Genomic DNA, 91,487 nt, shown 5'->3' with positions numbered 1-91,487 from the left:
CGGCCGGGCGCGCGCGGGCCCCGCCCGGCGCACCCCCCCCCCCCGGCGGCCGGCCCCCGCCGCTACCGTCCACTACGTGTGCGGGTGCGCACCGTGCTCAGACGTAGATCCGCGTCGGCGCCTCGTCAACGATCGCGTGCGGTAGGAAGCGCGCGCTGTCGCGGGTGATCGCGCTGTCGTCCTCGCGGATGCCGATGCCACAGGCGTGGTCACCGACCACCCAGCTGCCGATCAGCGGATAACCGCCTTCGAAGCGGGTCAACGGATGCGCGCGCTGGATGATCGCCGGTCCATCGTAGGGGCCGTCGCTGCGCTGGGTGCTGCCATCGGCCAGGTGCATTTCGATGTTGGCGCCTTCGCGCGAGAACAGCGGCTTGCGCACCCATCCGGTGGCCAGCGCGCTGCCGTCGTCGAAGTGCGCCTCCAGCAGGTTCGGGTGGCCGACATTGCGCTGCCACAGCAATGGCAGGATGCCCTTGTTGCTCAGCACCGCCTTCCATGCCGGTTCCAGCAGCTGCACGCCCGAGCCGGGCAGCGCGCGGCCAAACTCCTCGGCCATCAGGTCTTCCAGCGGATACAGCTTGAACAGCGTGCCGATCACCGAATCGTCCAGCGCGGTGAAGCGGCCATCCGCGGACAAGCCGATGTCTTCGATGGCGATGCCCTGCCCGTGCAGGCCTGCCTGCGAAGCACAGTCGCGCAGGTATTCCACCGTGCCGCGGTCCTCTTCCGAACTGCCCACGGCGCTGAAGTACAGCGGTGGCGGCAGGCGACCGGCGAGCTCGCCGAAACGTTCGACCAGTGCCTCATGGATGGCGTTGAACTGGTCGGCCTGCTGCGGCAGGCGGCCGGCGTTGCGCTGGTCCTCCAGCCACTGCCACTGGAAGAAACTGGCCTCGAACAGCGAGGTCGGCGTGTCGTAGTTCAGCTCGTACAGCTTGGCCGGACCGGTACCGTCATAGGCCAGATCGAGCCGGCCGTACAGATGCGGCTGGCGCTGGCGCCAGCTGTCGGCGATCCAGTCGCGGTAATGCGCGGGAATCGCCAGCTGATCCATCAGCCGCTCGCTGGCCACCACGTCGCCCACAAGGTCGAGCGCCATCTGGTGCAGCTCGGCGCTGGGATCTTCGATGTCCTGTTCGATCTGGCGCAGGGTGAAGGCGTAGTACGCGCTTTCATCCCAGTACGGCTGGCCGTCGATGGTGTGGAAGCGGAAACCGGCTTCCTCCGCGCGCGCCCGCCAGTGGGCGCGCTCGGCGATACGGATACGCTGCATGGGTCGATCAGCCGCCGTAGCTGCCGCTGGTGCTGCGACGCGCGCTGGTGTTGCCGAAGCCACCCCGGCTGGCGGTAACGGCACGGTTCGGCTCGGTGGTGACCGGTGCCAGGCCAGCCTTGCCGGCGCCGATGCCGCTGGCGGTGTTCAGGCCACCCGTACCGCCCGGGGCCGAACGCGCCCAACCCGCATTCTTGTCCTGGTAGGCCGGTGCCGACGCCGGCGCCTGCGGGGCCAGGCCACCGCGGTTGCTCAGCATCTGGGACATGAAGAAGCCCATCATCATCGGGCCGATGAACGAGGTACCTGCCGACGTGTGCTGCTGCACGCACTGCTCGGGCTTGTAGTCCTGCTCGCAGGCTTCCTTGGTGGCGTACTTCGGCGCAGCGTCGGCGGCCTGCTTCTGCGCCTCGGCGAACGCGTTGCGGCACGACGACGGATCACCGGTGGCCTCGGTGCAGGCCTCGACCGAAGTGAACAGGCCTTCCTGCACCTTCACCTCCGGCTCCTTCTGGCAGGCGGTGAACAGCAGCGGTGCGGCGCTCATCAGCAGCAGCGCGGTGGTGCGGGAACGTTTCATGGCCTCATGCCTCAAGCAGCGGATCAATACGCCAATGATGCCCGATCCGGGCCAACAACCGGAATCGGCAAAGTCCGAAAGATGAACGGCGTTTCATTTTCGTCAGGCCCGATCCGCCATCGCCGCATCGCCCGGCGGCGCCGCGCAGACGAGCGGTGGTTGCAGCAGCAACCGAAAAAATTGGCGATGATCGTCCGACACCCCATGTCGTACGGCCCGCCCGTTCCGCCAGCCATGCCCGAATACCGCTCCCGCACCTCCACCGCCGGCCGCAACATGGCCGGCGCCCGCGCCCTGTGGCGTGCCACCGGCATGAAGGACGGCGATTTCCACAAGCCGATCATCGCCATCGCCAACTCGTTCACCCAGTTCGTACCGGGCCACGTGCACCTGAAGGACCTCGGCCAGCTGGTCGCGCGCGAGATCGAGAAGGTCGGCGGCGTCGCCAAGGAGTTCAACACGATCGCCGTGGACGACGGTATCGCGATGGGCCACGACGGCATGCTGTATTCACTGCCCAGCCGCGAGATCATCGCCGACTCGGTCGAGTACATGGTCAACGCGCACTGCGCCGATGCGCTGGTGTGCATTTCCAACTGCGACAAGATCACCCCTGGCATGCTGATGGCCGCACTGCGCCTGAACATCCCGGTGGTGTTCGTGTCCGGCGGGCCGATGGAAGCGGGCAAGACCCGGCTGTCCGAGCACAAGCTGGATCTGGTCGATGCGATGGTCATCGCCGCCGACGGGAGCGCCAGCGATGAAAAGGTGGCCGAGTTCGAGCGCAGCGCCTGCCCCACCTGCGGCTCCTGTTCGGGCATGTTCACCGCCAACTCGATGAACTGCCTGACCGAAGCGCTGGGCCTGTCGCTGCCCGGCAACGGCTCGACCCTGGCCACCCATGCCGACCGCGAACAGCTGTTCCTGCGCGCGGGCCGCCTGATCGTCGAACTGTGCCACCGCTGGTACGGCGGCGAGGAAGAAAGCGCGCTGCCGCGGGGCATCGCCACGCAGGCCGCGTTCGCCAATGCGATGACCCTGGACATCGCCATGGGCGGATCGACCAATACCATCCTGCACCTGCTGGCCGCCGCGCAGGAAGCCGAAGTGGACTTCGACCTGACCCACATCGATGCGCTGTCACGGCGCGTGCCGCAGCTGTGCAAGGTGGCGCCGAACACGCCCAGGTACCACATGGAAGACGTGCACCGCGCGGGTGGCGTGTACGGCATCCTGGGCGAGCTGGCGCGCGGCGGCCTGTTGGATACCACCGTGCCGACCGTGCACAGCCGCACCCTGGCCGATGCTCTCCAGCGCTGGGATGTGGCGGTCAGCAGCGAATCAAGCGTGCACGACTTCTTCCGTGCCGGCCCGGCCGGCATCCCCACCCAGGTGGCTTTCAGCCAGGCCACGCGCTGGCCCACGCTGGACGTGGACCGCGCCGAAGGCTGCATCCGCAGCGTCGCGCATGCCTACTCGGCAGAAGGCGGACTGGCCGTGCTGCGCGGCAATCTGGCCGAAGACGGTTGCGTGGTGAAGACCGCAGGCGTGGATGAATCCATCCACGTGTTCGAGGGCAGTGCGCGCGTGTTCGAGAGCCAGGACGCGGCCGTGGCCGGCATCCTCGCCGACGAAGTGAAGGCGGGCGACGTGGTGGTCATCCGCTACGAAGGCCCGAAAGGCGGCCCCGGCATGCAGGAGATGCTGTACCCCACCAGCTACCTGAAATCGAAGGGCCTGGGCAAGCAGTGTGCACTGCTGACCGACGGGCGCTTCTCGGGCGGTACGTCCGGGTTGTCGATCGGGCATGCCTCGCCGGAGGCGGCAGCGGGCGGTGCGATCGGGCTGGTACGCGACGGCGACCGCATCCGCATTGATATTCCGGCGCGGCGGATTGATCTGCTGGTGGATGCGGCGACGTTGGATGGGCGCCGTGCCGAGCAGGATGCGTTGGGATGGAAGCCGCGTGAGGCGCGCCCACGCAAGGTCACCAGCGCGTTGAAGGCCTACGCCCTGCTGGCCACCAGCGCCGACAAGGGCGCCGTACGCAACACCGCGCTGCTGGGCGATTGAATTGCCGTGGGGTCGGATCCCTTTCGCAGAAAGGGCTCCGATCCCGGCACAGCATTCCAGTCACTGTGGATCGCAATGATGGTCCAGCCGTGCATGTGACTCGCCGCGCGTGCAATCGCGCAGTATCAGTCCAATCTTCGAGGCTGCCGGCCAGCGGCCGGTACTACCCGTACGATCTGCTACGGTGTCCGGGTACTCACCGACACGGAGGTTGTGATGACGTTGCTTTCGCTTGCCCTGGCCGCTGCGTTGGGCGCCCCACCCGAACCGTCGAAGGCGCCGGACTGCAGCTACGACCGCGACGCGATGCTGGCGATGGAACCGGATGCGTTCGACCAGGATCTGGAAGGCGGGTGGCGCCCGTTGGCTGACCGCGGCTGCCACCGCGAGGCCGCTGAGCTGCTCGCCGCCTACGCTGCACTGCCCAAGGCTGCAGGCAACACCACGATTCTCTGGCATGAGGGCCAGATGCGCGCCGAGGCGGGCCAGTACAAGCAGGCAGTTGCGCTGATGCAGCGAACCTACAAGCCCAAGGACACCGACCCCGGTTACTGGAACGCCTACGTGGACGGCACGATCGCCTTCCTGCAGCGCGATCGCGCTGCGCTGGAGAAGGCCCGTGCGACGCTGGTTGAAATTCCCACGCCGGAGGTGCTCGCGGAGGCCGTCAAGAACGGGCGATACCACTTCACCACGCCGGCAGGCCAGGAGGTGGATGTGCCGTGGCCGCCGAACCTGGAGGTCCTCGACGGGTTGTTGCGCTGTTTTGAACGCGACTACCCCACTGCGATGGGCGACCAGGCCTGCAGGAAACCGGAAGGGGGCTGAGGGGGACGTGCTTGCGGGGGTCAGAGCCCTTCCTGCGGAAGGGGTCCGACCCCGTCTCAGCCGATCACGCGCTTGAACGGCGGCAGTGCGTCGATGATGCGCTTGCCGTAACGGCGGGTCAGCAGCCGCGAATCGAGGATGACCACGCGCCCGGTATCGGTGGAGGTGCGGATCAGGCGGCCGGCGAACTGGGTCAGCGTGCGCAGCGCGTGTGGAATGGCGATCAGGTTGAACGCGTTGAGTCCACGCGCCTCGAACCACTCGCTCAGGGTAGCGGTCTGCGGATCGGTCGGCACCGCGAACGGTACCTGGGTGATCACCACCGTGGTGCAGGCTTCACCGGGCAGGTCGAGGCCCTCGCCGAACGAGTTCAGCCCGAACAGCACCGAGCCCTCGCCCGCCGCCACGCGCCGCAGGTGTTCGTCGATCAGCCGGGTCTTGGACATCTCGCCCTGTACCAGCACCTGCTTGCGGCGCGCGGCAGGCATCAGTCCGGCCACCTTCTCCATCTTCCAGCGCGAGGTGAACAACACCATCGAGCCCTTGGCCCAGTCCAGCTCCGTGTCGAGGTAGCGCGCCACCTCGCGGGGATGGCCTTCGCGGTCGTCGGGCGTGACCGGGAACTTCGGCACGATCAGCTCGGCCTGGTTCGGCAGGTCGAACGGCGAGGACAGCGAAACCATCTCGGCTTCCTCGGGAATGCCATTGTCGATCGCCAGCGACTGGAAATCGCCACCGCCGGTCAGCGTCGCCGAGGTCATCACCACCGAATCCACCTCGTCCCACAGCAGCTTGCGCAGCACATGCGCTGCCGAGACCGGTGAGCCATGCAGGACCAGATCGCCGTCGCGGGTGGCGGTGACCCAGCGCGCCATCGGCGGCGCACCGTCCTTGTCCTCGCGGCGCCAGGCCTGCCAGAGGTTGTACTGCTGCTCGATCATCTCCAGCGCCATGCCGAGGTTGCGCTGCAGGCGCTCACGCGCCGGGTCGTCCGGCTTGCCCTTGGCCACCTGCGCGGTGGCGGCATGCGCCCAGTTGTAGAGGCTGCGGGTATCGTCGGCCAGCGCTTCGATCGGCTCGCGCCACGCTTCCGGCAGGCGACCGTTGGCCGCGCGCCACATCGGTTCCTCGTCGGCCGGCGCTGGCATCCACACCGCTTCGACATGGTCGCGGAATGCACGCAGCTGCTTGGACACGTTGCTGGCGACGTCGATGGCTTCGTTCGGCAGCAGGTTGCCGAGGCGGTCCTTGTCGACCGCGCGATACGCGCCGGCAATCAGGATCTGCAGGCGGCCGGTGCGTTTGGCCATCTCGTCCAGCGCCAGGCTGGCCGCGCCCTGGTCGATGGCGACGTTACCGATGTGATGGCCCTCGTCCAGCACCAGCAGCATGTCCGAGGGGGCGGCGATCAACGGTTGGCCATTGTCACTGTCGCCGATCGACAGCGCCGACAGCAGCAGCGCGTGATTGGTCACCACGATCTGCGCATCACGCACGGTGTTGCGCGAGCGCAGCACCGCGCACTGCGCCGAATACGCACAGCGCCGCCCGGCGCAGCCCGAGGCTGGCGTGGTGATGCGGCTGCGCAGGCCGGGGCTGATGGTCTCCGGTGCGTTGTCAATGTCGCCATCCCAACTGCCACTGGTGAAGGCGTCGGTCAGGCGCTTGGCGATATCCATTTCGATCGGCGCCAGCGGCCGGTCGAACAGGGGCGCGTCATCCTCGAACATGCCGCCCTGCGAGCCCTCGCCCTGCGCCTCGGCGGCATTGCGCGTGCACAGGTAGCGGGTGCGGCCCTTGGCCAGCGCCACGGTCGCTTCCAGTCCGGTGGCCTTGAGGAAGTTCGGGATGTCGCGCTCGACCAGCTGCGACTGCAATGCCACGGTACCGGTACTGATCACCAGCTTCTTCTTGCTGGCCAGCGCGATCGGCACGCCAGCGGTCAGGTAGCCCAGGCTCTTGCCGACGCCGGTGGGTGCCTCGACCACGCCCACGCCACCGCTTTTCGACAACGCGCGCGACACCACGCCGATCATCTGGCTCTGCGAGCGGCGCGTGGAAAAGCCGGGAGTGTTGGCCTGCAGCGTCGTATAGGCCTTGCGGATCGCGTCCTTCAAGGGCTCATCGAGCGTGCGCGGAGCGGCGACGGTTTCGGTCACGCCGGGAACTACCGTGGCTGGATCAGGCCGGTCATTGTCGCATGGCCGGCGGCCGGGACCGAGGCGCGTGCGCTGAACAGGGTCAGCGGCGTCGGGCCTTGGCGGTCATGGGCTGGATGGCCGTACAGCGCCGGGGCAGATGCGGCGCTACCCGACCATCGACGGTCGCGCCGGGCCATGCCCGGCACGACCTTACCGGCCTACCACAGGCGGCCGCTGGCGCAGCAAGCGCACCAGCGCCCAGACCAGCAGCACCATGCCGATCGCTTCCACCATCGCCAGAGCGAAATGCAGCACGCCCAGGATGGCGCTCATGCTCGAAACCGCGCTGAAGTCACCGCTGCTGACCATCCACATCGGCAGGATGCCCGCTGCCATGCTGCCGAGGCTGGCCAGCAGCAACAGCAGCAGCCCGGCCAGCGCGCCGCTGCGGGTGGCATCGCGCGGCGCGCCCACCACCCACACCAGACCCACGCACAGCGCGATCAGCACCGGCAGGCGCACGCCCACCATGCTCAGCACAGTCACCAGCAGGGTCATGTTGTCCATCGGTCAGTCCTCGCCGGCCAGCGCCAGGGCGCCCTGCCGCAGCTGCTGGTAGACCTCGTCGGTCTGCGGACGCACACCATGCCACTGCAGGAAGCTCTCGGCGGCCTGCTCGACCAGCATGCCCAGGCCATCGACGGTATTGCGGCACTGCGCCGCACGCGCCCAGGCCAGGAACGCGATGGCCGCCTCGCCGTAGTTCAGGTCGACCGCGGTGGTCATCGAATTGACCAGCGACAGCGGCAGCTTGAACTCCACGTCGCGGTCACGGCCGGCAGAGGTGGCGTTGACGATCAGCTCGAAGTCACCCAGCTCGCGCAGGTCTTCCCAGTAGCGGCTGATGGCGCGGCCCGGCTCGCCCATCGCGTCGATCAGTTCATCGGCGCGTTCCGGCGTACGGTTGACCACCACCAGCTCGGTGATGCCGGCATCGAGCAGCGCCGGGGCGACGCTGCGGGCCGAGCCGCCGGCGCCGATCATCAGCACCCGGCGGCCGCGCAGGTCCAGGCCATGGCGGTCGGTCAGGTCGCGCACCAGGCCGATGCCGTCGGTGGTGTCACCATGCCAGCGCTCACCCTTGCGCAGCAGCGTGTTGACCGAACCGGCGCGGCGCGCACGGGCCGTCAGCGTAGTGCAGACCGCAAACGCGGCTTCCTTGTGCGGCAGGGTGACGTTGGCACCGACACCACCTTCGGCGGCGAATGCTTCCAGGCCGGCGAGGAAGGCGTCGGGGGCAAGGTCGATCGTGCGGTAGTCGATGGCGATGCCTTCCTGGCGACCGAACGTCGCGTGGATCTGCGGCGACTTCGAGTGGGCGACGGGGTGTCCGAAGACGGCGTAACGGTCGGTCATGGATTCCTCAAGCTGGCTAGACTGATGCTCTTTCGTGTACGGACCCGGATGATGCGCATCACCCCGACCCTGCTGGTGCTTGCCGCCAGTCTACTCTCTGCCCCCGTGGCGATGGCGTTGAACGAGTACGGCATCGAAGGCATGGGCGTGGTCTCGACCCGTGCCGACGAGGCTCGCGGCACGATCAGTGCCGACGGCCAGCGCATCGTTTTCGCCCGCCGCGGCGAGGGCGGCTGGGGCCTGTGGCAGGCCCGCCTGATCGATGGCCGCTGGCAGCAGGCACAGGCGCTGGCGGTCGATGTCAGCGGTGAGGCCCGGGATCCCTACTTCAGCCGCGATGGCCGCTGGCTGCTGTTCGCGGCGGGCACCGAAGGCCAGCTGGCGCTGTACCGTGCCGCCGTGACCCGCGATGGCCAGCTTGGCAACGCACAGGCCCTGCGCGGCGAGCGTGGGCGGTACGAAGAGCGCGGTCCAGCGCTGAGCATGGATGGCCGGCGGCTGCTGTTCGCGCGCCATCAGGGCCGTGGCGCCGGTTGGGATCTGTTCGTGGCCACCCTCGATGCCGAGGGCGTGCGGGGCCCGGCCACCGCGCTGGCGGCATTGAACAGCGCCGATGACGAGACTGACGCTGACTGGCTGGGCAACGATGGCGCCGTGGTTTTCAGTCGTGGCAGCGGCACGAGCGCGCAGGTATGGAGCAGCGGGTGCGCCTGGAGCGGCGTGGCGCTGCAGCCGCTGGGGCTGTCCTTCAACCAGGCAGGCGGCTGGACCGGTGCGCCGGTGATCGACAACGCCAAGCCGGGGGAAATGCTGGTCGCCAGCAGTGCGGCGAAGGCGCCGCGTGCCGGGGGCGTGGATCTCTACCGGTTGGCGGTACCGAAAGTGCCTGCCGTGGCCGGGTGCATGCGGTAGATCCCGGCCCGGGCACCGCAATCAGCGCGACAGCACTTTGGCGCGCTGCTGTTCGTAGTCCGCCTCGCTCAGCTGGCCCCTGTCCTTGCGCTGGTTGAGCGCGGCCAGTTCGGCCTGCACGCTGTCCGGCAGGGACTGTTCACGGGCGATCCGACGGGCGGCGGAGAGCTGCTCGGGAGGGCGTTTGCTCGCCCGCCAGGCTGCGATGAACACGCCGACGATGACGGCACCGAACACCAGCGTGCCGACGCCCCAGATCAGCCATTGCATCCATCCCAGTTCGGGTCCCATCAGCCGTTCCTCCCTCCATCGATGGCGCTATTGTCAGCGCTCGCGCAGCCAGCGCGCCACCTGTGGCGCGAAATAGGTCAGCACGCCATCGGCGCCGGCGCGCTTGAAACCAAGCAGCGACTCCATCACGCAGGCGCGCTCGTCCAGCCAGCCATTGGCGAACGCCGCTTTCATCATCGCGTACTCGCCACTGACCTGGTAGGCGAAGGTGGGCACGCCGAACTGTTCCTTCACGCGACGCACCAGATCCAGATACGGCATGCCCGGCTTGACCATCACCATGTCAGCGCCCTCTTCCAGATCCAGCGCGATCTCGCGCATCGCCTCGTCGCCGTTGGCCGGGTCCATCTGGTAGGTCTTCTTGTCCGCCTTGCCGAGGCTGGCCGCGCTGCCCACCGCGTCGCGGAACGGGCCGTAGAAGGCCGAGGCGTACTTGGCCGAGTAGGCCATGATGCGCACATTGAGGTGATGGTCGGCATCGAGCGCACGGCGGATCGCGCCGATGCGGCCATCCATCATGTCCGACGGCGAGACGATGTCCGCGCCGGCTTCGGCATGCGACAACGACTGCTTGACCAGCGCTTCGACCGTGATGTCGTTGAGCACGTAGCCCTTGTCATCGATGATGCCGTCCTGGCCGTGGGTGGTATAGGGGTCCAGCGCCACATCGGTCATCACGCCCAGCTCCGGGAAGCGCGACTTCAGGGCGCGGATCGCACGCTGCGCCAGTCCGTCCTCCGCCCATGCCGCCGAGGCATCCAGCGACTTCTGCGAGGCGTCGATCACCGGGAACAGATCGATCACCGGGATGCCCAGCTCCAGCGCCTCTTCGGCCACTTTCAGCAGTTCCTCGATGGACAACCGCTCCACACCGGGCATCGACGGCACAGCGGTGCGGCCGGCCGGTTCGTGCACGAACACCGGATAGATCAGATCGTCGGTGGTCAGCGTGTTCTCGCGCATGAGGCGGCGTGAGAACTCGTCATGGCGCATGCGCCGCGGGCGGTAGTGGGGATGAGGCATGGCAGGCTCCGAGGAGTGGCTAGTGCAACAGGTAGCCCTGCGGCAGCAGGGGTTCGGGCAGGGGGCGTTCACCGAGCGCGTCGAGCTGGTCGATCTCGATCGTGCGTACCAGCGCGTCCAGCGGCAGATCGTTCGGCTCCAGGCCGAACGGATCTTCCATTTCTTCGCCAAGCTGGTCCAGGCCGAAGAAGGCGTAGGCCAGCACCGCCGACAGCACCGGCGTGCCCCAGCCCAGCGAACTGGCCAGGCCGAACGGCAGCAGCACACAGAACATCCACGCGCAGCGGTGCAGCAGCAGGGTGTAGGCGAACGGCAGCGGCGTGTTCAGGATGCGCTCGCAGCCTGCCTGGATCGAGGACATCGCATGCAGGCGGTCTTCCAGCTGGGCGTACAGGATCGGATCGAGATCGCCGCTGCGCAGCGCCTGCGCCAGTTCGGCGGCGATCATCGCCAGCAATGCATCGGGTACGTTCTCGCGCTCGGCCAGCTGCGCACGCTGGCGCTTGTCCAGCCACGGCAGGGCCGCCAGCGCCACGATGCGGCCGCGCAGGCGGGCGGCCAGCGCATGGGCGAAGGCGGTGGCCAGATAGGCGATGCGACGGCGGCGGCCTGCGTCATCCACCAGCAGCAGGTTCACCTGCCGGGCCAGTGAGCGCGATTCGAACACCAGCTGCCCCCACAGCTTGCGGCCTTCCCACCAGCGCTCGTAGCAGGCGCTGTTGCGGAAGCTCAGGAAGATCGACAGGACCAGGCCCAGCAGGGTGAACGGCGTGACCGAGACGCGCTCGATGCCGATCGGCGGCGCCAGTTCCACCACCGCGGCGACGGCGATGGACAGGATCAGGATGGCCAGCACCTTCGGTGCGATCGCCGGAACGATCGATCCGCGCAGGATGTACAGCAGTTGCCAGCCGTGGGGACGAGGTCGGATGATCATGGGGCAGCCGCGCCGGGCGCGGATTCACAGGCACGCGCAGGCTCGCGCAGCCGTTCATTGTACGCCCCTGCCCGGCTGCGGGCCGCAGCCCTGCGACGCCCGGTCGCACCCGGCCGCAGGTTCAGATCACGCCACCGCCCAGGCCCAGGCGCAGGATGCCCACCACCACCACGATGCCGTTCAGGACCAGGCCGGCCCAGGCCCGGCCGCGCTTGCTCGGGTGGGTGAACAGGATGCCCAGCGCGGCGATCACCGCGCCGACCGCAGCGAACGGAATGAGGAACCAGTTGCCCCAGCCCAGCAGCGGTATCAGCGCCAGGATCATCCACAGCAGCGCCAATACACCCCACAACAGACTGATCACACCCATCGCCGCTCTCCCGCAGTTGGTTCCCGGCCCCAACCATAGACGTTCCGGCCGCCGTCGCCTACTCCCGTTGGCGGGCCGCTCACCTCAGCCGTGCTAGCGTCTAGATGCCCAGCGCACAGGGCGTTGGCGCCGATTCAGAGTGGCCCACCGATGATCCCATCCAGTCCTGCAGGGGTATTGCCATGAACATCCGTTGGGCCGCACTGGCGGCCATGCTGCTGGCCGCCGCCGGTTGTGCCAGCACCTCCAAGGTCATGCTGGGCCGCGCGCGGGCGCCAATCGACCCGGCACAGGTGCAGATCTATTCAACGCCGCCGGCCGGCTCGCAGGAGATCGCCCAGCTGGAATCCGCCTCGGCGGTGGGCTTCGGCACCCAGGGCCAGACCGACGCCGCTGTGGCGCGGCTGAAGCGCGAAGCCGCAGCGCTGGGCGCCAACGGCGTAGTGCTGATGGGCGTGGGCAGCAGCGGCTCGCCGGTGGGCATGTCCGTGGGCGCCGGCAGCTATGGCTCGCATGTGGGCGGCGGCCTCGGCATTGGCATTCCGACCACGCAGAAGCGCGCCGCAGGCGTGGCGATCTGGGTGCCGAACCCGGCGCCGCCGGCACGGTTGCCGACCCAGGTGATCACGCCACAGCGGTGACGCAGCAGCGTCACCGCGGATAGCGCCGGGCCGTGCCCGGCGGCATTTCGCTTCCCCGCTGCGCTCGCCGGGCATGGCCCGGCGCTACCGTTACTTCTTCCGGTACTTCGGCACGAACACCTGGTTCACTGCGTCGGCCAGCTGATCCGGCGGCAGCAGGCCCTGGTCGAGCAGGAAGTTGTTGAACGCCAGGCGGTCGAACTTCGCACCCAGTGCCAGTTCGGTCTGCATGCGCAGCTCCAGGATGCGGGTGTAGCCATAGAAGTAGCTGCCCGCCTGGCCGGGCATGCGCACGGTGTAGCGGTCCAGCTCCTGGGTGGCCATGGCCTTGGACAGGCCGACCTGTTCGATCAGCACCCGTTCGCCGTTTGCACGGTCGGTCAGGCCGAGGTTGAGCATCGGATCAAGCATCGCGCGCGCGGCGCGCAGCAGGCGGAACTGCAGGGCGATCATCTGCCCGTCCAGAGGCTCGTACGGCACCATCTCCGCTTCGGCGTACAGCGCCCAGCCTTCCACGTTCACCGAATTGAACGCGAACATGGTGCGCGCGAGCGAGACGCCGCGCTCGACCATCGCGGTGAACTGCAACTCGTGGCCGGGACGGCCCTCATGTGCGCTCAGGGTCCACGCGGCCGCACCAAAGTTGAAGTCGTCGTACTGGGCGCCGGCACCGGCCGCCGGGTTGCCCAATGGCAGTACGAAGGTGCCCTGCTGCCCGGTGTTGTTCACCAGCGGTGCCGGCAGGAAATGCGGTGCCGGGCTGGCGGCGCTCTCGGCAGCCGAACCCAGGCGCATCTGCATGGCGCGCTTGGGCACGTCGACAATGCCGTGCTCGCGGATCAGTGGATCGATGGCGTCGATCACCTTGCGATAGTGGCCTTCGAGCTGGTCGTCGGCGATCTTGTCGGCCTTCAGTGCGCGGATCACGGCGACCGGATCGGTCGGGTCGGCGACCTTCAGGCCCTTCTCCTTCACCACCAGCGGCGCCAGCTGCTGCATCGCCGAGCGGGTTTCCATGAACTCCAGCTGGGCACGCTGCATCAGCAGCTTCGGGTCGATGTCGATGCCGACCTGCTTGAGCTGGTATGCGTAGAGCGGCGCCGGCAGGCGCGTGTCGGTACGCGCCTTCGGCAGCACCTCCTTGCGCGTCCAGGCCGCGTACTCCTTCATCTGCCCCGCCAGGGCCCTCATCGCTTCATCGGCGCCGCTGATCTGGTACTTCTTCAGCAGCGACTCGATGCCGCTGATGTAGGTCTCGACATTGTCCAGCGACTGCTGCACTTCGATCTTCGTCGGCTGCAGCAGCGCGCTGTCCTTCAGGCGTTCTTCGTAGCGCTGGCGCGCCAGCGTGGTGAAGGCGGTGCCGCCCGGCGTCAGCCCGGCGTACGCCTTGAGGCGATCAAGCGCCTTGGCCCGGCGCTCGGCCGGCACCTGGTCGGACAGCAGAAGATTGAGGCCGCTGAACACCGTCTGCGGCGCATCGGTCCACGGCAGCAGGTACTTGTCGTTGAGCTCGCTGCCCTCGATGTTCTGGTTGGCGGCGTGGATCATGATCTGCAGGTCCTGGCGGACGTTGGGATCCTTCTCCGTAGCCAGCCGGGTCTGCAGCTCGTCGCGCGCCTTGGCGGTCGCGGCACGGTAGCGCGCGCCATTGTCCGGGCCGAGGTCGGCCACCTTGTCGTCATAGCCCGGCACGCCGAAGAAGCCGGTCTGCTCGGGCTGGAACGGTCCCTGCGCGTCGAGCAGGATCTGCGCCAGCGCATTGCTGCGCGCGACCCAGGCGGGGCTGGCAGGCGTGGTGGCCTTGGCGGCCGGTGCGGCCAGGGCCGGGGGGGCGGACAGCAGCGGTGCAGCGGTCAGGGCCAGGGCGACGGCCAGCGCGATCGGCTTCATGAAGCACTCCAGGACAGGGTTGCCCGCACCCTACGCGCTCATGGCGATGGCGACAATCGGTGGGAAGTCATGGCGCCGGTCAGAACGCGGCCGTCATCGGGCAGCCACCGCGCTCGCGGCAGGCCTGCAGTTCGCACTCCTGCGCAGCCTCCTCATCGTCCAGCGCGGTCAGATCGAAGGTCTGTTTGTCCGCACCCAGCACATACATCACCGGGTAGTCCCAGACATCGTCGCGGCGGATGCCCTGCACGAACAGGCGACCGTGCGCATGGGCCCCTTCCAGCGACACGGTCAGGCCCACATCGCGCTCACCGGTGATCGCGGTCTGCATGCTGCCCAATGGCAGCGAGCCGGCGCGCAGCGGTTCGCCGAAGGCCTCCACCAGCTCGATGCTGCATCCGGCGCGCCGCATCGCCTCACGCATCGGCGCACTCTCGCGTGCGGCTTCGCCCCAGCGCATCACACTCCATGCCGCGGAACCGCCCAGTACGCCCAGGAACACCACCACGGTCAGTGGCATCGCCCATCGCCAGTGACGGCGCCACCAGCCGGGGGGATGGGCGGGATGGCCAGGAACAGGGGGTGGCAGGTGGTTCATCGGCGGGCTCCTTCCCGGTTGTGACTCAGGGTTTCAGGCAACGTCCCAGGAACGCTTCCGCCACACGGTAGCGGTGCAGCGCATCGGCACCGGACAGGCCATGCTTGGCGCCCGGGTAGGTCATCAGTTCGAAGGGCTGGCCGCGCTTCTGCAGCGCACTCATCAGGCTGGTCGAATTGGTGAACAGCACGTTGTCATCGGCCATGCCGTGGATCAGCAGCAGGGGTGAGCGCAGTCCGTCGATGTGGGTCAGCACGCGCGCTTCGCGATAACCGGCCTCGTTGCGTGCCGGCAGATCCATGTAGCGTTCGGTGTAATGGCTGTCGTACAGCCCCCAGTCGGTGACCGGTGCACCGGCCACGCCGCAGGCATAGCTGTCGGACGCCTTGGCCAGCAGCATCAGGGTCATGTAACCGCCGTTGGACCAGCCCTGCACGCCGATGCGCGCGGGGTCGACCCAGGGCTGCTGCTTCAGCCATGCCACGCCGCGCAGCTGGTCGGTCACCTCCACCGTGCCCTGCCTGCCATAGAGCGCGCCGCCGAACTCACGGCCACGCCGTGGGGTGCCACGGTTGTCGAGCGAGAACACCACGTAGCCCTGCTGCGCCAGGTACTGGTTGAACAGATGATCGCCACGTCCGGGCCAGCTGTCGGTGACGGTCTGGCTGGCCGGGCCGCCATAGACGTACACCGCCACAGGATAGCGCTTGGAGGGATCGAAGCCGGCAGGCTTGATCAGGCTGTAGTTGAGCGGCGTCCGGCCATCGGCAGCGGTCAGGGTGCCGAATTCGACCGGTCGCTGCGCATCGCGATAGCGCGCGTAGGGATGCTTGGGATCGGCCAGATCATTGTCCACCAGCGTCGCGATCTTCTCACCGTTGGCGCGGTACAGCTCGATCTGCGGCGGTGTGGTGCTGTTGGACCAGCTGTCGACATAGACACTGGCGTTGCGCGCGAAGCTGGCGCTGTGCATGCCCGGCGCCTTGGACAGCCGCTGTGGCGCCTGTCCGCCCTGCAGCGGGACGGAGTAGATCTGGCTCTCGCGCGACGTCTCGATGCCGGCGCGGAAATAGGCCTTGCCGGCCGCTTCATCCACAGCCAGGAGTTCATCCACGGGCCAGTCACCGTGGGTCAGCGCGGTGGCCTTGCCCGTGCTGTCGATGCGGTACAGATGCTGGAAGCCGGTACGCTCGGACGACCACAGCATGCTGCCGTCCTGCAGGAAGCGCAGGCTGTTGTGCAGTGGCACCCAGGTGGGGCTGGTTTCATGGGCAAGCACGCGCTGACGGTTTGAGTCCAATGCCACTTCCACCAGATCCAGCTGCCTCTGGTCACGCGACTGGCGCTGGAACGTCAGGTGCTGGGCATCACGCCAATCCACGCGCGCCAGGTAGATGTCCTGTTCCTTGCCCAGGTCGATCCAGCGCGGCTGTGCCGCGGCGGCCGGCGCGATCACGCCCAGCTGCACGCGCACATTGGCATCGCCGGCGGCCGGGTAACGCTGTTCGATGACATCGGTGCGGTCTGCATAGACCTCGTAGCGCTTCTGTACCGGTACCGGTGCTTCGTCGATGCGGGCGAAGGCGATGGCCGAATCATCCGGCGCCCACCAGTAGCCGGTGTGGCGGTCCATTTCCTCGTCGGCCACGAACTCGGCCACACCGTTGCCGATGGTGGCGCTGCCATCGCCGGTCAGCTGCAGCTGGCTGCCATTGGCCAGATCGATCACCCACAGGTTGCGGCCGCGGATGAAGCTGACGAAGCCGCCTTTCGGCGACAGCTTGGCGTCGGTGGCAAAGCCTTCGCCGTGGGTCAGCTGGCGTACTGCTGCCGGACCCTGCTGCTTCAGGTCGTACAGGTAGAGCTCGCCGCCGAGCGGGAACAACAGGCGCTGTGCGTCCGGCGACCACTGGTAATCGACGATGCCGGTCATCGCCGCGATGCGCTGGCGCTCGCGGCGGGCCTTCTCCTCGTCGCTGAGGGTCTCGGTGCCCGGCAGCACCACCTTGGAGTCGACCAGCAGGCGGGTCTGGCCGCTGGCGATGTCGTAGGTCCACAGATCCAGCTGGTTGCGGTCGCTGTCCTTGCCGCGCAGGAAGCTGACCTGCGAACCGTCCGGAGCGACCTTGGGCTTCATCAGGGTCGGCCCGGACAGCGGCAATGGACCGGTGATGGCTTCCAGCGTCAGTTTTTCAGCGTGGGCGGCAGTACTGGTGGCGAGCATGAGGGCAAGCGAAGCGAACAGGTGGCGCATGGAGGATCCCGGCAAACGGCAGGTCCGCCACCGCAGCATGTGCGGTGGCGATCAGCCCCCATCCTAACCAAGCCCGTGCGGGAAGGCAGCATGACCTTCTGCCCATGGCAGGGACCGGGCACGGCACATCGGCCGTTGACGGGCGGGTAGCGCCGGGCCATGCCCGGCGAGCGCAGCGGCCTGCGCAGGACCCTCAGCGCTGGCCGAACAGATGCTTGCGCTCGTCATCGCTGAGCGGCTTGCCGGCGTTCGGATTGACCTGCTGGCGCAGCGCATACGCCCGCTGGGTGGCCGGGCGCGCGGCGATGGCCTGATGCCAGCGCTTGAGGTTCGGGAAGGCATCGAAATCTGCCGGCAGCGCGTCGTAGGCACCGACCCACGGATAGCTGGCCATGTCGGCGATGGTGTACTCCTCGCCGGCCAGGAAGGCATGCCCGGCCAGCCGCTTGTCCATCACCCCATGCAGGCGCCGCACCTCGCTGTCGTAGCGCTCGATGGCGTAAGGAATCTTCTGCGGCGCGTAGACATTGAAGTGCCCCATCTGGCCGCTCATCGGGCCCAGCCCGGCCATCTGCCAGAACAGCCATTCCAGCGTGGCGATGCGGCCACGCGCATCGGTGGGCAGGAAGCGACCGGTCTTCTCGGCCAGGTACAGCAGGATCGCACCGGATTCGAACACGCTCTGCGGCGCGCCGCCGTCAGCCGGCGCATGGTCGACGATGGCCGGCATCTTGTTGTTGGGCGAGATCGCCAGGAAGTCCGGCTTGAACTGGTCGCCCGATCCGATGTTGACCGGGTGGATGCGGTACTCCAGCCCGCTTTCCTCCAGCATCAGGGTGACTTTATGGCCGTTCGGGGTAGGCCAGTAATACAGATCGATCATGGCAGCGGCTCGGGTGCGGTAAGGAACCTGAAGTCTAGTGCGGGAGTTGGCTTGGCACCGTCATGGCGGGCCGGTAACCTCGCTCCTCCCCCGCAACGCACTGTCCTGCATGTCCCCCCAACGCCCCCTCTCCCCGCTGTCCTCGCTGATCTTCGCCTCGCGCTGGCTGCAGCTGCCGTTGTACCTGGGCCTGATCGTCGCCCAGGGTGTCTACGTGTTCCTGTTCGGCAAGGAACTGTGGCACCTGATCTCCCACTCGGCCTCGATGGGCGAACAGCAGATCATGCTGATCGTGCTGGGCCTGATCGACGTGGTGATGATTTCCAACCTGCTGGTGATGGTGATCGTCGGCGGTTATGAAACCTTCGTCTCGCGCCTGCGGCTGGAAGGCCATCCCGACCAGCCGGAATGGTTGAGCCACGTCAATGCCAGCGTCCTGAAGGTGAAGCTGGCGATGGCGATCATCGGCATTTCCTCGATCCACCTGCTCAAGACCTTCATCGCCAGCGGTTCGCTGGGCGGCCTGCCGCTGTGCGCGCCGGAACTGATGAACGTCGCCGCTGCCAACATCGGTGCCGCCAGGTGCTCGACCTTCACCGAGCAGGGCGTGCTCTGGCAGACCATCATCCACTGCGTGTTCATCCTCTCGGCGATCGGCATCGCCTGGACCGACAAGCTGATGTCCAACAGCCACGACAAGGCACAGGCGCATTGAGGCGCTGGCCGGTGGTGGCGCGGACGCCACCGCCGGTCGTCGCTGCCGCCCTTGTACGCAGCGCTGGCGGGGATGCTAGATTGCTTCCTCGCCGTTGCCGGCGGTGGCGTCGGGAAACGCCACCCTGCCGTGCTCGGACCCACGGTCCCGGCCATGCATATCAATGATTTACGTAACGTCGTCTTCTTAGAGGGGAGCAGGATGTCGCACGTCACAACGATCACCGCCGCGCGCCGGTGGCTGCCGGTTGCCTTGGTACTGGCCCTGGCCGCCTGCTCGGGCAAGGAAGAAACGCCTGCCCCTGCCCCGGCAGGATCGCCTGCCGCTGCGGCGCCGGCGACACCGGTAGTGGCCGCCAAGGTGCAGTCGATGGGCACCGAGCAGCTGCGCGAGTCGGCCAGCCAGGCGCTGCGCGAGAACCGCATGTACGCCCCGGCCGGCGACAACGCCATCGAGTACTACCTGGCCCTGCGCGACAAGACGCCGGACGATGCCGCGGTGAAAAGTGCGCTGACCGACCTGCTGCCCTACACCCTGATCGCGGCCGAGCAGCATCTGGGCCGCGAGGACTTCACCGAGGCGCAGCGCCTGGTCGCCCTGATCGAGAAGGTGGATGCCTCCGCACCGGCCCTGCCACGCCTGAAGGAAGGCCTGGCCAAGGGCGTGGAGAACGCGGCCAAGCGCACCGAGTCGGAAGCGGAGCGGGCCAAGAAGGACGCCGAGGACCGTACCCGGCAACAGGCCGAGCAGCAGCGCCTGGCCGAGCAGCGCGCCAAGGAAGCCGATGCGGCCAGGCAGATCGCCGCACAGCAGGATGCCGCCCGCCGTGACAGCGAGCGCGAGGAAGCCGAGCGCCAGGCCGCCGCACGGCGTGAAGCGGAGCAGAAGCAGCAACAGGCCGCTGCGCAGCAGGCCAATGCCGCACGCCAGGCACCTGCCGCCGCGCCCAGCCTGCGTCCGGTCAGTACGCCGGCCCCCCGCTATCCGGCCGACGCCCTGCGCGCTGGCACGTCCGGCGAGGTACTGGTGGAGATCACCGTGGGTACCGACGGCTCGGTGGTGAACGCCCGCGTGCTGCGTGCGACGCCCGCGCGCATCTTCGACCGCGAAGCCATGAACGCCGTGAAGCGCTGGCGTTTCGAGCCGGTCAGCGCTCCGGTCACCACCCGCCGCACCCTGGTGTTCGCGCCGGGCGGCTGAGCCGGGACATCCCCGCCAACGATCACGACAAGGCCCGGTCTGTCCGGGCCTTGTTCGTATCAGCGCGCGCCGTCGATCAGGTGCTGCAGGGCCGGATCGCGTGCCCTCAGGATGCGGAACAGGCCCAACGCATGCAGACCCGGCAACAGCGCGCGCAGGTCGGCTTCCGCTGCTGCCCGGGACGCGGGGCTGCCGGCGGGATCCTGCCAGTCGCGGACGCTGGCAAGGAAAGCGCCCACGCTGCCCTTACGCACGGTGAGGCCGTTGGCGACCACGTCGTTCTGATGGTCAGGGAGGATGTCTTGAGGCTGCATGAGGAACTCCTTTCGGCGGGTGGCGTGCAGTGTGGACGCTGCTGTCTGCCGGATCTGCCGTATAACTGCCAGTTGATATGGCATATCAGACATCCCCCGCCCTGATTGACTCGCCCCTGGTGGACACCGCCCGAGGGCCGGTGCTGCTGACCGCGCAACTGGCCCTGGACCGTCCACGCCGGACCGCCCGGCACCAGCACGCCCGCGGGCAGCTGCTGGGGGCGCGACAGGGCCTGCTGCGGATCGAGGCAGGCGACCTGCACTGGCTGCTGCCAGCCGGCCATATGGCGTGGGTTCCGCCCGGACTGCCGCATGCGCTGGCCAGCATCGGCCCGTTCAATGGCTGGAGCCTGTACCTCGACGCGGCGACCTGCACGCGACTCCCGGCACGCCCACGCATCGTGCAACCGGGCGCCCTGCTGCAGGCAGCCGTGGATCGCGCGCTGCGCTGGGCGCCCGCACCGCTCGACGCGGTGCAGGAGCGTCTTGCCGGCGTCATTGCCGATGAGATCGACGCCAGCACACCGCTGCCGCTGGCCTTGCCGCAGCCACGCGATCGGCGCCTGCGGCGCGTTGCTGCGGCGTTGGCGCGTGCACCACAGGACACCCGCAGCGTCGAGGCCTGGTCCCTTGCCATGGGACTGTCCAGCCGCACCCTTGCGCGCCACTGGCGCGCCGAAACCGGCATGACACTCAGCCAATGGCGCCAGCGCCTGCGCGTCCTGCTGGCGCTGCCACGCCTGCTGGCCGGGGAACCGGTGATCAGCGTGGCGCTGTCGCTCGGCTACGACACCCCCAGCGCCTTCATCGCCGTGTTCAAGCGCGAGATGGGGGTGACGCCTGCGCGGTATGCAGAGGGCTGACGTATTCAGCACTTCCTCTGCCTGCCTTCGCGCCCCAGACTGCCTGCTGGGGCCGATGTCCCGGATCTGTACCACGTCGCCGATACCTGGGAGAACGTCGACCGGCTGGCCCCGGTGATCGCCCGGCGCTTCGCCGCTTGGCAGGCAAGGCGAACCTGAAAACAGCGAGGCCCGGAATGACCGGGCCTCGTTCCCTATCCGCCGGGCAGGGCCCGGCGCTTCCAGTGGCGGTCAGCCGGAAATCGCCAGGCGTTCGTTGTGGTAGCGGCGCACGGCGGCAAACCACAGCAGTGCGGCCAGACCGAGACTGGCGCCCAGATAGATCGCCCAGACGCTGGGACTGATCACTTCATGGCGGATGACCTTCAGCAGCATCTGGTTCTGCGACAGGAACGGCACCGCGTACTGCCACAGCTCGCTCTTCAGCGGGTAGGCGACCAGTGCGTAGCCGGGCAGCATCGGCAACAGCATTAGCCAGGTCATGTGGCTCTGCGCTTCCTTCATGCTCTTGGCCGCCGCCGACAGGAAGGTCAGCAGCGAGGTACCGATCAGCAGCATCGGCAGCATCACCAGCAGCATCTGCAGCATCGAGCCGACATTCATGTTGAACTGGCGACCGATGTTGCCCGGGGCGATCTGCGCGCTGACCTTGAAAGCCACCAGGGTCAACAGCAGCGACGCGAAGCCGACCACACAGGCGGCGGCGATCTTGCCACTTACGATCGCGCTGCGTGAGCCGGGCGTCGCCAGCAGGGGCTCGAGTGACTGCCGCTCACGTTCGCCGGCGGTGGCGTCCATCACCAGATAGGCGCCGCCGATGAACGAGGTCAGGGTCAACAGCACCGGCAGCAGCATCGACAGGATCATGCCCCGTTTCGCTTCGGCACTGGCCAGATCCTGGCTGCCCACGTCCAGCGGACGCGCGACCTGGGCATCCACGCCGCGTGCCATCAGCCGCAGTGCGCCCACCTGGCCGTTGTAGGTGGCCAGCGCCGCTTCCAGGCGTGCGCTGGGCACTTCGGCGGCACGCCGGGTGCTGTCCTTGATCACCTCCACCAGCGCCGGCCTGCCCGCGGCCCAGTCCTCGCCGAAGTCATCGCTGATGCGCAGCGCGACGTCGATGTCCTGGTTGCGGATGGCCGCAGCCAGGTCCTTGGGTGCTGCGCTGGCGTTGAGCCCCTGCGCGGCCAGGAAGCGGACCAGGTTCGGTGCGTTGTCCGCGCCGATGGTCGGAATCTGCAGCGGTTGCTCGATCTGCGTGCGCACGCGGCTCTCGGCCAGCTTGCCCATGCCCAGCAGCAGCACCGGGTACAGCAGCGGACCGAACAGCAGGGTCAGCATCAGCGTGCGGCGGTCGCGGGAGAGATCACGCAGCTCCTTGCGCATCACCGTCATCAGGGTCGACATCATGCTCATGCGTGCAGGCCCTCTTCGCTGCCGATCAGTTTCACGAACGCATCTTCCAGATTGGCTTCGCCGGACTGCGCGCGCAGCTCATCGGCACTGCCGGCGGCCATGACCGTGCCCTTGGCGATGATCACGATGTGGTCGCACAGTGCAGCCACCTCCTGCATGATGTGGCTGGACAGAATCACGCACCGCCCTTCCTCACGAAGTCCCAGCAGGAACCGGCGCAGTGCACGGGTGGTCATCACATCCAGGCCGTTGGTCGGCTCGTCGAGAATCACATTGCGCGGATCGTGCACGAGTGCGCGCGCGATCGCGGTCTTGGTGCGCTGGCCCTGCGAGAAGCCATCGGTCTGGCGGTCGAGGATGTCGCCCATGTCCAGCGCCTGCGACAGCACGTCGATGCGCTCGCGGATGCGAGCTTCGGACAGGCCGTGCAGCCGGCCGAAATAGGCGATGTTCTCGCGCGCGGTCAACCGCTTGTAGACGCCCCGCGCATCGGGCAGCACGCCCAGGTGGCGACGGACCTCCACGGGATTGCGCGCGGCATCGATGCCATCGACGCTGATGCTGCCCTGGTCAGGCGTCATCAGGGTGTACAGCATGCGCATGGTGGTGGTCTTGCCGGCACCGTTCGGGCCAAGCAGACCGGTGATGCGACCGTCCTCGGCGCGGAAGCCGACATCGGCCACCGCCTGGATGCGGCCGGTGCGGGTATCGAAGGCCTTGTGCAGGTTGTCGGCGACGATCATGGTTCCCATCCGTTGAACGAGGTGAACGCCGGCACGTAGCTCAGCGTATCCAGGCAGCTGGCATCCAGCGCCTTGGCATCGGTGCTGTCGATGAACTGGCCCAGCAGGCGGGGCATGCAGCCGGCGGAGAGCGTGCCGTGGCCCTGGCCGCGCGCGACCAGTGCGCGCCCCTGCGGCAGCCCCTTGAGCACCTGTGCGGCGTAGCGCGGTGGCGTGACCGGGTCCAGTTCACCGGACAGCAGCAGCGCCGGCACCTCGCTGCGCAGCGGTGCGGCATCCGCGGCGGGGGCCGCGGTGTGCGGCCAGACAGCACACGGCGCGAAGAAGGCGCTGGCCACCTCGTTGCCGAACAGGCGCTCGGCATTGGCGGCTGGCGCGTGGTAGCGCGGAGCGTCCTCGCTGCAGATCACCGACCACTGCATGCCGCGGTTGATCTGGAAGCCCATGCTGCGGTTGGCACCGCGTGCCAACGAGGCGAGCGGTGCGTAGCGGCCCTGCGCAGCCTCGTCCAGCACCAGCGGCAACAGCGAGGCGTACTGCGGAACATAGGAGAAGGCGAACGCCAGCCCCATCACGCTGTCCGGCGTCAGCACGTCGCGCCGCGGCGCGTTCGTGCCGGGGTCGCGGTAGTCAACGGTCACCGGCGCGGCGCGCAGCGTATCGAGCACGCCGCGCAGCTGCTTGCTGGTGTCGCTCGGAAAGCGCTTGCTGCACGCCGGGTCCTTGCGGCACTGGGCCGACTGCAGATTGATCGCGTCTTCGAAGGTATTGGCGAAGTCACCCCCGACCACCAGCTCGTTCGGAACGACGCCGTCGATGACGATGCTGCGGGTGTGCTGCGGATAGGCCGCGGCATAGCGCTGGGCCACGCGGGTTCCGTAGGAACCACCCACCAGGTTCAGCGCATCCACGCCCAGCGCCTGGCGCACGGCATCCAGATCGGCAACGGCGTCGCGGGTGGTGTAGAACCGCGCATCGGCACGTCCCTGCAAAGAGCTTGCGCAGCGCTGGGCGTAGTCGCGCAGCAGCGCCTCGCTGGGGGGGGCCTCTTCGTCGAACGCCAGTTCCTTGCCATCTGCGCCCAGGCAGTTGAGCGGGTTGGAGCCACCGGTGCCGCGCTGGTCGATCAGGAAGATGTCGCGTTGCTTGCGAACCTGGCGCAGGGCGGTATCGACGATGACCGCCACCTCGCTGGCCGCCTGCCCGGGCCCGCCGGCGAGGAAGAACACCGGATCCGGTTGGCCGGAGCCACTGTTGCCCGATTCCAGCCAGGCGATACGGAGGTTGATCTTCCGCCCTTGCGGCTGCGCCCTGTCCTCGGCCACCTGCAGGGTGGCGCACTGTGCCTCGACGTTGGCGCTGGCGCCCATCGTGGTCAATGTGCAGGGCTGGAAGTCGATCTGTCCGTAGCGGCGGCCGGGCGTTTCCGCCGCCGCATCGGCGCTGCCGGAAGGCGCTGCGCCGCAACCGGCAAGCAGCAGGCTGGCCAGCGCGCCGGCCAGTGCGAGGTGGTGTCTTTGCATCGTGCTCGTTTCCCCTGGAAGACGTTCCTGTCGACCACGACGGACTGCCGCGGAAGATGTGACCCAACTTACACGGGCAGGAGGCTGGCGGCGATGGGCAATCGTCACTGGAAAGCCAGGCCCATGTCGGCCGGATCGAATGCGGCGTCGCATCATGGCGAGCAGCGCAGCAGTCGGCCACGCAGACTCATGGAGAACCCAGGAGATTCCCATGAACGCGTGGTACCTCAGCGGCCTCGATCACCGCCCCTTCCAGCACCTGTTCGAACAGAGCGACCGCGCGCTGGCTGCGCAGGGCATCCTGCGACGCTGGGCCGGGGATCGCGGCGGCCATCCGTGCCGGGTCAGCCTGTCCGACCCCCCAAGTGGCGCCGAACTGCTTCTGCTGCCCCATACCCACCTGGCCACGCACTCGCCCTATCGCGCGTCCGGTCCGATCTTCGTGCAGCGCGGCGCTACGCGCTGCGTCCTGCCCGCCGGGGTCGTTCCGCCCTACGTCGAGCGACGGCTGATCTCACTGCGCGCCTACGACGAGGATGCACTGATGATCAGCGGGCAGGTCTGCCCCGGCAACGAGGTCGGGGTGCAGCTCGATGTGCTGTTCGCCGATCCCGCGGTGGCCTTCGTGCAGTTGCACAACGCAGGCTACGGGTGTTTTTCGTGCCAGGCGGACCGGGTGGATCAGGACGCGCTGACACACGGCGTCGCGTGATCGGCACCACGCACGACGCGTGACCTTCTGCGCATCCGTTCAGGCCTGCGTGAAGCCTGTGGGAAAGGCTTCACGCAGGCAGTCACGGAACGGCACTTCCAAGGTACCGCGCGATGCAACGCACCTCGATACTCGCCGAGGTGCCGCCGACCGTCCGCTGCGCAGCGCAACGCCTGCGGTCACCGTTCCCATCGACGACCACAAGGATGCGCCATGTCATTCCGATCCACACGTGTAGTGCTGGCCAGCTCATTCGCAGCCGCCGGCCTGATCTGCCTGGCCAGCAGCGCATTCGCGCACGGCACCATGACCACGCCGGCCAGTCGCGTCTACGCCTGTTTCCAGGGCAATCCGGAGAATCCAACCAACCCGGCCTGCGCCGCCGCGAAAGCACTCGCCGGCTCGCAGGCGTTCTACGACTGGAACGGCATCAACCAGGCCAACGCCAATGGCAACCATCAGGCCGTCGTACCCGACGGCACGCTGTGCAGCGGCAACAACCCGACCTTCCGCGGCCTGGATCTGAACCGCAGTGATTGGCAGACCACGCCGATCCAACCCGATGCGAACGGCAGGTTCACCTTCGTGTTCAAGGCCACCGCACCGCATGCCACGCGTGACTGGCGATTCTTCGTTACCCGCGAAGGCTGGACACCGGGCAGTCCTCTGCGCTGGGCGGACCTGCAGGAGTTCTGCACACTGGGCAACACCCCGCTGTCCGCCGATGGCACGTACAGGCTGCAGTGCCCGCTGCCACAGCGCACGGGCCAGCACGTGATCTACAACACGTGGCAGCGCGCGGATTCGACCGAAGCGTTCTACACCTGCATGGATGTGCGTTTCGAGGGCGGCAGCACTCCCCCGGCATCGCAGTGGCAGGATGCCGGCCCGCTCACCGCGCGTGGCGATCTGCCGGTCGGCACCGTCCTGGCGCTGCGCGTGTTCAACGCCAGCGGCAACGATGTGGAGCGGGTGGAGGCCACACTGGCCAGCGGCCAGACGGCGGCCGCGCAGTGGCCGCTGGTGCTGGCCCGCAAGGTCAATGGCGCCAGCCAGCACGCTCGGGTGGGCGTACTGTCCAACGGCACGATCACGCCGACGGCGTCGGCGACCGGCAACCGGGTCTATCTGAAAGAAGGCAACCGCTTCCAGCTGGACACCCGGGTACCCGATCCGGGCACGCCTTCGCCGGGCGGCGACTTCGACTACGTGTACCCGGCAGGCATCGGCAGCTATGTGCCCGGGCAGACCGTGGTGAAGGGCAGCGATGGCCGGCTGTACGCCTGCCGTCCGTTCCCTGAAGGCGCGTGGTGCAACGTCAACGCCGACGCGTACCGGCCGGGCGTGGGCGCAGCCTGGCGTGATGCCTGGGTGCCGTACTGAGACCGGCGCGGTCTGCGGGAGGCGGCTGGCGCCGCCTCTCCGCAGCGCACTCACTTGCTGCTGACGTACTTCTCGCGGCGGATCTGCGGGTTGCCCAGCCCGGCCGCCTTGAGCAGCTCGGCGCAGGCATCGACCATGTCCGGGTTGCCGCACAGGTAGGCGATATCGGTGGCCGGGTCCGGCGTGAAACCAGCCAGGGCCTGCTGCACGTAGCCATGATGGACGTCGGCGTGGGCCTGTTCCGGCAACTCCCGCGACAGGCACGGAACATAGCGGAAGTTCGCGTGTTTTTCGGCGAAACTGTAGAAGTCTTCGCTGTACAGCAGTTCGCCCGGGCTGCGTGCACCCTGCAGCAGGACGACCTGCACGCCGCGTTCGGTCATGGCCCTTTCCAGCAGTGGCAGCATCGAGCGATAGGGGGTCACGCCGGTACCGGTGGCGATCAGCAGATAGCGCGCGTTGTGATCGCCGGGGTTCAGGCAGAACCGCCCGTACGGGCCGGACGCGCTGATCTGGCCGCCGGTTTCCAGCGCCTCGAACAGCGCTGTAGCGGCGCCGCCGGGCACGAAACTGACCGCGATATCCACGGCTTCGCCGGGCCCCAGTGCGTGATCATGCAGGGTGGCCAGGGAATAGCTGCGCTTGGTCTCGGTGCCATCGGCGTAGCTGAAATGGACCTGGATGAACTGGCCGGGCTGGAAATCCAGCGGCTGGCCATCGTCGCGCACGAACTGGTAGTGGCCGACGGTCGGGGCCAGCATGCGGCGGCCGACCAGCTTGAGGGGGAATTGAACAGGCACGACTTTTCGGGACAGTGTGTAGCCGGGGCAAGCCCTCGGGGTCTTCTATAATAGCCCTTCCCCGCCCCTCTCCAGCGCCAGCCCATAGGCGCGAAGGCTTCGAGCTTGGCATCCCTGAACGATACGGCGCCCGCCCTGCGCGTGCGCGACCTGCGCAAAACCTACGACAACGGAACCCAGGCCCTGAAGGGGGTCTCGCTGGAGGTCGCCCCGGGCGACTTCTTCGCCCTGCTGGGCCCCAACGGGGCTGGCAAGTCCACCCTGATCGGCATCATCAGCTCCCTGGTCAACCTCAGCGAGGGCCAGGTGGAGGTGTTCGGCAGCGACTTGGTGCGCAACCGCAGCGCGACCATGCGCCTGATCGGCCTGGTGCCGCAGGAGATCAACTTCAACCTGTTCGAAAAACCCTTCGACATTCTTGTGAACTACGCCGGCTTCTATGGCGTACCGCGCGAGGAAGCGGAGCAGCGCGCGGAAGAGGAACTCAAGCGTGCTCATCTGTGGGAGAAGGCGCAGGTGATGAGCCGCACCCTGTCCGGCGGCATGAAGCGCCGGCTGATGATCGCCCGCGCGATGATGACGCGTCCCCGCCTGCTGATCCTGGATGAGCCGACCGCGGGCGTGGACATCGAGATCCGCCGCGACATGTGGCGGGTGCTGAAGGAGATCAATGCGGCTGGCACGACGATCATCCTCACCACCCACTACCTGGAGGAGGCCGAGTACCTGTGCCGGCATCTGGCGATCATCAACCACGGCCGGATCGTCGAGCAGGGGCCGATGCGTGCGCTGCTGGCCAAGCTGGACGTGGAAGGCTTCCTGCTGGACATCGATGGCGATCTGCCGGTGCAGCTGCCGGCGATCGAGGGCGCAACCCTCAGCGCGCCCGACGCGCACACGCTGGACATCGACATGCCACGGGCGATGGATCTGAACCGCGTGTTCGCCGCGCTGAATGAAGCCGGCATCCGCGTGCGCTCGATGCGTACCAAGAGCAACCGCCTGGAGGAGCTGTTCGTGCGCCTCACCGGCAACCAGGAGAAATCCGCATGAGCACCACCGAGCTGACCGACGGCCAGCGCAACCGCGTCGCGCTGCTGACCATCGTGCGCCGCGAAGTGACCCGGATCATGCGCATCTGGGGCCAGACGCTGGTGCCGCCGGCGATCACCATGACCCTGTACTTCCTCATCTTCGGCGGCCTGATCGGCTCGCGCGTGGGCGAGATGGGCGGGTACAGCTACATGCAGTTCATCGTGCCCGGGCTGGTCATGATGAGCGTGATCCAGAACAGCTACGGCAACATCAGCTCGTCCTTCTTCGGCGCCAAGTTCGGCCGCCACGTGGAAGAGCTGCTGGTGAGCCCGATGCCGAACTGGGTGATCCTGTGGGGTTACGTCGCCGGTGCGGTACTGCGCGGCCTGATGGTCGGCGTGATCGTGCTGATCATCGCGATGTTCTTCACCCCTGTGCGCATCCCGCATCCGCTGGTGACACTGACCACGGTACTGCTGGGCGCCACCATCTTCTCGCTGGCCGGCTTCATCAATGCCGTGTACGCGAAGAAGTTCGACGACGTGGCGATCGTTCCGACCTTCATCCTGACCCCGCTGACCTATCTGGGCGGCGTGTTCTATTCGGTGAAGCTGCTGCCGGCCTGGGCTGAAGCAGCGACCCATGCGAACCCGATCTTCTACATGGTCAACGCGTTCCGCTACGGCCTGCTGGGCAGCAGTGACGTGCCGCTGTGGGTCGCGTACGCGCTGATGATCGGCTTCGTGGTGGTGCTGACGGCGGTGGCGCTGTGGCTGCTGCGCCGCGGCGTGGGCATGCGCAGCTGAGCGCCGATCGCCGGGGTCGCGATCCCCGGCACACTCGCAACATTGGTTCCGCAGACAACGGTGAACGTGCAATGCGCATCCTGATTCTCGGCGCCGGCGGTACCGGCGGTTACTTCGGCGGCCGCCTGGCCCAGGCCGGTGTGGACGTGACCTTCCTGGTCCGCCCTGCCCGCGCCGGGCAGCTTGCACGCGATGGACTGGTGATCCGCAGTCCAGTCGGCGATGCCGCCTTCCCGGTGCAGCACGTGACAGCCGATGCGCTGCCCGCGCTGGCCCGGGAGAGGCCCTTCGACCTGGTCATCCTCAGCTGCAAGGCCTACGACCTGGACAGCTCGATCGAGGCCATCGCGCCGGCGGTGGGCCCCCGCACCACCGTGCTGCCGATCCTCAACGGGCTGCATCACTACAACGATCTGGATGCACGCTTCGGCCGCGAGGCGGTGCTGGGTGGGCTGTGCTTCATCAGTGCGACCAAGGCACCGGACGGTGCGGTGGTGCATCTGGGAAAACCCGCCAAGCTCACCTTCGGGGAACGCGACGGTGGCGCACTCTCGGCGCGCGTGCGTGCCTTCGCCGCCGCCTGCACGCAGGCCAACCTCGATCACCTGGCCAGCGAACGCATCGGCCAGGAGCAGTGGATCAAGTACACCTTCCTCACCGCGCTTGCCGCGGCGACCTGCCTGTTGCGCGCGGACATCGGCACGATTGTCGCGACCGATGATGGCACGGCCATCGTGCAGGGCCTGTACGACGAGTGCCTGGCCGTGGCGGAGGCGGCCGGTGAGGCGGTGCCGGCGGCAGCGCAGGACACTGCGCGCGGCACCTTGACCCAGGCCGGCTCGGCATTGAAGGCCTCGATGTTGCGTGACCTGGAGGCCGGGCTGCAGGTGGAGGCCGGCCACATCGTCGGTGACATGCTGGCGCGTGCACGCAGCGCCGGCCAGCAGGGCGTGCTGCTGCAGGTCGCCTACAGCAGCCTGCAGGCCTACCAGGCGCAGCGCCGGGCGTGAGCCTGACGCTGCCGGCCGGTCCGTTGCCCGGACGGGTGCTGATCCTGGGCATGGGCTGGAGCGGGCGCGTACTGGCGGCTCGCCTGGAAGCGCTGGGCGTGCAGGTCGCCGGCACCGTACGCGATCCGGCCACGGCAGCCGTCGATGGCCTGCGCTGCCATCGACTCTGCGCTGGAACAGCACCTGCACCCGCGCTTCTGGATGACATCGCGCGCGCCGATGCCGTGCTGGGCAGCATACCGCCCGATGCCGACGGCGACCCGGCAGTGCGCATGCTGCGCACGGCACTGGAAGACAGTCCGGCATTGCAGTGGGTGGGCTATCTGTCGTCAACGTCGGTGTACGGCGACCGCCAGGGCGGCTGGATCGATGCGGACAGCGTGGCCGACGCCACCGGGCCTGCGGGCCTGCAGCGCCTGCGCGCGGAGTCGCAATGGCGCGCACTGGCCAGCCGGCGCGGCATCGCCTCGGCAGTGTTCCGGCTGCCCGGGCTGTATGGTCCCGGCCGCAACGCACTGGTGCAGCTCGCGCAGGGACGTGCCCGCCATGTGCTGAAGCCGGGCCTGCTGTTCAACCGCCTGCATGTACAGGACCTGGTGGCGGTGATCATCGCGGCGATGCGGCGACCCACCCTGCAGGCGCTGTACCTGCCCAGCGACGATGAGCCGGCACCGCCACAGGACGTGCTGGCCTTCGCCGCGCAGCTGGGAGGCTTTGCGATGCCACCGGCAATGGCGTGGGACGACCCGGCGCTGAGCCCGGCCCTGCGCCGCTTCTACGAAGGCAGCAAGCGCATTGACAGCCGCGGTACGCGCGAAGCGCTGGGGTGGGCGCCGCAGTTTCCGACGTATCGGGAAGGGCTGACGGATCTTGCCGCTTCGCTCGCCGGGCATGGCCGAGCGTCACCGGATCCGGGCATTCACGGCTGACGTGTAGTGTCGGCGTCGGGCAGCCGGAAGAAGGCACGGGCCGCCGCCGTGGCATGGGCTGCGGTCAGCACGACATCCTCGCCACGATCACGGGCCAACTCCTCGACGATGTGCGAAAGGAACATCGGTTCGTTGCGGCGATCCTTCGGCATCGGCTTGAGCGTGCGCGGCAGCAGGTACGGCGCATCGGTCTCGATCATCAGGCGATCGGCTGGAATGCTCTTCACCAGCTCGCGCAGGTGCGCCCCGCGACGCTCGTCGCAGAGCCAGCCGGTGATGCCGATGTACCAGTCCTGGTCGAGGTAATCAAACAACTCCTCCCGTTCACCGGTGAAGCAGTGCACCACCGCCGGCCCGAGGCGACCCTCGAAGTTCTTCATCTGCGCCATGAAGTCGGCGTGCGCGTCGCGCTGGTGCAGGAACAGCGGCTTGCCGTTCTCCGCCGCCAGCTGCAGCTGGCGCTCGAACGCACGGTGCTGGGCAGGTCGCGGCGAGAAGTCACGGAAGTAGTCCAGTCCGCACTCGCCGACCGCCACCACTTCCGGGTGGGCATGCAGGGCGCGCATCTCCGCATCGCATTCTTCGGTGTACTCCACCGCATGATGCGGGTGTACGCCGGCCGTCGCATACAGGAATCCCGGATGCTGCTGGGCCAGCTGCAGCGCCAGCGGAGAGTGCTCGCGGCTGGCCCCCGTGACCACCATCTGCACCACCCCGGCCTGGCGGGCACGCTGCAGCACGGCGTCGCGGTCGCGGTCGAAGGAGTCGTGGGTCAGATTGGCGCCGATATCGATCAGGTGCATGGTCATCGCGGAGGAAATGTGCCTGCGCATTGTACCCGCGCCCAGCGTGGCCCCTTATCCTTTGCGCATGAACGCCCCGCACTTCCCCATTTCTCCGCTGCTGCCGCAGATCCAGCAGCATCTGGCCGCACAGCCACGGCTCGTGCTGGAGGCACCACCGGGCGCCGGCAAGACCACCCAGGTACCGCTGGCGCTGCTCGATGCACCGTGGCTGCAGGGCCGCAGGATCATCCTGCTGGAGCCGCGCCGGGTGGCCGCGCGCAGCGCAGCGATGTTCATGGCAAGGCAGCTCGGCGAGGAGGTCGGCGATACCGTCGGCTACCGCATCCGCTTCGAGAACCGGGTGTCCGCGCGCACCCGCATCGAGGTGGTGACCGAAGGCATCCTGACCCGCATGCTGCAGGACGACCCGTTGCTGGAACAGGTGGGCGCGATCCTGTTCGACGAGTTCCATGAGCGCCACCTCAGCGGCGACCTGGGATTGGCACTGGCGCTGGACGTACAGGCACAGCTGCGCCACGACCTGCGGCTGGTGGTCATGTCGGCGACCCTGGATGGCGAGCGGCTGGCACGCTTCCTCGACGCACCCCGCTTGAGCAGCGAGGGCCGCAGCTACCCCGTGACCGTCAGCCACTTCCCGGCGCGTCGCGAAGAATCGCTGGAACTGCAGGTCCGCCGCGCAGTGCAGCAGGCGCTGGTCGAGCACCCGGGCGACGTGCTGGTGTTCCTGCCTGGCCAGCGGGAGATCGCCCGCGTGCAGGCCGGTCTGCAGGAATCGATCGGCGGCAACACCGACGTCCTGGCACTGCATGGCGAACTGCCGGTGGAACAGCAGGCGCGCGTGCTGCAACCCGCAGATGAGGGCCGCCGCCGCGTGGTGCTGGCCACCAACGTGGCCGAATCCTCGGTGACCCTGCCCGGCGTGCGCGTGGTGATCGACAGCGGCCTGGCACGCGAGCCCCGCTATGACCCGAACAGCGGCTTCACCCGCCTGGACGTGGTGGCCATTGCGCAGGCCTCGGCCGACCAGCGTGCCGGTCGTGCCGGCCGCGTGGCCGAGGGCGTGGCCTGGCGCCTGTGGCCGCAGTCGCAGCGGCTGGAGCCTCAGCGGCGTGCCGAGATCGACCAGGTCGAACTGGCAGGACTGGCGCTGGAGCTGGCGGCGTGGGGCAGCAGCGACCTGCGCTTTCTCGATCCGCCCCCAAGCGGACCGATGGGTGCGGCGCGCGAGCTGCTGCACCGCCTGGGCGCGTTGTCGGAATCGGGCGCGATCACCGCCTTGGGCCGACGCGTGCTGGCGCTGGGTACCCATCCACGCATGGCCGCGATGCTGCTCGCCGCCCCTGACCCGCACGCACAGGCGCTGGCGGCCGATCTGGCGGCGCTGCTGGAAGCACGCGACCCCCTGCGCCAGGGCGGCGATGCACTGGCGGCACGCTGGCGCGCGCTGGCCGCGTTCCGTGCTGGCCGCGCGCCGGCCGATGCCAGTCGTGGTGGACTGGCTGCCATTGATGCCGCCGCGCGCCAGTGGCGGCGTCGGCTGCGCTGCGATGCCGCGCCCCCTGCCAGCATCGAAGCGCACGCGCTGGGCGATCTGCTGGCGCACGCTTTTCCCGATCGCATCGGCTTCCAGCATCCGGGCGATCCGCTGCGCTACCTGCTCGCCAACGGGCGCAGCGCGCGCCTGCATGAACTGAGCGATCTGCGTGGCGAACCGTGGCTGGTCGCCAGCGAACTGCGTTTCGAGGCCCGCGATGCGCTTCTGCTGCGCGCCGCGCCGGTCGATGAGGACCATCTGCGCAGGATCTACCCGCAGCGCTTCGTCACCACCGACACGGTGCGCTGGGACGGCGAACGGCGTGCGCTGGTCGCACTGCGCGAAACCCGCTTCGATCGCATCGTGCTGGACAGTCGCTCGGCGGGCCGGGTCGACCCGGAACACGCGGCCGGCGCCTTGACCGAGGCTGTTGCCGAGCTCGGCCTGCAGGCACTGCCGTGGACCGAGGCCCTGCGCCAATGGCAGGCACGGATGGAGTCGCTGCGTCGCTGGATGCCCGAGCTGGAGCTGCCCGACTGCAGCGATGCCACGCTGCTCGCCACCCGCGCGCAGTGGCTGCAGCCTGCGTTTGCCGGCAAGAGCCGCCTCGATGCGCTGGACGAAGCCAGCTTCGCAGAAGCGCTGAAGTCGCCCCTGGCATGGTCACAGCGGCAGCTCGTGGAGCGGCATGCGCCAACCCGCATCACTGTGCCCTCCGGGCTGGAGCGGCCCATCACCTATGCACTGGACAGCGAGTCCGGCGAACCGCTGCCACCGGTGCTGGCCGTGAAGCTGCAGGAGTTGTTCGGACTGGCAGACACTCCCCGCATCGCCGATGGGCGCGTGCCACTGACCCTGCACCTGCTGTCACCCGGCGGTCGTCCGCTGCAGGTCACCCAGGACCTGCGCAACTTCTGGGAAAACACCTATGCCGAGGTGAAGAAAGAGATGAAGGGCCGCTATCCCCGCCATCCCTGGCCGGACGACCCGTGGACGGCCACCGCCACCCACCGGGCCAAACCACGGGGAACATAGCAATCCTGCCTGATCCTGAATGGAGCGCGTAGAGTCACGCCGTGTGACTGCCCGACTGACATACCGTTTACGGGCAACGCGCCACACTGGACTTCGACCCGAGGCAAAGGACCCCCGCATGAGCAGACTGACCGTGATTACCGACCGCGCCCTGGAGCGCGCCCTGGACCTGGCCCACACCGCGGGCGACGGCCTGAAGAGTGCCGGCGGCAGCCTGCGCCATCTGGGTCCGCAGGCCAGCGACTGGATCAAGACGGGAGCCGCACTGGGCGCAGTGAAGACCGGTGGCAAGGTTGCCACCAAGTTCGCCCGCCGCAATCCGGCAGTGACCATCGCCGCCGCGGCAGTGGGTGTGGGTCTGCTCGGCTATGCCCTGTATCGCAAGCAGCAGAAGAAGAAGGCGGCCAATGGTCACGTCGTCGATGGCCAGGCGCAGCGCATCAGTGCCCGCGACCGCCGCAACGACACCGTGGTCGACGAGCACAGCGATATCGGCAGCGACGCCTGAGGCAGGCGGCTGCATCCGGGCCGGAGATCTCCTGTGGGTGATCTCCGGCCCGTTTCGTTTCAGCCGATCTGCCGCCACTGTCCGGGGCGCAGATCATCCAGCCGGTAAGGACCCATTGCCACCCGCACCAGGCGCAGGGTGGGCAGGTTCACGGCGGCGGTCATCCGCCGTACCTGGCGGTTGCGCCCTTCGCGGATCGTGATCGCCAGCCAGGTATCGGCAACGGTCTTGCGGAAACGCACGGGCGGATCGCGCGTCCACAGCTCCGGCGCGGGATCGAGCCGTTCGACCTTCGCCGGCAGGGTCGGCCCATCATTGAGGATCACGCCGCTGCGCAGGCGCTGCAGCTGTTCCTCGCCAGGCGTGCCTTCCACCTGCACCCAGTAGGTCTTGTCGGCCTTGTGCTTCGGGTCGGTCAACCTGTGCGCCAAGGGACCGTTGTCGGTCAGCAGCAGCAGGCCTTCGCTGTCATGATCCAGCCGGCCGGCCGCATACACACGCGGCGGCAGGCCGAAACCCGCCAGGGTCGGGCGCGGCGGGACGCTGCGATCGGTGAACTGGCACAGCACATTGAACGGCTTGTTGAAGGCAATCAGCATCGCAGGCACGGCAGGCGGTGGATGCGGCATTGTCCCATCCCGGCGCTGCCATCGCGATCACGGGCGCCTCAGCCGAAGACCTTCCACTTCAGCAGGAACGAAACAAGCACCAGCGCAATGCCACAGGCCGATGCGGTCGCCGCCCGCCGCCGCTGGGACGCCAATGGCGGGCTCGCACGGCGCGCGCGTTCATCCTGCAGGATGCCGATCAACAGCACCGCGAACCCCACCGCGCCCAGCAGGTCATAGGTATTGCCGCCATGGAAGGCGAAGTCGAACAGGCGTACCAGCACCAGTACTGCGATCACGATGTACAGGATCTTCTTCAACCGCTCACTCCTTTGACTGTCGCGCCGGGCCAAGCCCGGCGGATACACGTGTGTCCATTGCCGCTTGCGGCTGCGAGGCTTCGACTCAGGGCTTGATGAAGCGCAGGGTCATGCGATCGCTTTCGCCGATGGCCTGGTACTTCGCGGCGTCGGCCTTGTCATGCTGGTTGGTCGGCGGCAGGGTCCACACGCCGTTGGGATGATCCTTGGTGTCGCGCGGGTTGGCATTGATCTCGCTGCGCGCATCCAACCTGAAGCCGGCGGCCTCGGCCAAGGCGATCACCTGCTGCTGGCCGACATAACCAGTGTCATCATCGTCGGCCACATCGGCCTTGGCGCGGTGCTCCACCACGCCCAGCACGCCGCCCGGCTTGAGCACGTTGAAGAAGCCCTGGAACATGCCCTGCGCCTGGCCGGCCTTGCGCCAGTTGTGCACGTTGCGGAAGGTCAGCACCACATCGGCCGAGTTGGCCGGTCCGAACACCGGCTTGGCCGGATCGTAGGCGACCACGACTGCTTTGCCGAACTGTGCCGGCGCACCGGCGAACTTCTTTTCCAGGCCATCGCGGCTGCGCTGCTGGTAGTCGCGGCCACGACCTTCTGCCACCGCCATCGGGTCGACCACGGCTGCCACGTACCGGCCCTTGTCATGCAGCAGCGGCGCGAGGATTTCCGAATACCAACCGTTGCCCGGAGTGATTTCGATGACGGTCTTCTCCGGTGCCACCGAGAAGAAGGCCAGCGACTGTGCCGGATGACGGTAGCCATCACGCTTGACGTTGGCCGGATCACGGGTCGACGCCTTCACCGCAGCGTCGATGGCGGGCGATACCTGGATCTGCGCTGGCGCCACCAAGGTCGGCGCAGCGTACGCGGGCACGGCAGCAAGCAGGGCGGAAGCAAGCAACAGGCGGCAACCACGCAGGGACGAAGCAGGCATCATCGGGGCGACTCCAGCGGAATGATGCGGCGAGACTAGCAGTCACCGCGCGCCAGGTGTTCACAAATCGTTAGCCGCGCGCCCGTCGCGGAACACTGTTTTGTGGTCAGCGCCGCAGCGCGGTAACACAACGCGTTCTATTCTGGAGCACTTCCCCCAAGGAGACCGTGCCCATGACGGCAACCCGTGAACTGGGCCGTTCCGGCCTGCATGTACGTCCGCTCGCCTTCGGAGGCAACGTGTTCGGCTGGAGCGCCGACGAGAAGGCCAGCTTCGCCCTGCTCGATGCCTTCGTCGACGCCGGCTTCAACCTGGTCGACACCGCCGACGTGTACTCGGCCTGGGTGCCCGGCAATGTGGGCGGCGAATCGGAAACGCTGATCGGCAGGTGGTTCGCCCGCAGCGGCAAGCGCGAGAAGGTGGTGCTGGCGACCAAGGTCGGCAAATGGGCCGAACGCCCTGGGCTGACCCCGGACAACATCAATGCGGCGGTGGAAGACTCGCTGCGTCGCCTGCAGACCGATGTGATCGATCTGTACCAGGCCCACGAGGATGATGAGTCGACACCGCTGGAAGCCACGCTGGCCGCGTTCGGTCGCCTGATCGAAGCCGGCAAGGTGCGCGCCATCGGTGCCTCCAACTACAGCGCCACCCGCCTGGCCGATGCGCTGAAGGTATCCACCGATTACAAGCTGCCGCGTTACGAAACCCTGCAGCCGGAGTACAACCTCTACGACCGCGCCGGCTACGAGACCGCGCTGGAACCGCTGGTGCAGCGCGAGCAGATCGGCGTGATCGGCTATTACGCACTGGCCAGCGGCTTCCTCAGCGGCAAGTACCGCACGGCAGCCGATGCGGGCAAAAGCCCGGCGCGGGGCGAGAACGTGGTGAAGCGTTATCTCAACCCGCGCGGCCTGCGCATCCTGGAAGCGCTGGATGACGTGGCCAGCAAGCACACTGCCAGCCCGGCACAGATCGCACTGGCATGGCAGATCGCACGGCCGTCGATCACCGCGCCGATCGTCAGCGCCACCAGCGTCGAACAGCTGCACGACCTGCTGGCCGCGGCGAATGTATCGCTGAGCGTGCAGGATGTCGCGCAGCTGGACGCGGCAAGCGCGGAAGGCTGAGATTGGCCGGGGCCGGTCGCCGGCCGGCTCCGGCATCGGGCAGAAGAAAATAATTCAACAAAATGGTTGCGCACGACTAAATCGTGGTTTATCGTGCGCACCTCGTTTCAACACCCGCCTGGATGTTTCCCTTGAACGCGCATTTCTCCGCCATCGCCACACTGCTGCCATGCCTGCGCATGGATGTGCTGGCGCGCGCGTCCGGCAAGGAAGCACTGCCCACAACGGCCTGATACCCGCCCTGCGGAGATCGGCCACCCCGATCTCCGAGGCTTGACGACGCCCTCGGAACGCATGTCCCGGGGGCGTTTTCGTTTGCGTCGGCACAAGGACCCGCGATGCCAGAACTGCACCCCGCGCGGCATTCCGCCGCACACTGATCGGCCATTACCTGCACGCCGGAGTTTATCTTCGCGCGGGCGGCCGTGCCCGGACATTATCTGCATCGCCTCACAACATTATCGCCCGCCGATAATGTCGATGGCCTGCACCCTCGATTTTCCAACGGTCCCGCTTCAATGGCGGGCTGGTGCGCGCGGCGCTGCCGTAGCGTATGCCGGAGGTCGCGGACATGCCCTCGCCTGGATCGCCTGCTGGTCGCAGGCGCCGGTTCGCCGGCACGCGGTTCGATTCCGCGCGGTTCCCAACTGGATAGCTCAGCCTGGTCAGAGCAACGGATCCTGAGTCCGTCTGTCGTGGGTTCAATTCCCACTCCAAACCACATGACCTGTCACGTCATGACTTGAAGCAACACCCGGGACGCACGTCCCAGCGGCCATCGTCGCCATCCACGGACATCGCCTTCGGGCGGAGAAGTGGAAGCAACGGACCGCACGCCGGGCCCCGGTCCGCCGTCACTGCCCGCCTTGGTCCACCCCGGTGCTGCCTGCCGGCGGCGCCCATGGCGGTACTGCCGGCGCACCGAAGGCTCCGCGCGCGGACCGTCCACCGGTGGCCGCCCTCTTCCGCGGCCTGCACGGGGTGTGCAGGCCGCCTCGCCACGACCTGATCGGCCCGGGTCGCGGCGATGGATTTCCATCGGGTCGAACCACCAGAGCCATACAAGGAGAGACTCCCATGTTCTGGACCATCAAGGTCGTGATCGGCGACGGCGAGCGCGGCCTGGTGTATCGCAACCGTCGTTTCCAGCAGGTGCTGCTGCCGGGCGTGCACCGCCTGTCGCGGTTCGGCGGCTCGCCGCACGTGACCGTGCACAACGCATCGAAGGGCAGCGCCTACAGCGGCAGCGACCAGGACAGCCTGATCGACGCGCTGGGAGCACAGCTGCACGAACACTTCGTGCTGGCCGATATCGGCGCTGCACAGGTGGGTCTGCTGCTGCGCAATGGCCGTATCGACGATGTCCTGCCGCCTGGCAGCCGCCATCTTTACTGGCGGGGTTCGGTCGACACCGAGGTGCGCGTGATGGCCCTGGGTGACGAACCGCGCGTGCCGGCCAACGTGCAGCAGCGCCTGGGCCAGCTGGGCGTACTGCCGCGCGTGGCGGTGATCAGCACCGTGCCGAGCGAATCGGTCGGCCTGCTGTTCGTCGACGGTACGCTGCGACAGACCCTGGATGCCGGACTGCACGCGTTCTGGAATTTCAACGGCAACGTGTCGGTGGAGCGCGTCGAACTGCGCGCGCGTTCGCTCGACGTGTCCGGCCAGGAGCTGCTCAGCCGCGACAAGGTGACCCTGCGGGTGAACCTGGCCGCGACCGTGCAGGTGGTCGACCCGGTGCGTGCACACCGCACGCTCAGCAACGCCGACGAGTTCATCTACCGGCAGCTGCAGTTCGGCCTGCGCCAGGCAATCGCCACGCGCAGCCTGGATGAGCTGCTGGGCGAGAAGGTGGCGCTGGACGGTGAGATCGCCGCGCACGTGCGGGCCGCGATCGAGGGCCACGGTGTGCAGCTGCTGGGTGTCGGCATCAAGGACGTGATCCTGCCGGGCGAGATGAAGGAGATCCTCAACGGCGTGGTGCTGGCCGAGAAGCAGGCACAGGCCAGCGTGATCCGCCGCCGCGAGGAGGCCAACGCCACCCGCTCGCAGCTCAATACCGCCAGGCTGATCGAGGACAACCCGGTGCTGATGCGGCTGAAGGAGCTGGAGGCGCTGGAGAAGGTCACCGAGAAGATCGACAAGCTCACCGTGTTCGGCGGCCTGGATGGCGTGCTGAAGCAGCTGGTGACGATGAAGTAGGGGGCTGGGGCGGCGCAGGGACGCGCCGCCGGCCCATCAAGGAGATGGATTGCAACATGGATACTCAACACACCTATCAATGGCTGCATGCCGAGGGCACCACGCCGATCAAGGGCTGGGTGAACGGCGTGCCGCTGGAAGCGCAGGCCCATGAGCAGCTGCGCAACATCGCCGCCATTCCATTCGTCGGGCCCTGGGTGGCCGTGATGCCGGACGTGCACCTGGGAAAGGGCGCGACCGTCGGCTCGGTGATCCCGACCCGCGGAGCGATCATTCCGGCGGCGGTGGGCGTGGACATCGGCTGCGGCATGGCCGCGGTGCGCACGACGCTGCAGGCCAACGACCTGCCCGATGACCTGCGGCAGCTGCGCAACAGCATCGAGCGCAGCATCCCGGTCGGCAACGGTCGCGGTGGCGAGCATCAGCGCATGCCCGACAGCATCCACACGCGGCTGGTGCAGTCCGGCCTGGCCGCTGGCCTGGAGAAGATCAAGGACAGGCATCGCCGGATCCGCACCGACAAGCTCGATCGCCAGCTGGGCACGCTGGGAGGTGGCAACCACTTCATCGAGCTGTGCCTGGATGAAACGGATGCCGTGTGGGTAATGCTGCACAGCGGCTCGCGTGGCACCGGGAACCTGATCGGCACGTACTTCATCGAGCAGGCGCGTCGCGAGCTGGAGCGCCGCGTGCTCGGTTTCCATCTGCCTGACAAGGACCTCGCCTTCTTCATGGAAGGCGAGCCGCTGTTCGACGACTACGTGGAAGCGGTGTCCTGGGCGCAGGACTACGCGCGGCACAATCGCGAGGCGATGATGGCGCGCGTGCTGGCCGAGATGCGGCATCGGCTGCCGCCGTTCCGGCTGGCGGCGATGGCCGTCAACTGCCACCACAACTACGTGCAGAAGGAAACGCACGCCGGGCAGGAACTGCTGGTCACCCGCAAGGGTGCGGTCAGTGCACGCCAGGGCGAGCTGGGCATCATCCCCGGCAGCATGGGCACGCGCAGCTACATCGTGCGTGGCAAGGGCAATGCAGACAGTTTCCACAGCTGCAGCCACGGCGCAGGCCGGGTGATGAGTCGCGGCACGGCACGCGAGCGGATCACCCTGGCCCAGCACCGCGAGGCGACCGCGCATGTGGAATGCCGCAAGGACAGCGGCGTGCTGGATGAATCGCCGGCGGCGTACAAGTCGATCGACGATGTGATGGCCGCCCAGCTCGACCTGGTGGACGTGGTCCACACACTGCGCCAGGTGCTGTGCGTCAAAGGCTGATGGGGCGGGCCGGATGTCGTTCAAGAGAGCGGAATCCGGCCCTTTCCGTCACCCGATGCTGTCTTCGCTGACCAGCGCGTGATGCACGCCGATCCCGGCACGCACCCCTTCGGCGGCGGCCAGGGTGATATTGCCGACCGTGGTCGCGTCGCCTGCGGCGTACACGTTCGGCACCGAGGTCTGCTTCATCGCGTCCACCTCGATCAGCACGCCCAGCGGGCTTTCGACCAGCGCGCAGCCCAGCTGCTGCACCAGCGGCGTGGCCATCGCCTGGGTGGCTGGAACGAACAGCGCGCGCTGGGCGATGCGACGGCCATCGGCCAGTTCCACTTCCAGCCAGGTCGGCTGGTCGCCCTGCACGGCAATCACCGGCGAGATCTCGATCTGCACGCCACGCTGCTGCATGGCCACGCGTTCCTCCTCACTGATCTCCCCCGCCTGGCTGAAGAAGGTGACATTGCCCCAGTCGGCGAACAGTGGTGCCTTGCCGGCCGACATCGGATGGCCGCCGAGCACGCCGATCGCTCCGCCGCCGACTTCGTAGCCATGGCAGTAGGGACAATGCAGCACGGTGCTGCCCCAGCGCTCGGCCAGGCCGGGCAGGTCCGGCAGCTGGTCACTGATGCCACTGGCCAGCAGCAGTTTGCGTGCGGCCAGCACCTGGCCATCCGCGGTGCGGACCTCGACACCGTCGGGGCTGGCGGTGGCGTGCGCGGCCTCGGCATGGATCCAGCGCACGCTGGGATAGTCCAGCAGCTGCTGGCGCGCCGTCTTCAACAGCTCGGCACCACTGATGCCGTCCAGGCCGAGGACGCCGTGCGAATGGCTGGCCCCACGGTTGCGGGGCAGGCCGGCGTCGATGACGGTGACCGCGCGGCGTGCGCGGGCCAGGATCAGGCCCGCGGCGATGCCGGCGTAACTGCCGCCGACGATGATCACTTCAGGATTCATGGTGTCCTTCCAGGGTGCGGTGATGGGCGAGGTGGCGCGCGAACTCCGCGCCGAGCTGGTCGAGCGTGGTGGACTGCAGGCGGTGTTCCAGCAATCGCTGCGCTTCGCGGGCACCATCGAGCAGCGCCGAATCGACCAGTTGCTGGATCGGGCAGCCACGACCTGCGCCGCGTGTGCCGATCTGCACCAGCGGCGGTGCGCCGACCGCCAGGTAGATGTCGTGCAGCGTGATGCGGGTCGCATCGCGCGCCAGCTGGCTGCCACCGCCGTGCCCGCGTGTGCTGCGCACCAACCCGGCCTTGTGCATCTGTGCCAGCAGCCGGCGGATCACCACCGGATGGGTCGGCAGGCACATGGCCAGCTGTTCGGAGGTGCGCGGCCCCTGCTGGCCCACGAGATGGGCCATCACGTGCAGCGCGTCGGAAAGCGGGTTCGAGGATTTCATGTAACAACAATAGTTACATTTATATCCCCTGTCGAGCGTCCTGTTTCGTTCCATATGGACACATCTGTCCTGTGAAACATTTCCTTCACCTCGTTGAACGAAACGATAATGTGATCCTTATCGCACTTCAGAGCACGCGAGATCAGGTCGATACCGCATCGCCCCCCTTCCGAGATCTCGCCCCATGAATGCCTCTCCCCATGCGCCGCGACTGCAGACGAAGCTGCTCGGCGCTGTATCCCTTGGCCTCGCCGTCATCCTGCTGTGTGCCTTGGCCGGCCTGGCGTCGGCCTGGCTGAAGCTGTCTGCCGAGGTGCCTGCCGAAGTCGCCCATGGCCGCGATGCCGAACGCCTGCAGCGCGAGTTCCGTGGCCAGGTGCAGGAATGGAAGAACGTGCTGCTGCGGGGCCACGATCCGGTCCTGCGCCAGCGTCATCTGGATGCATTCGACAGCGAAGGCAGAATCGTCGATGGACTGGCACGCGGGCTGGCCAGCAGCCCCGATTCGCGTACGCGCGAGCTCGCCCTCGCCTTCGCTGGCCTGCACGCGCAGCTGCAGAAGGACTATCACGCTGCCCTGCAGGCGTTTGCTGCTGCCGGCTACGATGCCACTGCCGGCGATACCCTGGTGCGGGGCAAGGACCGCGCGGTGGCCGCATCGCTGGACGCGCTGAGCACGCAGGCCACCCGGGTGGCCGAGGCCGCGGTGGCCACGCGCGCGCAGCAGGCAAGGCAGATGCTGCTGCTGTGCGCGGTGCTGACCGTGGTCGCCGCTGCGCTGCTGCTGATGGGCCTGGCCTGGTGGCTGCGCCGCGCGGTGGTGCAACCGGTGCTGGCGGTGGAGGCGGCTGCGCGCGCCGTGGCCGCTGGCGACCTGCAGCACGTCGTGCAGGTTCGCAGCCGCGATGAAGTGGGCCGGCTGGCGCAGGCCATGCAGGCCGTGCAGGCCACGGTGGGCGGCGTGCTCGAGGCGCAGGCGGCAATGGCGAAGGCGCATGACGCCGGCTCGATCAGCTATCGCATGGATGCCAGCGCCTTCCCTGGCGCATTCGGAACCATGGTGGCCGACAGCAACGCGCTGGTCGACGCGCACATCCGGGTGAAGATGCGCGCGATCACGATCATGGGCCGCTATGCGGTGGGCGATCTCAGCGAGGACATGGAGCGCCTGCCAGGCGAGAAGGCCGTCATCACCGAAGCGCTGGATACTGCCAAGGCCAACCTTGGCACCATCAACGGCGAGATCCGCCGCCTTGCCGCCGCCGCTGCGGCCGGCGATTTCAGCCAGCGCGGTGACAGCGCGCGCTTCGAGCATGACTTCCGCGCGATGGTGGAGGGCCTGAACCAGCTCATGCAGACCACCGAGCAGAATCTCGGCGAGGTCTCAACGATGCTGCGCGCGATTGCCGATGGCCGGCTTGGCGCGCGCATGCACGGCAGCTTCCAGGGCGTGTTCGCCCGCATCGCTGGCGATGCCAACACGACTGCGGCGCAGCTGGCCACCATCGTCACCGACATCAAGCACACTTCGGGCAGCATCCATGCCGCGGCTGCCGAGATCGCCGCCGGCAACAACGACCTGTCGCGCCGCACCGAGCAGCAGGCTGCCAACCTGGAGGAGACGGCAGCATCGATGGAGGAACTGACCTCCACCGTGCGCCAGAACGCCGAGCACGCCCGCCAGGCCAACCAGCTTGCGATCGGCGCGCACGAGGTTGCCTCGCAGGGGGGCGAGGTGGTCACGCAGGTGGTGGCGACGATGGGGGCGATCGAGGCCTCTTCGCGGCAGATCGCCGACATCATCAGCGTGATCGATGGCATCGCCTTCCAGACCAACATCCTGGCGTTGAACGCAGCGGTGGAGGCTGCGCGTGCCGGTGAGCAGGGCCGGGGCTTCGCCGTGGTGGCCAGTGAGGTGCGTACGCTGGCGCAGCGTTCAGCCAATGCGGCCAAGGAGATCAAGACGCTGATCGATACCTCGGTGGACCAGGTAGCCGATGGCGCACAACGCGTGCGCCAGGCGGGCATGACCATGGCCGAGATCGTCGCCTCGGTGCAGCGCGTGACCGACATCATGGCCGAGATCTCCGCCGCGTCGCAGGAACAGAGTGCAGGCATCGAACAGGTCAACCAGACCGTGGTGCAGATGGACGGCGCGACCCAGCAGAATGCCGCGCTGGTGGAAGAGGCCAGCGCCGCCGCGCGCAGCCTGGAGCAGCAGGCGGACCGGTTGATGGATGCGGTGGATGTGTTCGATCTGTCGCCCCCCGCGGCGAGCGGCGATGCGCTGGCGCGCGCGGCCTGAAGGACTGCATGGACCCTGTGCAGCCGAGCATGGGTCCGGCTCTGCGGAACGCGCAGGTAACGCCGGGCCATGCCCGGCGAGCGCGGCATGCCTCAGCGCAGGTAATCCGACTGCACCATCGCGTCACCGAGATGGTCCAGGAACGAGCTGATCCGCGCCGAGACCGCCGTGTTGCGGTAGTACACGGCGTGGATCGGCTGGTAGACATCCAGCGTCTGTGCAGCCAGTACCGGCACCAGCGTGCCGGCAGCACGGTCGCGTTCGGTGACGAAGTCCGACAGGCAGGTGATGCCCACCCCTTCCACCGCCAACCGGCGCAGGGTCTCGCCGCTGGATACGGCGATGTCCGGCCGTACCAGCAGCTGGCCGTCGGCGTCGCCCGGCATGGGCCAGCGGTTCAGCGATTCGGGTTCATTGAATCCCAGCAGCGTGTGCTGACCCAGCGCCGCCACGCTGGCCGGTTCACCGTGCTCGGCCAGGTAGCCCGGGCTGGCCAGCAGCTGCAGCCGGCAGCGGCCCAGCGAGCGCGCGTGCAGCGTTGAGTCGGCCAGTGGGCCGATGCGGATGGCCACGTCGGTGCGTCGTTCCAGCAGGTCGATGTAGCGTTCGGAACTGTTCAACTCCAGCTGCACCTCCGGGTATCGCGCGCGGTAGTCCGCCACCAGGGGGACGATCACGTGCAGCACGAACGGCATGGCCGCATCCACCCGCAGGCGTCCAGCCGGGCGCTCGCGGCGCGCCGCCATCTGCTCTTCTGCCGACTCCACCGCGTCGATGATCGCCCGTGCATGGCGCAGGTAGGCCTCGCCTTCGGCGGTCAGGTGCAGCCGGCGCGTGGTACGGGTCAGCAGGGTGGTGCCCAGCTTGTCCTCCAGCCGCCCCAGCGCCCGGCTCACCCCGGAAGGGGTCTGACCCAGCTGCTCGGCGGCGGCACTGATCGAACCGCTGTCGATCACGGCCAGAAAGGCCTGCATTTCATCGAGGGTGGTCTTCATGGCGCCATTATTGACCACCAGGCAAGAGTGATTGGCGTGAAGATCGGTTTTTCGGCAAAGGTGGGCCGCGCACACTGCGCGCCTTCCTTCCTCCGGAGCCCGCCATGATCCGCGGCATTCCTCTCGCCCTGCTGGCGCTGACCCTGGGCGCCTTCGCCATCGGCACCACCGAATTCGTCATCGTCGGCCTGATTCCGACCATCGCCGCCGACCTGCAGGTCAGCCTGCCTTCGGCCGGCCTGCTGGTCTCGCTGTACGCCCTGGGCGTAGCCATCGGCGCGCCGGTGCTGACCGCGCTGACCGGCCGCGTGCCGCGCAAGACCCTGCTGGTGGCACTGATGGCGCTGTTCACGCTGGGCAACGTCATCGCCTGGATGGCACCGGGCTACGCCTCGCTGATTGTCGCCCGCATCCTGACCGGCCTCGCCCATGGCGTGTTCTTCTCGATCGGCTCGATCATCGCCACGGCGGTGGTGCCGAAAGAAAAGGCCGCCAGCGCGATCGCGATCATGTTCACCGGGCTGACCGTCGCACTGGTGACCGGCGTGCCGCTGGGCACCTTCATCGGCCAGCACCTGGGCTGGCGCGCGACCTTCCTGGCCGTGGCCGGCCTGGGCGTGATCGCCCTGGTCGGCGCGGCGCTGTTCGTGCCGCGCACTGTGCCGCAGAGCGCGCCCGCCCGCTTCCGCCAGCAGCTGGCCGTGCTGGCCCAGCCGCGCCTGCTGCTGGTCTACGCGATGACGGCACTGGGCTACGGCGGCACGTTCCTGGCCTTCACCTACCTGGCGCCCATCCTGCAGGACGTCACCGGCTTCTCGGCCAACGCGGTCAGCCTGGTACTGCTGGTGTATGGCGTGTCGGTGGCGATCGGCAATCTGTGGGGCGGCCGCATGGCCGACCGCATGGGTCCGGTTCCGGCGCTCAGGCGCATCTTCGCCCTGCTGGCCATGGTCCTGTTGGCGCTCACCTTCACCGCCTACAACACGGTGTTGATGTTGCTGACGGTGCTGGCCCTGGGTGCGGTGGCCTTCGGCAACGTGCCCGGACTGCAGGTCTATGTGGTCAAGCAGGCGCAGCGCTATGCGCCGCAGGCCACCGACGTGGCATCCGGACTGAACATCGCTGCATTCAACATCGGCATCGCCCTGGGCGCATCGCTGGGCGGCCTGGTGGTGGAGAACGTCGGCCTGATGCATACGCCGTGGCTGGGCGCGCTGGTGGTGGTGGGTGCCTATGCATTGACCGTGCTCAGCGGCCGCCTGGACCGTCGGGACGGCATCGACGACCGCGCCGAGGGCACCGCGATCACCGCACACTGATACGACGCCGCTCACTACCGACGCATCTCCACGCCTGCGCAATGCACCGTTGCCGGCATGCATGCAGGCCCTGCCCTACCCTTGTGCGGATCTACCGCGCCCTTCCCCCCATTAGCTGGAGTTCCCCCATGACTGTCCCCGCTTTCGGTCTCGGCACCTTCCGCCTGAAAGGCCAGACTGTGATCGACTCGGTACGCAACGCACTGGACGTCGGTTACCGCGCCATCGATACCGCGCAGATCTACGACAACGAGGCCGAGGTCGGCCAGGCCATCGCCGAATCCGGCGTGCCGCGTGACGAGATCTACCTGACCACCAAGGTCTGGATCACCGAGTTCAAGCGCGATGCGCTGCTGGCCAGCCTGCACGACAGCCTGAAGAAGCTGCGCACCGACCATGTCGACCTGGCGCTGATCCACTGGCCCTCACCGAACGACAAGGTCGACGTGCCGATGGAGGAGTACCTGCCGGCGCTGGCCGACGCCAGGGCGCAGGGCCTCACCAGGGAGATCGGCATCTCCAACTTCACCATCGCGCAGACGCGCAAGGCAATCGGCATCCTCGGCGCCGACGCCATCGCCACCAATCAGGTCGAGATCCATCCCTACCTGCAGAATCGCCTGCTGGTGAAGTTCCTGCAGGAGAACGGCATCCCTGTCACCGCCTACATGAGCCTGGCCTATGGCGAAGTCATCAAGGACCCGGTGATCCAGGCCATCGCCGGCCGCCACCAGGCCACGCCGGCACAGATCGCACTGGCATGGGCACTGCAGCAGGGCTTTGCGGTGATTCCGTCCTCGACCCGGCGCGAGAACCTGGCCTCCAATCTGGAAGCGGCGGCCATCCGTTTGACCGAGGAGGACATGGCACAGATTGCCAGGCTCGACCGCGGGCATCGGCTGGCCAATCCGGAAGGCATCGCGCCGGCCTGGGACTGAGCCGAAGCCGCCGGGCACGGCCCGGCGCTACCGGACGATGACGATGGGGGCCGCCGGGCGCGCTCCGGCGCTACCGGATCGCCACAGGTAGCGCCGGGCCCGGCGGGCCCTTCAGTCCTGCAGCAGCCACCCGCGCATCGCCGCACTGACCTCATCCGGCTTCTCCATCGGCGCCAGGTGCCCGCAGTCGGGCACCACCACCAGCTGCGAGTGCGGTACCAGCGCGTGCATCTCCTCGCTCACCGCCAATGGCGTGATGCGGTCGTTGGCACCGCACACGATCAGCAGCGGATTGCGATATCCGGCCAGCACATCGTGGCCGTCACGACGTTCCAGCGCGCTCTGTCGCAGGAACACCTCCGCGCCAAGACGCGCCGTCATGTCGCGCACGCGCTGCACCAGTACATAGTCGTCCAGCCGCGAGGCATCGATGTAGCTGCGCATCAGGGCGTCACCGAATCCATGGAACTTCCCGGGCAGGCGCACGCTGGCGCGCTGGCTGCGACGCTGCTCGGCGCGCTCCGGCGAATCGGCGTGGATCGAGGTGTCGATCAGCGCCAGCCGCAGCACCCGCTCCGGTGCGACGCGCAGGATCTGCTGGGCAACGAAGCCTCCCAGTGAGAAACCGGCCAGCGCGAAGCGCGCAGGTGCCTGCGCCAGCACATCCTCGGCCACCGCCTGCAGGGTCGCGCCGCGGGTCTGGTCGCCCACGCTGCACTCGGCGATATCGGCCAGGTCGGCCAGCTGCGCGCGCCACAGCTCGGCATCATTGAGCAGGCCGGGGAGCAGCAGCAAGGGGATGCGGTCAGTCATGACCCGTATTGTCGCAACCGCATGGGCGGCATGCCACGTTCGGCGCTGCGTTGTGACGCCACCGATGAGGTGACGCTCACGCCACCGGCGGTACCTCGGGAACGTCCACCTGCTGCACCGGCAGGGTCACCACCATCACCGTCGGGTCGTCCGGGTCCAGCCGGGTCTTGAAGCCCAGGCTCTGGCACATCGCCAGCATGGTGCTGTTCTCGCGCAGCACCTGTCCCTCGACCACGTGCAGCCCCAGCCACTTCGCATACTCGATCATGATCGCCATCAGGCGCCAGCCGATGCCATGGCCCTTCAGGTCGGAGCGGATCAGGATGCCGTACTCGCCGCGGTGATAATCCGCATCCGCGTGCAGGCGCACGGCGCCGAGCATCTCGCCGCTGCGCGGTTCGATGGCCACCAGCGCGATCGAGCGCGCATAGTCGAGCTGGGTCAGACGGGCGATGAACTCGTGGCTGAAGTGCTTCACCGACTGGAAGAAGCGCAGGCGCAGATCCTCGTCGCTGACCCGGGCAAAGAACGCGCGGAACAGCGCGTCGTCCTCGGGGCGCACCGGGCGCACGAAGGCGTGACCGCCATCGGACAGCTCGATGGTGCGCTCCCACTCCTTCGGATACGGGAACACCGAGAAGCGCGGATGGCCGCGACCCTTGTGCAGGATGCGCGAAGGCGCGATGGCGACGCGTGCATCGAGAGCAAGAATGCCCTTGCCATCGACCAGCAGCGGATTGATATCCAGCGTGCGCACTTCCGGAATGTCGGCGGCCAGCTGCGCCAGTTTCACCAGCGCCAGGGCCAGTGCGCGCTCATCGGCAGCGGGAACATCGCCATAGGCCTTGAGGATCCGCGACGCACGGGTACGCCCGATCAGCTCGTGGGCCAGGCGCAGATCCAGCGGCGGCAAGGCCAGTGCCTTGTCGTTGATCACCTCCACCGCCGTGCCGCCGCGACCGACCACGATCACCGGGCCGAAGGTCGCGTCATCGGCGATGCCCACGATCAGTTCACGCGCTTTCGGGCGGACGATGGTCGGCTGCACCAGCAGACCGTCGATGCGTGCATCCGGGCGCAGCTGGCGTGCACGCGACAGGATCGCCTTGGCCGCAGCCTGCACCGCCGGCAGCGTCGACAGGTTCAGGCGCACGCCGTCCACTTCGGACTTGTGCGGGATGTCCGGTGACAGGATCTTCAAGGCGACGGTCGCACCCCGCTCCAGCAGCGGCTGCGCCAGATCCATGGCCTCGTGCGCGTCGCGCGCATGCATCACCGGCGCGGAGGGAATGCCATAGGCCTTCAGCAGCTCGTGCGTGGCCAACGGGTCCAGCCACTGCTGGCCGTTGGCCAGCGCGGCCTCGACCAGCGTGCGCGCCGCGGCCGCATCCACGCTGAAGTCCTGCGGCAGGCTCGGCGGGGTTTCCATCAGTGCGTTCTGCGCTTCCCGATAGCGCACCAGATGCTGGAAGCCACGTACCGCTTCGGCTTCGGTGGGATAGGTCGGCACGCGCGCCGCATTGAGCGTGGCGGTGGCCTGGTCATCGTTGCCCAGCCACACGGCGAACACCGGCTTGTCACGATGGTGGCGCGGGCGCAGGCCGAGCGTGCGGGTCAGCGCCTGCGCGGCGTCGGCCGAGGAGGTGAACGCCGTCGGTACGTTGACCACCATCACCGCATCGTTCTCGTTGTCGGCCAGCAGGGCCTCGATGGCCGCGGCATAGCGATCACCATCGGCATCCACCACGATATCCACTGGATTGCTGCGCGACCAGCCCTGCGGCAGCACCGCATCGAGCTTTTCGACCGTGCTGTCGGACAGGTTCGCCAGGGTTCCGCGCAGCGCGGCCAGCTGGTCCACGGCCAGCCGGCCGACGCCGCCCCCATTGCTGAGGATGGCCAGCCGACGGCCCGGGAAGGTACCCAGCCGGCCCAGGGTCTCTGCGGCGGTGAACAGCTCGTCCAGGGCACCCACGCGCAGCAGGCCGGCGCGGTTGAACGCAGCGCCGTAGACATCATCGGCTCGTGCAAGCGCCTGCACATGGGTATCACGGCTGCCAGGCTGCACGCGCTCGCTGCGGCCGGACTTCACCACCACCACGGGCTTGGCGCGTGCGGCCGCACGCGCCGCCGACATGAATTTGCGCGCGTCCTTGATCTGTTCGACGTAGAGCAGGATGGCGCGCGTGCGGTAATCGGTGGCGAAATAGTCCAGCAGATCGCCGAAGTCGACGTCCAGCGTATCGCCCAGCGAGACCACGGCGGAGAATCCCACCGAACGCGCCACGCCCCATTCCACCAGCGCCGCGGCGATCGCCGAGGACTCGGAGATCAACGCAAGATCGCCAGCCTGCGGGAAGTGTGCGGCGATGCTGGCGTTGAGCCGTGCATGCGGCGCGATCACACCCAGGCAATGCGGGCCCAGGATGCGCAGACCGTGCCGGCGGGCCACGGCCTCCACCTGCGCCGACAGTGAACCCGGGCCATCCCCCAGATGCGCGGTGAGGATGATCGCCGCCTGCACACCCCGCTCGGCCGCGGTACGCACCACCTGCGGCACGATGGCGGCTGGCGCGGTGATCACCACGAGATCCGGCACCCAGTCCAGATCCTTCAGCCGCTTCACCGTGCGGATGCCATCGATTTCGGCATGGCGCGGGTTGATCCACGCCACCTTGCCGGGGAAGCCCGTACCGCGCAGGTTGCGCATCACCGCGCGGCCGGCCGAGCGCTCGCGCGGACTGCCGCCGATCACTGCGACCGACTGCGGGCGGAACACTGACTGCAGGTGGTAGGTACTCATGCGCCTACGGTACACGCACCCGCGCAACAGGCGCATGATCCAGCGCAACAAAGCAGGCGGGGGATGCGGCGCCCCGCCGCATGCGGGGCGACAGGGCCCTACAGCAGCGTGCCGCGCAGGATCATCGCGGCGATGCTGAAATAGATCACCAGCCCGGTCACGTCGACCAGCGTGGCCACGAACGGGGCGGATGCGCTGGCCGGGTCGAATCCCAGCCGCTTGAGCACGAACGGCAGCATCGAACCCGACAATGACCCGAAGGTGACGATGCCCACCAGCGCCGCACCGATCGTGATCGCCAGCAGCACCCAGTGCTCGCCGTAGTCGTGCAGGCCACCCAGCTGCCAGATGACGATGCGGACGATCGCCAGGGCACCGAGAATGGCACCCAGCACCATGCCGGTCGGAATCTCGCGCAGGGCCACCTTCCACCAGTCGCGCAGGCGCAGCTCGCGCAGCGCCAGGCTGCGGATCAGCAGCGAGGTGGCCTGCGAGCCGGAGTTGCCGCCGGAACTCATGATCAACGGGATGAACAACGTCAGCACCACCGCGCGTGCCAGTTCGTCCTCGTAGTGCTGCATGGCGCTGGCCGTCAGCATCTCGCCCAGGAACAGCACGCTCAGCCAGCCGGCGCGCTTGCGCAGCATCTCCAGGAAGCCGATCTGCATGTACGGCTTGTCCAGCGCTTCCATGCCGCCGAACTTGTGCGCGTCTTCGGTGGATTCCTCGATCAGCGCATCAAGCACGTCGTCCACGGTGACGATGCCCAGCATCCGCTGGCTGGCATCGACCACCGGAATGGCCAGCAGGTCGTGGCGACGGATCAGCCGCGCCACCTCTTCCTGGTCCATCAACGCGTCCACGGTTACTGGCGGATTGACCTGGGCCACCTCGAGGATCGACTCCTCGGGCAGGCCGGTGATCAGGCGGCGCATGGTCACCACCTGCTGCAGACGCTGGCTGGCCGGGTCCAGGACGTAGATCGCGTACACCGTCTCGCGCGTGCGCTCGACCTGGCGGATGTGCTGCAGCGTCTGCGCCACCGTCCAGCTGGCCGGCACGGCGACGTACTCGGTGGTCATCAGCGCACCGGCCGTGTTCGGCGGGTAGCCGAGCAGCGTCTGGATGGCCTGGCGGGCATCGGCGCCCAGCAACGGGATCAGCCGCGCGCGCTCGTCCTCATCCAGTTCGTGAACAATGTCGGTGGCGCGGTCGTCGGCCATCAGCCCGAGCAGCGCAGCGGCCCGCGCCGGTGGCAGCGCGGCCACCAGCTCGCCGCTGCGATGCAGTTCGGGGGCTTCCAGCATCTTCACTGCACGCGGCAGCGGCAGCGCCGCCAGCGTGTCGGCAGCGCGCTGCAGCTCCAGCGTGTTGAGGAACTCCACCGCGTCGGCGGTGTTGTAGTCCGCCAGCGGTGCCGCCAATGCAGCGGCATCGGCCACTGGACGCAGCAATTGCTTCTGGTTCATCGGTTTGCCTTGTGGGGTGCGACCTCGCGCAACGCCAACGCAGGCGAACCGTCCCGATGTCAGGCGGTGGCCATCGCTGGCGTCGAACGAGGTCGACTTCTACTGTCGCTGGACATGGGTTGGGAACTCCGGGATGCGTGTGCCGGCGGCAGGCCGCCAGCGGCGGGCAGTCTGGACCTGCCGGCCGCGCAGGTCAACCCGCAGCGGCCATTGCCGCGCGTGCACGATGCGGCGCGCATAATGTCGCAGCGGCGTCCGCCGCCCCTCTCCTCCCCGCACCCACGTACGGCAGGCCTCTGCGATGACCAGGTATTCCCATGCATAGCGGCGGTCTGGAACTGGCCCTGGTCCTGCTGCTGGCGGCCGTCATCGCGGTGCCGGTGTTCAAGCGCTTCGGCTTCGGCGCGGTACTGGGCTACCTGGCCGCGGGGGTGGTGCTGGGGCCGGATGGGCTGGGCTTCGTGCAGGACGCCGACCGCATCCTCGGTGCGGCCGAGATCGGCGTGGTGATGCTGCTGTTCGTGATCGGGCTGGAACTGTCGCCGGCCCGCCTGAAGGTGATGCGGCGCTCGGTGTTCGGCGCCGGTGCCGCGCAGGTGGCGCTGTCCGGCCTGGTACTGGGCGGCCTGCTGCTGCTGGATCACTTCCAGTGGAAGAGCGCGCTGGTGGTGGGCGTGGCGCTGGCGCTGTCCTCCACTGCCGTGGGCCTGCAGCTGCTGTCCGAGCACAAGGCGATCAACAGCGACCACGGCCGGCTCGGCTTTGCCATCCTGCTGTTCCAGGACCTGATCGCGATCCCGCTGCTGGCGGCCATCCCGCTGCTGGGCGGCGTCAAGAACCAGACGCTGCGTTGGGAGGATGCCGCAGTGGCGCTGGGCGCGCTGGCCGTGGTGATCCTGTGCGGGCGGCCGGTCCTGCGCCGGCTGTTCGGTGTCATCGCCCGTACCCGCAGCCCGGAGGTATTCACCGCCACCGCCCTGCTGGTCGTGCTGGGCACGGCGTGGTTCATGCAGGAGGCCGGCCTGAGCCCCAGCCTGGGTGCGTTCCTGGCCGGCGTGCTGCTGTCCGATTCCGAGTTCCGGCACGAGCTGGAAGCGCAGATCGAGCCGTTCAAGGGCCTGCTGCTGGGCCTGTTCTTCATCGCCGTCGGCATGGGCATCGATCTCGACCGCATCGCCGCCGAGCCGTGGCTGATCGCCGCCGGTGTGGCCATCCTGCTGGTGGTCAAGTTCAGTCTGCTGTATGCCATCGGCCGCATCGCCCGGCTGGGTTCGCGGCAATCGCTGCTGCTGGGCAGCGTGCTGTGGCTGGGCGGCGAGTTCGCCTTCGTGGTCTTCAACGAGGCGCAGCGCGCGCATCTGCTGGGCAACGCCAACCACGACCGGCTGGTGGCCATTGTCGGCCTGTCGATGGCGATCACGCCGCTGCTGATGATCGCCCTGATGCGGCTGCTCGGGCAGGAGAAGGTAGCCCCGCGCGCCGCGGCCGACGCCGACAAGGTCGCGCCGGACAACCGGCCGAAAGTCCTGATTGCCGGCATGGGCCGCGTCGGCCAGGTGATCGCGCGCCTGCTGACCGCACAGAAGGTGCCGTTCGTCGCACTGGAAGCGAACCCGGACACGGTGGCCGACCTGCGTCGCTTCGGCAACCAGCTCTACTATGGCGATCCGACGCGCCCGGAGATGCTGCGCGCCGCCGGTGGTGAACATATCGATGTGTTCGTGATCACCGTGGACGACCCGGAGACCAATCTGCGTGCGGTACGGATGGTGCGGCGCCTGTATCCGGAGGCGAAGGTGCTGGCACGTGCGCGCAACCGCCAGCACGCATGGCGACTGATGGACATGTCGGCCGAGCCGTTCCGCGAAGTGTTCGCTACCAGCCTGGAAATGAGCGGTCGCGTGCTGACCGCGCTGGGGGTGGCACCCGATGTTGCCCAACGCCATGTGCAGCGCTTCCGCGAACACGACGAACAGCTGCTGCGCGACCAGTACCTGGTGTACGACGACGAGGCGGCCGTGATCCAGACCTCGCGCGATGCCCGCAACGACCTGATGCATCTGTTCGAGGCCGACGCGGAAAGCGACGGCGACACGCAGCGGTGACGGCGAAAGGGCTGCCGAGCATCGTCGGCATTCCGCATGATCGGGGTCAGAGCCCTTTCCAACGGAAAGGGTTCTGACCCCCGATTCTCAGCCGTTGTCGCGCAGGAACCGGGCCATCGAGGACACGCCCGGTACGCGCGGCTCGAACTCGCCGGCAACGTCGATGAAGCCACGCATCACGGCGATCTCGCGCGGACTGCGGTTCAGGCTGTCCCGCACGTCTGGGTCGGCGCCGGCACGCAGCAGGCGCTGTACCAGCAGCGGCAGGCCGTGCAGCGCCGCCAGGTGCAGCGGGCCGAAACCACGCGGATCGCGCACGTCCAGGCTGACATCCTCTTCCAGCAGACGCTCCACCGCGGCCATCACCACCTGCTCGTCGCAGGCCGTACCCGGCTCGGCGCGCGCTCCCAGCAGCAGCAGCAGCGGTGTGACCGAACCGGCGGCGGCCTGGTCCGGTTCGGCACCGGCCAGCAGCAGCGTGTCCAGCAACGCCAGCAACCGCGGGCGGTCACGTGCGCTGAAGCCGTACAGGGCCGCGCAGTGCAGCGGGCCCAGTTGCTGCGCGTCTCCGGCGTGTACATCGGCACCTGCGGTCAGCAGGCGCGCAGCGATGTCCGGCAGGCCCAGCGCGGAGGCCAGCATCAGCACGGTCACTCCCCCCGGCAGCCGGTGTTCGAGCTTGGCACCGGCATCGAGCAGGGCCGACACGATCTCGACCTGGCGCATACTGACCGCGGCCGACAACGGCGTTGCGCCGCTGGCCGCTGCGTGCTGCGGATCGGCGCCCCGTGCCAGCAGCAGGTCGGTCACCGCCAGATGGCCGCCGCCGGCGGCACGCAGCAGCGCCGTGCAGCCCTGCGCATCCACGGCATCAACGGCGAACCCCAGATCGATCAGGCGACGCACCGCATCGACATCGCCGGCCATCGCCGCAGAGGGCAGGTCGGCATCGCGCAGGGTACGGCGTGGCAGTGGCCACACCCGCCAGTCCAGCCAGTCGGCCAGATCACGACGACCACTCGACAGCGCCACACCCAGGGGGGTCTGGCCATCGGCGGCGCGTGCCTCCGGCGAGGCGCCGTGCTGTACCAGCAGCTTCAGCGCACCTTCCCGGGCCAGCGCGGTCGCCAGGTGCAGGGCGGTCATGCCATGGCTGTCGCGCGCCTCACGGTCGACACCGGTCTTGAGCAGGGCCTGCTGCAGGCGCAGCCAGCCCAGGCGCACCGCCAACGACAGCGGCGGATCGCCTGCCGGCGATGCGGCGAACGGATCAGCACCCCGCTCCAGCAGTTCCAGCGCCAGCTGTTCCAGTCCGCGGGCCGCCTGATCGTGCTGCGCGCAGGCGGCCAGGAAACGGGCCAGGCCGCCGCGGCCGGCCGGCGACAGGCCATGCTGCAGCATGACCTGCAGCGCCGGCACCGCATCGACGCCGCGCGACAGCAGCGCGAACATCGGCGTGTCGGCGCAGGCATCACGCACATAGGGGTCGGCACCATGGGCCAGCAGCCAATCCACGGCACGCGGCTCCAGCGCCAGCTCCGGATCCAGCAGCAGGCTGCCCAGCTCCTGCGGCTGGCACAGCCTGGCCAGGGCGGCCATGCCGTCGGTGTTGCCGAAGCCCAGTGCTTCGCGCAGCAGGGTCAGCGGCGGTCGATCAGGCAGCAGGCCACTGGCGCTGGCGGCCTCACCGCGCTCGGCCAGGCCATCGCTGACCGCCGCAGGCAGCGGATAGGACGGATCAAGCAGCGCGACGATGGCCCAGCGACCGGCTTCGGCCGCGTAGTCGACCGCACGCCGACCGACCGGATCGGCCGCATCGGCGGTGATGCCCAGTTCGACCAGGCGCTTGACCAGCAGGGGCGAAACCGTATCGGCCATGGCCGCCAGCTGCACCGCGTTGCGGCCCTCGCCATCGACAGCCACCAGGTCAGGCTTGTGCGGCAGGAGGTGTTCGATGACGGCGGCGCGACCGGCACGCGCGGCCTCCAGCCACGGCGTGCGACCGAGCGCGTCGCGTGCTTCCAGGTTTGCACCGGCAGCGAGCAGCACGCCGATGATTTCAACGTGGCCGGCCAGGGCCGCTTCGTGCAGTGCGCTGCGACGCTGGCGGTCGCGCGCATCCGCACGCGCCTTGTGCTTGAGCAGCAGCTGCACGCCGGCCGGATCATCGTCTTCGGTGGCGGCTGCGGCGAGCAGGACCGGCGTGCCGTCCGCCGGCTCGGTGCGGGCACCGCGTTCGAGCAGGAAGCGGGCCAGGCGCCAGTTGCCTACCTGGCAGGCCACGGCCAGCGGGGACCAGCCCTCGTGGTTGAGTGCATCCACTTCGGCCGCGGCATCGCGGAGCAGCGCGGCAACGCCGGGGTCGGAGCTTCGAGCCGCGTGGTGCAGCGGCGTGTTGCCCTCGCTGTCGGTAGCGCGGGAATCGGCGCCATTGGCCAGCAGGGTCATCACGGCTTCGGGGCGACCATGCCAGCTGTCGCGGGTGGCCGCCAGCAGCGGCGTCATGCCCCGGTGCGGCGCGTTCACATCGACCCCGCGGGCAATCAGTTCACGCAGCAGGCGCAGGTCCGGCAACACCGCCGCCAGTACCGCCAGGCTGCGCTGATCACGCCAGTTCGGGTCCGGCAACGCGTGCGGGTCCGCGCCGGCCTGCAGCAGCTGCAGCGCCCGGTCGATGCGACCGTGGCGCGCCGCTTCATGCAGCGCAGGCGTCAGTTCCTGCGGGGCCATCGCCTCCAGCGGCGTGGTCTCGCTGGCAGCGGGGAACAGCGGCGCGTGTGTCGCACCGGCATCGGCCAGCGGGCCCGGGTTCACGCGCAGCGACACCAGTGGCGCCGGTGCGACCCGCTGCAGCAGCAGATGCAGCAACGGCGACCCCAGCAGCACGGTCAACGTGGCGGGCCAGCGCGCGCTTTCCGGCAGCAGCCCTGGCCATGCCGGCAACACCACCAGTGCGGCCAGCGCGATCACCAGCGCGGCCACGACAAGGCCACGCCAGGCGGTGAGGTCACGGCCGGCCAACGCCTGCCAGTGCTGCGCCAGGCTGCCATCCAGCCGCTCGACATCATTCCACAGCGGCCACGTACGCCAGGCCGCCAGCAAACCGGCACTGACCAGCACGCTCAGCCCGAGCACCGCCGCCAGGCTGCCGCTGTCGCGCAGTGCCGCTAGCGGCCAGGCCAGCAGCAGGGCCAGCAGTACCGGCGCGGCGGTCCACAGCGCCAGCAGGGCCGGCAGGTCCTGCTGCGCGATCAACTTCGGCGGCAGTACCGCACGGCTGCGCCGCCACCACGAAATGCCCAGGGCATACGCCGGCTGCGCCAGCGCAGCAAGCACCGCCCCCGGCAGGCCGCCGACGGCGGCACCCAGCGCCAGCAGGGCACCCAGGACGAAGGCGATCGACAGGGCGCGCGGACGGGAAAGCTCAGTCATTGTGGCGCGGCATCATGCTGGTCACCGACGGCGGCACCTGCAGGTAGAACCCGCGTTCGCTCATTTCGCTGCGCACCTTGGCCGGATCGGCCTGGGCGAGGCGGCGCTGCGGCTCCAGGGCCACGTCCAGGACGAAGGTGAGCGTGCCCAGCGACGCCACCAGCGGCGCAGGCAGCGCGCTGAAGTCATCGCGTCGGGGAACGTAGACGAAGGTGTCCGGCTTGAGTTGGCTTTTATAGACGTAGGCGTGCATGTCCACGGGACGATAACCCGGGAAGAGCCCTGATTGTGTCGGAAAGCCGACACCGGGGAAAGCCGTCGGCCGACGATGCCGGCAGGATCGACGGCGTTTCCCCGGCGGGGTTCAGCAATGTGGCGGCGGCGTTCAGCCTCGGCCGCCGCCACACGGATGCTTACTTGACCTTGGCGTAGGTGCCCTTCAGGGCGACGCCGGCCACGAACGTGCCCGCCCAGCACTCGTAGTTGCTCGCGCTCCTGAACTCGTTCTTCTTGTAGTAGCTGACGATGTCGACCACCGCATTGGCGCCACGCGAGCGGGCGCCGTCCTGCAGTGCGCGCAGCGCCGACAGCGCCACCCAGCGGCAGGCTTCGGCATCGCTCTTGTTGGCGGCGTTGGTCTTCCGGTTGGTGACGTCTTCACCCAGACGCTGCTGCACGCTGACCGGCTGCCCGGCCAGATAGAAGCGCACGCTGCCATCGATGCCGGCATCGCGGGCGGCCTGCGAGCTGACAAGTTCCTGCAGGGACTGCTCGACTCGGGTGTCACGGGCGGAAGCCGTGGCAGTCACAGCCAGCAGAAGGGTGGCACTGGCGATCATCAGGGTGCGGCGCATCGAAACATCTCCTTGTCCGGGGTGCGTTGGGGGTGGTGCGGATGGGGTGCGGGGGTCATTCGCTCCAACGGCGGAATACCAGCGAGGTATTGATGCCGCCGAAGGCGAAGTTGTTGCTCATCACGTACTCGGCCTGCAGATCGCGGCCGTGCCCGGTGATGAAGTCCAGCTGGCCGCAGCGCGGATCGACCTCGGCCAGGTTGAGGGTCGGCGCGAACCAGCCGGCACGCATCATCTCGATGCTCAGCCAGGCTTCGAACGCTCCACACGCGCCGAGCATGTGCCCGACGTAGCTCTTCAGCGAGCTGATCGGTACGCGGCTGCCGAACACCTGCGCGGTGGCCTGTGTCTCGGCGATGTCGCCGTGATCGGTGGCGGTGCCGTGGGCGTTGACGTAGTCGATCCGCGCCGCGTCGAGCCCGGCGTCCTCCAGGGCCAGGCGCATGGCCTGGGCCATGGTGTCGGCGCTGGGCTGGGTGACGTGCTGGCCGTCGCTGTTGGTTCCGTAGCCGACCACCTCGGCAAGGATGGACGCACCGCGTGCGAGGGCGTGCTCCATGTCCTCCAGGATCAGCGTGCAGGCGCCCTCGCCCAGTACCAGGCCGTCGCGGCCTGCATCGAAGGGCCGCGGCGTCGACTGCGGCGCATCGTTGCGCACGCTGGTGGCGAACAGGGTGTCGAACACCGCTGCAGCGGTGGCGTCGAGCTGCTCGGCACCGCCGGCCACCATCACCGTCTGCTTGCCGCTGCGGATGGCTTCATACGCCGCTCCGACGCCTTGGCTGCCTGACGTGCAGGCGCTGGAGGTGGTGTAGACACGCCCGGACAGGCCGAAGAACACGCCGATGTTGACCGGCGCGGTATGGCTCATCATTTTCAGGTACGTGGTGGCACTGATGCCATCGGTGGTGAACTCGTTGAGCATGCGGCCGAACTCGCCGGTCGCTTCGTGGCTGCCGGAGGACGAACCGTAGGCCACGCCGGTGCGGCCGCTGCGCAGCACCGGATGCTCATGCAGGCCGGCCTCGCGCAGGGCCATCTCGGTGGCGCGCACCGACATGATCGCGACCTTGCCCATCGAGCGGGTGGTCTTGCGGTTGTAGTTCGGCGGCAGCGTGAAGTCCTGCGCGGGCGCGGCCAGCTTGGTGTTCAGGCCCGCGTAGACGTCCCATTCCGGCATGGTGCGCACTGCGTTGCGGCAGCTGCGCAGGTGCGCGTGGATGGTGGGCCAGTCGTGGCCAAGCGGACTGATGGCAGCGGCACCGGTCACCACCACGCGACGATCAGCGGCCATCAGAGCATGCCCCCGTTGACCGAGATCACCTGCCGGGTGATGTAGCCGGCCGGCTCGGACAGCAGGAACGCGACCGTTGCGGCCACCTCATCGGGATGCCCCACGCGGCCGGCCGGAATCAGCTTCAGGGCGTGTTCGACCACTTCATCGTTGAGCATTTCGGTCTCGATCAGGCCCGGGGCCACGCAGTTGACGGTGATCTGGCGGCTCGCCAGCTCCAGCGCCAGCGCCTTGGTGGCACCGATGATGCCGGCCTTGGCCGCGCTGTAGTTGACCTGGCCGCGGTTGCCGGCCAGCCCGGACACCGACGACAGGGTGACGATGCGACCGGGCCGGCGCCGCCGCACCATCGGCATGATGAGCGGATGCAGCACGTTGTAGAAGCCGTCCAGGTTGGTGTGGATGACCTGGTCCCAGTCTTCGGACGACAACGCAGGAAATGCGCCGTCGCGGGCGATGCCGGCATTGCACACCACGCCGTAGTACGCGCCGTGCGCCTCGACATCGGCCTCCAATGCGCCGCGTGCTGCATCCCGGTCGGCCACATCGAACGCCAGCACGCGGGCCTGCCGGCCCAGTGCCTGGATTTCGTCCACCACTGCCTGCGCCTCGTCCACGCGGCTGCGGCAGTGCACGGCTACATCGAACCCATCGCGCGCGACGCGCAGCGCGATGGCCCGGCCGATGCCCCGGCTGGCGCCGGTGACCAGCACGCTCCGATTCCCTGTCATGCCTGTCCACTCTCCAGATAGGCCATCGCGTCGGCAGGTTCGTACACCGACACGTTGGCGGTCGCCCATTCTTCGTCGCCTGCCAGGATCCGGCAGGCGAACATCCCCAGTCCATTGTCGCCCAACAGCTCGCAGCGCGCCTGTACGCGAAGGCGGCTGCCCACCGGAAAACCGCTGCGCTGGCTGCCATAACGGCGACTGCCCAGCAGGAATCCGAGCTGCGGCCGGTTGCCGGCAGCGCGTGCACGGCAGCCGGCCCAGGCCGCGATGGCCTGCGCCATGTATTCGATGCCAATCCAGGCCGGCACCTGCCCATCCTCGACGAACAGCCCGCTCGCCGGCACGACCAGCTCGGCCTCGATGCCGTCCTCGTCCCAGTGCATGATGCGCTCCAGCAGGCACATGTCCTGCCGGTGCGGCACCACGTCTTCAATGGCATACACCGTATTCATCCGCGCTCCAGTGCCAGCACGGCGTTGCTGCCGCCGAAGGCGAACGAGTTGCTCAGCACGCGCCGGGGCGGCTGCGCCAGGCAGGTGGCCGGCGCCACCAGCGGCAGCGGCGGCAGAGCCGGATCAGCGATGCCATCCCACCAGTGCGGTGGCAGCTGCTGCCGGCAGTTCTCGGCAAGCACGATCCAGCACAGCGCCGCCTCGATCGCCCCCGACGCACCCAGGGTGTGGCCGGTGAGTGGCTTGGTGGAACTGCAGGGAACGTCATTGCCCAGTACCTGCGCCACCGCCAGGCTTTCCATCGCATCGTTGTGGCCGGTGGCAGTGCCGTGCAGGTTCACGTAGTCGACATCGGCGGGCGACCAGCCGGCACGATGCAGCGCCTGCTGCAGGGCGTCGATGGCGCCAAGGGCCTGCGGATCCGGCGCCGACATGTGATGCGCATCGGCGGACTCGCCCCATCCGGCCAGGCATACCGGGCCAGGTTCGCGGGTCAGCAGGAACAGCGCAGCGCCCTCGCCGATGTTGATGCCGGCACGATGCTGCGAGAAGGGATTGCAGCGCACTGCCGAGACCGATTCGAGCGCATTGAAGCCTGCCACGGTGAAGCGGCACAGCGAGTCGGCACCCCCGGCGATGACCGCATCGACGGTGCCGGCACGCAGCATTCGCGCGGCCGACATCAGCGCCTTGGCACTGGACGAACAGGCGGTGGACAGGGTCCACGCCGGGCCCTGCGCGCCGCTGCGCTGACGCACGAACTGCGCGGTGGTGCCCATTTCCTGCTGTGCGTAATCGAAACCTTCAGGCCAGCAGCCCTGCTCCGCATGGGTCCGCAGTGCCTGCTCCGATTCGCCGATGCCGGAGGTGCTGGTGCCCAGCACCACCGCCACCCGATCAGCGCCATGGCGTGCAATGGCCGCGCTCACCGCAGGCGCGATCTGCGCCAGCGCGACCTCCAGCAATGCATTGTTGCGCCCGCGCAGGGATACCGGCAGGTCTTCCAGCGTCGGCAGTGGCGTGCGCACTTCACCCAGCGCCAGGGTACGCCCCGGCAGCAGGCGGTCGTTGTCGCTCAGGCCGCCCGGAGCATCGGCGAACATCGCCGATGCCACGGCGCCGCGGCCTTCGCCCAGCGCGCAGACCAGGCCGAGGTCGTTCAGGTAGATCGGTGTATTCATCGCGCCTGCCCGGCCATGTCGATCGATTCGATGCGCAGGGCGTAACCCTCGGCACGGTTCTCCAGCTGGACGCTGCCATCGTCCAGGCGCCGCAGCTGCAGCCAGACCGTACCGCTGCGGGACAGGCTGCGCTGGCGGCCGTCATCGCTGACCTCCCAGCCCGCCGGCAATGCCGCAGCGATCGCCGCGGTCGGCCACAACGCGAACTGCAGGTCATCCAGTACGCGTTCGGCACGCACCTGCGGAGGCAGCCACGGCGCACGCTGCTGGGTCAGTTGCCGGCCATCCCACTGCAGGCGCACGCCGGTCTGGCCCATGGCCTGCACCGCCAGCCGCACCTGCTGTGCGTCGGCTTCGAGCAGCGCATCGAGATCGCGCTCATGGCTGCCGAACCGGAAATGCAGCTGCTGCTGCAGTGCCAGCGGCGCTGGCAGGCTGGCCGGCGACAGCCGCAGCGGTGGCAGCTGCACCTGCGGGCGTGGCATGCGCCCGGCACAGGCGACCAGCAGCAGGCACAGCAGCACTGCAGCGGAAAGGGCCATCAGGCGCCGCACAGTTCCTCCAGCACGCGCATGCGACGGCCGCTGGGGTCGGCCACGTAGGGGTTGTTGGTGTCCCAGGCGTATCCGGCCAGGATGGAACTGATCATGTCGCGCACGTCCGGCTGCGGGTCGGGGTGGTAGATGATCTTCTGGAAGCCGCCCTGGTACCAGCTTTCGACGAAACGACGGAAGGTTTTCACGCCGGCACGCAGCGGAACGGAGAACTCGGCCTCCCAGTCCACAGCCTGCCCGGCATAACGGCGCGCCAGGCACTCACTGGCCAGCTGCGCCGATTTGAAGGCAATGGTCACGCCCGAGGAGAACACCGGGTCGAGGAACTCGCCAGCGTTGCCAAGCAGCGCATAGCCCGGGCCCCACAGCGAACGGACATTGGCCGAATAGCCCGTGATGCGGCGTACCGGCAGCACCGCCCATTCGGCATTGGCCAGCAGGCGGGTCAGGTTCGGATCCTCGCCGACGATGGCCTGCAGCTTCTGCAGGTCGTCGCCTTCGTAGCGATCAAAGAACGAGGGCTCGGCCACCACGCCCAGCGAGCAGCAGCCGTTGGAGAACGGGATCGTCCAGTACCAGACGTCGATGTGCTCGGGGTGGGTCGTGATGAGGATCTTGTTGCGGTCGAAGTCCGCTTCGGCCGGAATGTTGTCACGCACGTGGCAGAAGATCGCGCCACGCACCGGGAAATTGGAGGGAGACTCCAGATCCAGCAGGCGTGGCAGCAACCGCGCGAAGCCGGAGGCGTCGAGGATGAAATCGGCCTCGATGCGGTACTCACTGCCATCGGGACGGCGCACGTTGACGGCAGGCTGCTCGCCCGGCTCGACCGACAGCACCTCGTCGCCGAAACGCAGCGTGGTACCCATCCGCTCGGCGCCCCGCGCCAGTACGTTGTCGAAGTCGGCGCGCTGCACCTGGTAGGTGGTGCCCCAGCCGGGCGAGAACTTCTTCCTGAAGTCGAATGCGGTACGCGCCTGGCCATGCACGAAGGCCGCGCCATTCTTGTGCTGGAAGCCGGCTTCGACCACATCCTGCAACAGGCCTGCCGCTTCGATGTACTCCATGCTCTGCGGCAGCAGGCTTTCACCGATCGAGAAACGCGGGAACTGCTGGCGTTCGATCATCAACACCTGGCGACCCTGCCGGCGCAGCATCGCAGCAGCAACGGAACCGGCCGGTCCGGCGCCGATGATCAGGATTTCGGTGCGTTCCACAGCATCCACAGCAGTACTCATCGGGGCGTCCTTGTTGCTCGATAGAGGGAGAGAAGAAGAGCCGAAGGCGGACTCAGGCCGCCGGCAGATCATGCGGCGGCGGCCGGAACAGCGGCGAGATCAGCCAGACCAGCCCGATACCGAACAGCAGGGTCAGGCCGAACGCGCGCAGCGCCGGAGTCTGCGACAGGCCCAGCAGGCCGAACGACAGCCAGGTACTGGCCGCACCCACGCACACCGCCAGCCATGCACTGGCGTCGCCACGATGCTCGATCAGGAAGATGCCATAGTCGATGCCCATGCCCAGCAGCAGCATCAGCGCCAGCACGTTGAACAGCTGCAGCGGCTGGCCGAACAGGCCCAGCAGGCCCAGGGTCAGCGCACCGGCGATCAGGGTCGGGGCGAACACGCGCCAGGCCTGGCGGCGATAGCGCAGCCACAGCGCGCCGAACACCAATGCGATGCCGACCAGCAGCAGCCCGCCCATCAGCTTGCGGTAGTGGCCCAGCAGCGTGGAGAAATCGGAGGTTCGGTCTACCCAGCGCACGCCGGGCAGGCCTTCGGCGGCACGTTCCAGCGTGGCCAGAGCATCGGCACGCGACAGGTCATCGACCATCACCACGCTGATCATCTGCCCACCGACCTTACCCACCCACAGGTGGCGGAACGGCTGCGAGGCCGGCGAGGCCAGGAAGGCGTCGGCGGTGAGCGGCGCTGCGGCAAACTGCGGTCGCTGCAGCGGCTCGCCCACGGCTTCGGACACAGCCGACAGCACGCCGGGCTCCACCTTCGCGGTCAGCGCAGCATCGGCCTGCTGCCGGGCCGGTGATGGCAGCCAGTCACTGATCGCGCGGTAGCCACCAATGCGCTTGTCATCGGCCAGTACGCGCAAGCGTTCGGTCAACGCCTCTTCGCGCTGCAACAGCTGGGCGGCATCGCTGCCCTGCACCAGGTAGAACTGTGCCGGGCTGGGCATGCCCAGCAGCTGGCTCAGGCGGATCTGCTGGGCCATCAGCGCCGGTGGAGACGACTGCAGGCTGCGCAGGTCGTCGTTGCTCTGCAGGCGCGCGATGCCCACCGCGGACAACGCCAGCGCGGCCACCACGAAGATCGCCACCGGGCGCCGGCCGTGCAGGCGCGGGAAACGTTCCAGCGTATTGCCCAGCCAGTGCGAGAAGCGGGTCTGGCGGATCTCGCCACCGTCGAGCCACGGGAACCAGAAGATCACCGTGAGGAACGCTGCTGCCAGGCCCACCACCGAGAACAGCGCCATCTGGCGAAGGCCCGGGAACGGGGCCAGGCCCAACGCGAGGTAGGCCAGCGCACTGGTCAACAGCGCCAGCCACAGGCCGGGCAGCAGATGCCGCAGCTGCTTCCAGCGACGGTCGGCCGGTTCGGCCTGGCGCGACGCAAACCAGTGGATGCCGTAGTCCTCCGCTACACCCACCAGCGATGCACCGAACACCAGGGTCAGCACGTGCACTTTGCCGAACACCAGCACGGTCACCGCCAGCGCCACGCCGCAACCGATCAGCAGCGACGCGGCCACCAGCAGGATCGGCCGCAGCGAACGGAACGCCAGCCACACCAGCAGCAGTACCGCGGCCAGTGAGCCCCAACCGATCGTGTTGATCTCGCGGTTGGCCTGCACCGCAGCGGCTTCGGCGTGCAGCGGCACGCCGGCATGCAGGATTTCCAGCTCGGGCGCTGCGGCCCTGGCCGCCTTCCCGGCCCGCTCCAGCAGGCCATCAAGATGGCGCTCGCCATCGAGCTGGAACGCCGAACCCGGCGTATCGAACTGCAGCGCCGCCCAATGCTTGCCCTCGGCTTCAAGCAGGCCATCATCACCCAGCCGCAAGCCCGAACCCTGCGCCTGCTGTTGCCACCACTGCGGCCACAATGACAGCGGATCCTGCCGCCATTCGGTGAGCCGCGGCGCACCCATCGGCCCGTACAGCGCGGCGAGTGCCTGTTCGGCCAGCGCACCGGTTTCCGTGCTCTGCAGCTGGTCACGCTGGGCCGGGGTCAGCAGGCGGTCGCGATACGGCGCGTAGAACGCACGCGCCTCGTCGAACCAGCCTTCAATGGACCCACTGGGCACCAGCAAAGCGCTCTCGGCATCTCCAGCCATGGCCGCAGCGAACGCGGCCTGCGCCCGCTTGGCGGCGGCGCCATCCTGGCTGCCGAGCAGCACCACCACCTGCCGCGAACTGCCATCGGCGATGCGCCGGGTGACATCGCTCAACAGGCGGTCATGTGCATCCTGCGGCAACAGCGCGAGGATGTCGGTATCGATCCGCGGTTCCTGGCTCCACAGGCGCCACTGCTGCACGCCCAGTACCAGCAGCAACACCAGCCAGGCGATGCCCAGCCAATGCCACCAACGCCGCAACCGGTCCGGTGCGTTCAACGCCACGGCGTCACTCAAAGCGGCGCGCCTCGTCGGGGTTCAGCGTGGCGGGGGCTTCACTCAACGCGCTGAACTGGATCTGCGTGCGGTCCTTGTTCGCCTCGACGATCTCGACCTGGCGCACATAGCGGTCACCCTGCAGCGTCAGCGACTCGAAGGCCTTGGCCAGCATCGCCGACTTCGGTGTCAAACGCAGGCGCCAGCCCTGCCCTTCACGGCTGGCCGCCACGTTGAACTGGCCGGAGAGTGCCTGCACGTCGCCACTCATCAGCGCGAACATGATCGCATTCACCGAGCGCATCGCCGGCTGCTGCCGTGCATCGAGTTCAACGCGGGTGCTGCCATCGCGCTGGCGGCTGAGGATGCGGTCGGCGGTGACCACCACCTCGGAGGGGAACGGCGTGAGCGTGGTCCAGATCACACCGTGCTGGCGCGCGACCACGAACCGGCCGTGCGAGCGCAGCGGATTCCTGAAGCCACTGACCTGCTTTTCCTGGCTGAACTGGCCACGCAGCACCTCCGGACGCGCCACCGCCTGGGTGATCGCGTCGACGGCAGGATCGGCCGCCTGTACACGCGGTGCGGCCACCAGCAACAGCGCGCACAGCAGCACGCCTGGAAGACGGGCGAGCATGTTCATGGCGCGGGCACTCCCAGACGTTCCCACAGTACCGGCGGGCATTGGTACAGCATCTCCTTGCTGGCGGCATCCACCGCGACCTGGATGGTCATGGCCCGGGTGGCCACCTGGCCGCTCTCCGCATCCAGGATCTCGTAGTCGATCTTCAGCCGGTTCTCCCATTCGACGATGCGTGCACGCACCAGCAGCCGCTGGTTGAACAGCAGCGGTCGCACGTATTTCACGCGCGCATCGACCACCGGCCACAGGTAGCCCGATGCGAGCATCTGCGGGTAGTCGTAGTCGTGGCGCTGCAGCAGCGCACACCGGGCAATCTCCAGATACTTGAAGTAGTTGCCATGCCAGACCACGTTCATCGGATCGCAGTCGTGGAAGGCGGGGCGCAGCTCGATTTCACAGACCAGGTCATTCACCGGAATACAGTTCCCAACGTTGCGCGCGGATCTCCACCAGCAGTTCCCGCAGTTCGCGATCCAGCGCGCGGTCTTCCTCGACCAGCGCGATGCGCTGCCCCAGGTCCACATACATGTCGGCCAGACTGCCATGCAGCTGCGCGTTCAGGCCAACCCGCTCGCGCAGTGCCAGGCCCTGGCGGGCGGCGATCAGCATCGCCGCCACCACCTGTTCAGTCAGTTCGATCACACGCAGGCAGTCGCGCGCGGCGATGGTGCCCATGCTGACCTTGTCCTGGTTGTGGCATTCGGTCGAGCGCGAGAACACACTGGCCGGAAGGGTCTGCTTCAACGCTTCGGCGGTCCACGCCGAGACGCTGATCTGCAGTGCCTTCAGCCCGTGGTTGATTGCTGCCCGCGGGCCGGTAGCCGCCGACAGATTGGCGGGCAGGCCGTGGTTGTATCGCGCATCCACCACCAGCGCCAGCTGCCGGTCGAGCAGGTCGGCAAGGTTGGCCACGGTGTTCTTCAGCGTGTCCATTGCCAGTGCGATATGGCCGCCGTAGAAGTGGCCGCCGTGCAGGATGCGCTCGCCGTCGGCATCGATCAGCGGGTTGTCGTTGGCGCTGTTCAGCTCGGTTTCGATCAGCTGCCGCAGGAAGGGCAGGCTGTCTTCCAGCACGCCGATCACGTGCGGGGCGCACCGCAGCGAGTAACGATCCTGCAGGCGCTGTTCGTTGCGCGGCGGCCGTTCGCTGTGCAGGTCGCGGCGCAGCCGTGCGGCGATGCGGGCCTGGCCCGGATGCGGCTTGGCCGCGAACAGGGTCTCGTCGAAATGGTGCGCGTTGCCGTCGCTGGCCAGCACGTTGAATGCGGTCAGGCGGGTGGCCAGGCGCGCCAGGTAGTCGGCACGCTGCCAGGCCAGGCAGGCCAGGCCGGTCATCACCGCAGTGCCGTTCATGATCGCAAGGCCTTCCTTCGGCCGCAGCTTCAGCGGGACCATGCCGATGCTCGCCAGTACTCCGGCAGCCGGTTGCACGCGGCCATCGTGCAGGACCTCGCGCTCGCCGCACAGCACCGCCGCCACGTATGACAGCGGCGTCAGGTCACCGCTGGCGCCGACCGATCCCTCCGCCGGGATCATCGGCAGCACGTCATGCCGCAACAGTGTGGCCAGGCCTTCCAGCAGGGCTACGCTGACACCGGACATGCCACGCACCAGCGACGCCAGACGGGCAGCCAGCACCGCGCGGGTCTCGGCCGGGTCCAGGTAACGGCCCAGTCCGCAGCCATGGTAGGTGTACAGGTGGTGCGGCAACTCGGCCACCAGCGCCGGCGGGATGTTCACCGTGCACGAATCGCCGTAGCCGGTCGTCACGCCGTAGATCACCCCGTCCTCGCGCAGCAGGCGGTCGAGAAAATCGGCACCGCGCTGGATGTGGGCACGGAAGGCCGGGGCCTCGCTCAGTGCGGCCTCGCACTGGCGATGGGCCAGCGCCACCACGTCTTCGATGGTCAACGGTGCGTCGCCAAAGCGGCACACGGGTACGGCGTCAGTCGTCATGCGGAGCCTGATCCCAGAAGGGGAAGAAATTGAACCAGTCCAGCGGGGACTGGATGACCTGCAGTTCGAGCCACTGCGCGAAACGCTGCGCCTGCCCTGCCAGTGCCGCGTCCCGCGAGCCACGCGGCAGCACGATGCGATCGGCGAACTGCTCGAAGGCGACCCGGTACCCCTGGCCTTCATGCAGGCAGGCCATGGTGTACACCGGGCAGCCCAGTGCCGCCGCCAGCACGTAGGCACCGATGGGGAACGGGGCACGGTGGCCGAGAAAATCCGCGGTGACGCTGCGTCCACCCTGCACTGGCGTGCGGTCGCCGACGATGGCCACGAAGCCACCGGCAGCCACGCGCTCGGACAGCATCATCGCCGTGGCCGGCCCCATCGCGGTGACCTGCACCAGTTCCACCGTTGCCAGCGGGTCCAACCGCTGCAGCAGGCGATTGAAGCGCTGCGCGTGCGCGGTGTGCACCAGCACGGTGATGCGGAACCCCGGCACCTGTTCGGCCAGCACCTGGCACAACTCCAGGCAGCCGATGTGGGCGGTCAGGATCAGCCCGCCTTCGCGGCGTGCGATCCTGTCCAGCACCAGATCGCGCCGCAGCTGGATGCGCTCGGGCGGATAGCGTCCGCCCAGGCCGAGGATCTTGTCCAGCAGGGTGTCGGCGAACGCGAAGAAATGGCGCAGGCTGTCGCGCCGCGTCGGCTCGCGGCCCAGCGCGCCACTGTGTGCCTGCAAGCGCTGTAGATACTGCAGTGATGCCTGCCGGGCCACGCGGTTGCCCAGCCAGTGGCAGAGCACCACCGGCCACACGCACAGGCGGAACGGCCAGCGCCCGAACCACCGATGCACCCAGCACAGGAACAACACGCCGGCCACCGATGTGGATTCACCGATGTCGGCCCAGTGCGGCGCACCTTGGGGGGCGGCCATCTCAGCCCTGCCCCTGCAGGCGGCGCCAGAGCAGGCGCGGTGCGCGCCGGAGCATGCCGAAGAACAGGCGCGCATGCATGCGGCTGATGCGTACGTTGTCGCGCCACACATCGAAATGCGAGACACCGTCTGCCGGATAGGTCACCCGCGTCGCCAGATGTTCCACCGGCACCTGCCGCCAGTACAGCCGCACCATCACTTCGGTATCGAAATCCATGCGCCGGCCGATGGTCTCTTCGCCCATCAGGCGCAGCACCGGAGGCAGTGGATAGACACGGAAACCGCACATGGTGTCGCGCAGATGCAGCGACAGCGTGTTGATCCAGACCCAGACATGCGTTGCGTAGCGACCGTACAGGCGGGCCTTGGGCACACTGGCATCGTAGGCGGGAATGCCGCAGATCACCGCGTCCTGCCGCGCACGCGCGGCCGCGATGAAGCGCGGCAGGTCGCCGGTGTCATGCTGGCCGTCGGCATCGATCTGCAGCACGTGGCTGCAGCCCCGCCTTGCGGCCTCGGCGAAGCCCGCCAGCATCGCCCCACCCTTGCCCTGGTTGACCGGCAGACGCAGCAGATCGACCCCTTCACGCTGCGCCAGCGCCTGCAGCACCGAAGCACATGATGCATGCGAGCCATCGTCCACAAGCAGGCAGGGCAGGCCAGCGCGCTGCACGCCATCGACCACCGCGGCGACAGCATGTTCGTGGTCGTAGACGGGAATCACCACCAGTGGCGCGAACGCGGCACCGGCATCGGCCGGATCACTGCGCATCGGCGAAGACCATCCTGCCACTGGCGTGTACGCCATGCACGGAGGCATAGCGGAAGACCAGCACGTTGCGTGCGGTATCCCAGTCCAGATGCAGCGTCAGCTCGTCGCCCGGACGCGCCACATGCTGGAACTTCACCGCATCCATGCGCACGAACCCCTCCGGCATCGCAAAGGCCTGCCGGGCAAAGCGCACCGCCCAGTCCACCTGGGCCACGCCGGGCAGGATCGCGGCCTGCGGGAAATGTCCCTGGAACGGGCGCAGCGCCGGGTCCAGGGTCATGCGCAGGGTAGCGCTGGCCGCCTCGCGCCGATCCCATACCGGCACCGGCATCGACGGCTGGAACAGGGCCACCAGCGCGGCCTGGGTCACCTTGCCCTGCGCATTCACCGGCAGCGTGGGTACCAGCCGCCAGCGGCGCGGACGGGTCACGGCGTCATGGCTCTGTGCCAGGCGCGCGGCCAGCCGCTGGCCCAGCGCGCGGCGCGCGGCATCATCGGCATCAAGCAGTGCCGCATCGGCCGGCACCACCACGGCCGCCAGCTGCTCGCGCTGGCCGGGCAGCACCAGCACGCGCACGTCATCGACGTCCGCGTCGTCGCGCAACGCACGTTCCAGCGCATCGAGCGAAACGCGGCGCTCTTCGATCTTGACGATGCGGTCGGCGCGGCCGAGCAGGCGGAAGCAACCCTCGGCCAGCGCTTCCACCCGATCCTGCGTGCACCACCAGTCGCGGCTCTGCAGATGGGGTGAAGCCACCGCCAGGCAGCCTCCCTCGATTCTCCACTGCACCCCCGGAAGCGGCTGCCAGGGCGGAAGGTCGGTATCCCAGCGACGCCAGGCGATGCCGCCGGTCTCGCTGCTGCCGTAGACCTCGGTCGGTGCGACTGCCATCCATTGCCGCACCTGCCGCGCTGCCTCTTCCGGCAGCGGGCCGCCAGAGGAGAACACAGCGCGCAGGTGGCCCTGCAGGCTGGCCCAATCCAGCTGCGCAGGCAGGCGCTTGAGGTGCGCCGGGGTCGCCACCAGCACCGTCTGCGTGCCCGCCAGCGCAGCGACCAGATCCTCATGGAAGAACCGCCGCGGATGGATCAGGCGACCGGCGGCCAGCGGCCACAGCACGCGGAACAGCAGGCCGTAGATGTGCTGGTGCGACACCGTGCCATGCACCTGCGCGCCTTCCAGCTGTGCGCCGAACGCGGCCTGCAACGCATCGACCTCGCGCGCCAGCTGGTCCAGGCGCTTGTCGATCGCAGTGGGTTCGCCGGTACTGCCCGACGTGAACACGCACAGCTCGCAGGCATGCTCGTCCAACGCATCCAGCTCGACCTGCGCACCGGCGGCCGCCATCATCAGTGGCCGGTAATCACGGGAAACGTCACCGGCAAAACCGCTTACCTGCGGCTGCAGGGCCTGCAGCGTGGCGGGCAGGTTGTCGGCGGCCAGGAACACCCGCTTGCCGGCGTGCCAGGCACCGAACAGCGCCTCGGCGAACGACACGGCATCATCGAAGTACAGCGCCCAGTCACGGCCGTCAGTGGCGGCAAACGCCGTACGCCAGGCCACTACGCGCTGGCGGAATTGCTGATGGTCGACCACTTCGCCATCGCGGATGCCGACAGCACGCTGCGGCCGCGCATCCCGCAGCAGCCGGTCCAGGGCAATCCACTCAGCCATGGGCGTGCGCCGCCTTCACCCGTCGCCGCACCAGCCATTCGCCTGCGAACAATACACCCATCATCACGTACGCCAACAATCCGTTGTAGAGCATCCAGACCCGATCCGATGCGTACAGCGCGGTGAGCAGGGCCAGACTGCCGTTGAGAACGAAGAAGCCGCACCACACCTGGGTGACGCGGCGGGTATAGGCCACCGCGAACGGTGGCAGGTCCGGCTCCTGCAGCCGCGCCAGGCGCTCCACCAGCGGCGGCCCGAACCGCAGGCTGATGGCGAACACGCACAGCATCACCACGTTCACCAGCGCCGGGTACAGCTTCAGCGGCAGCGCCTGGTTGAGCACGGTGGCCAGCACCGCCAGCAGTCCGGTACCGGCTGCAGCAGCCCACCACAGCGGCTGGCGCGTGCTCAGGGCACGCAGCAATGCCAGGGTGAACAGCAGCAGTGCCAGCCAGCGCGGCTCGAAGCGGCCCATCGCCAGGTAGACGAGCAGCGGGTAGGCCAGCGAAATCGCCGCCACCACGACCGTACGCGCGCGTGCCAAGGCGGAGCCGCCCGCGCTGCGGTCAGGCTGCTGCCTGGTCCGGCAGCAGCCGGTGCACGACATCCACGATGTCCTGCACGGTGCGCACGGCCTTGAACGCTTCCGGCTGCAGGTTGCGGCCGAGCAGCGGCTTGAGCTGCACGATCAGGTCGACCGCATCGATGCTGTCGATGTCCAGGTCGTCATAGAGACGTGCCTCGGGGGTGATCCGGGCCGGTTCGATCTCGAAGCTGTCGGTCAGGATGTTGACGATGCGTTCGAACAGTTCATTCTTGGTCATGGCAGCTCCTGGCGCCGTTACGACTGGCGGGCGGCGACGAACTCGCCGAGCGCGCGCACGCTGGAGAAATGGCGCCGGGTCTCTTCCGAGTCGGACGACAGGCTCACACCGTACTTCTTCTGCAGCGCCAGGCCCAGTTCCAGAGCGTCGATCGAATCCAGGCCCAGGCCCTCGACGAACAGCGGCGCGGTCGGATCGATGTCCTCCGGCGTGATGTCCTCCAGTGAAAGCGAGGAAATGATCAATTCCTTGATCTCGTGCTCAAGTGCTTGCACGGGTCGAATCTCCAGACAGGTCGAAATAACGAGAAAGGTGCTCGGTGACGCGGCGTGCTGCCAAGGCATCCCCCCTTGGCGCGTCGTCTTCGGCCAGGAATGGCGCGATCGGGATATCTTCGCCGATCTGCAGCCGAACGTGAAAGCGACGTGAGGGCACACGATACCATTTCTGCCCTTTGCTCAGGGTTGGCGGGGTACAGGTGATCCGCACCGGCGTGATGTCCAGCCGGCCGCGGACGGCGATATTGGCGGCCCCACGCTGAAGCCTCGGCGACTGGCCGGGCACGCTGCGGGTCCCTTCCGGGAAGATGACCAGGCTGCCGCCGGCCCGTACCGCGGCCACGCAGTCATCGACCAGGCCGGCCCCGTCGTCATTGGAAATGTAGCCGGCGGCCCGGACCGGGCCCCGCATGAACGGGTTGCGGGCCACCGCCCGTTTGACCACGCAGTCGGCATTGGGCAGCAGCGAGACCAGGCAGACCACGTCGATCAGGGTGGGGTGGTTGGCCAGGACCAGCAGGCCGTCGCGCTGCAGGCGCTCGCGCCCTTCGATCTCATAGGTCATCACCCCGAGCCCGCGCATCAGCCGCAGGTGGCTGGCGAACGCCACCTGCACTACGCGGCGGGCGCGACGGCGGCGGGCCACCGGATCACGCATCAGCAGCAGGACCGGCATCACCACGGCGCCCAGCAGCAGGCCCCCGATGCCGAACGCAGCAAAACTCAGGCCGGTGCCCACCACCCGCCAGGCAAGATCGAGGCGGCGCAGCGCCTCAGCCACGGCGGCTCCAGCGCCAGCGCTGGCCATTGGCAACGTGTTCCAGCGCCGGCGCGCCCGCGAGCAGGAAGCGGTGCAGGTCCAACGCGTGCGGCAACAGGCCGGGCGCGGCGGTAACCGGGGCCGGCGCGTCATCCCACTGCAGCGACAGCGTCGGCAGCGCCTGTGTCGGCGCCACCACACGCCAGCACCAAGCGAAGAACGGATCGGGTTCGTCGGCGAACGTCGCGTAAACTTCGGGCAACGGCGACTCGTAGACCACCACCCGCACTTCGCGGGCGCCATCGGCCAGCAGACCGGCGGCCTCCAGGCAGGCGGCCTCCACCGTCGCCTGGCCGGCAGCCAGCGCCAGATAGTTGCCGCGATGGCCACGAGCGATCGAGTACAGCGCAGCGATCGCGTTATGGACCGACAGGCCGAATCCGGTGGGCGACAGGGGCTGCTCGTTCACCAGCGCCCCGAGCAGGTCCATCGAGCGCGCTACATCACCATGGCGGCTGGCAAACACCAGCGGTACCTGGCTGTCGGCCCCTTGGCCATCCTCGCACCAGCAGGCCGTCTGGATCGCCATCCGCCCCAGCCGCTCGATGCGGCGGCGCTGCATCGCGGGCACCTCGGACAGCGCCGGCGTGCCCTCGCCCTGTGGCAGGAAGGGTGCGTCAGCCCAGCTCAGCCACTGGCTGCGCTCGCTCAGGCCAGGTGCCCAGGCAGCCCAGTCGACGATGGAGAATTCGATCATCTAGCGATGGTGCTTCATCAGGAGAACGATGGCACGAGCCATTATGGCGACGCGCGGCGGCCCCCCGTCCCTGCAGCCGTGCGTCCGTCCAGGACGTCGCCGGCTGCCCCCCTGGCGGCCGGAAAGGAGCGCACGCTAGCACGTCCTGCGCAGGGTGTGCAGGTTTCACATTGCACAACACGGGGCCGGCACCTGTGGCCCCGCACGCCATTGCTCAGTGGTAACCGGCTCCGGCCTGCACTTTGCCGCGGAATACCCGGTACGACCACGCCGTATAGCCGAGGATGACCGGCAGCAGAATGACCAGCCCGACCAGGGTGAAGCCGAGCGAGGACGCCGGTGCGGCTGCCTGCCACAACGTCATCGAGGGCGGCAGCAGGTACGGCCACATGCCCAGCACCAGGCCCAGGAAGCCGAGAATGAACAGCGCCAGGCTGAGCAGGAACGGCGGCAGGTCGCGGCGTGGATGCGTGGCGCTGCGCCACAACGCAGCGGCCACCGCCAGGGTCAGCAACGGCACCGGTGACAGCCACCAGAAGTTGCCGTCACTGAACCAGCGCGCCATCAACCGCGAGTCCAGGAACGGCAGCCAGCTGCTGACCAGGCCCATCGCTGCGATCACCGCCACCACCAGCGGCCGTGTCAGCTGCCGCGCCAGCGCCTGCACGCGCCCTTCCGTCTTCAGGATCAGCCAGGTGCTGCCCAGCAATGCGTAACCGGCGACCAGCGCCGCGCCGGTGAGCATCGCAAACGGGCTGAACCAGGCAAACGCACCGCCGTGGTAGACCCCGTCCACCAGGGGCAGCCCCTGCACCAGCGCGCCCAGGATCACGCCCTGGGCGAACGTGGCCAGCAGCGAGCCGAGCGCGAACGCCACGCTCCACAGCCTCCGCGAGCGATGCGCCTTGAAGCGGAATTCGAAGGCCACGCCGCGGAACACCAGTGCCACCACCAGCAGCAGCACCGGCAGATACAGCGCCGACAACAGCACTGCATAGGCCTTGGGGAACGCCGCCAGCAGGCCGGCGCCGCCCAGCACCAGCCACGTCTCGTTGCCGTCCCAGATGGGCGCAGCCGTGTTCATCATCAGGTCGAGCTGCTCCTCGTCCTCGGCGAACGGCGCAAGGATGCCGATGCCCAGCACGAACCCGTCCAGCACCACGTACATCAGTACGCCGAAGCCGATCACCGCGAACCACGCCACCGGCAGCCAGGTCACCAGGTCCATGTCAGCGCTCCTCCAGCGGTTCGTCGGCGGCGGACAGCGGCCGTGCCGGGGTGTGGCTGCCGTGGTCCAGCGAGGGCCCCTGGTCGTGGGGCTGCGGTCCATGGCGCAGGATCTTCACCAGGTACCAGATGCCCCAGCCGAAGACGAAGGCGTAGCCGACGACGTAGACCCCCAGCGACAGCGCGGTCATCCATGCGCTCTGCGGGCCGACCGCATCGGCAGTACGCAGCACGCCGTAGACCACCCACGGCTGCCGCCCCATCTCGGTGACGAACCAGCCGGAGAGCAGCGCGATGAAGCCGCTCGGCAACATCCAGTTCCAGCCGCGCAGCAGCCACGGCGAATCCAGCAGCTTCCTCCGCCACAGCTGGAACGCCGACACCCATGCCAGCAGCAGCATCAGCGTGCCCAGTCCAACCATGATGCGGAAGGCGAAGAACACCGGCGTCACCGGTGGCCGTTCACTGGCCGGTACCGAAGTCAGCGGATCGAAGGTGCCGTCCAGCGAATGGGTCAGGATCACGCTGCCCAGCTTCGGAATGGCGACTTCGAAGTCGTTGCGCTCTTCCTTTTCGTTGGGCAGCGCGAATACCACCAGCGGCACGCCCTCGCCTTCGCCGGATTCATGCCAGTGCGCTTCCACCGCCGCGATCTTCATCGGTTGGTGCTTGAGGGTGTTCAGGCCATGCATGTCGCCGACGAAGATCTGCACCGGCACGGTCAGCGCGGCAAACGCCACGGCCGCGATCAGCATGCGCCGGCCCGCCTCCACGTGCGTTCCCCTGCGCAGGTACCACGCACCCACGCCGCCGATCACGAAGCAGGTGGTGATGAACGAGCCCAGCGCCATGTGCGCCAGCCGGTACGGGAACGACGGGTTGAACACCACCTGCCACCAGTCCACCGGATGCACGATGCCATTGACCATCTCGTAGCCGGCCGGGGTGTGCAGCCAGCTGTTGGACGACAGGATCCAGAACGTGGAGAACAGCGTGCCCAGCGCCACCATGCAGGTGGACAGGAAATGCAGGCGCGGCGAAACCCGGCCCCAGCCGAACATCATCACGCCCAGGAAGCTGGCTTCCAGGAAGAACGCGGTCAGCACCTCGTAGGTCAGCAGCGGGCCGATGACGGTACCGGCCACCTCGCTCAGGCGCGGCCAGTGGGTGCCGAACTGGAAGGCCATGACGATGCCGCTGACCACGCCCATGCCGAACGATACGGCGAAGATCTTCTGCCAGAAGAAGTACAGCTCCCGCCAGACCGGGAGACGGGTACGCAGCCAGCGCCATTCGACGAAGGCCAGCCAGCTGGCCGTGCCAATGGTGAAGGCCGGGAACAGCACATGGAAACTGATGACGAATCCGAACTGGATCCGGGACAACAACAACGCGTCCAAGGGACGCCTCCTGCCTGCGACCGGTGGGATACCGGACCACTTTAGGAATATTTCGTTACGCCGGGATGCGACCGGGTGACGCGCTGCTTCACTCTGTCGCAGGGGAAGCCGCCGGGCATGGCCGCGCCCCATGACCTGCCGGCGCCGATCCGCCGGGCATGGCCCTGCGCTACCCATTGATCCCCAGGTAGCGCCGGGCCATGCCCGGCGAGAGCCTCAAGGCCAGAAGTACCAGGCACCGGCCGCCAGCAGCGCGCCCACCAGCAGCACCTGCACCACCACATAGCCCACGCCACTGTCGCGCGACTCACTGGCAATACGCGTCTGCAACGCCTCGCTCACGTCCGGGGTCTGTTCCTGCCGTGCCTGTTCACGCAACGCCTGCGCCAGCGCGCGCTCGTCGGCATCGCGGGGATCGGTCGGTGGATTCACAGCAGTTCTCCGGCGGTGGCATGCCGCGTCAGTTCCTGCTTCAGGAGCAGACGCGCGCGGTGCAGGTGGCTCTTGATGGTACCGCGCGCAAGACCGGTCACCTGCTCGATCTCTGCCAGGTCGAAATCCTCCAGGTAGTGCAGGCCGACGATCAGGCGCTGCGGCGGGCTCAACCGCTCCAGCGCCGCACCCAGCTGGCGGCCGGCCTGCAGCGCTTGGCTGAGTTCGGCCGGGCCCGGTCCCTCGTCACCGATGCCCAGATCCTCCGGTACCTCCACCGCCACCATCCACTGCGCTTCCAGGCGCCGGCGACGCAGGTGCTGCAATGCGGTGGTGTAGGCCACCCGTGAGATCCAGGTCCGCAGCGAGGATTCGAAGCGGAACCGGTGCAGTTGCCGGAACACCGCCAGGAAGGTCTCCTGCAGCAGGTCAGCGACCTGATCGCGGTCACCCACCATGCGACCGATCACATGCGCGCACGTGCGCTGATGGGCCTGCACCAGCTGCGCGAACGCCGGTTGCGAGCCATCGATGATGGCCCGCACCAGCGCCGCATCATCTTCGATGACCGCGGCCGCCGCGGCGTCCTGCCGGCGGCGGCCGCGCAGGGCGGACAGGGCTTCGCCCAGCAGGCTCATGCGCACCGCTCCCCCGGGGCGTGTGGCATGCCGGCGCTCAGCTCTTGCGCACGGCGGGGCGGGTGAAGTGCCAGGCCAGCAGCTGGCCCAGGCCGGCACTGCCCACCAGGGCGGCGGCGGCGCCAAAGGTGAGGTCGCGGGCGCCCAGGACTTCCAGCAGGCCCATGGCCAGGGCCAGGCACACCAGGCTGATGCCCCAGCGCAGCGCGCCCTGGCGGCGGCGCTCTTCCTCCAGCACGGCCAGGGAGCGGATCACCTCCTCGGGCACGTGCGGTGCGACCAGCTTGCTGCGCGCGCGCGCATCGGCGATGGCGTGGATGGCGTAGGCGATGCAGATGAAGAGGGTGATCGGGATGAGTTCCTGCATGGTCGTGCTCCTGTGCGGTGAATGATGCGGGTTCAGGAGAATGGATGCGCGATGGCGGCCGCCGGTTGCACCGCTTTGCCGATCCCGCTGCCATGACCTGTGGCCCCCTCCTGCGGCGCGAACGGCTGCTACCCTTGCCCGGTTTCCTTTTCTGGTGCCGTCCGCCCATGTCCCGAGTGCTGCCCCTGTCCCTCCTGCTGTCGGCCGTGCTGGCCGCACCGGCCGCCCATGCCGCGCCGACGCCGATCACCATCGAACAGGCCATGGCGGATCCGGACTGGATCGGTCCGCCGGTCGAGAAGGCCTGGTGGTCGTGGAACAGCCAGCAGGTCGAGTACCAGCTCAAGCGCAACGGCAGCCCGGTGCGCGACACCTTCCGCCAGCCCGTGGCCGGTGGTGTTGCGGCCCAGGTGGCTGACGACCAGCGCGGCACCCTGGACGTGGCCGATCCGGTCTACGACCGCACCCGCACCCGCAGCGCCTTCGTCCGCAACGGCGACGTGTTCGTGCGCGACCTGCGCAGCGGCGCGCTCACCCAGCTCACGCGCAGCAACGAGCGCGCCAGCGGGGTGAACTTCGCTGCCGACAACGGCGTGATCTGGCGGGTGGGCCAGAACTGGTTCCACTGGACCGCTGCCGGCGGCGTGCAGCAGGTTGCCAGCCTGAAGGCCGACAAGGACCCCAACAGCGCGCCCAAGGACGACCTGCTGCGCGACCAGCAGCTGCGTACCCTGGAAACCCTGCGTCGCGACCGCGAGCAGCGCGAGGCATTGAAGGACCAGGACCAGCGCTGGCGCCAGGCCGACCCGACCCGCGCGCCGGGCCCGGTATACCTGGGCGCCGACGTGGAGATCGCCGACAGCGTGCTGTCGCCGGACCTGGGCCACCTGATCGTGGTGACCACGCCGAAGGACTTCGACGAGGGCCGCACCAGCAAGATGCCGCTGTACGTGACCGAATCCGGTTACGAGGAAACCGAGGACACCCGCACCCGCGTCGGTCGCAATGGCAACGAGCCGCACACCCTGTGGTACGTGGACGTGCGCAGCGGCAAGGCGCAGAAGCTGTCGCTGTCCGGCCTGCCGGGCATCGCCACCGACCCGCTGGCCGACCTGCGCCGCAAGGCCGGCAAGGAGGCGCTGAAGGGCGAACGCAGCGTGCAGGTGATGAGCGACTTCATGGGCGGCGGCATGCGCTGGAGCGCCGATGGCCAGCAGGCGGCGGTGATGCTGCGCGCCAACGACAACAAGGACCGCTGGATCGTCAGCATCGGCAGCGACGGCCGCGTGCAGAACCGCCACCGGCTGACCGACAACGCGTGGATCAACTGGGGCTTCAACGATTTCGGCTGGATGGCCGATGGCCGCACGCTGTGGCTGCTGTCCGAGGAATCGGGCTTCTCGCACCTGTACACCCAGGCCGGCACTGCCCGGCCGCAGGCGCTGACCAGCGGCAAGTGGGAGACCTCCGCGCCCGTGCTGTCGGCCGACGGCAAGGGCTTCTACTTCCTGTGCAACCAGCAGGCCCCGCACGATTACGAAGTCTGCGCGGTCGACACCGGCAGCCGTCAGGTCCGCGAGCTGACCAGCCTCAACGGCGTGGAAGACTTCTCGCTGTCGCCGGATGGCCAGCAGCTGCTGGTGCGCTACTCCGGTGCCTACCTGCCACCGCAGCTGGCGGTGCTGCCCAGCGCGGGCGGCCAGGCCCGCGTGCTGACCGATACCCGCAGCGCCGACTTCAAGGCGCGCCAGTGGATCCAGCCGAAGCTGGTGGCGGTACCGTCCAGGCATGGCGCCGGCGTGGTCTGGGCCAAGTACTACGAACCCGAGCACAAGGAGCCGGGCAGGAAGTACCCGATCGTGATGTTCGTGCACGGTGCCGGCTACCTGCAGAACGTGCACCAGCGCTACCCGGCCTACTTCCGCGAGCAGATGTTCCACAACCTGCTGGTGCAGAAGGGCTACATCGTGCTGGACATGGACTACCGCGGCAGCGAGGGCTACGGCCGCGACTGGCGCACGGCCGTCTACCGCAACATGGGCCACCCGGAACTGGAAGACTACAAGGACGGCCTGGACTGGCTGGTGGACACCCAGCAGGGCGACCGTGACCACGCCGGCATCTACGGTGGCTCCTACGGCGGCTTCATGACCTTCATGGCGCTGTTCCGCGCACCGGGCACCTTCAAGGCCGGTGCCGCGCTGCGCCCGGTGGTGGACTGGCACAACTACAACCACGCCTATACCAGCAACATCCTCAACACGCCGGACATCGATCCAGAGGCGTACCGGGTGTCCTCGCCGATCGAGTACGCGCAGAACCTGCAGGACAACCTGCTGATCGCGCACGGCATGATGGATGACAACGTGTTCTTCCAGGACTCGGTGAACCTGACCCAGCGCCTGATCGAGCTGCACAAGGACAACTGGTCGATCGCCCCGTACCCGCTGGAGCGCCACGGCTACGTCCGCGCCGACTCCTGGCTGGACCAGTACAAGCGCATCCTCAAGCTGTTCGAGCAGAACCTGAAGTGAGCAGTGCCGCGGCCACGATCCACATCGTGGCCGCCGTCATCGTCGACGACCACGGCCGGGCGCTGGTGGTACGCAAGCACGGCGCCGACCGCTTCATCCAGCCCGGAGGCAAGCCCGAACCGGGCGAAACGCCACTGCAGACGCTCGCCCGCGAACTGGACGAAGAGCTGGGCGTGCGCCTGCTCGCCGACCCGACCGTGGCGCTGGGCCATTTCCAGGACTGGGCGGTGAACGAGCCTGGTCATCGCGTACAGGCCGAGGCCTGGTGGGTGCAGGTACAGGGCACGCCGCAGGCACGCGCGGAAATCGCCGAGCTGGCGTGGGTGCCGCTGCGCCCGCCCCATGGCCTGCTCTTGGCACCCTTGAGCGAACACCATATCCTGCCGGCCGTTGCCACCCGGGTGGCGACCCGCTGAAGACGCCACTGCAGCCAAGGACATCGGATGTCGCTTCAACCGCCCCGGCACCGCCCTGCCACGCCGCTCAACCCGGAGGATTTCGTGCGGCCGCTCGGCCTGGCGTCGCTGCTGATCTGCGCAGCGTTCGTGGTGGCCATGGCGATTCAGGCGCTGGTGGTCTGGCAGCTGTCCGGCGGCCCGTTCTGGCGGTGGATGCTGCTGTCGGCCACTGAACAGCAGTTCCCGCCAAGCGTGCTGTGGATCCTGCGCAAACCGGTGGACGCTACCCTGTGGCTGATGCTGTCAGCGATCCCCGCCGTGCTTTCCAGCTGGGGATTCGCCCGGCGACGTCGCTGGGGCCTCTGGAGCTACGTGGCATTGCTGTGGCTCTCGGCCCTGGCAAACTTCGCCGTCGCCGGGTGGCTGGACAGCGTCGTCGCCGACGTCATCGGGCGTATCGTCGATCCAGACACACTGCGCGAAGCGCGAACCCAGCACATCCTCATGTCGCTGACCCTGTTCGGCGGCGCCTTCGCCCTGCTCGTCGCGCAGGGCTGGCTGGCCTGGCGCCTGCTGCGGCCGGATATCCGCTCCTGCTTCCACTGACCTGCCCTCACCCGCGGCGTGCGGCAGGCCCTGCGGTAAAGTACGCGTCATGAACGAATTCGAGCGCGTGCGCGCCTACCTGACCGACCTGCAGGACCGCATCTGTGCGGCGATCGAAGCGGCCGACGGCCAGGCCCGCTTCCAGGAAGACCTGTGGCAGCGCGCTGAAGGCGGGGGTGGCCGTACCCGCGTGCTGCGCGACGGCGCGGTGTTCGAACAGGCCGGAATCGGCTTCTCGGATGTCTCCGGCAGCCGCTTGCCGCCGTCGGCCTCGGCCAACCGACCGGAGCTGGCCGGCGCCTCCTGGCGCGCCACCGGCGTATCGCTGGTGTTCCACCCGCTCAACCCCTATGTGCCCACCACCCATGCCAACGTGCGCTTCTTCCAGGCGCAGCGCGACGGCGAAGTGGTGGCCAGCTGGTTCGGGGGTGGTTTCGATCTGACCCCCTTCTATCCCTTCGACGAGGACGTGCGCCATTGGCACCAGGTCGCCCACGACCTGTGCGCGCCGTTCGGTGAAGAGCGCTACAGCGCGCACAAGCGCTGGTGCGACGAGTACTTCTTCCTGCGCCACCGCAACGAAACGCGCGGCATCGGCGGCCTGTTCTTCGACGATCTGCACGGCGATTTCGAACGCGACTTCGATTACCTGCGGGCGGTCGGCGACGGCTTCCTCGATGCCTATCTGCCGATCGTGCAGCAGCGCAAGGACATCGCCCATGGCGAGCGCGAGCGCGAATTCCAGCTGTACCGGCGGGGCCGCTATGTGGAATTCAACCTGGTCTACGACCGCGGCACGCTGTTCGGCCTGCAGAGCGGCGGCCGCAGCGAGAGCATCCTGATGAGCCTGCCGCCGCGGGTCCGCTGGGAATACGGCTTCACCCCCGAGGCGGGCAGTCCGGAAGCCCGGCTGGCCGATTACCTGGTCCCGCGCGACTGGCTCTAAGGCATCTCGCGGGGCGGCGTGGCCGTCCCCGCACGCATGCCGCCGGCCCTACGCGTCCGTGTGCCGGGCGATGATCGTGATGTGGCCGGTGGTTTCCAGCAGCGCCACCTGCACATCATCGATGCGCAGGCAGCCCTGCTGGCGCATGGCGGCATCGAAATCGGCCCGGCTGATCAGTTCGCGGCGCAGAACATCCCGCAACAGGGTGCCGTCACGGGCGATCACCACCGGTTCCCCCTCGATCAGGCGCTCCAGGCGGCGGTTGCGGGTGGTCACCCAGCCCACGCCGTAGTTGAGCAGGATCAGGGTCGCGGCGAGCAGCAGGCCACCGCCCAGGGACGTGTCCTGGCCCAGCAGCGCGTTCTGCACCGCGTTGCCCAGCAGCACGATCAGCAGCACGTCGAACGGGGTGATCTGCCCCAGCGCGCGCTTGCCGCTGAGGCGCACCAGGCCCAGCACGACGGTGTAGACCACCACCGCGCGCAGGATGAACTCCCACCACGGCATCGCCAGTGCGAACAGATCGTGCATTGCGGGCTCCCCTGCTGGGCGGTGGCCCAGCCTAGCAGCCGGCAGCCTGCCGGCGGCGCAAATAAAAAGCCCCGCTGACCAGGGGGAGGTCAACGGGGCCGGGGAACGGGCACTTGGGGAGGAGTCCCCGTTCCGAGATCTGCTCCAGGGGATGGGAGAGATCCACAACAGGCATTGCGCCTGTCGAGAGCTATAGAACCACTCCGAACACTAACGGTTCGTGAAGGGAGCCAATTTAATGAACCGCAATGGGGCGAGTATTCATGGCCGAGTCAGAAACTGTGGCCAGATGAACAAATTCACGTCGTTTCAGGACCGAAAGCGACTCAGTGTGCCTCGTCCCAGTTCTTGCCTATGCCGGTGTCGACCACCAGAGGGACACGCAACTGTGCCGATTGCGACATACGCTGCACCACATTTTCCCGCAGCTCCTCGACAAACGCAGTCTCGGTTTCGAACACCAGTTCATCGTGCACCTGCAGGATCATCCGCGCCGGCGCCCCGCTGTCGCGCAGCCAGCGGTCAACATCCACCATCGCGCGCTTGATGATGTCGGCAGCGGTGCCCTGCATCGGCGCGTTGATCGCCGCGCGTTCAGCACCGGCACGCAGGCCCTGGTTGCGTGCATGGATATCGTTCAGATACAGGCGGCGGCCGAACAGCGTCTCCACATAGCCCTGGTCACGGGCCTGCTGGCGCATCCGCTCCATGAAGTCACGCACGCCCGGGTAACGGCTGAAGTACAACGCCACATAATCCTGCGCCTGGCCCCGGTCGATGCCCAGGTTGCGGGCCAGGCCGAAGGCACTCATGCCGTACATCAGGCCGAAATTGATCGCCTTGGCCGCGCGGCGCTCGTTCGGCGTCACCTCGTCCAGGGTGCGGCCGAACACTTCTGCGGCGGTGGCGCGGTGCACGTCGGCGCCCTGCTCGAAGGCGCGCACCAAGCCCGGGTCTTCGGACAGGTGGGCCATGATCCGCAGTTCGATCTGTGAATAGTCGGCGGCCAGCAGCTGGCAGCCCTCCGGTGCGACGAAGGCGCGGCGGATGCGGCGGCCATCTTCGGTGCGGATCGGGATGTTCTGCAGGTTCGGGTCCGAGGAGGACAGGCGGCCGGTGGCAGCGCCGGACTGGTGGTAGCTGGTGTGCACCCTGCCGGTATCCGGGTTGACCATCTCCGGCAGCTTGTCGGTATAGGTGCTGCGCAGCTTGGCCAGGCCACGGTAATCGAGGATCACCCGCGGCAGCTCATGCTGGTCGGCGATCGCCTCCAGCGCCTCTTCATTGGTGCTGGGCTGGCCCTTCGGAGTCTTCACCACCGCCGGCAGCTTCAGCTCGTCGAACAGCACGGCCTGCAGCTGCTTCGGCGAATCCAGGTTGAAACTGCGCCCGGCCAGCTCGGTGGCCTTCTGCTGCGCGGCCAGCATGCGCGAAGACAGGTCCTGGCTCTGCCGGCGCAGCTCGTCGGCATCGATGCGCACGCCGTTGGCCTCGATGCTGGCCAGTACCGGCACCAGTGGCATCTCGATGTCGCGGTACACGCTGTCCAGGGCCGGTTCGGCCAGCAGCTGCGGTTGCAGCGCGCGGTGCAGGCGCAGGGTGATGTCGGCGTCCTCGGCCGCATAGCGGCTGGCCTCGTCGATGCCCACCTGCGAGAACGGAATCTGCTTGGCGCCCTTGCCGGCCACGTCCTCGAACTTGATGGTGGTGTAGCCCAGGTAACGCAGGGCCAGCGAATCCATGTCGTGGCGGGTGGCGGTGGAATTGAGCACGAAGCTCTCAAGCATGGTGTCGTCGTGGTAACCCTGCACCTCGACACCGTGGCGCCGCAGCACATGCAGGTCGTACTTGCCGTGCTGGCCCAGCTTCTTCCTTGCCGGGTCCTGCAGCACCGGGCGCAACGCGTCCAGCACCTGCTGCAGCGGCAGCTGCGCCGGTGCGCCGGGGTAGTCATGGCCCACCGGGATGTAGGCCGCCCTGCCCGGCTCGACCGCCAGGCTGACACCGACCAGGCGCGCGCGCATCGCATCCAGCGCGTCGGTCTCGGTATCGAAGCTGATCAGGTCGGCCTGCTGCAGCCGCTCCACCCAGGCCTGCAGCTGTCCGCTGGTAAGCACGGTCTCGTATTCACCTGGCGCGGCCAGTGCCGGATCCAGCGTGCCCTCGGCCGGTGCCTCCGCACTGCCACGGGCGAAGCCGGCCGCCGTGCCACGCAGGCTCGGTGCCGCCTCGCTGGCCACGGCCGGTGCCGGCAGCGGCGCCCCCAGTTCCTTCAGCGCCTGGGTGAACCCGTAGCGCGTGTACAGCTCGGTCAGCGCCGGCACGTCCTGTTCGCGCAGCGCCAGCGTGGTCGGGGTGGCCTCCAGTGCGACGTCGGTGCGGATCGTCACCAGTTCGCGGTTCAGCGGCAGGCGCTCCAGCGCCGCACGCAGGTTCTCGCCGATCTTGCCCTTCATGGCCGGCGCGGCGGCCATCACGCCCTCCAGGTGCTGGTACTCCGCCAGCCACTTGGCGGCGGTCTTCGGCCCGCACTTCTCCACGCCCGGCACGTTGTCGACGCTGTCGCCCATCAGCGCCAGCAGGTCGACGATCTGGTCGGCGCGCACACCGAACTTCTCCATCACCGCCGCGTCCGAATCCATGCGGCTGCCGGTCATGGTGTTGACCAGCTCGATGCCCGGCCGCACCAGCTGGGCGAAGTCCTTGTCGCCGGTGGAAATCGTCACCTTCAGGTCCTGCGCCTGGCCCTGCAGGGCCAGCGTGCCGATCACATCGTCGGCTTCCACGCCCGGAACGCGCAGGATGCTGATGCCCAGCGCTTCGACGATGCGGCACATCGGCTCGACCTGGCTGCGCAGCTCGTCGGGCATCGGGGGACGGTTGGCCTTGTACTGGTCGTACAGGTCATCACGGAAGGTCTTGCCGGGCGCATCGACGACGAACGCGACGTAGGCCGGCCGCTCCTTCAGCGTCGAGCGCAGCATGTTGACCACGCCGAACAGCGCGCCGGTGGGCTCGCCCTGTGCATTGGACAGGGGCGGCAGCGCGTGGAACGCGCGGTACAGGTAACTGGACCCGTCGATCAGGACTAATCTGCTCATGCAGCGATTCTACGCGCCTGTCCCTGCACAGCGGCGACACGGCGCATGCCCGACGATGGGGCATAATCGAATCTCTTTCCAGGCAAAGGACCACCGCCCATGAAGACTCTGATGCTGGCCTCCCTGCTCCTGCTTGCCGGCTGCGCCAGCATGGGTGGCGCCGGGGCGCCCCCGGTCGACGTCAAGGGCGCCGAGGTCTCCAGCCGCACCATGAGCAACGGCGACACCATCGAGGAGTACCGCGTGGCCGGGCAGCTGCGCATGGTCAAGGTGACGCCGTCGCGGGGTGCCCCGTTCTACATGTACGACAAGAACGGCGATGGCCGCATGGACACCGACAAGGACGGCGTCTCGCCGGTGTACTGGAAGCTCTACAGCTGGTGATGTGACAGAGGTCGGATCCCTTTCCGCAGGATCCGACCCCAGCGAGCCCGGCTGCATAAAAGATGACGCCGGCGCGCATCCTGCGGCCGGCGTCGGTGTCCCCTCCCCGGGAACACGTGCCTCAGCGGATGACCAGCACCGGAAGCGTGCTGCGTGCCAGCACCTCGGCGGTCTGGCTGCCCAGCAGCACGCGGGTCACGCCACGACGGCCATGCGAGGTCATCACGATCAGGTCGCTGTTGCGCTCGGCAGCGGTCTCGATGATGCCGTCGGCCGCGTAGCGGTCCAGTACGTGCACCGGGTTGGCGGTAATGCCCTGTTCGGCGGCCTTGGCCAGCGCCGGCTGCAGCACCTTCTGCGCGCCTTCCTCGCGGTCGGCCTTGTACTCGGGGCTGTTCATGTAGCCCACGCTCCAGCCCATGGCGTCGTACATGCCGACGGCCCACGGCTCGGAAACGGTGACGATATCGACCTCGGCGTTGAGGTCCTTGGCCAGCTCCAGGCCCTTGGCCAGGCCCTTGTCGGCCAGCTCGGACCCGTCGGTGGCGATCAGGATGCGCGTGTACATGGTAGGGCTCCGTGGCAATCCGCCGGATGGGAACGCCACCATTGCACACCCGATGTGCACGTGGCGCTTTGAGCAGGATCAATCCGGCGCCTGTAGAGCCGAGCCCATGCTCGGCTCCGGATGGATGAGCCGAGCGTGGGCTCGGCTCTACAGGTGGCCCTCTCAGGCGATCTGCACCACGCGTGCGTTCTGGCACAGCGGGTAGCTGGCCACGAACCCGGCGATCGCATCACGCATCGCCTCGAACGACTGGCCGTACATGTACAGCGCGGTCTCGGTCGGGCCCTGCCACCAGCTGCAGATCTCGCCCAGGCCATCGATGCGTTCGGACAGCTGTTCGAACACATGGTTGGAATCGCATTGTTCGTAGACCTCGTCCGGCAGGTTCTGGCCATCCAGATAGATGCCCAGGCCTTCGGTGACGCCGAAACCGCGGTCGCCGTCCCCGGCGCCCTGCACCTTCGATCCCTTCGGCGCACCCAGCTGCTCCAGCAGATCGATCAACTTCGGCACACCTGCCGCGTCATGAAGCGCCACCTCGATGTCGCCGTACTCGACCTCGCCGTCATCGGAGAGGGCGGTCCCGCCGCCGGTGATTTCGCCCACTTCGGCGGCCTGCAGCAGCGCGTCGAGCGGATCCTCGAACAGCTCGTGGCGATGCTCAGGCTGCAGCCTGGCGTTCAAGGTCACGGTGACATGCAGCGTGGGCTCGGTCATGGGGGCATTCCTGGAAGAGATGCCGCCTATTGTAGAGCCGAGCCCATGCTCGGCTGCTTTCCCCGCCGGAAGCAGCCGAGCATGGGCTCGGCTCTACAGGTATCCCAGCGACCCCTCGACGGGAATCAGATCACCGTCAGGTTGGCGTAGGCCATCACCAGCCACTTGCTGCCGGCGTCGGCGAACTCGACCTGCACGCGGGCGTGGGCGCCGTTGCCTTCGTAATCGGTCACCATGCCTTCGCCGAACTTGGGATGGCTGACCAGCGCGCCGAGCTTGATCGGCGGCAGCTCGATGGCGGCATGCCCCATCACCCGGCTGCTGCCCAGCGACGCGGGACGCGAGACCTGCACCTTCGGCCGCACTTCATGCAGCAGCCCGCGTGGAATCTCACGCAGGAATCGCGAAGGCAGGCTGTAGTTGTCCTGGCCATGGATGCGGCGTGATTCGGCGTAGCACAGCACCAGCTTCTGCCGCGCCCGGGTGATGCCCACATACGCCAGGCGCCGCTCTTCCTCCAGCCGGCCGCTTTCTTCCAGCGAACGCGCGCTCGGGAACAGGCCATCCTCCATGCCGGCCAGGAACACCAGGGGGAATTCCAGGCCCTTCGCCGAATGCAGGGTCATCAGCTGCACGCCGTCCTCGCCGGCCTGCGCCTGGCCCTCGCCGGCCTCCAGCGCAGCGTAGGCCAGGAACGCCACCAGCTCGTCCATGTCCTCGCCCACTTCCTCGATGTCATCGGCACGCCGCACGAAGCGCGAGGCGACCGAGACCAGTTCGTCGAGGTTGTCGGTGCGCGATTCGGAGTCGAGCGAATTGCGGCTTTCCTTGCTCCAGTGCTCACGCAGCTGC

At 68.1% G+C, this 91,487-nt stretch carries 86 protein-coding genes and 1 tRNA gene (1 of these 87 only partly in view); 28 read left to right on the top strand and 59 right to left on the bottom strand.

The annotated features are described in order from the left end of the window. Positions 1-97 precede the first annotated feature (97 nt). Together ACVOJ1_RS12850 and ACVOJ1_RS12845 are read right to left on the bottom strand one after the other, a co-directional pair. Positions 98-1,276: a glutathionylspermidine synthase family protein gene (locus ACVOJ1_RS12850; RefSeq protein ID WP_346480510.1), complete on the bottom strand. Its 1,179-nt coding sequence runs from the start codon at positions 1,274-1,276 to the stop codon at positions 98-100. 7 nt (positions 1,277-1,283) lie between these two features. Beyond that, the gene (locus ACVOJ1_RS12845; protein ID WP_111187209.1) at positions 1,284-1,856 is read right to left on the bottom strand and encodes a DUF1190 domain-containing protein; all 573 of its coding nucleotides are present in this window, start codon (positions 1,854-1,856) and stop codon (positions 1,284-1,286) included. 234 nt (positions 1,857-2,090) lie between these two features. Between ACVOJ1_RS12845 and ilvD the strand changes: the two genes are divergently transcribed. Then, positions 2,091-3,929, top strand: coding sequence for a dihydroxy-acid dehydratase (ilvD, locus tag ACVOJ1_RS12840; protein ID WP_346480509.1), 1,839 nt, complete (start codon positions 2,091-2,093; stop codon positions 3,927-3,929). Positions 3,930-4,145: 216 nt separating this feature from the next. Next, the gene (locus tag ACVOJ1_RS12835; protein WP_346480508.1) at positions 4,146-4,757 is read left to right on the top strand and encodes a hypothetical protein; all 612 of its coding nucleotides are present in this window, start codon (positions 4,146-4,148) and stop codon (positions 4,755-4,757) included. A gap of 56 nt (positions 4,758-4,813) precedes the next feature. On the opposite strand, the gene dinG is transcribed toward ACVOJ1_RS12835, so the two are convergent. The 3 genes from dinG to aroE form a co-directional block, all read right to left on the bottom strand. Next, entirely contained in the window at positions 4,814-6,916 is a 2,103-nt protein-coding gene (dinG, locus tag ACVOJ1_RS12830; RefSeq protein ID WP_346480507.1) for an ATP-dependent DNA helicase DinG, read from the bottom strand. A gap of 192 nt (positions 6,917-7,108) precedes the next feature. Then, a complete protein-coding gene (locus ACVOJ1_RS12825; protein ID WP_065181457.1) occupies positions 7,109-7,465 on the bottom strand; it encodes a hypothetical protein in 357 nt (118 codons plus the stop codon). Between the two features lie 3 nt (positions 7,466-7,468). Next, positions 7,469-8,314: a shikimate dehydrogenase gene (aroE, locus tag ACVOJ1_RS12820; RefSeq protein WP_065174307.1), complete on the bottom strand. Its 846-nt coding sequence runs from the start codon at positions 8,312-8,314 to the stop codon at positions 7,469-7,471. A 48-nt stretch (positions 8,315-8,362) separates the two neighbouring features. Here aroE and ACVOJ1_RS12815 point away from each other — a divergent pair, with 48 nt between their 5' ends. Further along, a complete protein-coding gene (locus ACVOJ1_RS12815) occupies positions 8,363-9,226 on the top strand; it encodes a TolB family protein (protein WP_065181456.1) in 864 nt (287 codons plus the stop codon). A 21-nt stretch (positions 9,227-9,247) separates the two neighbouring features. Here ACVOJ1_RS12815 and ACVOJ1_RS12810 read toward each other — a convergent pair whose 3' ends face one another. The 4 genes from ACVOJ1_RS12810 to ACVOJ1_RS12795 form a co-directional block, all read right to left on the bottom strand. Then, positions 9,248-9,517 carry a hypothetical protein gene (locus ACVOJ1_RS12810; protein WP_053517966.1) on the bottom strand — a complete coding sequence of 90 codons (270 nt, stop codon included), beginning with the start codon at positions 9,515-9,517 and terminating at the stop codon, positions 9,248-9,250. Between the two features lie 33 nt (positions 9,518-9,550). Then, on the bottom strand, positions 9,551-10,540 hold the full coding sequence (gene hemB / locus ACVOJ1_RS12805; RefSeq protein ID WP_053517964.1) for a porphobilinogen synthase: 990 nt from the start codon (positions 10,538-10,540) through the stop codon (positions 9,551-9,553). A 19-nt stretch (positions 10,541-10,559) separates the two neighbouring features. Then, positions 10,560-11,477 carry a bestrophin family protein gene (locus ACVOJ1_RS12800; protein WP_111187206.1) on the bottom strand — a complete coding sequence of 306 codons (918 nt, stop codon included), beginning with the start codon at positions 11,475-11,477 and terminating at the stop codon, positions 10,560-10,562. A 121-nt stretch (positions 11,478-11,598) separates the two neighbouring features. After that, positions 11,599-11,847, bottom strand: coding sequence for a hypothetical protein (locus ACVOJ1_RS12795; protein WP_006475755.1), 249 nt, complete (start codon positions 11,845-11,847; stop codon positions 11,599-11,601). Between the two features lie 182 nt (positions 11,848-12,029). Here ACVOJ1_RS12795 and ACVOJ1_RS12790 point away from each other — a divergent pair, with 182 nt between their 5' ends. Continuing rightward, positions 12,030-12,488 carry a hypothetical protein gene (locus tag ACVOJ1_RS12790; protein ID WP_053517962.1) on the top strand — a complete coding sequence of 153 codons (459 nt, stop codon included), beginning with the start codon at positions 12,030-12,032 and terminating at the stop codon, positions 12,486-12,488. Between the two features lie 90 nt (positions 12,489-12,578). On the opposite strand, the gene ACVOJ1_RS12785 is transcribed toward ACVOJ1_RS12790, so the two are convergent. From ACVOJ1_RS12785 to ACVOJ1_RS12770, 4 genes are all read right to left on the bottom strand, one after another. After that, positions 12,579-14,381 (bottom strand): DUF885 domain-containing protein, encoded by a 1,803-nt coding sequence (locus ACVOJ1_RS12785; protein WP_346480506.1) that lies wholly within the window; start codon positions 14,379-14,381, stop codon positions 12,579-12,581. 79 nt (positions 14,382-14,460) lie between these two features. After that, positions 14,461-14,979: a cytochrome c oxidase assembly factor Coa1 family protein gene (locus ACVOJ1_RS12780; protein WP_346480505.1), complete on the bottom strand. Its 519-nt coding sequence runs from the start codon at positions 14,977-14,979 to the stop codon at positions 14,461-14,463. 25 nt (positions 14,980-15,004) lie between these two features. Continuing rightward, positions 15,005-17,233, bottom strand: a complete 2,229-nt coding sequence (locus tag ACVOJ1_RS12775; protein ID WP_164150492.1) for a S9 family peptidase — start codon at positions 17,231-17,233, stop codon at positions 15,005-15,007. Between the two features lie 193 nt (positions 17,234-17,426). Beyond that, positions 17,427-18,116: a glutathione binding-like protein gene (locus ACVOJ1_RS12770; protein ID WP_053519578.1), complete on the bottom strand. Its 690-nt coding sequence runs from the start codon at positions 18,114-18,116 to the stop codon at positions 17,427-17,429. A gap of 109 nt (positions 18,117-18,225) precedes the next feature. Between ACVOJ1_RS12770 and ACVOJ1_RS12765 the strand changes: the two genes are divergently transcribed. Further along, positions 18,226-18,831, top strand: coding sequence for a TIGR00645 family protein (locus tag ACVOJ1_RS12765; RefSeq protein WP_053519577.1), 606 nt, complete (start codon positions 18,226-18,228; stop codon positions 18,829-18,831). Positions 18,832-19,032: 201 nt separating this feature from the next. Next, positions 19,033-20,031 carry an energy transducer TonB gene (locus ACVOJ1_RS12760; RefSeq protein WP_053519576.1) on the top strand — a complete coding sequence of 333 codons (999 nt, stop codon included), beginning with the start codon at positions 19,033-19,035 and terminating at the stop codon, positions 20,029-20,031. A 59-nt stretch (positions 20,032-20,090) separates the two neighbouring features. Here ACVOJ1_RS12760 and ACVOJ1_RS12755 read toward each other — a convergent pair whose 3' ends face one another. After that, positions 20,091-20,345, bottom strand: a complete 255-nt coding sequence (locus ACVOJ1_RS12755; protein ID WP_111187202.1) for a hypothetical protein — start codon at positions 20,343-20,345, stop codon at positions 20,091-20,093. Between the two features lie 77 nt (positions 20,346-20,422). On the opposite strand from ACVOJ1_RS12755, the gene ACVOJ1_RS12750 reads away from it, so the two are divergent. Next, positions 20,423-21,208, top strand: coding sequence for an AraC family transcriptional regulator (locus ACVOJ1_RS12750; RefSeq protein ID WP_346480504.1), 786 nt, complete (start codon positions 20,423-20,425; stop codon positions 21,206-21,208). Between the two features lie 231 nt (positions 21,209-21,439). Here ACVOJ1_RS12750 and ACVOJ1_RS12745 read toward each other — a convergent pair whose 3' ends face one another. The 3 genes from ACVOJ1_RS12745 to ACVOJ1_RS12735 are packed head-to-tail and all read right to left on the bottom strand — an operon-like array spanning position 21,440 to position 24,890. Then, positions 21,440-22,624, bottom strand: a complete 1,185-nt coding sequence (locus ACVOJ1_RS12745) for an ABC transporter permease (RefSeq protein WP_065174299.1) — start codon at positions 22,622-22,624, stop codon at positions 21,440-21,442. Further along, positions 22,621-23,367, bottom strand: coding sequence for an ABC transporter ATP-binding protein (locus tag ACVOJ1_RS12740; protein ID WP_065174298.1), 747 nt, complete (start codon positions 23,365-23,367; stop codon positions 22,621-22,623). The genes ACVOJ1_RS12745 and ACVOJ1_RS12740 overlap by 4 nt, the downstream gene beginning before the upstream one ends. Further along, on the bottom strand, positions 23,364-24,890 hold the full coding sequence (locus tag ACVOJ1_RS12735) for an alpha/beta fold hydrolase (RefSeq protein ID WP_111187200.1): 1,527 nt from the start codon (positions 24,888-24,890) through the stop codon (positions 23,364-23,366). The genes ACVOJ1_RS12740 and ACVOJ1_RS12735 overlap by 4 nt, the downstream gene beginning before the upstream one ends. A gap of 211 nt (positions 24,891-25,101) precedes the next feature. Between ACVOJ1_RS12735 and ACVOJ1_RS12730 the strand changes: the two genes are divergently transcribed. Both ACVOJ1_RS12730 and ACVOJ1_RS12725 read left to right on the top strand, forming a co-directional pair. Next, entirely contained in the window at positions 25,102-25,602 is a 501-nt protein-coding gene (locus ACVOJ1_RS12730; protein WP_111187199.1) for a DUF1203 domain-containing protein, read from the top strand. A 213-nt stretch (positions 25,603-25,815) separates the two neighbouring features. Next, positions 25,816-26,985, top strand: coding sequence for a lytic polysaccharide monooxygenase (locus ACVOJ1_RS12725; protein WP_065174295.1), 1,170 nt, complete (start codon positions 25,816-25,818; stop codon positions 26,983-26,985). Between the two features lie 50 nt (positions 26,986-27,035). Here ACVOJ1_RS12725 and ACVOJ1_RS12720 read toward each other — a convergent pair whose 3' ends face one another. Beyond that, entirely contained in the window at positions 27,036-27,785 is a 750-nt protein-coding gene (locus ACVOJ1_RS12720) for a ferredoxin--NADP reductase (protein WP_080375334.1), read from the bottom strand. A gap of 84 nt (positions 27,786-27,869) precedes the next feature. Between ACVOJ1_RS12720 and ACVOJ1_RS12715 the strand changes: the two genes are divergently transcribed. From ACVOJ1_RS12715 to ACVOJ1_RS12700, 4 genes are all read left to right on the top strand, one after another. Further along, on the top strand, positions 27,870-28,838 hold the full coding sequence (locus ACVOJ1_RS12715) for an ABC transporter ATP-binding protein (protein ID WP_164150561.1): 969 nt from the start codon (positions 27,870-27,872) through the stop codon (positions 28,836-28,838). Further along, the gene (locus ACVOJ1_RS12710; RefSeq protein ID WP_053519566.1) at positions 28,835-29,626 is read left to right on the top strand and encodes an ABC transporter permease; all 792 of its coding nucleotides are present in this window, start codon (positions 28,835-28,837) and stop codon (positions 29,624-29,626) included. Before ACVOJ1_RS12715 ends, ACVOJ1_RS12710 begins: the two co-directional genes overlap by 4 nt. A gap of 71 nt (positions 29,627-29,697) precedes the next feature. Next, positions 29,698-30,636: a 2-dehydropantoate 2-reductase gene (panE, locus tag ACVOJ1_RS12705; protein ID WP_346480503.1), complete on the top strand. Its 939-nt coding sequence runs from the start codon at positions 29,698-29,700 to the stop codon at positions 30,634-30,636. Then, positions 30,633-31,565 (top strand): Rossmann-fold NAD(P)-binding domain-containing protein, encoded by a 933-nt coding sequence (locus tag ACVOJ1_RS12700; RefSeq protein WP_263176367.1) that lies wholly within the window; start codon positions 30,633-30,635, stop codon positions 31,563-31,565. Before panE ends, ACVOJ1_RS12700 begins: the two co-directional genes overlap by 4 nt. Here the strand turns inward: ACVOJ1_RS12700 and ACVOJ1_RS12695 are convergent. Beyond that, positions 31,556-32,368, bottom strand: coding sequence for a TatD family hydrolase (locus ACVOJ1_RS12695; RefSeq protein WP_065174512.1), 813 nt, complete (start codon positions 32,366-32,368; stop codon positions 31,556-31,558). The genes ACVOJ1_RS12700 and ACVOJ1_RS12695 overlap by 10 nt on opposite strands. 67 nt (positions 32,369-32,435) lie before the next feature. Between ACVOJ1_RS12695 and hrpB the strand changes: the two genes are divergently transcribed. Then, a complete protein-coding gene (gene hrpB, locus ACVOJ1_RS12690; protein WP_346480502.1) occupies positions 32,436-34,940 on the top strand; it encodes an ATP-dependent helicase HrpB in 2,505 nt (834 codons plus the stop codon). 118 nt (positions 34,941-35,058) lie between these two features. Continuing rightward, a complete protein-coding gene (locus ACVOJ1_RS12685; protein ID WP_053519564.1) occupies positions 35,059-35,448 on the top strand; it encodes a hypothetical protein in 390 nt (129 codons plus the stop codon). A gap of 59 nt (positions 35,449-35,507) precedes the next feature. On the opposite strand, the gene ACVOJ1_RS12680 is transcribed toward ACVOJ1_RS12685, so the two are convergent. The 3 genes from ACVOJ1_RS12680 to ACVOJ1_RS12670 form a co-directional block, all read right to left on the bottom strand. Then, the gene (locus ACVOJ1_RS12680; protein ID WP_065174511.1) at positions 35,508-36,047 is read right to left on the bottom strand and encodes a pseudouridine synthase; all 540 of its coding nucleotides are present in this window, start codon (positions 36,045-36,047) and stop codon (positions 35,508-35,510) included. Positions 36,048-36,115: 68 nt separating this feature from the next. Then, complete coding sequence (locus tag ACVOJ1_RS12675; protein ID WP_053518127.1) at positions 36,116-36,376, bottom strand: hypothetical protein; 261 nt, start codon at positions 36,374-36,376, stop codon at positions 36,116-36,118. A gap of 85 nt (positions 36,377-36,461) precedes the next feature. Then, positions 36,462-37,319: a class I SAM-dependent methyltransferase gene (locus tag ACVOJ1_RS12670; RefSeq protein ID WP_197600232.1), complete on the bottom strand. Its 858-nt coding sequence runs from the start codon at positions 37,317-37,319 to the stop codon at positions 36,462-36,464. 170 nt (positions 37,320-37,489) lie between these two features. On the opposite strand from ACVOJ1_RS12670, the gene ACVOJ1_RS12665 reads away from it, so the two are divergent. The 4 genes from ACVOJ1_RS12665 (at position 37,490) to ACVOJ1_RS12650 (ending at position 41,925) form a co-directional block, all read left to right on the top strand. After that, entirely contained in the window at positions 37,490-38,446 is a 957-nt protein-coding gene (locus ACVOJ1_RS12665) for an aldo/keto reductase (RefSeq protein WP_053518125.1), read from the top strand. Between the two features lie 647 nt (positions 38,447-39,093). Further along, a tRNA-Gln gene (locus ACVOJ1_RS12660) sits at positions 39,094-39,167 on the top strand. 356 nt (positions 39,168-39,523) lie between these two features. Next, positions 39,524-40,648 carry a slipin family protein gene (locus ACVOJ1_RS12655; protein ID WP_346480501.1) on the top strand — a complete coding sequence of 375 codons (1,125 nt, stop codon included), beginning with the start codon at positions 39,524-39,526 and terminating at the stop codon, positions 40,646-40,648. A 56-nt stretch (positions 40,649-40,704) separates the two neighbouring features. Further along, a complete protein-coding gene (locus ACVOJ1_RS12650) occupies positions 40,705-41,925 on the top strand; it encodes an RtcB family protein (protein WP_065181439.1) in 1,221 nt (406 codons plus the stop codon). Between the two features lie 48 nt (positions 41,926-41,973). Here ACVOJ1_RS12650 and ACVOJ1_RS12645 read toward each other — a convergent pair whose 3' ends face one another. Both ACVOJ1_RS12645 and ACVOJ1_RS12640 read right to left on the bottom strand, forming a co-directional pair. After that, complete coding sequence (locus tag ACVOJ1_RS12645; protein ID WP_346480500.1) at positions 41,974-42,876, bottom strand: NAD(P)/FAD-dependent oxidoreductase; 903 nt, start codon at positions 42,874-42,876, stop codon at positions 41,974-41,976. Next, positions 42,866-43,321: an Rrf2 family transcriptional regulator gene (locus tag ACVOJ1_RS12640; RefSeq protein ID WP_065181437.1), complete on the bottom strand. Its 456-nt coding sequence runs from the start codon at positions 43,319-43,321 to the stop codon at positions 42,866-42,868. Before ACVOJ1_RS12640 ends, ACVOJ1_RS12645 begins: the two co-directional genes overlap by 11 nt. A 184-nt stretch (positions 43,322-43,505) precedes the next feature. Between ACVOJ1_RS12640 and ACVOJ1_RS12635 the strand changes: the two genes are divergently transcribed. Next, positions 43,506-45,626: a methyl-accepting chemotaxis protein gene (locus tag ACVOJ1_RS12635; protein ID WP_277381196.1), complete on the top strand. Its 2,121-nt coding sequence runs from the start codon at positions 43,506-43,508 to the stop codon at positions 45,624-45,626. Positions 45,627-45,718: 92 nt separating this feature from the next. Here ACVOJ1_RS12635 and ACVOJ1_RS12630 read toward each other — a convergent pair whose 3' ends face one another. Then, entirely contained in the window at positions 45,719-46,621 is a 903-nt protein-coding gene (locus ACVOJ1_RS12630; RefSeq protein ID WP_346480499.1) for a LysR substrate-binding domain-containing protein, read from the bottom strand. Between the two features lie 104 nt (positions 46,622-46,725). Here ACVOJ1_RS12630 and ACVOJ1_RS12625 point away from each other — a divergent pair, with 104 nt between their 5' ends. Both ACVOJ1_RS12625 and dkgB read left to right on the top strand, forming a co-directional pair. Next, the gene (locus ACVOJ1_RS12625; RefSeq protein ID WP_053518114.1) at positions 46,726-47,940 is read left to right on the top strand and encodes an MFS transporter; all 1,215 of its coding nucleotides are present in this window, start codon (positions 46,726-46,728) and stop codon (positions 47,938-47,940) included. 128 nt (positions 47,941-48,068) lie between these two features. Continuing rightward, complete coding sequence (gene dkgB / locus ACVOJ1_RS12620) at positions 48,069-48,878, top strand: 2,5-didehydrogluconate reductase DkgB (protein WP_111187193.1); 810 nt, start codon at positions 48,069-48,071, stop codon at positions 48,876-48,878. A 111-nt stretch (positions 48,879-48,989) separates the two neighbouring features. Here the strand turns inward: dkgB and ACVOJ1_RS12615 are convergent, their stop codons facing one another. The 3 genes from ACVOJ1_RS12615 to mgtE form a co-directional block, all read right to left on the bottom strand. Further along, positions 48,990-49,691, bottom strand: a complete 702-nt coding sequence (locus tag ACVOJ1_RS12615) for an alpha/beta fold hydrolase (RefSeq protein ID WP_346480498.1) — start codon at positions 49,689-49,691, stop codon at positions 48,990-48,992. A gap of 76 nt (positions 49,692-49,767) precedes the next feature. Further along, positions 49,768-52,494 (bottom strand): bifunctional acetate--CoA ligase family protein/GNAT family N-acetyltransferase, encoded by a 2,727-nt coding sequence (locus ACVOJ1_RS12610; RefSeq protein WP_180876477.1) that lies wholly within the window; start codon positions 52,492-52,494, stop codon positions 49,768-49,770. A gap of 98 nt (positions 52,495-52,592) precedes the next feature. Then, positions 52,593-53,963 carry a magnesium transporter gene (gene mgtE / locus ACVOJ1_RS12605; protein ID WP_053518107.1) on the bottom strand — a complete coding sequence of 457 codons (1,371 nt, stop codon included), beginning with the start codon at positions 53,961-53,963 and terminating at the stop codon, positions 52,593-52,595. Positions 53,964-54,280: 317 nt separating this feature from the next. Between mgtE and ACVOJ1_RS12600 the strand changes: the two genes are divergently transcribed. After that, complete coding sequence (locus tag ACVOJ1_RS12600; RefSeq protein WP_065181433.1) at positions 54,281-56,068, top strand: monovalent cation:proton antiporter-2 (CPA2) family protein; 1,788 nt, start codon at positions 54,281-54,283, stop codon at positions 56,066-56,068. Positions 56,069-56,155: 87 nt separating this feature from the next. Here ACVOJ1_RS12600 and ACVOJ1_RS12595 read toward each other — a convergent pair whose 3' ends face one another. The 26 genes from ACVOJ1_RS12595 to ACVOJ1_RS12470 form a co-directional block, all read right to left on the bottom strand. After that, positions 56,156-59,500, bottom strand: coding sequence for an ankyrin repeat domain-containing protein (locus ACVOJ1_RS12595; protein WP_346480497.1), 3,345 nt, complete (start codon positions 59,498-59,500; stop codon positions 56,156-56,158). Further along, entirely contained in the window at positions 59,493-59,753 is a 261-nt protein-coding gene (locus tag ACVOJ1_RS12590) for a YcgL domain-containing protein (RefSeq protein ID WP_053518100.1), read from the bottom strand. Before ACVOJ1_RS12590 ends, ACVOJ1_RS12595 begins: the two co-directional genes overlap by 8 nt. Before the next feature lie 160 nt (positions 59,754-59,913). Further along, positions 59,914-60,354 (bottom strand): hypothetical protein, encoded by a 441-nt coding sequence (locus tag ACVOJ1_RS12585; RefSeq protein ID WP_053518098.1) that lies wholly within the window; start codon positions 60,352-60,354, stop codon positions 59,914-59,916. A gap of 55 nt (positions 60,355-60,409) precedes the next feature. Beyond that, positions 60,410-61,648 carry a beta-ketoacyl-ACP synthase gene (locus tag ACVOJ1_RS12580; RefSeq protein ID WP_065174278.1) on the bottom strand — a complete coding sequence of 413 codons (1,239 nt, stop codon included), beginning with the start codon at positions 61,646-61,648 and terminating at the stop codon, positions 60,410-60,412. Continuing rightward, entirely contained in the window at positions 61,648-62,379 is a 732-nt protein-coding gene (locus tag ACVOJ1_RS12575) for a 3-ketoacyl-ACP reductase FabG2 (RefSeq protein ID WP_053518094.1), read from the bottom strand. Before ACVOJ1_RS12575 ends, ACVOJ1_RS12580 begins: the two co-directional genes overlap by 1 nt. After that, complete coding sequence (locus ACVOJ1_RS12570; protein ID WP_053518092.1) at positions 62,376-62,831, bottom strand: hotdog family protein; 456 nt, start codon at positions 62,829-62,831, stop codon at positions 62,376-62,378. Before ACVOJ1_RS12570 ends, ACVOJ1_RS12575 begins: the two co-directional genes overlap by 4 nt. Then, positions 62,828-64,012, bottom strand: a complete 1,185-nt coding sequence (locus ACVOJ1_RS12565) for a beta-ketoacyl-[acyl-carrier-protein] synthase family protein (RefSeq protein ID WP_277381199.1) — start codon at positions 64,010-64,012, stop codon at positions 62,828-62,830. The genes ACVOJ1_RS12570 and ACVOJ1_RS12565 overlap by 4 nt, the downstream gene beginning before the upstream one ends. After that, on the bottom strand, positions 64,009-64,554 hold the full coding sequence (locus ACVOJ1_RS12560; RefSeq protein WP_227255475.1) for a DUF3261 domain-containing protein: 546 nt from the start codon (positions 64,552-64,554) through the stop codon (positions 64,009-64,011). The genes ACVOJ1_RS12565 and ACVOJ1_RS12560 overlap by 4 nt, the downstream gene beginning before the upstream one ends. Then, positions 64,554-65,804, bottom strand: coding sequence for an NAD(P)/FAD-dependent oxidoreductase (locus tag ACVOJ1_RS12555; RefSeq protein WP_065181428.1), 1,251 nt, complete (start codon positions 65,802-65,804; stop codon positions 64,554-64,556). The genes ACVOJ1_RS12560 and ACVOJ1_RS12555 overlap by 1 nt, the downstream gene beginning before the upstream one ends. Before the next feature lie 52 nt (positions 65,805-65,856). Then, complete coding sequence (locus ACVOJ1_RS12550) at positions 65,857-68,211, bottom strand: MMPL family transporter (protein WP_128989961.1); 2,355 nt, start codon at positions 68,209-68,211, stop codon at positions 65,857-65,859. Then, on the bottom strand, positions 68,204-68,833 hold the full coding sequence (locus tag ACVOJ1_RS12545; RefSeq protein ID WP_065174273.1) for an outer membrane lipoprotein carrier protein LolA: 630 nt from the start codon (positions 68,831-68,833) through the stop codon (positions 68,204-68,206). Before ACVOJ1_RS12545 ends, ACVOJ1_RS12550 begins: the two co-directional genes overlap by 8 nt. Further along, positions 68,830-69,246 carry an acyl-CoA thioesterase gene (locus ACVOJ1_RS12540; RefSeq protein ID WP_414488004.1) on the bottom strand — a complete coding sequence of 139 codons (417 nt, stop codon included), beginning with the start codon at positions 69,244-69,246 and terminating at the stop codon, positions 68,830-68,832. Before ACVOJ1_RS12540 ends, ACVOJ1_RS12545 begins: the two co-directional genes overlap by 4 nt. Then, on the bottom strand, positions 69,239-70,789 hold the full coding sequence (locus ACVOJ1_RS12535) for an HAL/PAL/TAL family ammonia-lyase (protein ID WP_065181425.1): 1,551 nt from the start codon (positions 70,787-70,789) through the stop codon (positions 69,239-69,241). Before ACVOJ1_RS12535 ends, ACVOJ1_RS12540 begins: the two co-directional genes overlap by 8 nt. Then, complete coding sequence (locus ACVOJ1_RS12530; protein WP_053518078.1) at positions 70,779-71,720, bottom strand: LpxL/LpxP family acyltransferase; 942 nt, start codon at positions 71,718-71,720, stop codon at positions 70,779-70,781. The genes ACVOJ1_RS12535 and ACVOJ1_RS12530 overlap by 11 nt, the downstream gene beginning before the upstream one ends. Before the next feature lies 1 nt (position 71,721). After that, positions 71,722-72,492: a glycosyltransferase family 2 protein gene (locus ACVOJ1_RS12525; protein ID WP_053518077.1), complete on the bottom strand. Its 771-nt coding sequence runs from the start codon at positions 72,490-72,492 to the stop codon at positions 71,722-71,724. Beyond that, entirely contained in the window at positions 72,482-74,167 is a 1,686-nt protein-coding gene (locus ACVOJ1_RS12520) for an ApeI family dehydratase (protein ID WP_111187188.1), read from the bottom strand. Before ACVOJ1_RS12520 ends, ACVOJ1_RS12525 begins: the two co-directional genes overlap by 11 nt. Then, complete coding sequence (locus tag ACVOJ1_RS12515; RefSeq protein ID WP_053518075.1) at positions 74,160-74,711, bottom strand: COG4648 family protein; 552 nt, start codon at positions 74,709-74,711, stop codon at positions 74,160-74,162. The genes ACVOJ1_RS12520 and ACVOJ1_RS12515 overlap by 8 nt, the downstream gene beginning before the upstream one ends. Positions 74,712-74,733: 22 nt before the next feature. After that, positions 74,734-74,991 carry an acyl carrier protein gene (locus ACVOJ1_RS12510; protein WP_053518073.1) on the bottom strand — a complete coding sequence of 86 codons (258 nt, stop codon included), beginning with the start codon at positions 74,989-74,991 and terminating at the stop codon, positions 74,734-74,736. Positions 74,992-75,008: 17 nt separating this feature from the next. Beyond that, positions 75,009-75,266, bottom strand: coding sequence for a phosphopantetheine-binding protein (locus tag ACVOJ1_RS12505; RefSeq protein ID WP_053518072.1), 258 nt, complete (start codon positions 75,264-75,266; stop codon positions 75,009-75,011). Further along, on the bottom strand, positions 75,253-76,050 hold the full coding sequence (locus ACVOJ1_RS12500) for a lysophospholipid acyltransferase family protein (RefSeq protein ID WP_053518128.1): 798 nt from the start codon (positions 76,048-76,050) through the stop codon (positions 75,253-75,255). The genes ACVOJ1_RS12505 and ACVOJ1_RS12500 overlap by 14 nt, the downstream gene beginning before the upstream one ends. Further along, positions 76,043-76,786 carry a beta-ketoacyl synthase chain length factor gene (locus ACVOJ1_RS12495; RefSeq protein ID WP_263176394.1) on the bottom strand — a complete coding sequence of 248 codons (744 nt, stop codon included), beginning with the start codon at positions 76,784-76,786 and terminating at the stop codon, positions 76,043-76,045. The genes ACVOJ1_RS12500 and ACVOJ1_RS12495 overlap by 8 nt, the downstream gene beginning before the upstream one ends. Positions 76,787-77,000: 214 nt before the next feature. After that, a complete protein-coding gene (gene cydB / locus ACVOJ1_RS12490; protein ID WP_065174269.1) occupies positions 77,001-78,014 on the bottom strand; it encodes a cytochrome d ubiquinol oxidase subunit II in 1,014 nt (337 codons plus the stop codon). Position 78,015: 1 nt separating this feature from the next. Further along, a complete protein-coding gene (locus tag ACVOJ1_RS12485) occupies positions 78,016-79,413 on the bottom strand; it encodes a cytochrome ubiquinol oxidase subunit I (RefSeq protein WP_053518068.1) in 1,398 nt (465 codons plus the stop codon). Positions 79,414-79,629: 216 nt separating this feature from the next. Then, complete coding sequence (locus ACVOJ1_RS12480) at positions 79,630-79,845, bottom strand: hypothetical protein (protein WP_053519921.1); 216 nt, start codon at positions 79,843-79,845, stop codon at positions 79,630-79,632. Next, on the bottom strand, positions 79,842-80,483 hold the full coding sequence (locus ACVOJ1_RS12475) for an RNA polymerase sigma factor (protein ID WP_053519922.1): 642 nt from the start codon (positions 80,481-80,483) through the stop codon (positions 79,842-79,844). The genes ACVOJ1_RS12480 and ACVOJ1_RS12475 overlap by 4 nt, the downstream gene beginning before the upstream one ends. A 37-nt stretch (positions 80,484-80,520) precedes the next feature. Next, entirely contained in the window at positions 80,521-80,850 is a 330-nt protein-coding gene (locus tag ACVOJ1_RS12470) for a hypothetical protein (RefSeq protein ID WP_053519923.1), read from the bottom strand. A 167-nt stretch (positions 80,851-81,017) separates the two neighbouring features. On the opposite strand from ACVOJ1_RS12470, the gene ACVOJ1_RS12465 reads away from it, so the two are divergent. The 4 genes from ACVOJ1_RS12465 to hemF are packed head-to-tail and all read left to right on the top strand — an operon-like array spanning position 81,018 to position 85,334. Then, entirely contained in the window at positions 81,018-83,384 is a 2,367-nt protein-coding gene (locus ACVOJ1_RS12465) for a S9 family peptidase (protein WP_065181421.1), read from the top strand. Beyond that, the gene (locus tag ACVOJ1_RS12460; protein WP_180876464.1) at positions 83,381-83,800 is read left to right on the top strand and encodes an NUDIX hydrolase; all 420 of its coding nucleotides are present in this window, start codon (positions 83,381-83,383) and stop codon (positions 83,798-83,800) included. Before ACVOJ1_RS12465 ends, ACVOJ1_RS12460 begins: the two co-directional genes overlap by 4 nt. A gap of 27 nt (positions 83,801-83,827) precedes the next feature. Continuing rightward, positions 83,828-84,388 (top strand): hypothetical protein, encoded by a 561-nt coding sequence (locus ACVOJ1_RS12455; RefSeq protein WP_262100249.1) that lies wholly within the window; start codon positions 83,828-83,830, stop codon positions 84,386-84,388. A gap of 49 nt (positions 84,389-84,437) precedes the next feature. Next, on the top strand, positions 84,438-85,334 hold the full coding sequence (gene hemF / locus ACVOJ1_RS12450; RefSeq protein WP_053519927.1) for an oxygen-dependent coproporphyrinogen oxidase: 897 nt from the start codon (positions 84,438-84,440) through the stop codon (positions 85,332-85,334). A 48-nt stretch (positions 85,335-85,382) separates the two neighbouring features. On the opposite strand, the gene ACVOJ1_RS12445 is transcribed toward hemF, so the two are convergent. Together ACVOJ1_RS12445 and polA are read right to left on the bottom strand one after the other, a co-directional pair. Then, positions 85,383-85,865, bottom strand: a complete 483-nt coding sequence (locus ACVOJ1_RS12445) for a DUF421 domain-containing protein (protein WP_053519928.1) — start codon at positions 85,863-85,865, stop codon at positions 85,383-85,385. A 326-nt stretch (positions 85,866-86,191) separates the two neighbouring features. Next, on the bottom strand, positions 86,192-88,966 hold the full coding sequence (gene polA, locus ACVOJ1_RS12440; protein WP_263176405.1) for a DNA polymerase I: 2,775 nt from the start codon (positions 88,964-88,966) through the stop codon (positions 86,192-86,194). A gap of 99 nt (positions 88,967-89,065) precedes the next feature. Between polA and ACVOJ1_RS12435 the strand changes: the two genes are divergently transcribed. Next, positions 89,066-89,350, top strand: coding sequence for a DUF2782 domain-containing protein (locus ACVOJ1_RS12435; RefSeq protein WP_053519930.1), 285 nt, complete (start codon positions 89,066-89,068; stop codon positions 89,348-89,350). Between the two features lie 121 nt (positions 89,351-89,471). On the opposite strand, the gene ACVOJ1_RS12430 is transcribed toward ACVOJ1_RS12435, so the two are convergent. From ACVOJ1_RS12430 to uvrD, 3 genes are all read right to left on the bottom strand, one after another. Then, positions 89,472-89,918, bottom strand: a complete 447-nt coding sequence (locus ACVOJ1_RS12430) for a universal stress protein (RefSeq protein ID WP_053519931.1) — start codon at positions 89,916-89,918, stop codon at positions 89,472-89,474. 162 nt (positions 89,919-90,080) lie between these two features. Next, positions 90,081-90,635 carry a hypothetical protein gene (locus ACVOJ1_RS12425; RefSeq protein WP_049433087.1) on the bottom strand — a complete coding sequence of 185 codons (555 nt, stop codon included), beginning with the start codon at positions 90,633-90,635 and terminating at the stop codon, positions 90,081-90,083. A 125-nt stretch (positions 90,636-90,760) separates the two neighbouring features. Beyond that, positions 90,761-91,487, bottom strand: partial view of a DNA helicase II gene (gene uvrD / locus ACVOJ1_RS12420; protein WP_053519932.1) — the 3' portion only. Its footprint extends 1,466 nt past the window's final position; 727 of the gene's 2,193 nt are visible here — the last part of the coding sequence; its start codon lies off the right edge, out of view; the stop codon is at positions 90,761-90,763.

The sequence above is a fragment of the Stenotrophomonas sp. STEN225 genome, from assembly GCF_056756445.1.
Note: the sequence above shows the minus strand (reverse complement) of the source record. Positions and strands in the feature narration are given on the sequence as shown.

What these genes read in the sequence shown, in the direction of transcription:
- ACVOJ1_RS12850 (WP_346480510.1), bottom strand. Translation starts at nt 1,276, where the DNA reads ATGCAGCGTATCCGTATCGCCGAGCGCGCCCACTGGCGGGCGCGCGCG.
- ACVOJ1_RS12845 (WP_111187209.1), bottom strand. Translation starts at nt 1,856, where the DNA reads ATGAAACGTTCCCGCACCACCGCGCTGCTGCTGATGAGCGCCGCACCG.
- ilvD (WP_346480509.1), top strand. Translation starts at nt 2,091, where the DNA reads ATGCCCGAATACCGCTCCCGCACCTCCACCGCCGGCCGCAACATGGCC.
- ACVOJ1_RS12835 (WP_346480508.1), top strand. Translation starts at nt 4,146, where the DNA reads ATGACGTTGCTTTCGCTTGCCCTGGCCGCTGCGTTGGGCGCCCCACCC.
- ACVOJ1_RS12825 (WP_065181457.1), bottom strand. Translation starts at nt 7,465, where the DNA reads ATGGACAACATGACCCTGCTGGTGACTGTGCTGAGCATGGTGGGCGTG.
- aroE (WP_065174307.1), bottom strand. Translation starts at nt 8,314, where the DNA reads ATGACCGACCGTTACGCCGTCTTCGGACACCCCGTCGCCCACTCGAAG.
- ACVOJ1_RS12815 (WP_065181456.1), top strand. Translation starts at nt 8,363, where the DNA reads ATGATGCGCATCACCCCGACCCTGCTGGTGCTTGCCGCCAGTCTACTC.
- ACVOJ1_RS12810 (WP_053517966.1), bottom strand. Translation starts at nt 9,517, where the DNA reads ATGGGACCCGAACTGGGATGGATGCAATGGCTGATCTGGGGCGTCGGC.
- hemB (WP_053517964.1), bottom strand. Translation starts at nt 10,540, where the DNA reads ATGCCTCATCCCCACTACCGCCCGCGGCGCATGCGCCATGACGAGTTC.
- ACVOJ1_RS12800 (WP_111187206.1), bottom strand. Translation starts at nt 11,477, where the DNA reads ATGATCATCCGACCTCGTCCCCACGGCTGGCAACTGCTGTACATCCTG.
- ACVOJ1_RS12795 (WP_006475755.1), bottom strand. Translation starts at nt 11,847, where the DNA reads ATGGGTGTGATCAGTCTGTTGTGGGGTGTATTGGCGCTGCTGTGGATG.
- ACVOJ1_RS12790 (WP_053517962.1), top strand. Translation starts at nt 12,030, where the DNA reads ATGAACATCCGTTGGGCCGCACTGGCGGCCATGCTGCTGGCCGCCGCC.
- ACVOJ1_RS12785 (WP_346480506.1), bottom strand. Translation starts at nt 14,381, where the DNA reads ATGAAGCCGATCGCGCTGGCCGTCGCCCTGGCCCTGACCGCTGCACCG.
- ACVOJ1_RS12780 (WP_346480505.1), bottom strand. Translation starts at nt 14,979, where the DNA reads ATGAACCACCTGCCACCCCCTGTTCCTGGCCATCCCGCCCATCCCCCC.
- ACVOJ1_RS12775 (WP_164150492.1), bottom strand. Translation starts at nt 17,233, where the DNA reads ATGCGCCACCTGTTCGCTTCGCTTGCCCTCATGCTCGCCACCAGTACT.
- ACVOJ1_RS12770 (WP_053519578.1), bottom strand. Translation starts at nt 18,116, where the DNA reads ATGATCGATCTGTATTACTGGCCTACCCCGAACGGCCATAAAGTCACC.
- ACVOJ1_RS12765 (WP_053519577.1), top strand. Translation starts at nt 18,226, where the DNA reads ATGTCCCCCCAACGCCCCCTCTCCCCGCTGTCCTCGCTGATCTTCGCC.
- ACVOJ1_RS12760 (WP_053519576.1), top strand. Translation starts at nt 19,033, where the DNA reads ATGTCGCACGTCACAACGATCACCGCCGCGCGCCGGTGGCTGCCGGTT.
- ACVOJ1_RS12755 (WP_111187202.1), bottom strand. Translation starts at nt 20,345, where the DNA reads ATGCAGCCTCAAGACATCCTCCCTGACCATCAGAACGACGTGGTCGCC.
- ACVOJ1_RS12750 (WP_346480504.1), top strand. Translation starts at nt 20,423, where the DNA reads ATGGCATATCAGACATCCCCCGCCCTGATTGACTCGCCCCTGGTGGAC.
- ACVOJ1_RS12745 (WP_065174299.1), bottom strand. Translation starts at nt 22,624, where the DNA reads ATGAGCATGATGTCGACCCTGATGACGGTGATGCGCAAGGAGCTGCGT.
- ACVOJ1_RS12740 (WP_065174298.1), bottom strand. Translation starts at nt 23,367, where the DNA reads ATGATCGTCGCCGACAACCTGCACAAGGCCTTCGATACCCGCACCGGC.
- ACVOJ1_RS12735 (WP_111187200.1), bottom strand. Translation starts at nt 24,890, where the DNA reads ATGCAAAGACACCACCTCGCACTGGCCGGCGCGCTGGCCAGCCTGCTG.
- ACVOJ1_RS12730 (WP_111187199.1), top strand. Translation starts at nt 25,102, where the DNA reads ATGAACGCGTGGTACCTCAGCGGCCTCGATCACCGCCCCTTCCAGCAC.
- ACVOJ1_RS12725 (WP_065174295.1), top strand. Translation starts at nt 25,816, where the DNA reads ATGTCATTCCGATCCACACGTGTAGTGCTGGCCAGCTCATTCGCAGCC.
- ACVOJ1_RS12710 (WP_053519566.1), top strand. Translation starts at nt 28,835, where the DNA reads ATGAGCACCACCGAGCTGACCGACGGCCAGCGCAACCGCGTCGCGCTG.
- panE (WP_346480503.1), top strand. Translation starts at nt 29,698, where the DNA reads ATGCGCATCCTGATTCTCGGCGCCGGCGGTACCGGCGGTTACTTCGGC.
- ACVOJ1_RS12695 (WP_065174512.1), bottom strand. Translation starts at nt 32,368, where the DNA reads ATGCACCTGATCGATATCGGCGCCAATCTGACCCACGACTCCTTCGAC.
- hrpB (WP_346480502.1), top strand. Translation starts at nt 32,436, where the DNA reads ATGAACGCCCCGCACTTCCCCATTTCTCCGCTGCTGCCGCAGATCCAG.
- ACVOJ1_RS12685 (WP_053519564.1), top strand. Translation starts at nt 35,059, where the DNA reads ATGAGCAGACTGACCGTGATTACCGACCGCGCCCTGGAGCGCGCCCTG.
- ACVOJ1_RS12680 (WP_065174511.1), bottom strand. Translation starts at nt 36,047, where the DNA reads ATGCTGATTGCCTTCAACAAGCCGTTCAATGTGCTGTGCCAGTTCACC.
- ACVOJ1_RS12670 (WP_197600232.1), bottom strand. Translation starts at nt 37,319, where the DNA reads ATGATGCCTGCTTCGTCCCTGCGTGGTTGCCGCCTGTTGCTTGCTTCC.
- ACVOJ1_RS12665 (WP_053518125.1), top strand. Translation starts at nt 37,490, where the DNA reads ATGACGGCAACCCGTGAACTGGGCCGTTCCGGCCTGCATGTACGTCCG.
- ACVOJ1_RS12655 (WP_346480501.1), top strand. Translation starts at nt 39,524, where the DNA reads ATGTTCTGGACCATCAAGGTCGTGATCGGCGACGGCGAGCGCGGCCTG.
- ACVOJ1_RS12650 (WP_065181439.1), top strand. Translation starts at nt 40,705, where the DNA reads ATGGATACTCAACACACCTATCAATGGCTGCATGCCGAGGGCACCACG.
- ACVOJ1_RS12645 (WP_346480500.1), bottom strand. Translation starts at nt 42,876, where the DNA reads ATGAATCCTGAAGTGATCATCGTCGGCGGCAGTTACGCCGGCATCGCC.
- ACVOJ1_RS12640 (WP_065181437.1), bottom strand. Translation starts at nt 43,321, where the DNA reads ATGAAATCCTCGAACCCGCTTTCCGACGCGCTGCACGTGATGGCCCAT.
- ACVOJ1_RS12635 (WP_277381196.1), top strand. Translation starts at nt 43,506, where the DNA reads ATGAATGCCTCTCCCCATGCGCCGCGACTGCAGACGAAGCTGCTCGGC.
- ACVOJ1_RS12630 (WP_346480499.1), bottom strand. Translation starts at nt 46,621, where the DNA reads ATGAAGACCACCCTCGATGAAATGCAGGCCTTTCTGGCCGTGATCGAC.
- ACVOJ1_RS12625 (WP_053518114.1), top strand. Translation starts at nt 46,726, where the DNA reads ATGATCCGCGGCATTCCTCTCGCCCTGCTGGCGCTGACCCTGGGCGCC.
- dkgB (WP_111187193.1), top strand. Translation starts at nt 48,069, where the DNA reads ATGACTGTCCCCGCTTTCGGTCTCGGCACCTTCCGCCTGAAAGGCCAG.
- ACVOJ1_RS12615 (WP_346480498.1), bottom strand. Translation starts at nt 49,691, where the DNA reads ATGACTGACCGCATCCCCTTGCTGCTGCTCCCCGGCCTGCTCAATGAT.
- ACVOJ1_RS12610 (WP_180876477.1), bottom strand. Translation starts at nt 52,494, where the DNA reads ATGAGTACCTACCACCTGCAGTCAGTGTTCCGCCCGCAGTCGGTCGCA.
- mgtE (WP_053518107.1), bottom strand. Translation starts at nt 53,963, where the DNA reads ATGAACCAGAAGCAATTGCTGCGTCCAGTGGCCGATGCCGCTGCATTG.
- ACVOJ1_RS12600 (WP_065181433.1), top strand. Translation starts at nt 54,281, where the DNA reads ATGCATAGCGGCGGTCTGGAACTGGCCCTGGTCCTGCTGCTGGCGGCC.
- ACVOJ1_RS12595 (WP_346480497.1), bottom strand. Translation starts at nt 59,500, where the DNA reads ATGACTGAGCTTTCCCGTCCGCGCGCCCTGTCGATCGCCTTCGTCCTG.
- ACVOJ1_RS12590 (WP_053518100.1), bottom strand. Translation starts at nt 59,753, where the DNA reads ATGCACGCCTACGTCTATAAAAGCCAACTCAAGCCGGACACCTTCGTC.
- ACVOJ1_RS12585 (WP_053518098.1), bottom strand. Translation starts at nt 60,354, where the DNA reads ATGCGCCGCACCCTGATGATCGCCAGTGCCACCCTTCTGCTGGCTGTG.
- ACVOJ1_RS12580 (WP_065174278.1), bottom strand. Translation starts at nt 61,648, where the DNA reads ATGGCCGCTGATCGTCGCGTGGTGGTGACCGGTGCCGCTGCCATCAGT.
- ACVOJ1_RS12575 (WP_053518094.1), bottom strand. Translation starts at nt 62,379, where the DNA reads ATGACAGGGAATCGGAGCGTGCTGGTCACCGGCGCCAGCCGGGGCATC.
- ACVOJ1_RS12570 (WP_053518092.1), bottom strand. Translation starts at nt 62,831, where the DNA reads ATGAATACGGTGTATGCCATTGAAGACGTGGTGCCGCACCGGCAGGAC.
- ACVOJ1_RS12565 (WP_277381199.1), bottom strand. Translation starts at nt 64,012, where the DNA reads ATGAATACACCGATCTACCTGAACGACCTCGGCCTGGTCTGCGCGCTG.
- ACVOJ1_RS12560 (WP_227255475.1), bottom strand. Translation starts at nt 64,554, where the DNA reads ATGGCCCTTTCCGCTGCAGTGCTGCTGTGCCTGCTGCTGGTCGCCTGT.
- ACVOJ1_RS12555 (WP_065181428.1), bottom strand. Translation starts at nt 65,804, where the DNA reads ATGAGTACTGCTGTGGATGCTGTGGAACGCACCGAAATCCTGATCATC.
- ACVOJ1_RS12545 (WP_065174273.1), bottom strand. Translation starts at nt 68,833, where the DNA reads ATGAACATGCTCGCCCGTCTTCCAGGCGTGCTGCTGTGCGCGCTGTTG.
- ACVOJ1_RS12535 (WP_065181425.1), bottom strand. Translation starts at nt 70,789, where the DNA reads ATGACGACTGACGCCGTACCCGTGTGCCGCTTTGGCGACGCACCGTTG.
- ACVOJ1_RS12530 (WP_053518078.1), bottom strand. Translation starts at nt 71,720, where the DNA reads ATGGCCGCCCCCCAAGGTGCGCCGCACTGGGCCGACATCGGTGAATCC.
- ACVOJ1_RS12525 (WP_053518077.1), bottom strand. Translation starts at nt 72,492, where the DNA reads ATGCGCAGTGATCCGGCCGATGCCGGTGCCGCGTTCGCGCCACTGGTG.
- ACVOJ1_RS12520 (WP_111187188.1), bottom strand. Translation starts at nt 74,167, where the DNA reads ATGGCTGAGTGGATTGCCCTGGACCGGCTGCTGCGGGATGCGCGGCCG.
- ACVOJ1_RS12510 (WP_053518073.1), bottom strand. Translation starts at nt 74,991, where the DNA reads ATGACCAAGAATGAACTGTTCGAACGCATCGTCAACATCCTGACCGAC.
- ACVOJ1_RS12495 (WP_263176394.1), bottom strand. Translation starts at nt 76,786, where the DNA reads ATGATCGAATTCTCCATCGTCGACTGGGCTGCCTGGGCACCTGGCCTG.
- cydB (WP_065174269.1), bottom strand. Translation starts at nt 78,014, where the DNA reads ATGGACCTGGTGACCTGGCTGCCGGTGGCGTGGTTCGCGGTGATCGGC.
- ACVOJ1_RS12475 (WP_053519922.1), bottom strand. Translation starts at nt 80,483, where the DNA reads ATGAGCCTGCTGGGCGAAGCCCTGTCCGCCCTGCGCGGCCGCCGCCGG.
- ACVOJ1_RS12470 (WP_053519923.1), bottom strand. Translation starts at nt 80,850, where the DNA reads ATGCAGGAACTCATCCCGATCACCCTCTTCATCTGCATCGCCTACGCC.
- ACVOJ1_RS12465 (WP_065181421.1), top strand. Translation starts at nt 81,018, where the DNA reads ATGTCCCGAGTGCTGCCCCTGTCCCTCCTGCTGTCGGCCGTGCTGGCC.
- ACVOJ1_RS12455 (WP_262100249.1), top strand. Translation starts at nt 83,828, where the DNA reads ATGTCGCTTCAACCGCCCCGGCACCGCCCTGCCACGCCGCTCAACCCG.
- hemF (WP_053519927.1), top strand. Translation starts at nt 84,438, where the DNA reads ATGAACGAATTCGAGCGCGTGCGCGCCTACCTGACCGACCTGCAGGAC.
- ACVOJ1_RS12445 (WP_053519928.1), bottom strand. Translation starts at nt 85,865, where the DNA reads ATGCACGATCTGTTCGCACTGGCGATGCCGTGGTGGGAGTTCATCCTG.
- polA (WP_263176405.1), bottom strand. Translation starts at nt 88,966, where the DNA reads ATGAGCAGATTAGTCCTGATCGACGGGTCCAGTTACCTGTACCGCGCG.
- ACVOJ1_RS12435 (WP_053519930.1), top strand. Translation starts at nt 89,066, where the DNA reads ATGAAGACTCTGATGCTGGCCTCCCTGCTCCTGCTTGCCGGCTGCGCC.
- ACVOJ1_RS12430 (WP_053519931.1), bottom strand. Translation starts at nt 89,918, where the DNA reads ATGTACACGCGCATCCTGATCGCCACCGACGGGTCCGAGCTGGCCGAC.
- ACVOJ1_RS12425 (WP_049433087.1), bottom strand. Translation starts at nt 90,635, where the DNA reads ATGACCGAGCCCACGCTGCATGTCACCGTGACCTTGAACGCCAGGCTG.